Source organism: Parvimonas sp. C2 (genome assembly GCF_035282405.1).
In the GTDB taxonomy this organism is placed as follows: domain Bacteria; phylum Bacillota; class Clostridia; order Tissierellales; family Peptoniphilaceae; genus Parvimonas.
Map to the genome: position 1 here is coordinate 57672 of NZ_JAYKBP010000001.1, position 115343 is coordinate 173014.

Here is a 115343-nt window from a genome sequence, read left to right on the forward strand (position 1 = left end):
GCAGAGTGGGTTAATGCAGAAAAAGATAGAATTTTAAATGAAGCTACTAAAGATGCAAATCAAATTTTAGAGCAAGCTAATAAAGAAGCTTCTAAAATTAAATCTGTTGCTGAATTAAGATGTCAACAAATGATCAATGAAAGTGATGTAGTGGTTGCTGCTGAAAGTAAAGCAAATGACATATTACTAAAAGCTGAACAAAACGCAAAGACTATAAAAATGCAAACTAATACTTATGTTGATGATGTTTTATCTAAAACACAAGAAAGATTAAGAGATATAATTACTGTTTTAGATAATAACAGAAATGAAATTAGAAAATAATTGGAGAAATAATGAACAAAGTTACTGAAAATTTGATTTTAGATATTGAAGATATTAGGAATTTATTTGGAAATTTAGATTCTAATATAGATTTTATTTCTAAAAAATTTGACGTTTCTATAAAAAATAGTAATGAAGGTTTGTCTATAACTGGAGATGAAAAAATGGTTTTACTATGTATTAAAACTATTGAGTTTTTAGTTAGAGATAAGTCATTAGAAAGTTTGGATAAACAAAAAATTTCTTATGTAATTGAGAAAGTAAAAAGCGAAAATAAGGATATATTAAATGATTGGTTAGATTATGTTATATGTTTAAATGCAAAGTTAAAACCTATCAAACCTAAGACTTTAGGTCAAAGGAAATATATATCTGCAATAGAAGAAAATATAATTACTTTTGGTATAGGTCCTGCAGGAACTGGAAAAACATTTTTAGCTATTGCGATGGCTGCTAAGGCTTTAAAAAATAATTCTGTATCAAAGATTATTTTAACAAGACCAGCAGTTGAAGCGGGTGAAAACTTAGGTTTTTTACCTGGTGATTTACAAGAAAAAATTGATCCATATTTAAGACCATTATATGATTCGTTGTATAATATTTTAGGATATGATAATTTTCTTAGACTAAAAGAAAAAGGTATTATTGAAGTTGCACCTTTAGCTTATATGAGAGGACGAACATTAGATGATGCCTTTATAATTCTTGATGAAGCTCAAAATACAACTAATGAGCAAATGAAGATGTTTTTAACGAGAATAGGATTTGAGTCTAAAGCTGTTATTACTGGAGATATTACTCAAATTGACTTAGGTAGAAGAAAAAATTCAGGCCTTGTTTCAGTAAGTAAAATCTTGAATAATATCAATGGAATAAATTTTAATTATTTTGATAGTTCCGATGTTGTAAGACATAGTATAGTTATGAAAATAATAGATGCTTATACAAAATATGAAGATGGTTTAGTGGAGAAGAAATGATGAATGTTCTTTTTGATAATAGACAAGATTCTTTTGTTGTATCAGAAAATCTTAAAGCAAAAATAGTTGAATGTATTAAAACAGCTTTAAGAGTTGAAAATAGAGAAATAAGTAATGTTGAAGTTTCTGTATCATTTGTTACAAATGAAGAAATAAAAAATATAAATTCTGAATTTAGAAATATTAATAAAGAAACGGATGTGCTTTCTTTTCCAATGGATTTTGAGTTTTCAGAAGAAGGTATGCCTTATATTTTAGGAGATATTATTATTTCTACCGAAAAATCTATGGAACAAGCAAAAGAGTTTGGGCATAGTATTGATAGAGAAATATTATATTTAGTTTGTCATTCGGTTTTTCATTTACTTGGATATGACCATATTGAAGAGTCAGACAAATTAGTTATGAGAAATAAGGAAAAAGAAACTATGAAATTGATGGAAGTTTTTAAAAATGAGAAAGAATTCTAATTTTTTTGAAAGTTTTCTTTGTGCTTTCAAAGGAATAATATATATTTTTAAAACAGAGAAAAATTTTAGATTTCATATTGTATTTTCTTTGTTAGTATTGTTGTGTTCTTTAATTTTAAATTTGTCGTGCGTTGAATTATCTGTAATATTGATTATGATAGCAGTTGTTTTGACTTTAGAAATTATTAATACTATCATTGAAAATATTATGGATTTTTTATGTAAAGAATATAATTTTAAGGTAAAAATTATAAAGGATATGGCATCGGGAACTGTTTTGGTTTCAGCTTTTATTTCTATGATAGTTGGTCTTTTAATATTTGTTCCCAAAATAATAGTTATGATTGGTGGTTAAATGAATATTTATAAAAAAATGATAGACTGTGCTTTAGATAGTCAAAAAAAAGCTTATACACCATATTCAAATTTTAAAGTAGGAGCTTGTGTATTAACTGATTCAGGAAAGTTATATGGTGGCTGTAATATAGAAAATGCATCATATACGCCTACAGTTTGTGCAGAAAGAGTAGCTATATTTAAAGCTGTATATAATGGAGAAAAAAAGATTACAAAAATTGCGGTTGTTGGAAAAGAAAATTCTTTAACATATCCTTGTGGAGTTTGTAGACAGGTTATAAGAGAATTTTGTTCTGATGATTGTGAGATAATTATAATAAAAAATGAGCAAGAATATAAGATAGTAAAATTTTCAGAAATTTTACCTTATAGTTTTGGTCCAGAGGATTTATAATATGGACAATATAAAATCAGGATTTGTTACAATTGTTGGAAGATCAAATGTTGGTAAGTCAACATTATTAAATAGAATAATAGGAGAGAAAATTTCAATTATTTCTAACAAACCACAAACTACAAGATCTAATTTAAAATTAATATATAATTCATTGGATTCTCAAATTATTTTCCTTGATACTCCTGGTATTCAAAATCCTAAAAATAAATTGGGAGAATTTATGTTAAAGGAAGCTAGAAGCTCTCTTAAAGATGTAGATTTAATTTTGTATATGGTAGATGTTAATTTTGAAATAAGAGAATTGGATAATTTAATAATTGATATGCTGAGGAAAATTAATCTTCCAAAACTATGTATTATTAATAAGATAGATACATTAAATGCAGATGAGCTTTGTAAACTTATTTCAAAGTATGAGTATATGGACTTGTTTGAAAAAATTATTCCAATATCTGCTTCAGAAGGTACTAATGTATATAATTTAATAGATAGTATAAAATCTTATTTACCTTATGGACCTAAATATTACTCAGATGATATGATTACAGACCAGTCTGAGAGAGAAATAGTAAGTGAAATAATAAGAGAGAAAGCTCTTAATTTTTTAAGGGATGAAATTCCACATGGAGTTAATGTATTAATTGAAAAATTTTCAATAAGAAAAAATAAGCCAATTATTGATATTGATGCAATTATTTGTGTTGAAAAAAAATCACATAAAGGTATGGTAATTGGTAAAAATGGAGATATGATATTAAAAATTGGAAAGTCTGCTAGACTAGATATAGAAAAGTTTTTAGATTCAAAAGTTAATTTAAAACTTTTTGTTAAAATTGATGACGATTGGAGAAACAAATCATTTAAGGTGAAAGAATTTGGATATTTTAGAAAATAGTATTTATAATAATATAAATGGCTTTGTTATTTCGGAAAATGCTTATTTAAATAATGCTAAAATATTTAGAGTATATACTGATGAGTTTGGACTTATCTCAATTTATACTAAAAATATTGAAATGTATTTATCCATGTACTCTAATTATAATTTTAAATTAAATTACCGAAACGAATTTTTCTATTGTAATGAATATGAACTACTAGAATTTTTTTCTTTTAAATCTAAAGAGCATATTTTGTTTTTGAATATTCTTTCAGAAATAATTTTAAAGACTAGTGTGCCTGAATTAAAAAATATAGAAATATATGATTTAATAAATGAGGTATTAAGAATAAAGAAAATAGATTATAAGATAATATTAAGTTATTTTATAATTAAATACTTGCTTTTTAATGGATATCATATACTATTTGATGACGAAAAAAATATAAAAAATTATAATTTTGATATATCTGAATTACTTATAAATTCTAGCATAAAATATAAGGATAAATACAACTATATAATTAATGAACATGAATACAATTATATTTATTTGTTATATAATTCTAAAAATTTAGAAAATATTGATTTAAACTGTATTAACTTGAAATTTTCAAGAATTCTTGGAATATTAATAAATGCATTCTGCTTAAATTTTAATATATATCAATTAAAAAGTTTTAACATAAGGTGATAGAAATGTCTTATATAAAGAAAGAAAAAATTGAAGAAATAAAAGAAAAAGCGGATATAATTTCAGTTGTTAGTGATTATGTATCCTTAAAAAAAAGTGGAAGGTATTATATGGGAAATTGTCCTTTTCATAGCGAAAAGACGCCTTCTTTTTTTCTTTATCCAGAAACAAATACTTTTCATTGCTTTGGATGTGGTAAACATGGGGATAGTATTTCATTTATTATGGAAATGGATTCATTAGATTATGTCAGTACTTTAAAAAAATTAGCTGAAAAGTTTGGGATTGAATTAGAATATGATAATTCTTTTAATACTAATAACAAAAAAAATCTTGATAAATATTATGAAATTAACGAATTTACAGCAAGGTTTTACTATAAAAATATGATGGAAAATTCAGTTCCTAAACAATATCTATCAAAAAGAGGTATTAACCAAAAATCAATTAATCTTTTTTTTATTGGTTATGCTGATGAAAACTGGAAATCTCTTTATAATGAATTAAAATTAAAAAATATGGATATTGAAATCGCCGAAGAGTTGGGACTTATAATAAAAACTAAAACTGGAGATTATATTGATAGATTTAGAAATAGAATTATGTTTCCTATTTTAAATACAAGTAAAAAAATTATAGGTTTTGGTGGAAGGACTATTGTAGACGATAGTGCAAAATATTTAAATTCTCCTGAAAGTGTTGTATTTAAAAAAGGTGATAATCTTTATGCTCTTGATAAAATAATAGAAAATAATATTAGAAATAAAATTTTAATTGTTGAAGGATATATGGATGTGATATCCTTGTATCAAAGTGGTGTAAATTATTCTGTTGCAGGACTTGGAACTGCATTTACTGAAAGCCAAGCAAGACTTATTAAAAGATATTTTAGAAATAATGTATATTTGTGCTATGATGGTGATAACGCAGGAGCAAGTGCAACCGATAAAACTAATGCTGTATTTAATGAAATTTCAGTAAAACCTAATATAATAATGCTTCCGGATAAATTGGATCCAGATGATTATATAAAAAAATTTGGATTAGACGAGTTTAATAAGCTTATAGAATCTCCATATGATATTAATGGTTTTAACTATGAAATATTGAAGAAAAATAAAAAAAATTCTAATTCAATTACAGATAATTCAATTTTTTATGACTCGATATTAGATTTTTTAGTTAAGATTGATACTAATATACTAAGAGATTTATATATAAATAAAATTTCTAATGAATTTGGCTTAGATAGTAATTCACTTAAAGAAGATTTTTTAAACTATGATAAAAAAGAAAAAGTAGTTAAAAAAAAGGATGAAGAAACTGAAATAAATTATAAGACAGAGAATTTATTGTTAAATTCTGACAAAAAAGTTTTAATATTGGGTATCATACTACTAATGAGATGTGAAAATAACGTACTGAAGATTATTAATAAATTGGAAGAATTATCTAAAAATTCAAATTTATTTGAAATATTTAGTTATGTTAAAAATAATGCTGAAAATAATACTATAACTGTTCCATCTGTATTAATTGATGAATTTAAAAATAGTATAGAGAATTTAAAAATTGTAGAATATATAGTTAAATGTTATAATGAAAAGATAAAATTATCAGCATTAGATTATAATAGATTGCTTGATATAACTATTTTAAATTTTGAAATTAGAAAAACAACTTTAAATATTGAAAAATTAAAACAAATGGATAAAACTAATGAATCAGTAATATCGAATTTGAATTACAATATAGAAAAGTTGATGGAATTAAACAGGAATCTTAAAAATATTGAGAAAGGGGTTCATCATGAATAATAAATTAAATGATATTGAATATGATGAAGTAAAAATTCTAATAATAGAGGAACTTACAAAATATGCTAATGAACACGGTGGTTTTGTTAATAACAAGTATCTTGAATCTTTAGATTTGTTTAATTTAATAGATATTGATGATATTGAAGAAATAAAATCAAAATTAGCTGATAATCAAGTGGAGTTTATTGATGAAAGTGAAAACTTGGAGGATCTTGAAATTACAGATGATTTAATTGATTTAGAAGATGAAAAAGAAGATCCTGAAGATGAAGAAATTAAATTAGAAGATTTTTCTGACTTAAAGGGTTTTAATATTGATGATCCTGTTAAAATGTATTTAAAAGAGATTGGTAAAATACCTTTGTTAAGTGCTGATGAAGAAAGAATTTTAGCAGAAAATATGGAAGCAGGAGATATTGAAGCTAAGAAAAAATTAGCAGAAACAAACTTAAGACTTGTAGTTAGTATAGCTAAAAGATATGTTGGAAGAGGAATGCAATTTTTAGACTTGATTCAAGAGGGAAATATGGGTCTAATGAAAGCGGTTGAAAAATTTGATTTTAGAAGAGGCTTTAAGTTTAGTACTTATGCTACTTGGTGGATAAGACAAGCAATTACTAGATCTATAGCTGATCAAGCGAGAACTATAAGAATTCCAGTTCATATGGTTGAAACTATAAATAAATTAGTTAGAATAGAAAGACAATTAGTTCAAGAACTTGGACGAGAACCTACAAACGAAGAAATTTCAGAACACATGGGAATAGAAGTTGACAAGGTAAATGAAATAAGAAAAATTGCTCAAGAACCTGTAAGCTTGGAAACTCCTATTGGGGAAGAAGATGATAGCCATTTGGGTGATTTTATTGAAGATGAAACAGCCATTGCTCCAGATGAAGCAGCAAATTTTTCTATGTTAAAAGAACAATTAAATCAAGTTTTGAGTACTCTTTCAGATAGAGAGAAAAAAGTTTTAGAACTTAGATTTGGACTTAATGATGGTACACCTAGAACTTTAGAAGAGGTTGGTAAAGAATTTGAGGTTACTAGAGAAAGAATAAGACAGATTGAGGCTAAAGCACTTAGAAAATTAAAACATCCAAGCAGAAGCCAAAAATTAAAAGATTTCTTGGAATAGATATATGGCTAGTTTAAGATTAAAAAAGATTTGCAATTTAGTTGATGAAAATTCGATTGTTGCAGATATAGGAACTGATCACGGAATAATACCTATAGAATTATCGAAAAATAATATATCAAAAAAAATTATTGCAACTGATATTAGTAAAAGCTGTCTAGAAAAATTAGAACAAAAGCTAATATATAATAGCAACATAGTAAATATTGAAACTAGAGTATCTGATGGTTTGGATTGCTTTGATGAATTTGAAGTAGATACAATAATTATATCTGGTATGGGTGGAATTCTAATTAAAGAAATTTTAGAAAAAAATCTAAATGTTGCAAAATCTGCAAACAACTTAATTTTATCTCCAAATAATTCATTGGATATTCTTAGAAAATTTTTATTGCATAATAATTTTGTTATAGAAAGAGAAGATGATGTAATAGAAAATAAAAAATATTATCAAATTTTGAAGGTAAAAAGAGGTAAAGATTTTTACAGAAATGATTTTGAATACTTATATGGTAAGTTGCTTATAAAAAACAAATCTGAGAATTTAAAATTATTTTTAGAAAATGAACTAAAAAAATATACAGATATTGTAGATAAAATTAGTAAACAAAGTAAAAATAATGAAAGAATTATAGAAATTACTAATTTAATAAATGAAATTAGAGGGATTTTAGATGAATTTTAAAGTAAGTGATATTATAGAATTATTAGATACCGAATATTCATTTTCCTTACAAGAAGATTGGGATAATTCAGGATTTCAGATTGGGAATCTCGAAGCTGAAGTTAAAGGAATTTTACTAGCACTTGATATTACGATTGATTCAATTAATTGTGCAGTATCAAATAATATTAATTGCATTATCACACATCATCCTTTATTTTTTGAAAAAATTCAATATTTAAATGTGAATTCTGAATATTATAAAAAGCTTGAGCTATTGATGAATAATAAAATTAATGTGATTTCTCTCCATACACCTTTAGATATTCATCCAAATGGAGTAAATAAATATTTGGCAGATAAATGTTTATTAAATAATCAAGAAGTTTTTGTTGATTATAAAGATGGTTATGGTTATGGAATAGTTGGAAGTATTGAAAATGATACATTCAAAAATTATCTTACAAAACTAAAAAATAATTTTGAAAATCCAATACTATATTTTGGTAATATTGAAAAAAGTATTTCAAAAGTTGCAGTACTAGGAGGGTCAGGAGCATTTTCTATTAAAAATGCAATTTCAAAGAAAGTAGATTTATTAATTAGTTCAGATTTTAAGTATCATGATATTCAATTAGCTTTAGAAAATGATCTAAATATTATTGACTTGGGTCATTTTGAGTCAGAAATTTCAGGCTTATTATCTTTAAAAGAATTTTTGATAAATAAAAATAGTAATTTAGAAATATTACTTTATAGAAATAATATTTTTAAAAGAAATATATTTTAATCTAATTAAGTAAAACAGACAATCGCGTGAGCTAATCACGAGGAAAGTCCGTGCACCACAGAGCAGGATGCTGGATAACGTCCAGTGGGGGCGACCCTAAGGCTAGTGCAACAGAGATATACCGCCATTTATAATGGTAAGGGTGGAAAGGTGAGGTAAGAGCTTACCAGCATATAGGAGACTATATGGCTATGTAAACCCCATTCGGTGCAAGATCAAGATTGAACTTTTGTAGCTGCTCGCTACGTTCATAGGTAGATTGCTTGAACAAATTGGCAACAATTTGTCTAGATAGATGATTGTCTAATACAGAACACGGCTTATAGTTTTGCTTAATATTTATAATTAAATATAAGGTATTACCTTATATTTTTTTACTTTTACATATAAGGAGATTTTAATGAATTTAGAAAAACAAGTATTAAATTTTATGAAAAAAAAGAATTATATTCCATTAACAAAGGAAGAACTAGCTGTAGCTTTAAATATTTCATTTAATAGTTTGAAGCAATTTTTTAAATTATTAGATTCTCTTGTTAATAATAAAAAAATATCATTAATTGACTATAAATATAGTATTTATCAAAAAAAGGAAATTTTAAAAGGTAAGATTTCTTTTACAACTAAAGGTAATGCATTTTTTATCTCTGAAGATGATATTGATGACGTTTTTATTCCAAAAAAGGAATTAAATCACGCTAATCATAATGATGATGTTGAAATAGAAATAATAAAAGAAAAGGGAATAAACTCGAAAGCTGAAGGTAGAGTTATAAATGTTTTAAATAGAAATAGCAATTTAATTGTTGGTACTTTTACAGAAAATAAAAATTTTGGGTTTGTAGTTCCTGATGATATTAAATGTAATTATGATATTTTTATAAAAAAAGGTGATAAAAACGGAGCTAGAACTGATGATAAAGTAGTTTGTAAATTAATTGAATTTCCGGATAAACAGAAAAATCCTGAGGGAATAATAATTGAAGTAATAGGAAATAAAAATGATAAAAACGCTCAAATAATTTCTTTATTAAAAGATATGGAAATTCCATATAAATTTTCCAATAAGATTAATAAAGAGCTAGAAGAACTAAAACAAATGGATATAAAAAAAGAAATTAAAAATAGAGTAGATTTTAGAAATTTATTTACTGTTACTATTGATGGAGCTGATGCAAAAGACTTTGATGATGCCATATCTATTGATAAAAAAGAAGATGATTATGTGCTCTATGTTCATATAGCAGATGTATCTCATTATGTAAAAAAAGACAGCAAGTTAGATAGAGAAGCCTATAAGAGAGGTAATAGTGTATATTTAATTGACTATGTAGTTCCTATGTTACCAGAATTACTTTCTAATAATCTTTGTTCTTTAAATCCTAATACTGATAAATTAGCTATTACTGTGAAAATGATAATTGGGGAAAATGGTAATGTTAAAGAATATAAATTTTATGAATCCGTTATAAATAGTAATTATAGGTTAGTTTATGATGATGTAACAGATTTTTTAGAGGGTAAAAAGCATTTTTATAATGATAAAACTTTAAAAGAAAAATTATTAGTTATGAAAGAATTAGATGATATTTTAACTAATAAAAGAATAAATAGGGGAACTATAGATTTTAATTTTCCTGAAATTGCAATTACTTTTGACAAAGATGGTAAAGTTGAAAATATAACAAAGAAAGAAAATGGGTTAGCAAATAGAATAATTGAGTCCTTTATGATATGTACTAATGAAGTAGTTGGAAAGCATTTTGGAGATTGTGATATTCCTATAATATATAGAATTCATTCTAAACCACCAGAAGATAAATTAGAAATCTTAAGAAATCATTTAAATCGTTTAAATATAGAAATGAAACCTATAGATATGATTTCTTCAAAGTATCTAAGTGAAATAATAGATCAATTTAAAGATACAAATAGATCTGATTTTATAAACTATTCTATTTTAAGATCTATGACTAAAGCTAGATATTCTCCAAATATTGATATACATTTTGGATTGGCAACATTTTTATACTGTCATTTTACTTCTCCTATAAGAAGATATGCAGATTTAACTGTTCATAGAACTTTAAAAAATTATTTGCATTCAAATATTGAAATACCAAAAAATTATATAAGCTACTTAGATATAACTTCTAATCATATAAATGATACTGAAGTACTAGCTATTGATGCAGAAAGAAAGTTAGAAGATATCAAAAAAGTGGAATTTATGAAAAATAAAATAGGTCAAGTTTTTAAAGGAATTATCGTTTCAGTTACTTCATTTGGACTTTTTGTGCAATTAGAAAATACTGTTGAAGGACTTGTTAAATATGAAGATATTATGAATGATTACTATGAATTTGATGAACAAACATTAACGGCTATCGGTAGAAGAACAAAAAGTGTATTCGATATTGGAATGGGAGTGGAAGTTATTGTTGCAAAAGTAAATGAAATAACTAATGAAATAAATTTTTATTTAAATAGGTGATATTATGAGAGATAAGACGACTATAAAAACAATAGCGAACAATAAAAAAGCAAGACATGATTATTTTATAGAAGATATCTACGAAGTTGGGATTTCTTTATCAGGAACTGAAGTAAAAAGTATTAGACAGGGAAAAGTTTCTATTAAGGAGAGTTATTGTTCAATTAAGAGTGGAGAAGTTTTTATTCTTGGAATGAATATAACACCTTATGATCATGGGAATATATACAATTTAGAACCTACAAGAGAAAGAAAATTACTTTTAAATAAAAGAGAAATTAATAAATTAATTGGACAAACTAAAGAAAAAGGTTATTCATTAATTCCTTTAAATGTTCATATTAAAAACGGATGGATAAAACTTGATATTGCACTCGCTCGTGGTAAAAAAAATTATGATAAGAGAGACAGTATGCTTGAAAAAGAACACGAGAGAAAGATGCAATATGCATTAAAAAACAAATACAAATAGAGGTGAATTTTTTGAGCAAAAAATATACGATTATAACTTATGGTTGTCAAATGAATCATCATGATTCGGAAAAAATATCATATTTATTAGAAACTTTAGGTTATACAAAAGAAAATGATTTAGAAAAATCAGATTTTATTATTTATAATACATGCTTAGTCAGAGAGAATGCAGAACTTAAAGTTTATGGGCAACTTGGTGCTTTAAAAAATTTAAAAAGAAAGAAACCAGAAATGATTATAGCGGTTTGTGGTTGCATGATGCAAACAGGTGATGCAAGAGCTACTATAATTTCAAAATATAAACATGTAGATATAATTTTTGGAACGAAAAATATCTCAAGATTGCCTTCTCTTATTTCTAGACATAGAAGCACGGGAGAAGTTGTCGTAGATATTGAAGAAGAAGATATACTTGATGATGAAACACCTATAAATAGAGAACATCCATTTATTGCTTATGTAAATATAATGACAGGTTGTAATAATTATTGCACTTTTTGTATAGTTCCATATGCTAGAGGAAAAGAGATTAGTAGAACACCTGAAAGTATTATTAATGAGATAAAAGAATTAGCAAAAAAGGGATATAAAGAAATAACATTACTAGGCCAAAATGTCAATTCGTATGGAAAAACATTAAGACCTAAAGTTACATTTCCAGAGTTATTAAAAATGGTTAATGAGATAGATGGAATAGAAAGAATTAGATTTTTGACAAGTCATCCAAAAGACTGTTCTGACGAACTAATAGATGCAATAGCTAATTTGGATAAAGTATGTGAAAATATTCATTTACCATTCCAGTCTGGTAGTAATAAAATTTTAAAAGATATGCATAGAGTTTACACCAGAGAGCATTATTTAGAATTAATTAGAAAACTAAAAGAGAAAGTACCTTATATTACGCTTTCTACTGATATAATTGTTGGATTTCCAGGAGAAACGGAAGAGGATTTTGAAGATACTTTAAGTATGGTAGAAAAGGTTGGATATGATCAGGGATTTACTTTTCTATATTCTATAAGAAAAGGGACAAAAGCTGCCGAAATGCAAAATCAAATTCCACATGAAGTAAAACAAGAGAGATTTCAGCGATTAATTGATTCTATGTATGAAATATTTTATGAAAAAAATAAAGAATGTTTAGGACAAACTCTTGAAGTTTTAGTTGAAGGAATTAGTAAAAATAATCCAGAAATTCTTACAGGTAGAACAAGAGGATATAAATTAGTACATTTTAAAGGTGGAAAAAGAAATATTGGACAGCTAGTTAATGTTAAAATAACTGGACATAATTCATTTGCACTTGAAGGAGAGATAGTTTAGTAAGGAGTTGTTATGAGCGATTTTACACCAATGATGAAACAATATCTAGAAATTAAGTCTAATTATAATGATTGTATTATATTCTATAGACTAGGCGATTTTTATGAAATGTTTTTTGATGATGCAAAAATAGTTTCAAAAATTTTAGATTTAGCTTTGACTAAAAGAGATTGTGGTGGTGGAAAAACTGCACCAATGTGTGGTATTCCATATCATGTTGTGAATCAATATCTGTATAAGCTAGTTTCTGAAGGTTTTAAAGTTGCTATTTGTGAACAAGTTCAAGATCCAAAACTTGCTAAAGGAATTGTAAAGAGAGAAGTTATTAAATTAGTAACTCCGGGAACTATTGATGAATTTGATGAATTAGCTATTAATAAAAATAATTATATTATGAGTATTTATATGGATTCAACAAATTTAAGTATCACATATTCTGATATATCAACAAGTGAAATATTTTGTACAAGTATTTTTGAAATGAATAGAGAAAATTTAATTACAGCTCTAGAGGAAGAGGTAATTCGTACTACACCTTCAGAAGTAATACTAAACTCAAATATATTAAAATCATTAGAAAAAAGTGTTGTTAAATTATTAAAAAATTTAAGAATTATTTATACAAAAGTAGATATCGATCAAGATTTTAAATCTTTAAGAGATAATAATGAAGAATTTTATTCTAATAATCTTAGTAATAAAATATTACTTTTTTCAATAGATAACTTTTATAAATATGTTTGTAGATTTAATGTTAAATTGAATGATTTTAAAAAGGTTAATTTGTATAAATTAAGCGATTATCTAAGAATTGATGCTAATTCAAGAATTAATTTGGAACTTAAAAAAAATAATTTTAGTAATGATATAAATGGCTCTTTATTATCAGTTATAAATTACACAAAAACTCCTATGGGTTTTAGATTGCTTAATAAATGGTTAGATCAGCCTCTTCTAGAAATAGAAAAAATTCAAAGGAGGCAATCTCTAGTTGAAGATTTAGTTTTAAATTCAAATTTAAGAAATGAATTGGAAGAATTATTAGGAAGTATTTCCGATATAGAGAGAATAAATTCAAAAATTTCTTTTGGAAATTGTAACGCAAGAGATTTAATTCATTTAAAAAATTCTTTATCAGCTATTCCAAAAATTAAAAGATTATTTTTAGATAGTAATACTTTATTTTCCAATATAGCTTTAAATATTCCCGATACCGAGTATATCTATAATCTGATAGATTCAGCAATTCTTGAAGATGTAGGAATTTTATTGAAAGAGGGAAATTTAATAAAGATTGGGTATGATGATGAACTTGATAAAATTAGAAATAATAAAATTGTTGGAAAAGAAAAACTAATTAAATATGAAGTAGATGAAAGAAATACTACTGGTATTAAAAATTTAAGATTAATATTTAATAAGAAAACAGGTTATTTTTTTGAAGTTACAAAGTCATATCAAAATTTAGTTCCAGAATATTTTGTATTAAAACAAACTTTAACCAATGCAAATAGATATAAAACAGATGAACTTATTAGAATTGAAAATATGATTTTTGGGTCTGAAAGTGATATTATAGAAAAAGAATATGAACTATTTATATCTATAAGAAATACTATTAAAATGAATATTAAAACATTGCAAAAATTATCAGACATTATTTCGTTCGTTGATTCAATTTATTCATTGTCCGTAGTTGCATTTAAAAACAATTATTGTAAACCGACTTTAAACTCAGAAGGAATAATAGATATAAAAAACGGAAGACATCCTGTTATAGAAAGTTTTTTAAGTTCTATAAATGAGTTTATTCCTAATGATACAAATATAGGGCAAAATGATAATTTAATTCAGATTATTACAGGACCTAATATGAGTGGGAAATCCACTTATATAAGACAGATTGCTCTCATAGTTATATTAGCTCAGCTTGGTTCATTTGTACCTGCTGATAGTGCAAATATTTCAATAGTAGATAAAATATTTACTCGTATTGGTGCTTCAGATAATCTATATAAGGGTGAAAGTACTTTTATGGTAGAAATGAAAGAAGTTAATAATATTTTAAGATATGCTACAAAAAATAGTTTGCTTATACTTGATGAAGTTGGAAGAGGAACTTCAACTTTTGATGGATTAAGTCTTGCTTGGGCAATCCTTGAGTATATTACAAAAAATATAAAATCAAAAACATTATTTGCTACACATTATCATGAATTGATTGACTTAGAACATACTTTTCCTAGCATAAAAAATAAACATATCCAAGTAATTGAAGACAAGGAAAATGATGAAATAGTCTTTTTAAGAAAAATAATGGATGGTGGAGCTAATAAGAGTTATGGGATAGCAGTTGCAAAGCTTGCAGGGCTTCCAATGGAAGTTATAAATCGTTCAAAAGTTATTCTTGATAGTATTGAAAAGAATGAAATGGAAATGGAAAAAGATATTATTGATAGCTCGAATGAAATAAAATCTAAATTTAATGATAAGATAATTACTAATCTAAATAGTATAAATATAGAAAAAATAAGTCCAATGGAGGCTTTTGGAATATTAAATGATTTAATAAATATCGCTAAAAGTGATAATGAATAGTTAGGAGATTAATATGTCTATAAAATTATTATCAGAAGATACAATTCAAAAAATTGCAGCAGGAGAAGTTATAGAAAATCCTTATTCTGTAATAAAAGAGTTGGTTGAAAATTCAATAGATTCAGGTGCAACTTTTATTAAAGTTGAAATTAAAAATGCCGGTAAAAAAGAAATTATGATTTCTGATAATGGATGTGGAATCGAAGAAGATGATATAGAGTTGGCATTCACCAAACATGCTACATCTAAATTAAATAATTTTGAAGATATATATTCAATTCTTTCTTATGGATTTAGAGGAGAGGCATTAGCAAGTATATCTGCAATTTCAAAAGTTGATATAAATACAAGAACTCAAAATAGTGAATTTGGAATTCACTGTTATCTTGAAAATAATAAAATTATTAGAAAAAATAAGATAGGGATGAACTTAGGAACAACAATTTACATTAGAGATTTATTTTACAATGTCCCTATTAGAAAGAAATTCTTGAAATCAGATGCGTATGAAAACTCAATTATAACAACATTAATGTACTCTTTTGCATTGGCTAATCAAAGAATATCTTTTAAATATATAAAAGATTCAAAGGTTATATTTGAAACAAGCGAAAGAAATACTCTAAAAGATAATATAAAATATATTTTTAAAGATGATTTTTATAAGAATTTAATCTCTATAAATATTGAGGATTCAGATTATAAGATTTATGGATATATTTCAAATAATCACTTTTATAAAGGTAGTAGAACATCACAATTTTTATTTGTTAATGGAAGATACATTTTTGATGAAAAGATTAGAAATATAATAGAAAAATCAATTGCTACATTAATACCAAAAGGAAAGTTTCCTTCTTTTGTAATATTTATAGAAGTAAATCCTAGTTTAATAGATATAAATGTTCATCCGAATAAAAGAAAGATTAAATTTATTTTTGAAGATAAGTTACTAAATTTACTGAATAATAATATTACTGATATTGTTCTAAAAAATACTACAAGTGATTTTATATCTGCTAAGGAAGAACAAAAAGAAAAAATCCTATACAACGAAGAAAAGATTAATAAAAACAATCAATCTTCAGAAGAAGATATTATTGAAACTATAATTTATGATGAAGATTATAATACACAAAATATTGTAAATAAATTTTCTTATGATGATTTATTTAAAGTAAATAAAAATGATATACAAATGATAAATGAAGAAGATAATATTGAAAATTATATTGTTAAGGACGAAAAAGTAGAAAATGCTCCAGTATTAGAACAAATAAAACTTGATGATAATACTGGAACTTCAAAAGACATTTCAGATTATGAAGTTATAGGTAAAATTTTTTCAAAATATATTCTATTGTCCGATAAGGATGAGTTTATTATTATAGATATATTAAATGCTAAATATAGACTTTTATATGAAAATTTATTGGATAATTACAATAATCACACTATTACAAAACAAATACTTTTATTTCCTATAATTTTGGAATTAAATGAATATAAATTGAGTGTGTTTAATACTATTAAAGATAAGTTGAATAATTTAGGTATAGAAGCTGATATTTTTGATGAAAATTCTATAGTAATAAGAACAATGCCTAATTTATTAAATGATAATTTAGATAAAGAAGATATTAGAGAAATGCTTGATGAACTGTTATTTAAAGATAATAGAGTGTTTGAAGACTCATTATACAAAATGGTTTGTAAAAAAAGAATAAATACTAGTTTAACAGATTTTGAAGTAGAAGAATTGTTGTCACAGTTATCAAAAATAAATCTAGATATAAATTTCTATGATAAAAAAATATTAAGAAAAATATCTAAAGAAGATTTTGATAAATTATTTTTTAAGGAATAAAAATGAAGAAAAAAATAATATTTATTGTTGGCCCTACATCTGTTGGAAAAACGAAATTAAGTGTTGACATAGCGAAAAAATTTTCAGGAGAAATTATTTCTTGTGATTCCATGCAAATTTATAAAGAATTTAATATTGGAACTGCTAAAATAACAGAAGAAGAAGTAAGAGGAATTAATCATTATATGATTGACATTTTAGATGGCAATCAAAAATTTAATGTTTCTGAATATAAAAAAATGGCAGAGAAGTACATTGAAGTAATATATTCTCATAATAATATTCCAATATTTGCCGGTGGAACAGGACTTTATGTAAATTCTATATTATATGATTTTAAATTTACCGATGCTGAACAATCAATGGATTTAAGAGAACGAATAACCAAATTTTACGAAAAAAACGGGGCAGATTTGCTTTATGATTTATTATTATATCTAGACTATTCAAGTAGAGAAAAAATTCATAAAAACAATATAAAAAGAGTAATTAGAGCAATAGAAGTTTGTTTAAATACAAAAAAAGGATTTTCTAAGCAATGCAAAGATTATGAAAATAATATTGGAAAATATGATTACTTAATAATAGGGCTAACTTTAGATAGAAAAATATTATATGATAAAATAAATTCTAGGGTTGATATAATGATTAATAATGGACTCATTGAAGAAGCAACAAGTTTATATGAAAAATATGGAGAGTATTCACAACCATTTACTGCTATTGGATATAAAGAGTTTATTCCATATTTCAAAGGAGAAGTTACTCTTGAATCGTGTATTGATAATATAAAACAAAATTCAAGAAAATACGCTAAAAGACAATTTACTTGGTTTAATAGAAATGAAAGTATACATTGGATTGATGTTGAAAATGGATATGATGAAGTTCTACTTAAATCTAAAAAATTAGTAAAAGATTTTTTAACTAAGGGAGATTTATAAATTGGAAAAATATTTAGATACTGATTTTAGTTTTGATTCTAAAATTATTAATTTTGTAAACAAATGTTCTAAAGAAATAGAAATAGAATTTGAAAATCTAAAAGAAATTGAAGAATATAATCAATTAAAAATTTTAAATGCATTTAAAAAGCAAAGATTATCCGCTACTGATTTTTCTTGGACAACTGGATATGGATACGGAGACTTTGGAAGAGAGAAATTAGAAAGGATATATTGTGATATCTTTAAAGCAAAAGATGCCATAGTAAGGCAAGAAATAACTTGTGGAACTCATGCAATATCTTTAGCGTTGCAAGGAAATTTATTACCAGGAGATGAATTTATTTATATAACAGGAACTCCTTATGATACACTTTTAAAGGTTATAGGTATTACTGGAAATGAAAGGGGAACACTATTTGATTATGGAATAAAGTATGATAAGGTTGATTTAGTAAATAATGAAATTGATGTAGAAACTGTATTATCTAAAATCAATTCAAAGACTAAATTATTAGCTATTCAAAGATCTCCTGGATATAGCAGTAGAAGATGTATTTCAATTAGTGAACTAGAAACAGTTATAAAAAAAATAAAATCAAAGTTTCCAGATATTATTATAATGATTGATAATTGTTACTGTGAATTTGTAGAAAAAAAGGAACCAATAGAAGTTGGTGCTGATATAGTTGTAGGGTCATTATTAAAAAATTTAGGTGCAGGAATAACTTTAAATGGAGGATACATAGTTTCAAACTCTAATGATATTATAGAATCTATTTCTAATAGACTTACTTCTCCTGGTCTTGGAAAACATGTAGGTGTAAGTTTTGGTACTACAAGAGCAATAATTCAAGGATTATACTTTGCACCTCATGTGGTTTTAGAAGCGGTAAAAAGTGCAATATTAGTATCATATATTTTTGAAAAGTTAGGATATAAAACAATTCCTAAATATAATGAAAAAAGAAGCGATATTATTCAAGTAATTACTTTAAATGATGAGAACAAAGTTATAGATTTTTGCAGAGCTATACAAGAATTTTGTTGTGTAGATAGTCATGTTGTTCCTTATCCATGGGATATGCCAGGATATTCCGATAAAGTTATTATGGCTTCTGGAAGCTTTATAGATGGTTCAAGTATTGAATTAAGTGCAGATGGACCTTTAAGAGAACCTTATAATGTATATTATCAAGGAGGTCTAAATTTTTATCAAACTAAAACAGCATTAATTAATGTATTAAATACTTTTTATGGTAAAAAATACATAAAATTATAGAATTTTTAAAAATATTTTTAAGAATTAGCGTATTTTAAAAAAAATTATGGTATAATAGTTATAGTTTTACACTTTTTACAAAAAAACTATAGCTATTAAATAATAAGATATTGGAGTGAATGTTTTGAAATGTTTATCTAAGGAAAAAATAAACATTGTAATGGAAAAATTAGAAAAATTATATCCTGATGCAAAACCAGAACTTAATTTTTCTAACAGTTTCGAGTTGCTGATAGCAACTATTTTATCTGCTCAATGTACTGATGTAAGAGTTAATAAGGTTACTGAAAAATTATTCAAGGATTTTAAGACTCCAGAAGAATTTTTAACTTTAGATGTTGATGGTTTGTCTAAATATATACATAGTTGTGGTTTTTATAATTCAAAAAGTAAAAATATTTTAGAAACTTGTAGAATTTTAGTTGAAAAATATAATTCTATAGTTCCAAGTGATATGGAATCATTAACTTCATTACCAGGAGTTGGAAGAAAAACTGCAAATGTAGTTAGATCTTGTGCTTTTGGTATTCCTTCTCTTGCTGTAGATACTCATGTGTTTAGAGTTACAAATAGAATAGGAATTATAAATGAAGGTAATGTTTTAGATTCTGAATTTGCATTAATGAAGAAGCTGAAGAAAAATACATGGAATAAAGCACATCATTTATTTATTTTTCATGGAAGAAGATTATGTAAATCAAGAAAACCAGATTGTAAAAATTGCATAATAAATTCCGAATGTTTATACTTTAAGAATTTATAGGAGGATATATGAAAAGATATATAAAAATATTTGCTGTATTAGGAATATTTTTAATAGTAACAATATCGGGTTATTTTTTGCTTAATAGAAATCCATTAAGTAATGCTACAGGACATACTAAAAATTTAAAGAAAGAAGAACTTTTAACATATGATAAATTCTATGAAGGAATTTATATTAATAATATTGATTTAAAAGATTTAACTAAAGAAGAAGCTTTAAATAAAATAAAACAAAGTTTAGAAATGGGTAGCGAGTTCACTTTAAAACATGGTAATTATGAAAAGAAGTTTCTTCCTAAAGATATTGACTTTTCATATAATTATGAAAATTTAGTTAATGAAGCTTTTAATATAGGTAGGTCAGGATCTGATGATGAAAGGATTGAAACTTTAAAAAATTTGATAAAAAATCCTAAAAAGTTTGATGTTAAGTCTACTTTTGATTTATCAAAATTAAATAGCATTATTTCAGAAGTATCTAAGAAATTAAATTCTGAACCAATAGATGAAAAGTTTTCTTATTCTAATGAAAAAGTATCTATACTTGATGGTAAAGTTGGTTTAAAAGTTGAAAAAGATAAAATAATAGAAAATTTTAAAAATTCTCCAGTTAAATTTAATTTCGAAATTCCAACTGAAGTCATTGAACACAAGAAAATTGATAAAAGTTTATTAACTTCAATAAAGGGAGTAATAGGGGAAGCTACAACAAAATTTGATAATCAGCCTAATAGAAATACTAATATAAGAATTTCTGCTGGCAAAATTAATGAATTTGTAGTAAATCCTGGTGAAACATTCTCTTTTTCTAAACAATTAGGTGAAATTTCATCAAATACTGGATATAAACCAGCTAGTTCTTTTATAAATAGTAAAATTGTTGATTCAATAGGAGGGGGAATATGTCAGGTTAGCTCTACATTGTATCAAGCTTTAGTAAAATCTGATTTAAAAATAGTTGAAAGAAATCAACATTCAATGAGAGTTCCTTACTGCACTATTGGTCTAGATGCTATGTTTTATGAAGGACAGAGTGATTTAAAGTTCCAAAACACTTTTGATTTTCCTGTAGTCATAATGAGTTATGTTTCTAATAAAGAAATAACTTTTAAAATTTTAGGCGATACTGATAAGAAAAATTATAACATAAAATTATTTACGTCTGATGTATCTAGAATACCAATGCCTATTGAGGAAATAGAAGATCCAAATTTACCTGAAGGCAAGAAAGTAATTGTCCAAAAGGGATTCCCTGGCTATAGAGGTTCTTCATATAAGCAAAAAGATAATGAAGATCCTGTTTTATTAAACAGCGATTATTATAAACCGAAAAAACAAGTTGTTAAGGTTGGAAAAAAGAAAGCCGTTACTGAGGAAACTGAAAAAAAAGATTAAAAACAAACAAAAATATGGATATTTTTGATATAATATGCTATAATATTTGTTGAATTATTCATAAAATTAGGAGGAAAATTAATGATTTCAGCAGGAGATTTTAGAAAAGGCACTACATTTGAAATGGATGGCGATGTATACCAAATTATAGATTTTCAACATGTAAAACCTGGAAAAGGAGCTGCTTTTGTAAGAACTAAGATTAAATCCGTTAAAAATGGTGGATCTAGAGAGATGACTTTTAATCCAAATGATAAATATGAAGTTGCAAAGATTGAAACTAAAGAAATGCAATATTTATATTCAGATGGTGAATTATATTACTTTATGGATACAGAAACTTATGAACAATTACCATTGAACTTTGATGTTGTAGAGGAAGCTCTTTTATATTTAAGAGAAAATGACAATGCAACTATTAGATTTCATGATGGTAAAGCATTCCAAGTTAATGCTCCAAACTTTGTTGAATTAGAAGTTGTTGAAACTGAACCTGGTGTTAAAGGCGATTCAGCTACAGGTGCTAATAAACCTGCAAAAGTTGAAACTGGAGCAGTTATTACAGTTCCTTTATTCATAAACAATGGAGATAAAATAAAAATTGATACAAGAACAAATGAATATCTTTCAAGAGTTTAATATTAAAAAAAGACAAGTTCAAGCTTGTCTTTTTGCGTTTTTAATTAAAAAATTAAATTTTTAATTTTGAAATTGGATTTTTTGAAATACCTTTTTTTATATCTTCATCATCTAAATGAGTATATATTTGTGTTGTCGCAACACTTGTATGACCTAAAATACTTTGTATTGTTCTTATATCTACATCCCCGTATTTATACATAAGTGTTGCTGCTGTATGCCTTAATTTATGAGGCGTATATATTTTGGGATCAAGTCCTGATAATTGTATATATCTTTTTAATCTTAATTGAATTGATCTATTTGAAATTCTTTTTTTATGTGAGCTCAAGAATAAGGCATTCGTATTTCTTGTAACTGGTCTAAGTTTTAAATAACTATTTATCGCATATAGACAATTTTCATTTAGAAATACAGTCCTTTCTTTATTTCCTTTACCAATGACACTTAATTTATCCTCTTTAATAGAATCGATATTTATTCCTGTAAGTTCAGAAATTCTAAGTCCGCAAGTTAAAAATATTAATATAATAGATAAATCTCTGGCTCTGTTAAACTCATTTTTTTCCTCTTTAATAGAATTTATTACCTTTTCTGACTCAGATAAAGTTAAATATACAGGATTTCTTTTTTCTAACTTTGGCAATTCAAATTTTTCTGAAGGATTTTTATCAATTAATTCAACGGTATTATACAAATATTTAAACCATGATTTTATTGCAGAAATTTTTCTGGCTTTTGTTTTAGTTGAATCGTTATAATTAGAATCACAAAAAGAAATATAAGCATGTAAATCTGTGATATCTATATCAGAAATATTTCTTTTATTAATTGATAATATCGATACAGAGTTTATGTCTGAATTTAAATTATATCCAAATAATTTTTTTCTCATAATAATAAATTTTAAAAATCGTTTTAAATCATAATAATATTCTTTAACCGTTAGATTAGAACGTCCTTTAATAGTTAGCAAATAATTTAAATAGTCATCTAATATAGTAGGGCAATCATCAAAATGTATCATATCATCTCTCCTTAGAAATACACATATACTATGATTAGATATATGTGCTAATAGACTAGTTTAAAAACATATCGTATAAAAGTATTTTTAAATAGTATTTTGTGGTATAATATATTATAACATATAAAAGAGTGATTTATTAATATATATTAAGAATTTATAGAATTAAATACCAAAGGAGATTAAAATGAGATTAAATTTTAGAAAACTTTTTGAATTAAAATCAATCAGATTTTTAGTTTTTATAATATTTTCTATAATTATTTTTGCATTATCACTATTATTTATAAAACATAACCTTCAAAAACGAGAAAAAGATAAAATTGAACAACAAAAACCTACAAAGAATAATGAAGAGGATACTAATAAAATGAATGAAAAAAAAGATAAAAAAACTAAAAATGGAGATAATACAAACTCTGATAGTTTAAAAGATAATAATTCAAATATAGAAAAAAATAAGATTGACCTAGATAAAAGAGAAATAGACAATTTTAAAGAAAATAACCCTAAGTAATAAATTATATAAAACATAATAGAATATAGTTTTGATTATTAAATTAAATATTTTTTTTACACTTATAATATAAAATTTTAAACTATTTTTTCGCAAAACTATAATTTTGCGAAAATAATTATTAAGAATTAAAGCAGGGGTTAAAATTACACCTCTGCTCTATTTTTGTTTTAAACTTAAATAGTTTTACATATTTTATAAAAATTTTAAATTTACGCTAACTCATCTTTGTATAATTCTTGTAAATATAATATATCATTCATTATCGAATTATCTAAATCTTCGTACAATAACAATTTATCCATATCTTCTTTCGCGTTTTTGAATTTTTTTAGTTTTAATTCTAATATTATCTTATTAAATAGTAATTTTTCATCATCTATATATATAGACAGTCCTTTTTCGAAAATTTCAAGCGATTTTTCGATTTTTTGAGTTTTGTAATATAATAACCCTAATTCTATAAAAATATTCAAAAAATCGGCATTTAAATCCAATGATTTTTCATAATACTCAATAGATTTTTCGTTTTCGTTTAATTTATTATATATATATCCAATCCAATAAGAATCTTCTTTATCTAGATTAAAATTATCAATATTTTCTAATATTTTATAACAGTCTTCAAACTTAAATCTATCTACCAGTTGTAATAGCTCTTCAATTTTAACTTTTACACTAATATCTTGTATTTTTTTATTGATAATATTATCAATTTTCTTGTTTGAATTAGTTATAGCCTTTTTATAAAATATATTAGCTTTAATGTAAAATTTCTCGTTTACATATAAATCACCATAAAGCATATTTAGTAAAAAATCATCTTCATTTTTATTTTCTAGATTAGCCAAGAAAATTTTAATTTCATTAATAAATATATTATAATAACTGTTATCATAATTTAAAATCATTAAAAGATATTTAGTATATAATTTTAAAATAAAATCATCATTTTTTTCTAAATTAATTAATCCTCTAATAATTAATAAATTATATATTATAGTGTCATAATTATTATCATTAAAATCAATTTTCGATTTGACAAAATCTAACAAATTAATATTTTTTGAATTTATAAAATCATTTAAAAATTTAATATTATCAAAATTTGAATCTATTCCATTTAATAATAAAATCCCTTCAAAAAAATATGATAAATTAATATTTTCATTAAATTTATTATTTTTAATATTTTCTAAAAGAACATTTGAACTAATTGGAAAATCAATATTTTCATAAATTTTCTCATTAATTTCAATATTTTTCACTGTAAGAAAATATACTTTATTAGAAAATTTTCTAAAATAATTATATAAATTATCCATATTCACCTACATTTTTTTAGGAGTATCCATACCTAGAAGTCCTAATCCAATTTCAATAAGTAATCTTGTACAATATGTTAGTACAAGTCTAAATTCTTTAATATTCTCTTCTTGATTATTTATAGGACAAGAATTATAAAATTTATTAAATAATTTTGCAACTTCAGTTATATACCTTGCAAGTATTGAAGGTTCGTATTTTTTAGCGGAATCTAATAAAATATCTTCAAATTTATAAATTGACTTTATCAAAGACAATTCATCTATATTCATTTCATAATCTGAAACTTTAGAAATATCGATACTATTTAATTTTGAATAAAAATCATTCTTTTCCAATATACTATTAGCTCTTGCAGCAGAATATTGAACATATGGACCTGTTTCTCCTTCAAAGTTAAGAACATTGTTCCAATCAAAAGAATAATCTTTAATTCTGGTGTTAAATAATTCTTGAAATATAACAGCCCCAATTCCTACTTCTTTAGCAATTTCTTCTTTGTTTTCAAGAGAGCTGTTTCTTTCGTTTATAATTTCTAGGGTTTTTTCTACACTTTTTTCAAGTACATCATTTAAGAATATAACATTTCCTTCTCTTGTACTAAGTTTTGCAGAAGTTCCTAAAAAATCATCTTTTACACTTACCATGCCAAATGAAACATGAATACAATCTTTAGCCCATTCATATCCCATTTCTTCTAAAACAGCTTTTAATTGTTGAAAATATAACTTTTGTTGAGTTGCAACTACATAAATATTTTTATAAAAATGATAGTCTTTTTTTCTAGTCAATGCAGTTGCAATATCTCTTGTTATATAAGTACTAGAGGAGTTGCTTTTTAAAATTAATGCTGGAGGCAAATCATATTTATCTAGATTAACAATTTTACATCCATCACTTTCAACTAATAAATTTTTATCTTCAAGTTCTTTAACAACATCATCAATAAATTGAGAATGATATGCTTCACCTCTGTATGAGTCAAATTCAACTTTTAATTTATCATAAACCTTTTGAAATTCCATTAAACTAATGTCTTTAAACCAATTCCAAAGTTTTATGGATTCTTCATCACCATTTTCTAATTTATTAAAATAATCTCTTGCAGTTTCTAACATATTTTCATCAGTTTTACAAAGATTATTAAAATCAACATATAATCTTAACAACTGATTTATTGGATCAGCATTTATCTCTTCATCATTCCCCCATAATTTGTATGCAGCTATTATTTTACCAAATTGAGTTCCATAATCTCCAAGATGATTCACACCAACTGTATTGTAACCTAAAAATTTATATATATTTTTAATTACATTTCCAATTAATGTACTTCTTATATGTCCAATATGAAATGGTTTAGCTATATTTGTTGAAGAATAGTCAATAACAATAGTTTTGTCTAAATTATCTTGTGATGATCCATATTTTTCCTTTTTATCAAATATTTCTTCTATAACATTTTTAGAAAATTCTGAATTTTTAATAAAGAAATTAATATAAGGTCCAACATTTTTTACATTTGAGAATATACTATTATCTACATTAATTTTATTTACCAATTCTTCAGAAATGATATTTGGTGCTTTTCTTAAAATTTTTGATAATTTAAAGCAAGGAAATGAAAAGTCTCCCATTTCTGAATTAGGGGGAATTTCTATCAATTCTCTAATTTCTTCTTTATTCAAATTTATATCCAAATCAAAAATAGTATCTATAACTATATCCTTAAAATTTATCATAATTTTCTCCTATTTTAGTTTTACAACAGTAGCTCCATCGCCACCTTCATTAAATTTACCAAAGCTAAAAGATTTAACCAACTTATGTTTTTTCAAAAAATCTGAAATATTATTTCTTAAAACTCCTGTACCTTTGCCATGAATAATAGTTACTTCATTTAGATTAGCTATAAAAGAATCATCTAAAAATTTATCAATTTCATAAATTGCATCTTCTGTATTATATCCTCTTACATCTATCTTATTATTATACATTTTATCACTTTTAATAAAAGTGGATTTAGAATAAGATGCTTTTTCTTTAGTATTATCTATAATTTTTTCAATTCTAATAATATCACTAATATTTGCATTTACTTTTAAAATTCCAATTTTAACCTGTAAGTTTCCATTTTTATCAGGCAGTGTTTGTATGTATCCATTTTCATTTAAACTTAAAACTTTAACTTCTTCTCCCAACATTAAAGGTTCTTTTAAAAGATTTGATTTGTTTTCTTTTTTAATCATTTTAGAATGATTAATATTATCTATTTTCTTTAATATTTCTTCAGATATTTTTTTCAATTTAGCAGACTGCTCTTTTGATCTTGCTTTGTTTATATGATTAATAGTTTCTTTGCAAAATTTTTCGGTTTCATATATTGAATTTTCAATATATTCTTCTAATTTTCTCATCTTCTTTTCTTTTTGTTTATTAAATTTCTCAAGTTTTTCTTCATACTCTTCTTTAATTTTTTTATTAAAATTTAATATCTCTCTTTGTTCAATAATAAGATTTTCATATTCTTTACGTCTATTATCAACATTACTAACTAATTTATCAAAAGATAATTCGTTATTGGATATAAACTTTTTAGCGTTAACGATAAAGCTTTCATCAAGTCCTAATTTTTTAGAAATCTCAAATGCATTTGATTTTCCAGAAATGCCAATGATTAATTTGTAAGTGGGCTCTAGCTTTTCAACATCAAATTCCATTGCAGCATTTTGAACATTTTCAGTTGACATTGCATACATCTTTAATTGACTATAATGAGTTGTTGCAATAGTTCTAATATTCTTTTCTAAAAAATAATTTAATATTGAAATTGAAAGACCTGATCCTTCTTCTGGATCTGTCCCAGATCCCAATTCATCAAATAATATTAAGGAATTTTCTTTTGCATTTTTTATTATTTCAATTATATTTTTCATATGTGACGAAAAAGTACTTAAAGACTGCTCTATACTTTGTTCATCACCAATATCTGCAAATAATTCATCAAATATAGCTACTTCTGAATTATCTGCACAAGGTACCATAAGTCCATATTGAGTCATTAAAGTTAAAATACCAACAGTTTTTAAAGTAACAGTCTTACCTCCAGTATTTGGTCCTGTTATTACTAAAGTATTAAAACTATTACCAAGAGAAATATCAATTGGAACTACTCTATCCCTATCAATTAGAGGATGTCTAGCTGATTTTAATGAAATAATACCTTTATTATTTATTATAGGTTTAATCGCTTCCATATCATATGCCAATTTTCCTCTTGAAAATATAAAATCGATATTTGCAATTACACTTAAATTTGAAATTAATTCAGGTAAAATTTCTAAAACACGTCTTGAAAACTCAATCAAAATTCTTTCAATTTCTTTTTCTTCGTCAATTTCTAATTTTTTTAAATCATTATTTAGATCAACTACAAACATAGGTTCTATAAAAACTGTTTGTCCTGAAGCGGATTGATCATGAACAATACCTTTGAAAGAATTTTTGAATTCACTCCTTACAGGAACAACATATCTGACATCTCTCAATGTATAAATATTATCCATTAACTTGTCTGATGTTGAAATAAGTTGATTAAGTTTATCTCTAATTAAGTCATTTTTAGATTTTATCATTCGTCTTATTCTTTTTAAATCAGAACTTGCATCATCTGAAATTTCATTTTCAGATATTATAGAGATTTCTATATCTTTTTCTAATTGAGTAGCTATGTTCAAAGAATTTAAAAGCTCAAAAATATTTTTATATTCAGTTGATTCTTCTTCAGAAATTATATTTTTTAAAAATCTTGAAGTATTAAGAAGTTTCCAAACTTCTAAAAGTTTTCTAGGAGTAAAAAATTGTCCTATTTCTAAAAGTTTAAAGTCTTCTTCTAAGTCATCAATATTAGAAATTCCAGGTAATCCATATTTTATTATAAATCTATAGGCCTCGTCCGTTTCATTTAACAGTCTTTGTATCTTTATTATATCAAAAGAAACTTCTGTGTTTTTAATAATTTTTTTACCTATTATACTTTGAGAACGATCCAATAACATATTTATAATTTTATAAAATTCTAAAGTTTTTAATACCTTATTGTTCATTATTATTTATTCTTCTCCATTTTTAATAATTTTTTTAATGTATTCATTTTTTACTTTTAAAATTTCATTTTGTAATTCTGTGATTGTTTCGTTTTTTACTCTTAATTCATTAAAGTTATCATAAGAAATTTTTTCTACATTTTCATATCTTTTCTCAAGTGTACTTATTGTACGAATTAAAACATTGTTCTTATTAGTTAATTCGTTTATAATCTGATTTAATTTTTCATTCTTACTTTCTAGTTTTTTCTGATTTTTAATAAGCTCTTCTTGCTTTTTAAAGGGATAATCACTATCTTCAGATAACAAAGTCAGCTCTTTTTTTACATCAAAATAGTCACTTGAAATATTTAATGCCACTAAAGTTGCAGCCATAGCTGAGTTTATTAAATAATTTTGAGAAGTAATTTTATTTATTTCTTCATTGACAAATTTTGCAACTTCCTCAACTTCTTCTTTAGTTTTTTCACTTACAATTGTGTAAACATTGCCAGCAATATTTACTTTAATTCTATTGGTATCCATAATATTCTCCTAATTAAAATCTTAAATATGCTCCTAATTCTTTTTTTAAATCAGTTAATATACTATCAATTATAGTATTAATATCCTCATCAACTAAAGTTTTGTCTTTAGATTGAAAAGTCAATTTATAAGCCATTGATTTTTTGTTTTTATCAATTTGATTTCCGGTATATATATCAAAAAGTTCAATATTTTTTAATATATTATTAGAATTATTTTTGAATATTCTTTCAATGCTTCCACTATCTACATCCTTATCAACTACTATTGCTAAATCTCTTTTAACAGCAGGATACTTGATTAATGGCTCATAGATTTTTGTTAAATTTGCTTTATCTCTAATTTTTTCGATATCTATTTCACAAACAAATATATTTTTCTTTATAGAGAAATTCTTACAAACATCATATGAAACTTGTCCAATTTCTCCGATTTTTTCTTTGTTTATTAATATATCTGCACATATACCTGGATGAAAATATTCTATTGAAGTATTTTTAACAAATTCTAAATTGTAAATGTTTAATGCATATAGTAAATTTACTATAATATCTTTAATATAATAAAAATCATATTTCCCATAACAGCCTATAACCACTTTTTTCTCTTCAATTGGTACTTTATCATTCGTAATAGTGTGAAATGTATTACCAAGTTCATAAACTAACAAATCTTCATTTTTATAATTCAAATTTTTGGATAAAACATCAATTACATTTGGTATTAAGGACTTTCTCATAATACTAAATTCTTCTCCCAGTGGATTTAAAATTTTAACTGTATTTTTAGTATTCATCTTTGCTTTTCCAATAATACTTCCACCAATAAATGAATAAGTTGTAATTTCAGATAACCCCAAATTTAATAAAATACTTTTAATCTTATCTTCAAAAATTCTGTTTTTACTTTTTCTACCAATTGTATTTGGAGCTAAAATAGGTTTAGGATTAAGATTAGAAAATCCATATAATCTACCAATCTCTTCTACAATATCTTCTTGAATAACTAAATCTGTTCTAAAATATGGAATAGTGCAAATAATAGTATTCCCCTTTACCTCCGTCTTTATTTCCAATAATTCTAAGTATTTTACAATATCAGATTTTTTTATATCAACTCCTAATAATCTTTTAGCTAGATTAGAGTCAAACTGAATTACTTTATTGACTGTTTTTTCTTTTTTTGCATCGAAAACAGAATCAATTTTACATTCAACATTTTTTTCAAGTAAACACAAAAATCTAGATAGAACTTTCATTGTATGATTAATAGTCAATCCTTTTTCATATCTTATTGATGCTTCAGATTTTAACCCCAATCTTTTTGATGTAGATTTAATAGCCTTTTTTGTAAAATAAGCAGACTCTATTAAAATATTTTTTGTATTTTCATCAATTTCAGAATTTTTTAAGCCCATAATACCAGCAATAGCAATAGGTTTTACATCATCACATATTAACATATCTTCACTTGAAAGAGTTCTTTCAACATCATCTAGAGTTACTACTTTTTCTCCTTCTATAGCGTTTCTAATAGCGATATTACCTTCTAATTTATCTAAATCAAAAGCATGTAGAGGTTGACCTAATTCCAACATCAAGAAATTTGTTAAATCTACAATATTGTTTACAGGTCTTATACCAGAATTTAATAGATAGTTTTGAACTTTTCTATCTGATTCCTCTATTTTTACATTTTTTACAATACTTGCAGAATATCTTCTACAATTTTCTGAGTGAATATTAATATTTAATTGACTTTTATTTTCAATTTTTTTAATATCAATAAAATTAATTGGCTTTAATTTTTTATTAAGACTTGCAGCTATTTCACGAGCCATACCAACGATAGATAGACAATCTGGTCTATTTGGGGTTATTTCAAATTCTACAATAATATCGTTTAAATCTAAAATATCTCTAATATCGGTACCTAAAACAATATTATCGTCAAAAATCCTAAGTACCCCATCCCTATAATCCTTTGGAATGATAGAATCTGGATAACCTAACTCTTTATAACTACAAAACATCCCTTGAGAAATTTCTCCAGCCAATTTAGCCTCTTGAATTTTTGTATTATCAGCAAGAGTAGAGTTAACTTTTGCGACTGGAACAAAATCGCATTGTTTTAGATTTTGTGCAGCTGTAACAATTTGAACTATTTCATTTCCTAAATCAACTTTTGTAATCCATAATTTATTAGAATCCTCATGTCTATAAATATCAATAATTTTGCCTATTACTATATTATCAATGTTAGTTCCTAATTTTACAATAGATTCAACATGTGAACCTGTAAGTGTTACTTTGTCACATATGTCCATTATCTCATCATTAATGTCAACATATTCTTTTGCCCATTTAATTGGTAGTAACATATAATCCCCCTTAAAATTGTTCTAAAAATCTTTTATCATTATCATACAATAATCTTATATTATTTATTTTATGCTTTACCATAGTAATCCTATCAATTCCCATTCCAAATGCAAAACCTGAATATTTTTTTGAATCAATTCCACAAGCTTCTAAAACATTAGGGTGTACCATTCCACAACCTAATAATTCCATACTCCATCCTGTACCATTACAAACTGTACATCCTTTACCCTTACAATTAAAGCAAGAAACATCTACTTCTGCACTTGGCTCAGTAAATGGGAAATAATGAGGTCGATATCTTGTTTTCATATCTTCTCCAAAAAATTCTTTAATAAATGTATTAAGTGTGTCAATTAAGTTACTCATATTAATATTTTCGTCTACTACAAGTCCTTCAATTTGATGGAACATTGGTGAATGAGTATCATCAACTTCGTCAAATCTAAAAGTTCTACCAGCAGATATCATTTTTATAGGTGGTTTTGTTGTCATCATTGTTCTAATTTGAACTGGTGAAGTATGTGTTCTTAGCAATAAATCCTTATTGATATAGAAAGTATCTGACATATCTCTTGATGGATGATCCATAGGAGAATTTAGTTTATTAAAATTATTTTCTACTGTTTCAATTTCAGGGCCTTCAATTACAGAAAATCCCATTGAAATAAAGAAATTTTCTAAATCTTCCATAGTTTTATTTAAAGGATGCCTATGTCCTATATCAATGAATTTTTTGTTTATAGTAACATCAATAGTTTCTTCCTTTATTCTTTTTTCTAATTCAAGTTTATTATACATTTCAATTTTTTCATTTATTATATTTTCAATTTCTTGTTTAGTTAAATTTATAAGTTCTCCTATTCTTGGTCTTTCTACTTTTGAAACATTAGCCATATTTCTTAGAATACTTGTAAATTCACCTTTTTTACCTAAATACTTAATTCTAAGTTCTTCTAAAGAATTTTTATCTATACTATTCTTAATTTCATTTATTATTTTTTCTCTTAAATTACTAATTAATTCTTTCATACTTACTCCTATTTAACCTTGTAATTTTTTATAATAATAGCCTTCTCCCCATTTAGTTTGAATGTAGGTAACATCGCCTGTATTTATCTTTTCTCTCAATCTCCTAATATGAACATCAATCTTTCTGTAATCACTAACATGTTCTTCTTTCCAAACGGTTTTTGCAATATCTTCTCTGCTAAAAATCTTTTCTGAGTTTATTGCCATTATATACAATATGTCAAATTCTTTTCCTGTTAAATCAACTTCTTCACCTTTGAGCTTTACAGTTCTACCCACTATATTAAATTCTAGGTCATCAGCAAAAATTAAATTATCAATATCTGTTCTTCTTTGACCAAATCTTCTCATAATAGCTCTAATTCTCGCTTTTAATTCAAGAATATTAAATGGATAAATTAAATAATCATCAGCTCCATATTCAAAAATTAAAATTTTCTGCATATCATCCTTTAAAGTGGTAGTAACAATAGTAGGAATATCACAAAATTCATTTAATTTTCTTTTAAGATCTAATCCTGTACCATCCTTAAAATTCATATCCATAATTATCATATCAAAATTTTTCTGGTCAGCTAAAATAATAGTATCTTCGATATTATTAGAAGTTGTTATTTCATAATTTTCATCTTCTGTCATCGAATACATTAAGTCATTTATTTGTGAATCCGTAGGTAAAGCCATTAATATTTTTAATTTCATAATCTTCTCCTATTTCACCAATATTCTTTCATTATCTTTTCTTAAAGTTATCTTTTCTTTATCTAAAAATTCAAGCAATTCCATAGTTGATTTTCTATTTGAATTTAATAAATCTCTTGCATCTGAAACGGAAATAGTTCCATTTTTTATAATAAATTCTCTAATCATATTTACAGCCAAGTCATAATTATCTTTAAGCATATAACCTGAATCTAATTTCACAACCTCTTTATTACCTATCAAATACAAAATAAGTTCTTTAAAATGTTCAATATTCATATTTAAACTAAAATCTTCAAAATTTACAATTGAAAATTTATTTGAATTAAATGTATGTTTTATATTTTGAACATTTTTAAAATCTTCATCATCTAGTAAAACATTAAAATCTAAAGTAGAAATATATTCATCTGAAACTTTGAATTTATCATAAATTAAGTAATTCATAAATTCATTTTTTGTTTTTCCACTTAATAAATCAAAAAATTTTGATTTTATTGTCTCTTTTGAAATCCCAATTCTTTTAGGATATTTTTCATGAAAATCTTTTATAAATTTAGTTATATTTTTAATTAATTTTTCAATAAATCTATCTGACAAAATTAGTCTATCAGAAGTATTTCCGAATGAAATAACTTTATTTTCATAAATTAGTTCATCAATGAGTTTTGAAATATTTTTATCTGAATCTGATAAAAAGTTATAATAATTTTTTTCAAAATAAAATTTATCACTAAATCTGTCGATATAATTATATATATATTCTTTAAAATTGCAATTATCAAGAGTTTTAATTTGCTCTATATCATAACTATTAAATCTTTTTTTCTTAGTAGCATTAGAATCAATTATATATCCCCCACCAACAGTATAAAGAGGTGAAAATAGTCTTAATATAAATTTATCATTTCTTTTACTAATAATAGGTTCTTCCAATCTTAATTGAACTATATATTCTTTATTAGATTCCAACTCTTCGTTTTCTAATAGGATTGCTCTACATAAAACCTCGCTTGACCCTAAGTACAAATGAAATCTTGTTCTATTAGTTATTTCAAAAGGTAGATTAATTGTCTTTAATTTAACATCTATAATACTACTTTCAGTAAAAGTGTTATTTGGAACTAGTACTGAACCCTTTGAGACATCTTCTTTTTTAATATTTGCAAGATTTACAGCAACACGCTGTCCAGAATAAGCAGTATTAACATTATTATCATGTACTTGTAAATTTCTTACCTTTGTTAATTTATTTGATGGATAAACCCAAATTTCATCATCAAGATTTAATATTCCTGAAATCAACGTTCCTGTAACAACAGTACCAAAGCCAGTTATTGAAAAGGACCTATCAACATATAATCTAGAATTTGTATTTAAATCTTTTTCCGGTAAAGTATCTACAATTCTAATTATTTCCTCTTTTAGTTTATCAATTCCTGTTTTTTCAGTTGAAGAAACTTCTATTATTTTAGCATCTTCTAAAAATGTTCCAGAAACTTCGTCAGCTATATCTAATTTAACAAGCTCTATCCAATCCTTATCAACTAAATCACATTTTGTTAAAGCAATAATTCCATTTTTTATACCAATTAAATTTAGAATATCCAAATGCTCCTTGGTTTGAGCCATCATTCCTTCATCAGCAGCTACAACTAAAATAATCATATCCATACCACAAACGCCGGATAACATATTTTTTATAAACTTCTCATGGCCAGGAACGTCAATAATTCCAACTCTAAGTTCATCAGTTAAGTCAAAATGAGTAAAGCCTAATTCAATAGATATACCTCTATTTTGTTCTTCTTTTAATCTGTCAGTATTTCTTCCAGTTAAAGCTCTTATTAAAGTTGTTTTACCATGATCTATATGTCCTGCAGTTCCAACGATAATATTTTTCTTATTATCCATATTATTCTCCTATTAATGAATTTAATGCATCTTTTATTATACAAAATTCATTTTCAAAAATAGTTCTCACATCAAAAATTAAGTTTCCTTTGTAAATTCTTGTGATTATAGGAATTTTATTATTTCGTAATTTTTCTTCTAATTCATTTTCAGTAAATGACTCTGAAATCAACTTTACAGCCTTAGATGGCAATTTTTGAGTTGGTAGTGAACCTGCACCAACTTCTGAATCAATATCTATAATTTCATAAGAAAATTCATTACTTTTTCCCAAACATTCTATAAGTTTTTGAGCTTTATTATATAGTTTTTCAACTTTTGCAGTTAACATATTTAGTGTTGGTATTTTTGCAATAGCTGATTCTTCGTCAATATAATATGAAAATACAGACTCTAGAGCTGATAATGTAAATTTATCAACTCTTAAAGCTCTAGTTAATTGATTCTTTTTCATCTTTTCTATATATTCTTTCTTTCCAACGATAATACCTGCCTGAACTCCACCCAGTAATTTATCTCCACTGAAACTCACAACATCAACTCCATTTTTAATACATTCTTGTACGGTTGGCTCGTAAGATAATCCATATTTAGATAAATCTATAAGCACTCCAGAACCTAAATCTTCAATAATAGGGATATTATATTTTTCTTTTAAACTATTTAATTCAAATGAAGACACAGATTCAGTAAATCCTAAAATTTTAAAATTACTTTGATGAACTTTAAATAACGCAGCTGTATTTTCATCAATTGCATTTTCATAATCACTAAGATGTGTTTTATTAGTTGTTCCTATTTCCTTGAGCACTGCCCCACTTTCTCTGCAAACATCTGGAATTCTAAAAGAACCCCCAATTTCAACAAGTTCACTTCTACTTGTAATTACATTCTTACCTTTTGCCATCGTTGATAATATTAACATAACTGCTGCTGCATTATTATTTACAACCATGCAATCTTCAGCTCCAGTAATTTTCCTTATAATTTCACTTAAATGGGAATATCTTGATCCACGTTCACCTTTTTTCAAATCATACTCAAGATTGGAATATCCAATTGAAACTTTCTTAATATTTTCAAAAATTTCATCATTTAAAACAGATCTTCCTAAATTAGTATGAATTACAACTCCAGATGCATTAACAACATTTCTAAGGCTAAATATTTTTTTGTTCATTAAATTTTCCCTAATATTCTCAATTAAATTTTCAATCTTATTTGATATAATTTTTTCATCACAACCATTTGAAATTTTGCTTCGTATACTATCTAGTTCTTCATGAATTGACTCCATAACTAAATTTTTAGAATTTTCTTCTAAAAGAATTTTAATTAATTCATTATCTAAAATTTGGTCAACTTTTGGTATCATTTTGTATAAATTCATAATTTTCTCCATTATATAAATTATTTAATTATATCACAGTTAAATATTTTTCTGTTTTTTCAACAACTTTACCAACAACTGCAAATCTTGTTGGAATATCTTTTAAGTTATCTAAAATATCTTTAACTTCATTTTCAGGAACTGTAATTAGAAGTCCTCCTGAAGTTTCCGGATTAAACATTACATTTAAAAGTGCTTCATCAATATCATTTTCAACGTTATAATTATTTCCAACAAAGTTTTTGTTATCATAACATCCTTTAGGGATAAGTCCCATATTAGCATAATCAATCGCACCTTTTAATACAGGCAAGTTTGAACTATCAAGAATAAAAGTAGTATTAGATCCTTTGGCCATTTCATAACAATGACCCATTAATCCAAATCCGGTAATATCAGTACAAGAATTAATTGTATAATTTTCTACAGCTCTTTTCGCGTATTTATTAAGAGTTTCCATTGTGTTGACAGCATCTGCAATTTCTTCTTCAGTTGCAACCCCACCTTTTATAGCAGTGTTTATTATACCAAGTCCTAACGGCTTTGTTAAAATTAGAATATCACCAACTCTAGCCGAAGAATTTTTCCAAACTTTATTAGGATGAACAAAACCGGAAACACTTAATCCGTATTTAGGTTCGTCATCTTGTACTGTATGTCCACCAATAAGTAAACATTCTGCTTCTTTCATTTTTTCAAGACCACCCTTTAAGATTTCTGTTAAAACCTTTGGTGGTAAACAATTTGGAAAACATACAATGTTCATAGCCATAGTTGGTTCTCCACCCATAGCATAAACATCTGAAAGAGAATTAGCAGCAGCAATTCTACCAAAAGTATAAGGGTCGTCAACTATTGGAGTAAAAAAATCTAATGTTTCTATTAATGCCATTTCATCATTTATTTTGTATACTGCAGCATCATCAGAAGTTTCTATTCCTACTAGTAAATCTTTATTATTTATAGAAGTTTTATTATCCAATCCAGATAACACCTCGTCCAGAATATCTGGACCAACCTTGGCAGCTCATCCTGAAGTTTTTGCATATGAAGTCAATTTTATATTTTTTATATCAATATCTTTCATTTATTTCTCCTAATCTACTGTTATATCATTTTTAATCTTTTCAAAAGTTTTCTTTCCTATACCTGAAACCTTTGTAATATCTTCAATTTTAGTAAACTTCTTTTTTTCTCGATACTCTATTATAAGTTTTGCTTTATTCTCCCCTATTCCAGTTAATTTACAAAGCTCTTCTTTACTTGCAGTATTAATATTAATTAATTTACTATTATTTCCGTCAGAGTTATCATCTTTTGATTCATTACTTAAATCACTATTAGTTTCTCCAATTTTTGAAATATGTATTTTCATTTCATCTCTTAGTTTTGTAGCCAAATTTATTCTGCCTTTATCAGCATTTTCAGTTAATCCTCCAGCTGCTTGAATTGCGTCATTAACTCTATCTCCTATTTTCATCTTATATACACCAGGATTCTTTACTTCTCCATCAATATGTACATATATTTCAGAGATTTGTTTGTTGTTTTCTGAAGAATCATCTTCCTTCTGTTGTTTATTCTCACTATTAATATTTTCTACAACTTTTTTCTGGCTATTAAATGTTAGATATTTATAACCAAATCCAAGAAAAGTTAATCCTAAAAACATACATCCAATTAAAATTATATCTTTTTTATTTTTTAACATAACACACCTCAATTATTGCAATTACGAAATAAAAATACATTATAATTATAACATATTATTACAAAAAAATCTAATTTTAATTACTAAAGATATAATATATTAAAAATTTTTAATATATTATATAATTATTATGATAACTATTCTTTATAAAATCATGTTATATAAGATTTATCTTACATATAATTACTAAAAATGAGATGCAAATTGCACCTCATTTCAACAAAATTGTTATATTAAAACTCACATAGACCAACTGTTCTTGGGAAAGGTAATACGTCTCTTATATTTTGCATTCCTGTTAGATACATTAACATCCTTTCAAATCCTAATCCATAACCACCATGTTTTGTTCCACCAAACCTTCTTAAGTCTAAATACCAAGAATAATCTTCAATATTCATATTTGAATCTTTCATTTTTTGTTCTAATATTTCAAGTCTTTCTTCTCTTTGACTTCCTCCTATTAGTTCTCCTATACCTGGAACTAACATATCTGTTGCTGCAACAGTTTTATTATCATCATTCAATCTCATATAGAACGCTTTAATTTCTTTTGGATAATCTGTTAAAAATACAGGACCCTTTACGATTTTTTCACAGATATATCTTTCATGCTCTGTTTTCAAATCAACTCCCCATTCAACTGGGTATTTGAAATTTTCTTTAGATGATTTTAATATTTCAATTGCTTCAGTATATGTCATAACCTTAAATTCTGAATTAACAACAGAATTTAATCTTTCGAGCAATCCGTTATCTATAAAATCGTTAAAAAACTTCATTTCATCAGGTGCATTTTCTAAAACAAATTTAATAATATATTTAACCATATCTTCTGACAATTTAATAACATCTGTTAAATCAGCAAAGGCTATTTCTGGTTCAATCATCCAAAATTCAGCTGCATGTCTAGTAGTATTTGAATTTTCAGCTCTAAATGTTGGTCCAAATGTATAAATATTTCTATATGCCATTGCAAATGCTTCGCCTTCTAATTGACCACTAACAGTTAAATTTGTAGGTTTTGAGAAAAAGTCTTGAGTAAAATCAATTTCTCCACTTTTTGTTCTTGGTAGATCATCTATATCTAAATTTGTAACCCTAAACATTTCTCCAGCACCTTCTGCATCACTTGCTGTTATAATTGGAGTATGTGCATAAACAAATCCTCTTTCAAAAAAGAACTTATGTAGAGCATAGCTTAAAATTGATCTAACTCTAAAAATGGCATTAAATGTATTTGTTCTTGGTCTTAAATGTTGTATAGTTCTTAAAAACTCAAATGTATGTCTTTTCTTTTGAAGAGGATACTTATCAGTGGATTCTCCTTCAATTACTATTTCAGAAGCATTAATTTCAAAATTTTGTTTTCCACCTAGACTTTTAACAACCTTCCCCTTAACTATAATTGCAGAAGGTAATAGTAATTTTGATATAGTTTGAAAATTGTCTAGTTTTGGTTCAATAACAATCTGAATACTCTTGAATGTAGTTCCATCATTAAGCTCTATAAACCCAATATTATTATTAAAACGACTATTTTTTATCCAACCCGCTACTTCAATTTCTTTATCAATATAATTTTCTTCATTTGCAAAAATATCTTTCAGTAAAAACATTCTATTCCTCCTCTAATTTATCAAAAAACTTTTTTTCATATCCAATATTTTTTGGATTATAAAATTTTAAATCTTTAATTTTTTCAGGTAAATATTCTTGACCTGTAACCATATTTTCATAGTTGTGAGGATACTTGTATTCCTCATTTTTCTTAGAGATTGTTCTTGAAGTTTGTAAAAAGCTAGGAACTTCTTCAAGTCCATTTTCTTTAATATATTTTAATGCCTTATCTATAGCTAAGTATGATGTGTTACTTTTTTCACTACAAGCAAGGTAAATAGCACATTGTGATAAAATAATCCTTGCTTCAGGCATTCCTATTTTTTTTACAGATTCTGCACAAGAATTTGCTAAAATTAATGCATTTGGATTTGCATTTCCAATATCTTCCGATGCAAAAATGATCATTCTTCTAGCAATAAAATTGATATCTTCACCAGATATTAACATTGATGCTAAATAATAAACTACAGCATCAGGATCTCCAATTCTCATTGATTTTATAAAAGCAGAAATAAAATTATAATGTTTATCTGAATTTTTATCATAATATACTTTTACCTTATCAAGAATATTCTTGATTTTATCTTCAGAAATAACTTTATCTTCAGATTCAATATTATCAATAATTAGTTCAAGATAATTTAAAGCAGTTCTCGCATCTCCATTTGACATTTTTATTAGATAGCTAATACCATCTTTGGTGTAGTTTATTTTTTTATTTTTTAAAATTTCATCATTTAAAATAGCATTGTCAATTATATCTTTTAAATTTTCAAAACTGAGTGCTTGTAATTCAAAAACAATAACTCTTGATAATAAAGCGTTATTTACTTCATAAGCAGGATTTTCCGTAGTTGCACCAATAAATACTATATCTCCCTTTTCAACAAATTCTAATAAAAAATCTTGTTGCATTTTATTAAATCTATGTATCTCATCTATAAATAATATAGTCCTTTTATTATACATTGATAAATTATCTTTTGCAAGTTCAATTATTTCTTTTATTTCCTTTGTTCCAGATGTAACCGCAGAAATTTTTACAAAATAATTATCAGTACTACTAGAAATAATATTTGCAAGTGATGTTTTACCCGAACCTGGCGGACCATATAATATCATTGACGAAAATCTATTATTTTTTATCATGTTTTTTAGCACAGAATTATTTTTTATTATATTATCTTGACCAATAAAAAAAGATAAATCATTTGGTCTCATTCTTTCAGCCAATGGTTTTGATAATTTAGAAAATAAATTGTAATTCATTTTAAATAAATCCATATTTTCCTCTTTTCTATAAAATTAGTACCTCGAAAACTCGAGGTACTTAATTTTTAATATTTCTTTAATTCTTTAACTTTTGAAGCTTTACCAACTCTATCTCTTAAGTAATATAATTTTGCACGTCTTACTTTACCACGTCTAATTACTTTTAAACTTTCAATTCTTGGTGAATGAATTGGGAATGTTCTTTCAACACCAACTCCTTGTAATACTCTTCTTACAGTAAAAGTTGCTCTTGATCCTTTTCCTTGTTTTTTAATTACAGTTCCTTCAAAAGCTTGAACTCTTTCTCTGTTTCCTTCTTTGATTTTATATCCAATAACAACTGTATCACCAACATTAAAATCAAATTTTTCTTGTCTTAATTGTTCATTTTCAATTTGTTTTATTATATCCACAATAATTCCTCCTAATATCAATGTTCTTAATTTATTTTATATAAACTAGCGGAACATCCTATTTCTTTTTTAAAATGTACTTTTCATATAAGTCAGGTCTTTTTTTCTTTGTATTTTCTAATGAAGATTCTTCTCTCCATTTTTCAATCTCTTTGTGATTTCCACTAAGTAAAACTTCTGGAACTTCAATTCCATTAAAATCTCGAGGCCTTGTAAAAACGTCATATTGTAACAAATTATTATAATGCGAATCCGTAGAAGCACTATCTGAATTACCTAATACTCCATCCACCATCCTACAAACAGCATCCATAAGTAACATAGCCGGAATTTCTCCTCCTGTTACAACATAATCGCCTACAGAAATTTCTTCATCTACATAATTATTTATAATTCTAGAATCAATACCTTCATAATGTCCACATAAAAATATTAAATGTTCTTTTTTAGATAACTCTTTACATTTATTTTGTGTTAAAACTTCTCCCTGCGGAGATAGAAATATAAGTTTAGAATTATCTTTTTTACTAAAGTTTATAGCATCGAAAACAGGTTGAACTGTCATCAACATACCTGCTCCACCACCATATATTTCATCATCAACTTTATTATGTTTGTCTTTAGAAAAATCTCTGATATTTAAAATTTCAAGTTCAATAATTCCCTTTTCAATAGCTTTTCCTAAAACACCATAATTTTTTATTGAATCAATAAACTCTGGAAACAAAGTTAAAATTGTAATTTTAATCATTTAACATACCATCTATTATATTTACTTTCATTATTGATTTATTAATATCAACATCTTTTATAAACTCTTTTACTGCTGGTACATATACATTTTTTCCATTATAATCAATTTCATAAACATCATTAGCCAATGTTGTCAAAACATTTTTTATTTTTCCAATAAATTTACCATCTTGATTATATACATCAATTCCTATTAGCTTGTATATATAATACTCATCTTCAGGAAGAGCTAATAAATCACTTTCTTCAATAAAAAGTCCTTTATTTTTAAATTCCAACACTTGATTTATATTGTCATATTCATTAAAAGTTAATAAAGCAAGATCAGTACTTAGTTCTTTTACAGATTTTATTGTAACAGTTATTTTTTTATCAATATAAAATGTACAATCAGCTTTAAATCTATCAATATCAAAAGTTAATAAATAAATTTTTACAGTACCTTTAATTCCATGAACATTTATAATTTTTGCAACTTCAATAAATTCCATAATACTAATTTATTTCTATTATTACCTTTTTACCTAACTTCATTGCAGAAGATCTAACAATTGTTCTAATAGCTTTAGCAATTTTACCTTGCTTACCTATAATTTTACCAATATCATTTTCATCTGCCTTAATAAAAATCTTCAATACTTCTCCTTCTTCTTCAGTAGTTATAACTAATTTTTCAGGATTATCAACTAAAGATTTTACTATAAATTCAACTAATTCTTTCATATATACAGTCCTTACTTATTCTCAGAATATATATTATTATTTTTAAATAATCTATTTACCGTATCAGTTGGTTTTGCACCATTTTTAATCCAAGTATTTACCTTTTCAGCATCAACTTTAATTTCTTTTGATTCTGTTAGTGGATTATAATATCCAATTTCCTCGATAAATTTACCATCTCTTGGTGCTCTTGAATCGGCAACAACTATTCTATAAAATGGCTTTTTCTTTGAACCCATTCTCTTTAATCTAATTTTAACTGCCATATTGTCCTCCTTAAAATTTATTTAAAAAAAGGTAAACCAAATTTGCCTTTTTTCTTAGCTCCTTTTGTCATGTCTTGCATTTTTTTCATCATTTTTTTACTATCTTTAAATTGCTTAAGCAATTTATTAAGATTTGTAATACTAGTTCCTGAACCTTTTACAATTCTTTGCTTTCTAGAATTGTCAATAATATCTGGATTTTCTCTTTCTTTTTTTGTCATTGATAAAATCATCGCTTCAATTTTGTCAAGTTCTTTTTCATCAATGTTAACATCTTTTAGCATTTTAGAGTTTACACCAGGCATCATAGAAAGCAAATCCTGTAATGGTCCCATATTTCTAACCTGTTGCATTTGACTTAAAAAATCATCCAATGTAAAACTTTGCTTTCTAATTTTTTCTTCAAGTTCTTTTGTTTGCTTCAAGTCAAATTGCTTCTGAACTTTATCTATTACGGATAGAATATCTCCCATTCCTAAAATTCTTGATGCCATTCTATCAGGATAAAATTGTTCTAAATCATCCAGCTTTTCACCTACACCTATAAATTTAATAGGTTTTCCTGTGATAGCCTTAATAGATAAAGCAGCTCCACCTCTAGCATCTCCGTCTAATTTAGTCATTATCACTCCGGTAATATCTAATTCATTATTAAAACTTTCAGCAACATTAACAGCATCTTGTCCTGTCATAGAATCTACTACTAATAAAATTTCGATAGGACTAACTGATGATTTAATAGATTTTAATTCTTCCATAAGTACATCATCTATATGTAGTCTACCAGCAGTATCTAAAATAACTATATCTTTTGAATTAGAATTGGCAAATTTAATTGATTCATTTGCTATTTTAGTAACATCTTTACAATCATCAATAGTAAATACTGGAACATCAACTGATTTACCAACAACTTGCAATTGCTTTATTGCTGCTGGTCTATAAACATCACATGCTACTAGTAGAGGTCTTTTATTTTGTTTTAAAAAGTATCTAGCAAGTTTTCCAGCATGTGTAGTTTTTCCTGCACCTTGTAAACCACAAAGCATAATAACAGTCGGAGGATTAGAGTCAATTTGAATTTTCTCTTCTTTTTTCCCCATAAGAGCAGTAAGTTCTTCATTTACAATTTTAATAACTTGTTGTGCAGGAGTTAAGCTCTCCATAACTTCCTTGCCAATTGCTCTTTCTTTTACATTATTTATAAACTGTTTAACAACTTTGAAATTTACATCAGATTCTAAAAGTGCAAGTTTAACTTCTCTCATTGCAAGGTCTACATCTTTTTCAGATAATTTTCCCTTACCTCTTAATTTATTCAATGCTCCTTGAAGTTTTTCAGATAAATTCTCAAATATCATTCCCATCACTTCCTATAAATCATTTTCTATAATTTCATTATTTTTCTTTTGAATAATATCCAGGATATTAAGCAAAGAGGAATCTTCTATTTTTGAATTTTCAATTAATAAATTAATTTCTTTTAGACTACTATTTATTTTATCGAATTTAGAAATTAATTTTAATTCATCTTCATAGAATCTTAATTTTTTTTCTGCTCTACTTAAAATATCTGATATACCTTGTTTAGAAATTCCATTTAATTCAGCAATTTCCCTAAGAGATAAATCTTCATTACAATGTTGATCAACAACATTATATTGCTTCTCGCTAAGAAGTTTACCATAATAATCAAATAGAACAGCTATCTCAACTATTTTTTCCATAATCACCTCTTAAATGGGTCAAGTTTTTTTCTTGACCTTTATATTATATCATTAAATACATATTTGTCAATACTTTTATTAAAAAATTTTTAAAAAAAATTAACGTATTTTTCAACGTTAATTTTTTTAATTAAATATTGCATTTACAAAGTCTTCATTATTATAATCTTGCAAATCATCTATTTGTTCTCCAATTCCTATTTGTTTAACCGGAATTTCCATTTCAAGTTGAATTGTGAAAACAACACCACCTTTAGCAGTTCCATCTAATTTTGTTAAAATTACACCATCAATATTTGCTGTTTCCCTAAATTCTTTAGCTTGAGTAATAGCATTTTGTCCAGTTGTTGCATCAAGAACAAGTGTTACTTCCTTATTTGCTTCAGGATATTCTCTATCTATTACTCTAGCAATTTTATTCAACTCATTCATTAAATTTTTCTTATTATGAAGTCTTCCAGCGGTATCACAAATTAGAATATCTATATTTTTACTTTTTGCACTTTGAATTCCATCATATACAACAGATGCTGGATCAGCCCCTTCTTCATTTGAAATTATTGGAACACCTGATCTATTAGCCCATTCAGTAAGTTGTTCAGTTGCTGCTGCTCTAAAAGTATCTGCAGCAACAAGCATTACACTCTTACCTTTTGATTTAAATTTATTTGCTAATTTTCCTATAGATGTTGTTTTTCCAACTCCATTTACTCCAACAACCAGTATAATTGTTGGTACACCATCTACAATATTGAAATCATGATTCAAATCTTTTGAAGCTAATTTTGAATTCATAAGCTCAATTAATTTGTCTTTAATTAAAGACGGCTCAGTAATTTTTTCCTTTTTTACAATTTCTTTTAAATCATCTATTAGTTCCATTGTAACATTTGCACCAATATCAGCAGAAACTAAAATATACTCTAATTCTTCAAATAATTCTTCATCAATTTTTTTTGACATAGATAGTAAATTATCTATCTTACTTGATAAATTATTTCTTGTATTTGTTAAGCCTTTTTTTAGTCTTTCAAAAAAACTCTGTTTTTTTTCAACAACTTCTTCTAATTCATTATCTTCTTTTTTCTTTCCAAAAAAATTAAACATATTATTCCTTCTCCTTATTAAAAGTCATAGAAACTATTTTACTAACTCCTTTTTGCTCCATAGTTACACCATAAATCATATCTGCCATTTCCATAGTAGGTTTTCTATGAGTTATCATTATAAATTGAATTTCTGTTAAATAATTCTTCAAATATTCAACATATCTTAATATATTAGAATCATCTAACGCAGCATCAACTTCATCTAAAATACAGAAAGGTGATGGTCTTGTTTCAAAAATTGCAAATAATAGTGCTACTGCTGTTAGTGATTTTTCTCCTCCAGACATTAAAGATAAAGTCTGCATCTTTTTACCTACAGGTTTAGCTATAATATCTATTCCACAATTTAAAATATCTTCGCTATCAAGCTCAAGTCTAGCTTCACCACCATTAAATAAAATTTTGAAAATATTTGAAAAATTTTCATTAATACTTTTAAATTCGTTAATAAAAGTCTTTTTCATTGTGTTTTCTAATTTTAATATAATTTTATTTATGTCTTCTATAGAATTCTGTAAATCAACTTCTTGATTTCTTTGAAATTCAAGTTCAGTTTTTACTTTTTCAAACTCTTCTATGGAATCATAACTAAAAGAACCTAATTCTCTTAAATCTTCTTTTAATCTTTTTAATTCTTCTTTAGTAAAATGCTCACTCTTATATAATTCCATTTTTCTTTCACAATCTTCCAAATTTAAAGAATATTCATCACAAAGTCTATTGATTAAATTTGAAAATTGATCTTTTAAATTTGATATCCTAAGTTCATTTTTCTCAATTTCTTTTTCTAAAGTTAAAGATTTTTCGCTTAATTCAGAATATCTTTTTGAAATTTCTTCATTATCTAATATCAATTTTTTCTTTAAATCAATATTAAAGCCAATTGAATTAGTTAATTCCTCAATTTTAGTATCTAAATCCTCATTAAGTTTTTTTATCAATTCTATTTCAGATAAATTATTTTTTAATTGTAGCTCAAATTCTATTAACTCTGTTTCCTTTAGATTAAGTTTACCTTCATTAGAATTCTTGTTTTCTAATAAAATATTTTTTGAATTACCTAAAATATTTATATCTCTCTCAATTGAATCTAAATTATTTATTACAACAATTTCTTCTTTTTCCAACTCTAAGATAAAATTCTTTAATTCATTTATTTCTAAATTGTATTTATTAATTTCATCATCTATAAGGATACTCTTTTCCTTATAAATAAGCAACTCTTTTTCTTTGTCTGGAGTAAAACCTTGATGATTTTCTTTATAACTATCAATTTCATCAATTTTTTCAGAAATTTTACTAATATCAAATTCATTTAAATAGATAAGTTTTTGTAAAGAATCAATTTTTAATTTTGCATTTTCTTTTTCATTTTTCAAATTATCTAATTTTTCTTTATTTAGCTGTAAATCAGTTTTTATTTCCGAAATTCTATTTTGATTATTACTCAAACTAATTTCTAAAGCTTTAATATCTGATAAAGCATTCTCTAATTGTTGTTTTCTACCTATTATAGAAAATGAGTTCTTACTTGATTTATAGCCACCAGAAATGGAACCCCAACTATTTATAACGTCACCATCTAGCGTAACTATTCTATATTTGTTTTTAAATTTATTAGATAGTTTTATAGCAATATCCATATTTTCGCATATTACAGTATTTGCCAAGAAATAATTAACTATATTTCTATAATCATCATTACAAGTTATTACATCATTAGCAAAGGATAATATGTCAGAATCTGTAATATTACTACGTTCCTTTTTAGATAATATTTTTGAAATAGGAAAGAAATTTAGTCTTCCAATTTTATTAGTTTTAATTTTCTCAATTATTTTTTTAGCTTCTAAATCATTATGAACAACAATACCTTGTAAATTTGAAGACAAAACAGTATCAATTGCCTTTTTATACTTTTCTTCAACAGAAATAAGTTCTCCCAAAGTTCCACAAATCATTGATTTTAATTCAGTTTCTTTTTCACAAAGTTTAAATAAGTCTTGAACTGATTTCCCATACCCTTCATAATTTCTAATATAGTTTTTTAACATAATAACTTCTTTATTTTTATAATTTATCTCATTATTTATATTAGAAATCTGATTATTTAAAGAAATAAGCTCATTTTCTAATTCTGATATAAGTTGTCTCTTTTCAAGGATAGTTAAATCAATATTTTGTACTTTTTGACTATTTGATTCTAAAAGTAATTTATTTTCAGATAATTTCTTTTCTATACTTTCTTTTTCAATATTTAATTTAGCAACTTCTTCAGTATTTTCTTCGATTTTTTTATTTATACTATCAGTTATAATTTCATTAGCTCTTTTTTCGGTTTCTAAATCATTAATTATATTTTCAATTTCCTCTTTTTCAAGAATAAATTTATCTATAATTTGAACCTTTGAATCTAAGAGTTCTTTATTTTTTAACAATTTACTCTTAACCTCATTTTTAGCATCATGATATTTTTTTAAAATCAAACCTTTTTCAGAAATTTTATTCTCTTGATCTGAAATTTCAAGATTTATTTTTTCTAAATTATCAATATACTCTTGTTTTAAATTTAAAGATTGGTCATTGTTTAATTTAATAAACTTATTTCTTTCAATTAAGATATCTTTCTTATTAGTTATATCATTCTTTTTATGGGTTAATTTATTTAATTCAGTGGAATCTTTTTCAATTATATTAGTTATATTATTTAGTTCCTCTTTTAATGGAGCAATTTTTAATTTTACTTCTTCAAATTCTTTATTTATATCAATTATTTCTTCTTTATTAATTTCTAAATTTTCAGAATATTTATTAAAATTACTATTTAAATTGTTATAATCTTTATATGAAATAGAAAATTCGGCTTTTTCAATATTCTCTAATAATGCAATACCTTTTTTAGCCTTAGTAGATTGTCCTTTTAAAAAACCATATCTATTTTCATTTTGGATAATTATATCTCTCAGTCTTGTTAAATTATCTTTTGCTCTGAATAACTTCTTTTGGGACTCATTCTTTTGATACTTAATTTTAGAAATACCTGAAGCTTCTTCAAAAATGGCACGTCTATCCTCAGATTTCCCGTTTATTATTTCTTCGATTCTTCCTTGACCAATTATTGAATAACCTTCTCTTCCTATTCCGGTATCTAAAAATAATTCTCTAACCTCTTTTAATCTAACATTTGATTTGTTTATAAAATAATCACTTTCTCCAGTTCTATATAACTTTCTTGAAATTGTAACTTCCTTAAAATCAATAGGTATTACATTATCTGAATTATCAAAAGTTATACTAACAGTAGAATAATTTTTTTTAATTTTATTATCTGTCCCAGAAAAAATAACATCTTCCATTTTGCTTCCTCTTAAAGTCTTAGCGCTTTGTTCTCCTAAAACCCATCTAATAGCATCAGCAACATTACTTTTTCCACTTCCATTAGGTCCTATTATCGCGGTGATATTAGTCTCAAAATCCAATTTTATTTTATCAGCAAATGATTTAAAACCATTTATTTCAATACTCTTAAGTCTCATCAATTCTCCTTAAAATATTTTTATTAAAATAATAATCTATAAAATCATTTATATAAACTATATTTTTATTAAATATTAAAATATTTTTCTCTAAAGTAAGAGTTTTTATTCTTATATTAATATTATATTTTTCTTTAAAATATTTTATATTTAATCGTTTATTCCCTATAATTTTTGAAATTTCTGAATTATTACACTCAAGAATAAAATCATTTTTAATATCAAAAAAACTTATATAATACTCTATAAAATCTTTATAAATTGAACTTTCAACAAGTTCTCTAAAAGCGGGATGATATGGTCCAGCAACAACATCTCCATCTTCTGAAATATTATCACTACTTTGTAATCCAAGTCGGATTATAGGTATACTATAATATTTAAAAAGTATATAAATATGTTTACACAAATAAATAGAATCTTCAAGACTCATTGGCATATATTCTTTAGAATAGTAAAGTCTTTCCAATTCTGTATCTCTTATAGTAAGTGTAGGATAAACTCTAACAAAGTCCGGCTTTATTTTGCATAATTCAAAAGCGGTATTAATTACTGTATCTATAGTATCTCCATAGAGTCCTACCATCATTTGTAATCCTAATTTAATCTTATATTTTTTTATAAGTGAAGATGACTCATAAACACATTCTACATTATGACCTCTGTTATTTAAATCCAAAGTACTCTGAGTCATAGATTGGACTCCTAATTCAATTGTCTGAACTTTATATTTGATTAAAATATCAAGAATTTCTTTACTAATGTAATCTGGCCTCGTTGATATTCTTATAGAATTTACAAATCCTCTATCAATATAATCATTTGCTATTTCAAGGTAACTAATCATTAAATTCTTGTCTAGGCCTGTAAAACTACCTCCATAAAAGGCAATTTCTATTGGAATAGTTTTATTCTTAAAATATGAGATATAGTTTTCTATATTTTTACGTATATCAAATTCATCTAGAGCATCTTTGAAATTTGTTATCTTTCTTTGATTACAAAATATACAATCGTGAGGACATCCCATATGTGGAACAAAAATTGGAATTATATTACACTTATTCACTTATAGCTCCACTTTTTATTAAGGCATCTCTTGCTGCTTGTTGTTCGGCTTGTTTTTTATTTTTTCCGGTTCCGTAACCTTTGATAATATCATCAATGTTTACACACATATCAAATTCTTTATCATGATCTGGACCGCGTTCAGCAACAAGTGTATAACAGATTTTAGTTGTAGAATTTTTATGAAAATATTCTTGTAAATAACTCTTATAGTCTTTTATAAAAATATTTTTATTAATTTTATAAACTACAGTATCAAAAAAATATTTATTAGCAATTTCAGTAACTATTTCCATACCTCCGTCAAGGTATAATGCTCCAAAGAGAGCTTCAAAAGTATCTGCTAATATACTATTCCTGTCTCTGCCACCAAAATTATCTTCACCTTTTCCTAATAAAAGATATTTTCCTAAATTAAAAGTTCTTGCAGCGTAAGAAAAAGACTCTTCACAGACTACTTTACTTCTAATTTTAGTTAAATATCCTTCATCAGAATTTGGAAACTGTTCATATAATTCAACACTAACAATAAAACCTAATACGACATCTCCTAAAAATTCAAGTCTTTCATTAGAAATTTTAACATCTTTATACTCATTAAGATATGATCTATGAACAAAAGCTAAATTTAATAAATCTAAATCTTTAAATTTATATCCTATTGAATTCATAAGTTCTTCAAGCAATTCTTTTCTTTCTTTAGTAATCATAAAAAATTACCCCTTAGATATTTTTTTCAATATATTCCACTAAATCTCTAACTGTAATAATTGAACGAATAGTATCTTCATCTAACTCAAGATTATATTCATCTTCAATATCCATGATAACACTTAGAACTTTAATAGAATCTGCTTGTAAATCTTCTCTAAATCTAGTATCTAAATTTATTTCTTTCCCTTTAAAAGCATTTTGTAAAAATTCTTTTACCTTTTCAAAAACCATCATTATTCTCCTCTCTCAATTTTTGCTTCAATTTTTGTATTTATATCTTTATTTATATAATCAACCATTGAAATTATACCTGAAACAACTGCTCTTTCATCACTACTACCATGTCCTTTAAATACAACTTTTTTTAATCCTAACATAGGACAAGCACCATACTCTTTATAGTCTAAAGTCTTTTTTAATTTTGTCATAGGAGACTTTATTAAAAGACCTCCAATCTTTCCTAAAAATGAAGACATTAAAGTTTTTTTCATATTAGTTAAGATGAATTTAACAGAACCTTCAATAGTCTTAAGCAAAACATTTCCATGAAATCCATCACATACTACTACATCAACTTCACCATTAAAAATATCTCTAGATTCAACATTCCCAACAAAGTTCATGTCCTCATCTTCTAAAACAGAATAAGTTTCTTTTAAAATTTTAGTGCCTTTACCATTTTCACTTCCTATATTTAACAATGCTACTTTTGGGCTTTCTTTATTTAATATTTCTTTAGCGTATATATTTCCCATTATCGCAAATTGCTTTAATATTTCAACAGTACATTCTATATTCGCACCAATATCTAATAATATCATTTTATCTTTATTAGTGGGTAATGTAATGGTTAAAGCAGGTCTTTCAACATTTTCCATTCTTTTTGCAATAAGAAGTCCTGAGACAAGAACTGCTCCAGTACTTCCAAATGAAATTAATCCGTCTGCCTCTCCTTTATCTAATAGTTTCATTCCTAATACTATTGAGGCATCTTTCTTCCTTCTCACTGCAAAAGTTGGTTCTTCCGTATTTAATATATATTCATTTGTATCAATTATTTCTAATCTATTTTTTAAATCACTATCAACATTAAATTTATCTACTATTTCTTTTGGACCAATAACTACAAAAGACAAATCTTTAAGTAATTTACTTGTTTCTATGACTCCATTAAAAATTGTTTCAGCACCTTTATCTGATCCTAATAAATCTACTATTATTTTCATAATTACCTCCAATAATAACACACTTCAGTATATCATATTTATAACTTTTATACAAATTTTTTATTATAATAACTCACTTTTAATATATTATTTAGTAATAACCTTAAATATAGTTTTCTACTATATAATACTAGCAATTATTAATGTTCACAATAAAAAACAGTAAATTTGTTAATTTATTAAAATTTACTGCTTTATTATTAATATGTTAATTAGTATCTAAATATTCTTTTACTGCCAAAATAAATAATTCATTATCCTCAGTATTTCTTACTGCTACTCTGATAAATTCTCTATTTTCTAAATTTATTTTTGAAGTTAAATCTTTTATAAAAATATTATAATGATCTAGCATTTTGGCACAAAACTCTTTAGAATTTCCCTTATTCAATTCAATAGTAAAATAATTTGCTTGAGATGGTATTACTCTGAATTCTTCAATTTTATTTAATTTATCTAAAAATATCTTTCTAGCATTTTTAATTTCTGTTAATGCATGAGTATATGCTTTTTTATATTTGTCATAAATTTGAAGATAATATTCCCCAAATGAATTTATATTCCAAATTGAAACATCTTTTTTAATCATAGAAATTAAATTCGAATTCGAAGTTGCAACAATTCCAAGACGAAGGCCTGGAACTCCATAAGATTTTGAAATACTTTTTACTACAATAAAATCTTCATATAAATTTAATAACTTATCATCTAAAAATGTTGAATTTTCTTCTTCTGCAAAGTCAACAAAACTCTCATCTAAGATAAATTTAATTTTTTTATCTCTAGCCCATTCAATCAAATCAAGAACATCTTTTTTACAAATATAATTACCAGTAGGATTATCAGGATTTATCAAAACTAACGCTTCTATATCTTTGTCAGAATAAAATTCAATTAAATCCTTAGCTGTATATGAAAAATTATCATTTTTTGGAATGAAAACTATTGACTTTTCACTATTATGTCTATTAGGATATTCTTCAAAAGTTGGTCTGATAAATCCAATATTTCCATCAATTTTTTCGATTAGCGATTTTATTAGTTCAGCAGCTCCGTTTCCAACAACAATATTTTCTTTTTTTATATCAAAAATTTTTGCTACAAGACTAGAATTGACATTAAGTCCTGATGGATATTGTTCAAGTAAAACTTTGAAATTATATTTCAATTCATTTATCATCTTCTTAGGTGGAAAATATGGATTTACTAGATAACAAAAATCTAATAGTTTAGGATATCTCCAATATCCACCATACCTTATTTGATATTTTTCTAGCTTTTTATCTCCATCAGAAAAAATTGAAGAAGCAATATCAAGATCTTGCTCATCATCAATTTCATACCATCTAATATCATCTGAAATTACTTTTGCATATATATGATTCTTTCCTAAATCAATAATTATCTTTAAAACAGCTTCATAATAATCATTTTTTCCGTTTGCACTCATATATGCCTCTAAAAAAGGAAAATATATATTTTTAGAAAATTCTTTTGAAAATTTATATATATTTATAGTTTTATAGTAATCATATGCTTCTTTAAAATTAAAATCTTTTCCCGAGATAAAATCTAATATTTGTTCATCATCATTTATCTTTAGACAAGTTCCATCCATCCAACGTTCATATTTTGCAACTAAAGCTAAATTTTTACGTTTATCATCAATGACTTCTGTAATCATTTTATCATCAAATATTAAATCTGATTCTAATAAAATACTATCTTCTTTAACCATTTCATTTTTAGCAAGAAACATCGAATAAATATTATTAGTTTTATCATAAATTTCATTATTTATAAAAGTCAATTTAGTATTTATATTTAAAGATTTTATATAATTAATAAAAAATTCACTCTTATATCCTGTAACAACAACTATATTTGAAAGAGATTTTTTATCTAATATCCTTAACATCCTCTCCATTAGAGAAATACCATCCACCTCTACCATAGATTTTGTATTATTTTCAGTTAATTTTTTTAATCTGCTACCAAGACCAGCGGCTAATATAACTGCTTGCATTTAAGCACCTCCTATTTATACTTTTTAAATACTAAAAATGATGGGAATTTTGGAATAAAAAATGTAGATTTTGGTGGTAGTATACAAACTTCATTAGCTAATTCCATAAATTCATCAACATCTAATGGACAAAGTTCAATTAATACATCATTTTTTCCAAGATTTTTCTTAGCAAATAAAATCTCATTATCTCCAATATATTCAACATTTGAAAAGTTTAAAATTCTAAAAGCTGTTGAAATAATTTGAGTATTCATTCTATATACATCATTGTTCCAAAATAAATCATTTTCTGTATCTTTTAACTTTACAAGGAAAGAATCATCTTGATATGATATTCTGACAAAACCCTTTTTCAACTCTCCATCATCAAAAACTTCCAAAAAACTGTCCATAAATAACTTTGCTTTCTCAAAAGAAGTAGCGTCAATATTTCTAATAACTCTATGTATAGGAGAGATTGTGACTTGAGAAAAGCTTAAAAAACAAGAAAAAACACTATCTTTATCTTTTAACATAGAAGAGGTATATAATCTGTGATGTCCATCAGCTACATACATTTGTTTAACACTTGAAAAATTTTCTATAATTTCCTTAGCTTCATTGTCAAAATAAACATATAAATCAATATTATCAAAATGATACTCTTTTGTATACTTTTTATTTTCAAGAATTTTTTTGTAATCAATTTCTTCTTTATGTACAATGAAAACTGGAGCAGTTTCAGCATTATAGATATGATAGTTTGCAATCATTCCTTGAATAACATCTGGTAAAACTAATTCATGACATTTTATTTTTTCTGAAATATACTCTTCAATAGGTAAATCTGCAAGTAAACCATAAGAGTTAAAATATTTAAAAATATAAATACATTCTCTATTATTTTCTATAGGTTGAGAATTCAATTTATCTTTACTACTTTTAGAAAGAAATAATGTGTTATCATCAAAACATATTTTTTCATTGTTTATCTTTGCCAAATTAATAAAATCAGAATCATATATATTTTTAGAAATATTAACAAAACTGTTTTTTAATAAATCTATTTTCATAAAAAACCTCCATAAACTAAATAATATATTATAATAAAAATTGTAATATATTTTTATGATTTGGGATTAAACTAGACTTATTATATCATAATAATAAATAAAAATCATCTTACTTTATACATATATAAAAAGATGAGTAATTAATCTCATCTTTAATATAATTTCTATTCAATAATTAAATCATCTAACAACAATTCTTCTGAGTCTTCGATTTCGTCATCAACCAAATTTGTTGTTTCAATTTCTTCTGGAACATCTTGCTTTTCATATTCAATTCCATAAGATTCATATATTTTTTCTTTTATTTCTTCTAAAAATGCAGGATGTTCTTCTAAATAAACTTTAGCTTTTTCTTTTCCTTGTCCAAGTTTAATATCTCCACAACTATACCATGCTCCTGATTTTTTTATAATATTTTTATCAGCTGCCATATCCACTATAATTCCAAGTTTTGATATTCCTTCACCAAATATAATATCAAATTCACAAGTTTTAAAAGGAGGTGCCATTTTATTTTTAACAACTTTTACTTTAGTTTTTGCACCATAAGGTTCACCATCTGCTTGTTTTAACTGCTCAGCACGTCTTATATCAATTCTAACACTTGCATAAAATTTTAACGCTCTACCTCCTGTTGTAGTTTCAGCTGGACCACCACCTGCATAAGGATTAGTTGAAATATTGGATCTTAATTGATTAATAAATACAACCGTTGTGTTTGATTTTGAAATTATACCAGCTAATTTTCTCAAAGCTTGACTCATAAGTCTAGCATGTAATCCCATATGAGAATCTCCCATATTTCCTTCTATTTCAGCTCTAGGAACAAGTGCCGCAACAGAATCTACTATTACCAAATCAATCCCAGAGCTTCTAACTAAAGCCTCAACAATAGCTAATGCTTGTTCACCAGTATCCGGTTGGGATATAAGTAAATTATCTACATCTACGCCTAGTTTTCTCGCATATTCCGGATCTAATGCATGTTCAGCATCAATAAAAGCTGCCACTCCTCCAGCTTTTTGTGATTCAGCTATTATATGCAATGTTAATGTGGTTTTCCCAGAAGATTCTGGACCATAGATTTCAACAATCCTTCCTTTTGGTATTCCACCAATCCCAAGTGCAATATCTAAGTTCATTGCTCCAGTGCTTATGGACTCTATATTCACTTTAGGAGCGTCTCCCATTCTCATTATTATCCCTTTTCCAAAATCTTTCTCAATTTTTTCAAGAGCAATAGATAAAGCTTTTTTTCTTTCATTCTTATCTTCAATTCTTTCAAATTTATCTGTTTTTTTAATAGCCATCATATCCTCCTATAATTATATATTTTTTAAGTCTAAAACTTTTATATTTTTCCAAATATAATCTACTGCAGAAATAACTGTGAATATAACAGATATATACCAAAGTAAAATATCTAAATTAAATGGTATATTAATTATTTCTGTAGAATTTAAAAGAATAAAACTTATTGCAAAAAGTTGCGTAATAGTTTTAATTTTTCCATAAATACTAGCTGATATAACTATTCCATTAGATGCAGCTACTAATCTGAATCCTGAAATTATAAATTCTCTGGCAAGTACAATACATACCATCCATGCCTCAACCTTACCAAACTGTACAAGCATAACTAGAGCAGAACAAGCCAGTATTTTATCTGCTAAGGGATCCATAAATTTTCCAAAGGTAGTAACTAAGTTACGACTTCTAGCTAAATAACCATCTAACATGTCTGTTAATGAGGCGATAGTAAAAATTAAAAAACCTAAAATATTATTTATTCCAAAAACTAACAAACATACTATAAAAACCGGTACTAAAAATATTCTAAATAAAGTTAATTTATTTGCTATATTCATCGCTATCCCCTTTCAATTTGTCCAAATAATCAAAACCAACTAAAATTTTTCTAGGTTTACTTCCCTCTTGTTTACCTACTATCATTCTACTTTCCATTTCATCAATGATTCTTCCAGCTCTAGCATATCCAATTTTCATTTTACGTTGTAATAGTGATATCGATGCAGAATTTTCTTCTAAAACAATTTTAACTGCATCATAAAATAAGTCATCAACCTCATCATCTTCACTATCCATATTTGAAACTTCTAATTCAATATTTTTAATTATTTCTTCATCATAAAAAACTTCTTGAGTTTGCTCTTTAATATTATTAACTACTGCTTCAACTTCACCATCTGAAACAAAACAGCCTTGAATTCTAATAGGTTTCGATAGCCCAGAAGGATTAAACAACATATCTCCTTTTCCTAATAATGTTTCTGCACCAGAAGAGTCTAGAATTGTTCTTGAATCAATCTGTGAAGAAACTTGGAATGAAATTCTTGATGGAATATTCGCCTTTATTGTTCCTGTTATTACATCAACTGAAGGTCTTTGAGTAGCAACTATCAAATGAATTCCACAAGCTCTAGCCATTTGTGCAAGTCTACAAATATAAGATTCTACTTCATTTGCACTCACCATCATTAAATCTGATAATTCATCTATTACTATAACTAGATAAGGTAATTTTTCTAATTCATCAGTTTTTTGTTTTTCATTATATCCTTTAATATCTCTAACTTGATTATCAGAGAATAAACTGTAACGTCGTTCCATTTCTCTTACAGCCCAGTTTAAAGCGGCACTAGCTTTCTTAGAATCTGTAACTACTGGAATAGCTAAATGAGGAATTTTATTATAGATTTTAAGTTCTACTACCTTTGGATCAATCAAAATCATTTTCACTTCTTCTGGTGAAGATTTGTACAGAATACTCATAATTAAAGTATTGATACAAACCGATTTCCCAGACCCAGTTGCTCCTGCAATTAACATATGAGGCATTTTATCTATTGAAGAAACTATAATTTCTCCAGATATTGTTTTTCCAAGAGCCATTGGCATCTTGGATGTGCAATTTTGATACTCTTTTGAAGATAATATCTCTTTTAGAGATACATTCTCCTTTAGAGTATTTGCAACTTCAATTCCAATTACTGACTTACCCGGAATAGGTGCTTCTATTCTTATGTCTGAAGAAGCCAATGCTAAAGATAAATCATCAGCCAAATTTACTATTTTATTTACCTTAACTCCCATATCTGGTTGTAATTCAAAACAAGTTACTGTAGGTCCTTTATTAATTCTAACAACTTTTGCTCCTACGCCAAAACTTTTTAAAGTTGATTCTATTTTTTTTGCTCTTTGTTTTAAGGTTTGTTCTGATTCTGTTTCTTTAGTTTTACTACCTTTTAATAAATTTAAAGGAGGTATTTTATACTCTATTTTTTTTACATCCGAACCATTCATATTTATATCTAAATTATCTGTTTTTATTTCAGATTTTTTTGACTTTGATTTACCTTTTTCTGAATTCTCATCAGGAAATAAATTAAAACTATCTAATATTTCTTCTTTTTCTTTTTCTATTTCTTCAATTTCTATTTCTGTATCTTGGTTAATATTATCATTATGATCTAAAACAACAATTTCACTTTCTTCTAAATTATCAATATTTTCAACAATTGCTAAAGTTTCATTATCATTTTGTATATCTCCAGCTTTTTTTATTTCTTTTTTTTCTTTATACTCAGAATACTTTTCACTAATTTTTTCAAAAGCTTTTAAAATATTAAATTTAACAATTTTTAAGAAATCAAAAAAAGTTATATCTAAAAATGACAATACTAAAAACAACCCTATAATAAAAGTAAAGATATAAAGCCCTATTACTCCAATCATAGTATTGTAAAAATATCCAAATATAGCTCCTATATATCCACTTCCTTTTGGTGCTGTATTTTTAGCAATTTCTAATTTAACTGAGATAATATTTGAAGAATTAATTGCTAAGTCAACAATAGCCATATAGTTAAAAAATAACAATAAAGCCATAATACTACGGTTTCTATTCTTTTTATTTAATTTCCCAAGAAGAACTACTATATATATTATTTCCGTAATTAATAAGAAAATAAAATACGTCCCTCCAAATAAAGTATGAAAAATATTTTTAATAAAATTTCCCAAAAATCCAGTATTCGCAAAAAAAGAAAATATTATAAAAAAAGAATTCAATAAGAATAATCCTAAAATAACATTTTTTAAAATTTTATCGTTTTTATTTATATTTAATTTTTTTGTATTCGATCTAGTTTTTCTCTTATTATTCATTTTTTCCTCTACTAATACCCTGTATGTCCAAATCCACCTTTATCTCTAGTTGTATCAGATAGTTCTTCTACAAGTTTAAACTCTGCTCTCTCATATTTTGTAATTATCATTTGAGCAATCCTATCATTATTTTTGATAACATATTCTTTATCAGAAAGATTAACTATAAGAACTTTAATTTCTCCTCTATAATCACTATCTATTGTACCAACTCCATTAGCCATTGTTATACCATGTTTTAAACTCATTCCACTTCTAGCTCTTATTTGTCCCTCATAACCTAAAGGAATTTCTAAAAATAATCCAGTTGGTACAGCTACTCTTTCCAGTGGTTTAATCATTAAATCTTCATCTAAATTTGCTCTTAAGTCAAATCCAGAAGCACCCTCTGTGGCATAAGTTGGATTCTCATTTTTACTTCTATTTATAATTTTAACTTCCATTAAATTTTCCTCCAAAAAATACATTTTTAACAGTAATAGTATAACAAATTTATTGTATTTAATCAAACTACTTAACATCATTTTTTTCAATTTTCTCTAAGTAAAAATCATCGCTTATCTTTATAAATCTTGCAGTTACATCTAAAACTTCTGGTAAAAATTTATAATCACTTTTTAACTTACTTTTTGAAAATAAAACTCCTTCAAAAGCAAAATCAAACATATCTTTATCTGAATTATTAACAAAAACTCCTTGAACTTTAGGCTTCTTATTAATAACTATAATTTTACTTAAATTATAAATTTTAATATTACTATAAATATCTAATTCTTTATTTAAATCAAAAAATAGTTTATTTTTAACATCTATATTTATCACATTATATTTATAATCTTTAATATAATCTGAACTTTCTAATAGAAATGTTTTAATGAACTCATCTCTTGAACAATTTTTCAAGTTATCTATATCACATAAATTAAGATTATTATTTTTAAATTCAATACCTTTTTCTTCTAAATATTTACTTAGCAATTTTAGATATTGTTCATTATACATAAAGCATATTTTATCTTTATAGTCATATATTCTTAAATCATCAGAATAGGTACTTTGAATTTCATTGCTAAAAATTCTATCATACAATTTAGAAAAACCTTTATTTATGTCAAAGAAAAAATTATCACTTAATATATTAGTATTTCCATCAATAAATTTTTTTAACTGCAAATCAAATAAAAAATTTTCTATTCTATTTTTATCGACAATCTTATATTCAACTAATTCATTATTATTCTTTACCTCAATAAAAATTTCATATTGATTTACATTATACGACATATCACCATTCATTTTATTATTAAAGTTTATTTTTTTCTTGATTTTTTTACTATTTAGGGTTAAACTGTAATTTTCAAATTTTTTAGAATAATCATCAATATTATTAACTTTTAATAATTCTTTCATATTAATATTTAAAGAAAAATTTTCTCTATTATTTAATTTACTATTTATAAAATTTAACGTAGTCTTTGTACTTAGAATTTCTTCTATACTTATCTCTTCTAACTTTCTGGAAATAGATTTCTCTTTTGAAATTTTATGATTATTTGTATTAAGTGTTCTATGATAAATTGATAAAAATGTAACTACAACTAAAGAAAATATCAATAAACTAATTGGCATAATATAAGATTTACGTTTCATATCAATTTTCTCCTGTCAAATATTTAAATTTCTTATTCTTAAAAAAAATATATTTACTATACTCTTTTCCATTAAAAGAAAATCTTAAAACTAAGTAATTATCAAAACTTTCCACTTCAAAAGAATCTAAATCTTTTATCAACAAATTATTTCCATAATATGTTGAATTTAAAATATCTTTAGATATTCTCCGTATTTCATATTTATCTCCATATTTTACTTTTTTATATATTATTTCATTTACTTTAGATATTGTATGATTTGATTTTTCACTCAAAAAAGAATTATATCTATATCTTTTTATCTCTATTCCATCTGAATTAACTATGGTATCCGCAGAATCTGATATTTCATTTTCTATATAATCCATTGCATAATTTATCTGTTCTAATTTTGAATAATCCTTCCTTTGATTCAAATTTACAAAATATGTACCATAAAAAATATGTACACAACAAATAATGATAACACTTGAAACTGCAATTGTAATCAAAAGTTCTAACAATGTAAATGATTTTGATTTATTTGGATACATAAAATTCATATAATTTCTCCATATTATCTTTTAAAAAAATCTTTATATTATATAATTCACCTAAATCAGAAACTTTAACATCATATTTATTCATATCCACTTCATTTAAAATCGACCTATTAGTTTTTATATTATTTCTTATAAGTGCTATTGTATTTTCAATATCAGATAATTTTTTCACTTCTTTAATATTTTTATTTTGTATTTGCAAAAAATAATTAATTCCTGATATTATATATATACTAATAATTGATAAAATAAATACTGCAAAAATACATTCTACTAATGTAAATGCCTTATTTTTAAATAAATTAGTTTTCATTCTTAATCACATTAACAAAACCTGTTACCGGTCTTATCCTAATTTCATAATTTTCTTTTTCGTATGAAAATTCAAAAGTCTTTCCCTCACTAGGAATTCCATTAATATTTAATTCCAAATTAGTACTATTTAGTATATTCAAATTTTTACAACGTATCTTTTTTAATACATAGTCTCCTGATGAAATAGTAAAAATTTCATTTTCAGAATCAGATTTTAAAACAACAATTTTTCTATTTTTTATAGAAAAGACTTTTGCATTTTCAATACTTTCTACTATCAAATTTAATTCTTCATTAGCAATTGTTTTTTTATTATTTACAAAATTCACTCTAATAATCATAATCATAACAGAAATTATAGCCAAACATACTATTAATTCTATAAGAGTAAACGACTTTTTCTTAATCATCTTTTTCCACTGCAGGTGTTACTATAACATCACCATTTTTTATTTCAACTTTATAAGCCGTTCCCTTTATAGACTTTGGTAATTTAGGAATTTCCTTTATATACTTTTTATTTACCAATTCTTCTGTTATATCCATATCAGATTCTACTTTTTCTTCTGATAAGTATCTAAGTCCTGCTACTTCCAAAACTTTAACATTTGCAGAATGTGCTGTCTTATCAGCCTTAACTCTTGAATTATTATATCTTGGTACTGCAATAAGAATTAAAATTGCAAGTATTGCTATAACAACTAAAAGTTCAATCAATGTAAATGCTTTTTTCTTTACATTACTCATAATATTAATCCTCCTAAAATAAATAATATATATTATACAAAAAAATTGCAGGAAAACTCCCGCAATTTTTTTAATTTGACCAATTACCGTTAGTAAATACAGGAATTTCTTCTCCAGATTCAGTTACTCCAACTATATTTAATGTTTCATCTCCAACCATAAAATCAACATGAACCAAACTATCATTAGCTCCTCTTTCTTTTAATTCTTCTTCTGTCATCTTTTCTCCATCCTTTAAACAAGTTGGATAGGCTCTACCTAAAGCTAAATGACAAGATGCATTTTCATCATATAGTGTTTCAAAAAACATTGTATTTGTATTTGAAATCGGAGAATCAAAAGGAACCAAAGCAACTTCTCCTAAAGACAAAGCTCCTTCATCGGTTTCTAATAAAGATTTTAAAACTTCATAACCTTTTTTTGCTTCATATCTAACAACTTTTCCATTTTCAAATTCTAACTTAAATTCATCTATTATGTTTCCATTATAATTTAACGCCTTTGTACTATAAACAACACCGTTTATTCCATCTTTATGTGGGAGAGTAAATACTTCTTCAGTAGGCATATTAGCTGTAAAACTAATACCTTTAGCATTATATCCACTACCAGCCGCATTCCAAACATGGTTCTTTGGTAGTTCTATTGTTAAATTAGTACCTTTTTTACTAGAATATTTTAAATATTTGAACTGTTTTTCATTTAAATATTTTGCTCTTCTACTTAATTCACTAATATGTTCTTCCCAATCTTTAATTGAATCTCCTTCTCCTATTCTTGAAGTATAGAAAATCAAATCCCAAAGTTTTTCAACTGCATCTCCTTCTGAAAGATTAGGAAAAACAACTTTTGCCCAAGCTGGAGTAGGTGCTCCCACAACACACCAAGAATTTTTATCTGCCATAAGAGAAGTTGAAAAGTATTTCATAGCCTTAGAGTTTGCAACACTATTTGCTTTAATTTTCTCAATATCTAATCCATCAAATTTATTTGGATCATCGCCTACTACAGAAATAAAAACAGCATTACTGTCAATATAATCCGTATATTGATCTACTGTCCATTGTTTTACCTCAGAAAGCGTTTTAATACTTGCATATTCAAATTTACGTCTTGTAATAATGTCATCTCTCCAAACAACATTAACATCTCCAGCTCCAGCTTTATAAGCTTCTTCTGTTAAAGAACGAACAAGCTCTTTTGCTTCAATATTTGCTCTAATAACAACTAGTTGACCTTTTTGTACATTTGTTCCAACTTTAATAATTGTCTCAGAATATTTTTTTAATTTTTCCTTAAATTCCATAACCTTCTCCTTATATTATACTATAATTTAATTATACACTATTTTATTAAAAATGCAAACCTTAACAAAACCATCTCTATTTTTAATTAAGAATATATTTTATTACATCTATAATTAGAACTCCATTTATGATTAAATTACATATTAAATGAGCAGTCATAGGTACATAAATATTTCTTGTTTTTATATAAGAAACACTAAATAGTAAAGCCCAAATCATACATAAGAAAATACCCCACAATCTCAAAGAATGTTCTAAAGCATATAAAAACATTGATAAGAAGGTGGTAAATATCAGAATCTTATTATTTTTAAAAGAAATCAAATTCTGTCTAAAAAAGGTTTCCTCAATGATAGGTGGAAAAATAATTGTTGAAAAAGTGAATAAAATTAGTTTTAACCAATTATCAGCTCTCAATAAAATCATACCTTTATTAATGTTAGGAAATATATTTTCTAAAATAATAGTAAAGTAAAATGCAATAGAAATTAATACTACTGTGAAAATTACTTGTATAAAAAATTTTTTGCCACTCTTGATAGCATTATACCACTCTTTTATAGATAAATCTTTTCTTATGTAGAAATAGATAGCTAATAACAAATAAAAGCAAAAATTTGTATAAATATAAAATTGTTTTTCTACAATAAAACATGACACTACAAATAAAAGTTCTATAAAAATAGGAAAAATATTTGACTTTATATATTTGTTTTTCATTATTATACCCCCTTTAAATTTTTTAACTATTAAACAATAACATCAATTATAAACTTAACTACAATTGTTATATATACATTACTGCAAACAACTCTACTCTTAAAAATTTAAACTTTCTCCTATAGTATCTACGGCGTATTATTACTTGGTTATTTTGAATGGAAATATCTTTAATCTCTGAAATTATGTAATCATGATAATATTTTTTCATAGTTAAAATAAATACAGTTTTTTCTTTAAACAGGAATACTAAATCTAAAACGAATTATATCATTTTTTAATATTTTTTACCAATTACCATTTTTAGATAACAATATATTGCACATATTAAGCACACCTTTTCTGGTTTTATCGTTATTACCATTTTAGGATATTTTTTAACAGATGCAATTTTTTACAAATTAAAAGGCTGAGGATCTTTTACTCCCCAACCTTAATTACTAAACCTTGATTTTCGCAATATATGTCATAATCTGCAAAAATAATTTTTGATATCTTATCATAAAACATAGAGCTTTTATTCAACATTTCTAATAACTTTGTAACATTTATATTTATTTGATACTTTTGAATTAAAATATTTTTTAATTCATTTAATTCAATAAAAAGATTTTTTTCATTAAATACTATATACTCTACAAAACTTTCGAATGAAATATCTACAATTCCTTTTACAAAAATTTTATTTCCACCAATTTTAAGATATGAGAATTTTTCTCTTGCTTCAGTTAATATCGAACCATAAAACCAGTCTCCTAAATTAGTTTTTCTTAAATGGTTATCAAATCCACTTTTCTCTAATGATTGTATTGTAAAATAATCTCCATCTTTTGTAAAAGAATAAACTTTTTCTATAAATTCAAATAAATTCTCTATATTAATACCTTTTTTATTCAACCATCTAATATTTATAAGTTTATTAGGAGAAATCTCTATAATTTCATAATCTGATTTTAATTTATAAAAATGTGAAGAATATGAAACAATTTGTTTGATTTTACTTGGAAATAGTGTAGTATCAATAAAATCATCATTTGTCAATATATGATGAAAGTAATCTATTGCAGAAGAAAACCTATCACTTATTACATACTTAGAATATACTCTAAAACCTAAACTTTTAATAGAATAAGGATTTATCATATCTACACCAAAATTTGGAAATTCATTTCTATAAATATTATATATATCATCAATATAATAAAAATCTTTAGTTAGGATTTGTTTCAACTTATTGGCAATTACATCCGGCAACATAATTGCATCTATTTTATATATCCCATTATAAAAATATTTTTCAAAATTTTTCATATAATTAGCCAAAACAGTATTTGCAGATATTCCATACTCCTTTTCATATTCTATTGCAAAATCATAATTTGAAATTGGAGATAATGATAACAACAAATCCAAAACTTGAGAATCCCTATCTGCATTTCCAAATACAATATTAGGCATTCTACAAAAATCTACTAAAGGATATGCATCTTTATCACAAATTTTCTTCAATAAATTATGCAACTCGTACTCATCTTGTATATCATAATCTCTCATTAATTCAGGATATAAGTTATAAAATTTTAGGGTTGAATATTCAACATCTCTATACTGATTTAGATTTAATGTTGTTAATAATTCTTCAAAATCATAACTATTAATGTTATAATATCTAAACTTTTTTCCATATTTCCACAAAACACTGTTACTTTTAGCTAATTTATTTTCATATCCCCTTTCCATCATAAAAAGTTTATTATCATAATCTTTATCTAATTCATCAATTATCATAAAATAATAATCTTTAAAATCATCAAAAGTTATTTCTTTTCTTGCAAAATTTTTTAAAACATAATTTGAAATTTCATCTCTAGTACAATGTATATACTCTTTTCCAATTTTTACATAATCCTTATATACTGCTTTCTCAATATTTCTTTTTATGCTCTTTGGAATGTTATCATTAGACAATGCATCAATTAAAGGAGATTTTTCATAGTTATAATTATTGTAATCTGAATATCTTAATTTTAAATAAGAATAAATTTTACAATCATCAAAAGCAATTTTAAAATCTTCTTCTGATATCATATAATTTTTGTATATTCCTAAATATAAATCCTCTTTAAATTTTATTTTTTTAGCATAAAAAATATTTAAAATTTTTACAATTTTTTGCCTAACTCTTTCTCTAGTTAGATTTAACTCAATTCCTATTTGTTCTAAAGTGTAATTATTAATTCTTTTTATAAATATATTATAATCAGATTCTCCAAGTATAGATTCCGATTCATCAAATACTGAATTATATTTGATAAAATATGCATCATAAATTTTTATTATTTTTTTATTATTTAATAAATTTAAAATAATATTATCTATAAATTCATCATCTTGTAACAATTTTGGAGTGTTTTTAAATATATACTCTAAATCACAACCATAGGTATTTTCTCTAATTAAATCTATTAAATACATTTGATAACACTCTTTAATATAAAGTGAAGACAATAACATTTTTCTTATTTTTTCATCAGATAAGTAAAATTCAAAGTTATTCTCATATTCTGCAATTATAGTATAAGCTTCTAATATTTTCCCCACCTGTTTATTAAACTTCGCAAAATCTATGTCCAGTTTTTCGTTTAATGAATCAAAAATAGAAGCAATTAAAGTTTCGTTTTGATTAGATTCACAATCTTCAACTAAAATTAACTTGTAATTGCTTAAAGCATTAATTATTTCATCCACGCTTTTTCTTCCCATATTCTTAATAGACAAAAAGTATTCCTCATCTTTATTCATTATCTCTGAAATTTTATTTACTCCATTTCTTTTCAAACAATTATAGGACCTCTTACTAAGATTTAATTCTTCAATTTTTTCATCTATATATTTCTTACTATCAATTTCTATTAAATCACTATAATTATTTTTTAAATTAATATTATTAGTATTTGAAATACCATTTGTCTTTATAAAATCAATACAATCAAATACTTCATCCAAAGTTTTTTTCCCAAAACCTGACATGGTTTCAAAATCTATTTTAGGAATAGAGCACAGTTTCTCAATATTATCAATCCCATTTCTCATAAGAGAATTATATGCTCTATTTGATAAATTTAATGACTTTAATGAATAAAACTCCTCTTCCAAATTTTTCATATATTATCTCCTAAACTTATAAGTTTTCAAATTAACAGCATCACTTTTATTTTACTATAACACTAAATATTGTCTAATCTTCAATTATCGAATTTCTAACATTCTTTCTAGAGTTTCTACTAACCCTTCTACAAATCCAGACTTTTGAATAATTAATATTTCTTCATAAAGTCTTCTCATTTGTTGCATACTAGAAGTTTCATCTAATTTAAGCTCGTTTTTAGATTTTTTTACCCATCCCATTCCCTGTTCCAGCTATTTGCATGTCAAGCCTAGTTAAAGATAAACTCTCCAATTTATTTGCAATCAATAATTCATTCTATAGCCAATGTTGACAACTTTGCAAAGATATCCCTTATAATTTTTGTAGTGTTCAACTATATTTATAGACATATTTAATATGTCATTTTAGAAGAAATATGGTGCTCTAATTTTTATTTCAATATTTTCATTAATTTATTTTCAGCATCTCTTTATCACATTCATCAATAATATATTGTGGAATTGTGTCATACTCTCTAGGATCTAATTGAAATAAATAATCATTTTCTACATGAAAAGTTTCATTTATAAATTTTCTTATAACATCATTATCATGGTTCTCATTAAACGCAATTCTGTATAATTGCATTTTTTCATAGTTGCTACCACTGTTTATATATAATTCTTTTATAGTTCTTTTATTTTGTGTTTTTTCAATCTCTACTTCATAGTTAAATTCTGGGATTAATTTTTTAACATCTTTTTCCGCTTCTAGGATTTCATCATTTATCATTTCTCTATACTTCTGTTCGCCTGAAGACTCATCGAAATATTTGTACAGTGGCTCCTTTCTTTTATGAAAAATATTTGAAACCAATTGATATGACAATGTATTTTCCTCTTGAATTTCCTGTAATCTTCTTAAGTATACAAGTTTATTCAATATATCAATTTCAGAATATATACTGGACTTTGCAATATCAACAAAGGATTTAATATCCTTTTTGCTAATACTCTTTTCCGTTAATACACCTTCTTTTGTTGACAAAAAAGCTGCTTTAGGTGATGGATTAAAATGATGACACATGTTTTTAATCGAATCAATAACAGTATTAAATTCGTGAGTTAATAAAAGAACTGTCCTATTCTTCAAGCATTTTTTCCCCATAAATAGCATATTTATAATAGCGAATTTTTTATTTCCATCAAATGACGATATTGGATCATCTAATATAACTAAATCTGGATTTGTCTTTAGTACTTCATACATAAAAAGAACTAATGCAAAAGCATTCTTTTCTCCATAACTTAAATGATTAGTTACTGAGCTGATTTTACTTTTATTATCCTCATGTTTTAAAACTAGATGGTAATTATTAACATCATCATACTCTATTGAAACTCTGTATTTATATCCAGCATAGTATAGGAAATTATTTATTTCAGTATTATACTCTTCAATCGTTTCTTTGATATGTTTTTTTTGCTTATTAATTTCTCCCTGTAATTGTCCTGCTTTTAGTAAAACCTCATCCAACGTTGAATTTATTACATTTATCTTTTCCATAGACAACTTAGAATTTAGATGCGAATAATACGATAAATCAACTTTATATTTATTTAAATCATCAGCAATTTTCTCTGAGTATTTTAATGAATGAAATCCTATACCCTTTAACCCATTCAGTTGTGTCAGAAAAGTTTCAACCTGTTTTTTCACTTCAATCAAATAATTCTTTTGTGCATCCGTAATATCTGCTGCGTTTTGAGTAATTTCCCTTATTTTACTTTCTGCTTCATCACTAAAATACGGATTTAAAAGTTCAAATACTTCTAACATTTTATTTAATTGTTCAACAGATTTTGCATCATACTCTTCACTTACTTGTAAAATTGTTTTCTTTCTAACTTCTTCTACTTTATTTGCACAATATGGACATTTCTCATCTATATCCAAATAGCTTTTACCGTCCATTTGCCATTTTATCCACTTAACATTGTTTTCATTTTTTAAATAAGTGGAATATGCTTCTAATCCTTTAGGAATATTATCTATTTTATTACCTTTCCCTATCCCCTTAGCAATCGAACCTGCCGCTGAATAGCCACTTTTCGCCTTACCAAATCCCGCAACAAAATTCCGAAAAGCCTCTATTAACTCATCTAATTCAGGATGTTCTTTAAATGTTGCATTTATATTTTTTAAAAGTTCTTCTATTTCTTTTGTATGATTTTCATAATCACTCGTCTTTATAAAAATCTCAAAACTATTCTTTATTAGCTCATTCGGCTGAAAAATATAATCTTCAACATATTTTTCATTAAAAATTGCAACACTATTAAACTTTTCAGCACCGGAAATTTCTGGTGTGATTGTGCTTGTTGCTTCGTAATATTTAAAGGGAAGCAACGCTTTCTTTTGTGAATCATCATTTTTTATATACGCTTCTAATACTTTTGAAATAGTTGACTTTCCCGTTCCATTAATAGCGTATTTAATGTTAAGTCTACCTTCAATTAATTCTATATTTCCTATATCAATATTGTTGCAGTTTTTAATTTCTATATTCATGCCTTTATTTCTCCTCTAAAACACTTCTTCTATCAATTTCCAATTTTCATCATTCATATCATCCACATACTCTATGTTATTTAAATATAGCTCATCATTTCTATCTCTAACAAAACCAAAGTTATAGTCATACTTGTTCGCAAACTGCTTGAACGCTTCAAACTTATTTTCTATCTGTACATCAATATTTTTACTTTGTCCTTGCTTTTCTCCACCTTTTGTTTCAATTAACCAAATAGTTTCATCTTTAAGTTGCACAATGTAGTCAGGATAGAATAATCTTTGTTTATCAAAATTGTTTCCATAAACAATTGATAGATACTGTTGTCCACTATCTCCATTCTTATAAACATACTTCACATTTTCATTTTTCTCGCAATATTTCTCAAATAGTCTTTCTGAAGTCGAGCGGAAATCATCAGTAATCATAGATGTATTATATCCTTTATATACATTGCTCTCTAATTCTTTTACATATCTTTCGTATGGAACGTACCTATAGTGTTCTTCTAATGGAAATTTAAATTCTTCAATTTTGTTCTCAAGAATCATTAATTGGTCATGCCTTTGTCCTGAAAATTCAATGAAATCTCTTTTTAAGATTTCAGAATTATTTATGATGAATGCATAATATTCTCTCAAAGTTAAATTCAAAAGTTTAAACTTATTATTACCAAATCCCCATAAAAATAAAGTTCTTAATATTTGACTTGTTTTATTATATGAGAGACCAACATGCTTTTTGATGGCATCAATATTATGTTGAAGTTCAATACCGTGTGTATGGGTATTTATTTCTATTGACATTGTATTATAATTAGCAACTTCATCTCTAATTTCGGTTAAAGTTGAATATTTACCAGTTAAATATTGTCTTGAAAGAGCAGTTCCTAAAACAAATCTATTATTTTCAAGAATCTTAATATTTTCGTTCTTTATAGTAGATAGATTATATTTTTCTTTAAAAAATTCATAAACTCTATTTCTAATAGCCTGTTCATCAATATAGTTACCATCAAGGTTTCTCATCTCTTTAACCAGTTTTATATTTTTCGGTTCTTCTTTGAGAAATACTCTTTGAGTTTCAAAACCATTGCCGGCTTTAATTACCTCAAGTTTATATTTTTCATCAAAAGTATAGAGATAAGAGCAATCTAAAATCTCTCTACCATAGTGTTTTGCTCTTGGCATTCTTCTAAGTCTGCCAAGTGTTTGAATTTCAAAAGTTTCACTCATATTCTCACGAAGTTTAACAAGTATCTTTGCACGCGGACAATCCCAACCTGTCGCCAGGGCTTGTTTAAATAACAGAAATACAGGAGTTGCATTTGATTTTGTTATACTATCATCCTCTGTTGTTCCAATATTTATTTTCCCTAATTTCTTTGACTTCCTATCTTTATCCTCTTTATTTTCCGCTGAAAACCAACTTGCAAGAAGCTTATTTTCATAGGAATAGCCCATTGAATTAAGTTTTTCTTCAACGTGTTCTATTAAATCATCATTCAAATTAGGAAATTGAACTAATACAAGAGGTCTTATATCTTCCTTTTCGTCAATATAAGCCTGAGCAATTTGCTTTCGAATTTCATCTGCTTTTTCTAATAAAATATCTGTCTCATTTAACGTATTTTCAACTTCTACCATATCAAGCCCAACATTAATGTACATAAACCTTGTAATAAGCCCTTCGTTTATTACATCAATTTCGGGTATTTCATAAAATTCCCCAACCACCCTTTTATTCGGTGTTGCTGATACACGAATTTCATATTTTGCATTGATACTTGAGATAATATCGTCTGCCTTTGAAGTATTATTCTGATGTTCTTCATCAATGATGACAATAAAATTTAAGTTTCGATTATGGGCTTCACTAATTCTCTCAAAAAGATTTTTTCTCTCACTATCTCTAATAGCTGTATTATCTTTCTTTGTTATGGTTTCCCAGTTGATAAAATAGGTTGTTCCACTTTCAAAACCTGTGTTTAGAATGTTAAAAACATTACCCGTTTTAAGAGTTGTAGCAAAGCGTTCCATCTTTTCTTTCGATTGCTCTTCAAGTTCTCCCTTTCCCGGACAAAACCAACAAACTACACTATCTCTATGGAAATCAAGATATTTTTCAATATAGGCTACCAAAATAATCGTCTTGCCGGAGCCTGTCGGACTCTGCATTACAATCTTAGGTTTGGAATTGCTGTCAGTTGTTTTACTGAATAAGAAGTCGACGGCATCTTCTTGAAAATTTTTAAGTTTAATATCTATCATAGCTCGCCAACCTCCTTTAGTTCTTCTCTGAAATAGTATTCCGGAATTTCAATGATACTGACTCTCTTCTCATCAAGTATTCTTTGATTGCTTCGGGATAGGAATATACCTGAACGCACAAATAATTTTCCACCATTTTCAATCTTTGATATACTCTCATCTAGCTTATCTTCATCGTCAAGGACGATATATTTTTTACCATCAAGCTCGATGGCATGTTCCAACTCAATCAACTCTCTAATATGCTCCATCATCTTTTCTGAGATGCTTTCCTCGTCGTCAGAGAATTTTGGTATAAACTCCGTCTTGTAGTATTTCAGATTGTGCGGTAATTCTTCCTGAATATTCTTAAGTCTTTGATAGGTAACTTCCTCACAAATATTATTTTCATTATTCGTGCAAAGGATGTACTGGCGATTACCACTATCTTCCTTATTAAGTTGCATTACAGCATGACCTGTAGTTCCAGACCCTGCAAAGAAGTCGAGAACAATCGATTTATTATTTCCTGCTATTTCCAATAGCTTTGTAATTAAAGAAGTTGGCTTTGAAAAACTAAAATCAACATTTAATTTCCTTAGTTGTTCAGAAGCATCTTCATTTACACCTGCATTGTCAAACCAATTATTTGAAATCTGACCATCTGATTCATCTAAGAAAATTTTTAGGTATGGTGTTCCTGTGCTTGTCCAATAAATTTCACCATTATTATTCTTTTCCTCAAAAAACTGTTTATTCCTAATGCTTTTTATTCTTTTCTTAATTCCAGAGGGAGATACTATATCCAAAATATTCTTTCCTCTCGTATTATCGACGATAGTTCCCCTTCTAAATCTCTTTCCTGTAACTTCATCTACATACCTGTATTCCTTTATCGCAGTATCTTGTAAAGTAATCTTATTGAATAATCTATTAGCTTTATTTATTGCGTAACACAAAATAAATTCTCCAACAATTGCAAACTGTTTTGCACTATTATTTTGAGACTCGCTTCTTTTCCAATGTATTGAAGTAACAAAATTATCTTCACCAAATACACTATCACAAAGTAATTTTAGTTGAGCCTGTTCATTATCATCGATACTTATGAATATAACACCCTCATCACTTAAAAGTTCTCTTGCAATTAGTAATCTCTTTTCCATAAAAGAAAGCCATTTGCTATGAGAATATCCATCGGTTTTATCTACAAAGCAGTCATCATAAATAAAATCTTTATTTCCCGTATTATACGGCGGATCTATATAGATAACATCAATCTTTCCCTTGTGAGTTTTCTCCAGTAATTTTAAAGAATGAAGGTTATCTCCTTCAAGTAAAAAGTTGTATGGTTCATCTTCGTTTGCAATGATTTTTCTATTCTCCTCTTCAACAAAGATTGGAATATTATGTTCCAACATTTCATCGACTTTTTCCGAATGCTCTTCCCATATTAGTCCATATTTCTTTTCATTAAGTGCATTTTCAATCTCTGTAATAGCACGAATATTTTCATCATCATTATTGATTTCTTTTAATTTTTCAAGATATTCCAGCATTTTTTCACGCTTAATTTTTGATAAATTAGCCATTATATTCCTCTCTATATTACTAATCTTATATAAAATAAGTATATTGTATTTATTATGATTATTTAATATAATCCATCTCTATTCCCACTCGATTGTTGCTGGTGGTTTGCTTGTTATGTCATAGACAATTCTGTTTATATTCTCTACTTCATTTACTATTCTTACGGAAACTCTGTCCAATACTTCGTATGGGATTCTTGCCCAGTCCGCTGTCATAAAGTCTGTTGTTGTAACTCCTCTTAAGGCCAGAGTGTAGTCGTATGTTCTAAAGTCTCCCATCACTCCAACTGTTTTGTTATTTGTTATAACTGCAAAATATTGGCTTATATTTTTATCTTCTCCGACTTTTGCGATTTCTTCTCTGAATATGGCATCGGCATTTCTTAAGATTTCCAATTTTTCTTCTGTTACTTCTCCCATTACTCTAATACCTAAACCGGGTCCCGGGAATGGTTGTCTGAAAACTAAATATTCAGGCATTTTTAGTTCTAAACCTAATCTTCTAACTTCATCTTTGAATAAATCTCTTAAAGGTTCTATTAAATCTTTAAAATCTACAACATCCGGAAGTCCACCTACATTGTGATGTGATTTTATAACTTTTGCATCTCCAAGTCCTGATTCAATAACATCAGGATATATTGTCCCTTGTGCTAAGTAATCTACTTGACCGATTTTTTTAGCTTCATCTTCGAAAACTCTAATAAATTCTTCTCCGATTATTTTTCTTTTTTGCTCAGGATCTGTTATTCCTTTTAACTTTTCTAAAAATCTGTCTTTTGCATTTACTCTTACAAAATTTAATTCATCATTTTTAAAAGCTTCTTCTACCTCATCACCTTCATTTTTTCTCATAAGTCCAGTATCTACAAATACACAAATTAACTGGCTTCCGATAGCTTTTGAAAGCAATGATGCACAAACAGAAGAGTCAACACCACCTGAAAGAGCTAATAAAACTTTTTTATCTCCAACAGTTTGTTTAATTTTTTGTATTTGTTCATTCATAAAGTTTTGCATTGTCCAATCACCACTTGCATTACATATATCATAAAGGAATGATTTTATTAATTCTTTTCCTTCTTCTGAATGATTAACTTCTGGGTGATATTGAACTGCATAAATTCTCTTTTCTTCATTTTCTATTCCTGCATAAGGACATGTATCAGTATGTTGAATACAATCAAATCCTTCAGGAAGTTTTACAACTTGGTCTTGATGACTCATCCAAACCGTTGTTTCAGGTTTCATATTTGAAATAAGTTTTGAATTTTTATCTTTTATACATAAAGTTTTCCCAAATTCTTTTTTGTCTGCTTTTTCTACAATTCCTCCAAATGTTTGAGAGATTAATTGCATTCCATAACATAATCCTAAAATTGGGATATTAAATTCAAAAATTTCTTTTTCAATTTTTGGTGCATTTTTATCATAAACACTATTAGGTCCACCAGTAAAGATTATCCCGATAGGTTTTTTTATTTTTATTTCATTAACTGCTTTATTATAGGGAACAACTTCACAATATACATTAAGATCTCTTACTCTTCTAGCAATTAATTGGTTATATTGTCCTCCAAAATCAACAACAAGTATTAATTCATTTTTCATAAAATAGTCTCCTTAATTTTATTTAACAATAATATTATATAATAATAACAGCAAAAGGTAAATATTAATATAATTATTTTAATTGAAAAAGGAAGCTTTCGCTTCCTTTGATTAATAATTTATTTTACTTCTGTAGGTACTGTAATTTTACCTTCAGCAATACTCTTCTTTAATTCTTCAATTTTTTGTTTTAATTCATTAGGAATTTTAATCTTTAATTGATCTTCTTTTCCATATGCAACGTCAACACCATTTGTTTTTAGTGAAAATTCAATAGTTTCTCCACCTCTGAATTTTCCTTCATATAAATCTTTACCAACACTCTTAATAGCTTCATTTACTTTTTTAATTGTAGAAGCTACAACATATTCCGGTGCTAAGTAAGATTGGTCTCTATCTACACCAAAAACGAATTTTTTGTTTTCTTTTGCTGATTCGATAACACCATTTCCTGTACCGCCTGATGCATGGAAAATCATATCAACTCCTGATGAGTACATACTATTTGCAATAGCTTTACCCTTAGTTGCGTCTCCAAAACTTTCGGCATATTGAGCAACAACTTCTACTTTTTTATTCTTGTCTTTTGCTGCTTGTTCAACACCGGCTCTAAAACCTGCTTCAAATTTTTTGATTAATGGAGATGTAATACCGCCAATGAAACCAACTTTGTTTGAAGTTGTAAGTGAGCCTGCTAAATATCCAACCAAGAATGAATTTTCATTATCTGCAAAAATTGTTCCAATAAGGTTCTTTGGAGTATTTTCAAAAGAAGAATCAATAATTACATACTTTTGATTCGGATTAGCTTTTGCTGCCGCTTCAATATCTTTTTTCAATGCAAAACCAATACCTGCAATTAAATCATTTTTAGAATCAAGTAAAGTTTCTAAATGTGTTTTATAATCAGAAGCTTGTTTACTTTCCAAATAAGTAGGTTTTTCGATTATACCTTCTTTTTGTAATTCTTTTAAGCCTTCATAAGCAGATTGGTTAAATGATTGATCGTTAACACCACCAGTGTCAGTTACCATAGCATACTTAATTGGTTTTTTAGTATTTTCTTTTTTTTCTCCTGTTTTTTCATTAGGTTTAGAAGAACAACCTGTTAAAATCATAGCACCCACTAAAAGTGCTGCGAAAGTCTTTTTAAATTTCATATAAAACCCTCCTAAATTATTTAGTCTAGTACATTATATATCAAAATTACTAAAATTACAATACTTTTTTTAATCTCCAACTAAATTATCTCCACTATTGGAATTACTATTATTTTTTTTATCAGATTCAACATTTTCTCCTGATTCAGACTTATTATCTAGATACTGTCCAATAATATCTCTAACAATTGGGCCACAATATGCTCCAGCTCCTCCTTGGAATATTACAGTAGCAATAGCAATTTCCGGTTTATTATAAGGTGCAAAAGAAACGTTCCAAGCATAGTTATCATATGCTTGTCCAGTAACAGGATTTACTCCACTTTTTTGTGCTGTACCTGTTTTTGTTCCAATTTCTATTGGTAAATTTTTAAAAATTTTAGAGTTTTCAGAAGTTTTAGACGCCATGTTCATTCCTTCTAAAATGTATTTTAAATTTTTAGGATTAAAACTTGATTTTTCAGTTTCAGGATCGTTTTGGAATGAAACCTTATTATCATGACTTACTATTTTTTCAATAACAGATGTTTTTATCTTTTGTCCACCATTTGCAATCATAGCCATATATCTTGCCATTTGTATAGGTGTATAAGCATTTTGTCCTTGCCCTATTACAGTATTTAGTGAGTCAGCATTAGACCAAGAAGCTTGATTTAAATAGTCAAACTTTATCATATCTGCTAAAGTAACTTTTGAATTTCCAACTGCTTCTTCAGCTTTTAATTCCAATTTCTTCAATCTTTTAATTACTTCTGTTCTTGATAGAACTGTTTCTTCATCAGTCCAATTTACAATAGTATCAATTATTTTATTAAAGTCGTAATCTTCCTTATTTTTACCATCTAAAATATATTTATCAATTTCTTTCTCTAACTTTTGTTTTAACATGATTTTAGTTAGAGATTTTTTAGTATTTGAATCAGGAACAACTCCCTTGCTTTCTTTTGGAACATTTATTTCAATACCTGTTCTTTCTCCAAGCCCCAATTCTTTTACAGTTTTTGATAAATCTTCAATTGTAATTTTAGTACCTGTTTTTTTATTTGATTTAGGATTTTCTCCTAATGCTAAAGCATAAAAATAGTAGTTACAGCTATCTCTTAAAGCAGTTCTTAAATTTTCATTTCCGTGTGTTCTTTTATATTGATTCCATATCCAACAACCAAATTTAGTATCACCAACGTCCATTACACCTTGACAGTTAATATTTTCATTAGGATTCAATCCTTTTTCAAGAGCTGCGAGTGCACTTGCAAGTTTGAAAGTTGAACCCGGTTGTGAAATACTTTGAGTGGCTATGTTGTATAAAGGTCTAGGAGCAAGAAAATCTCTTGCATCTTCTGGAAATAAACTTATCCAATCACTATTTGAAATTCCTGTTACAAAAAGATTTGGATCATAAGAAGGATAACTTGCAAGTGCTAAAACTTTTCCCGTTTTAACATCAAGCACAACAACTGCTCCACTTGTTGCATTTTTATGACTTTCATTAGGTCTATAACTTCCCCACTTACTTTTATACTCACTTCCATTTCTAATAGATTCCAAAGTACGTTTTAAAGACTCTTCAGCTACCTTTTGTAAATTTGCATCTATCGATAAATATACATTTTTTCCTGGAACAGCCTGTGTTTCAGAAATTGTTTCTGTTCTATTTCCTCTATTATCGACCATTACTTTCTTTAAACCGTCTTTTCCTTTTAATGAAGCTTCTTGACTTTCTTCAACTCCTGTCTTTCCGATAAAACTATCTGAAGAATATCCCTTATCCTTACTATATTTTTCAATTTCATCTTGTTGCGAAATTTTCCCAATATATCCTAAAATGTGAGAAGCTAATTCCCCATTAGGATAATGTCTTATTGGTTCCATCGAAACAGTAAATCCCTTATTATTTTCAAATTTTTCCTTTATATGAGAAACACAAGGTTCAGAAATACCATAAGTAAGAGTAATAGGAATATATGCCTTGTCTCCTTGTAATTCAACTTTTCTATTTAAAACTAAATAACTATAAGCATTATAATCATCCAAATTTTCAATGGAATATGTCTTTTTTAAAGTTGAGAATAAGCTTTCTGCTGTATAATCGTCTTTAATTTTATATCTATTTTTTATTTCTGTTCTGTTAATATTATAAACATAATCAAATGATTTACTTGTTATAGAAATTTTTAAAATAATATTATTTTCGGTATTTACTTCTTGAGCAACAGTTTTTATATCATCAGATAAAACAAAATCATAAAGTAGACCATTTTCTTCTGCAATGGAAATTAAATGAGTTAAAGGTTCAATATCTTTTTTCGCATTATCTTTATAATTAAATTGTACTTTTTCCTTATCTTTTTCATCTTTAACTAATGTATATTCAACATTTGCATCAATATTTTTTTCCTCTAATTTCTTTAATAAAATCTCAGCAGGAATAATCTTATTTCCTTTTTTATCAACTTTTACATAACTCAATAATTTATCCATGGTAAATTTTCTAACCATATTATAAAAATCATCTTTTGCACTAGTTTCTAGAGTTACCTTTGAATTTTGTCTATTTAATTCTGATTTTATTAGTAATAAATTATATCTATTCAAATCAACCAATGGACTTAATTCTATATTTTTTAAAAGATTTTTTTTCTTTAATTCTTCATAAACTAATTTTCTAGCCAAAGGTTGATCTAATATTTTTCTTATTATTGACTTATCATCTTTTACTAAATCGGCAACATGTGAATAAATTCCCTTAGAAAGGTCTTTACCTTTTGCATATTCTTCATATTTTTTATCCTTAGAGAAACTTATATCTCCACTATCTACATCAAAAAAATCACTTGGAACATATATTCCTTTAAGTTGTAAATCTCTTATAACTTTTTTTATGATATAGTATGAAAATTTTGATGAAGAATTTTTTTCAATTCTAAGTTTTAAAATATCTTCTACCAATTTATTTTCTAAAATTATATCCAAAACTTTTTCTTTGGGAGATTTTTGTTCAGTAAAATAATCTACATCTGAAGAATATACAAAATAATTAATTCCTAAAAAATAATCATCAGTATCCCAACTTGCACCATCTTTATTAAGTATTCTGGTTAATTCTTCAATTTTACTTACTTTCTCATCTTTATTTAATCTATTAAATTCATCTTTTAAAATCTGAACAGCTGGACTCGTCTTTACTCCTGCTAATAATTTTCCATTTCTATCATAAATATTACCTCTAGGAGCTGTTATTTTCACATCTTTAAGTCTATTATTATCTGCTTTATCTCTGTAGTCATCACCATTTATTATTGTTAAATGAAATAGTTTTACAACAAGTGCAATCATTAAAATAAATAAAATGGAATAAACTATCTTATATCTTAATTGTCTATCATTAATCTTTTCTAATTTATTCTTGTCAAAAATTTTCATACATCTACACCCACTAAAATCTAAATTTTCTTTTCTTAAACACTTTTTTTATAACATAATTACATATCAAATATAATATAACATTTAAAATCATTTCAATAATTATCGGACCTTTTAAATATTTAATAAGACCTACTGAGGACGAATTTTCTAAAAACATATAAATTATTGTATTCATAACCCAATAAAACAATGTTGCAACAACTGTAATTATTGATCCTGAACGGATATCTCCTTTGTTTATAGAGTCCTCATTATATCCTACTATAAATCCAATCATATAATATATTAATGCTCTTATCCCAATTACTTTTGAAAACAAACTATCTTCAATAATACCAAGAACAATTCCTGAATAACCAGATACATAAGATCCAAAATTCATAGCGATAGCAACAACTAATGCTAAACTCATATTTGCCTTAGAACTAAATATACCAAAATTTGGTAATATGGCTGTTTGTATCATTATACTAGCAAAAAACATTAACACAACTTTTAATCTATTCATTGCCATCACCATTTCCTTTTAATACAAACACTCTAAATAAAGTTGTAAAATCAACTGGAGATTTCACACTTATCTTTTTTTCTAAACCATTTTCTGAAGTATTTACATCTGTAACTTCTCCAATATATAAATTTCTAGGAAATACACCACCTCGACCTGAAGTAACTAGTTTATCTCCAGCCACGACATCTGCATCTGATTTATACATAAATCCAGAAAGTAAATTGTTCTCTTGCCCATTTATTGCTCCATATGATTGCGTTCTTACCACATTAAATGAAACATTACTTGAAGAGTCAACTAAACTAGATACTTTACTCCAATTATATCCAACCTCTATTACTTTTCCAACAACTGCTTTAATATAAGTGTTTTCATTTTCTCCAACAGTTCCCTGAACTATAATATCTCCAACTTTAACTCCATCTTTACTACCTTTATTTATATTAAATCGTATAAGCAAACTATTGTTATCCAATGCAATTACATTTGCACTTAAAAGATTTTCTTTATTCTTTAAGTACAAATTGTATTCATTTTTTAAAAATTCTTCTTTTGCAATAATATTCTCCATACTTACATTTTTTTCTTTAAGTTCTGCATTTTCAATTTTTAATTTTTCGTTTTCTTCTCTAATTGCTTTTGATCCAAAAATACTTTTAAAAACCTCTTTTGAACTTGCGATAGAAGAATAAACAATTCTTGAAATTGAATTAGTTACGGTTCCTATAGCATTTTCTCCAATATTCATAATAGAAGAATTACTACTGAAAAAAATTATAGAACTCAAAATTATTACTGTAGTGAAAAAAGAAATTTTCTTTTTTCTTGCTTTAATATTTCTAAATCTATTCATTATTCTTTCTCCTATTATTTTTCGCTCTTGCATTATTAGCCAATATACTTGCTCCAGAACAAGTGCAAGTCAATGGATTATCAACAACATTAATTGCTATTCTAAGTTCATTTTGCAAATATTCTACACAACCATTAATTTTAGAACAACCACCAGTTAAAAATATACCATTTCTTAAAACATTTCCTGTCATTGATGGAGGAGTTTTTTCCAAAATAACTTTTATCGCATCAATAACTGCGTTAAAAAGTGGGAATAATGAAGAAGTTATATCTTTTCCATATATTGTGGCATTTCTAGGCATTCCACTATTTACATCTCTTCCAAATATTGAAAGATTATTAGTAATATTACTAGTTATAAATGATGATAAATTAATCTTTATGAATTCAGCTGTTTCTTTATCTATCATTAAATCATATTTATTTTTTACAATATTTATGATATCATAATCTATTGAATCTCCACCAATATCTACAAATTTTGAAGCAACAACACCTCCCAAACTAACTAATGAAACATCAACTGTTCCTCCACCTACATTAGCTATAATACTTCCTGATGGCTCTAATGCAGGAAGTCCCATTCCAATCGCAGAAGCAACTGCACTTGGAATAAATTCAACACTTCTTGCACCAGAATAAATCACACAATCTTCAATAGCTCTTCTATCAACCTCAGATATTCCACTAGATATGGCAATATGTACCTTTGGATGAAAAACTGAAAATGTTGACTTTGCTTTTTTCAATAAATTTGTAAGCATTACCTGTGCTATTTCAAAATTTATTATTTTTCCTCCCTTTATAGGTGCTAATGTTATTATATTATCAGGAGTTTTCCCCTCCATACTTTTTGCTTTTTCTCCAACTGCAACAATTTCATAGTTATTTAAGTCAACTGCAACTACAGAAGGCTCCATTATCTTTCCATCTTTTCTTTTTGAGTAAATTAGAGTATTAGATGTTCCTAAATCTAAAGTTAAATCTTCCCCTAAAATCCACGAAAAACTCATTTTTTTACCTCTCTTATCTCATTAATCCTTTTTCTTTTAAACTTACATATTTATTATATCCAATTATAATATGGTCTAATAATCTAATTCCAACTAAGTCTCCTACATCTTCTAATCTTTTTGTTATATCTATGTCTTGTGAACTAGGAGTTGGATCTCCACTTGGATGATTATGCAAACAAATAATACTATTTGCTCCATATCTCAAAGCATATTTAAAAACTTCTCTTGGATGAACTATGGATGAGTTCAAATCTCCTTTGGATATTTCATTCCAAGATATTATTTTGTTCTTTGTATCTAGTAATAAAACATAAAAATGTTCTTTCATTTCATCTCTTAATATGTTCATAAAGATATCAGCTACACTTTTAGGTGAACAAAACGAAAAATTATCAACACATTCTCTCATATTCAACCTTTTAAAAAGTTCTAAAGCTGAAACCAAACTACATGCTTTAGACAAGCCAATTCCATCAATTTCCATCAAATCATTAATTGTAATCTCACTAATTCTATGAAATTTACTCATATATATCCATAGTTTTTTTGAAAGTGTTAACACATCTTCTTTTTTTGAACCACTTCGAATTAAAATAGCTAAAAGTTCATATTCTGATAAACTTTCAGGACCAAATTTATAAAGTTTCTCTCTTGGCTTATCTGTTTCGTTCAATTCATTTATTGAAATAGTAAAAGTTTCAATATCTTTATATTCGACATTTTTTAAGCTATTTACTTCATTAATTGTTTTATCACCAAAAGATATTTCTTCTTCTTTAATTTCTTTTTCAAATGATTTCATATCCTTTGTTTTTTCATTTTTTAAAAATACTTTTAAATCTTTTAAAAAATCATCATAATTATAATTTGACATAATAACCTCTTAAAATTTTATACATATAATTTGAAATAACACCAACTAATATGCCTGTAAAAATTCCAATCATCCCTAAAAAAGGAATAAAATTAACCAAAGTTTTTGTATTTAAAAGAATCATAGAAACTAGTATTTGAACCATAACATGGGAAACAGAACCTAAAACACTTATTCCTATTAAACTTAAAAATTTACTACAAAACTTATTTAATAAATACATAACAATAATACTTGTAAATCCTGCAGTAAAATTATATATAAAACTTATTGGATTTCCTAAAATCATTACCAATAAAATAGCCTTTAAAAATGAAATAAAAAATGCTTCCTTAAAACTAAATAATAAAATAGAATTTATTATTATTATATTTGACAATCCTAATCTCACATTTGGTATAGGAATAGGAATATAATATTCCAGTAATGAAACAATTAAAGCTACTGAAACAAATAATGAAATTAAAACTACTTTTTTTGCTTTCACTAATTTACCACATCCAAATCATTAGTTTTTCTCGATTTTATTTGTATTACAAGTCTATTAGGCATACAAATAATTGCTTGTCCAACTTTATTTATTTTACCAAATTTAACATCAAGTTTATCAGGACAACTTGCTTCTATTACTCTAACGCCGTCATTATCAACCTCTAGAATATTAAGTCCAAAAGAAGTTCTTATAGGATAAACTTTCTTTTCATTACCAAAAGTGATTTGTTTAATCTCTTCTCCGTTTACTTTAACACTAATATATTTATCTCCAGTTGTTATAAAACTATTGCTTATGTAGATAAATGAAAAGCAAAATATAACAATTAAAGTAAAGATAACAATAACATCTCCTTTTTTCATACACACTTCCCTATTAGTACTATAAAATATCAAGATTCCTAAATATACACAAATTCAATCAGGCTTGAATAAGTAATATTTTATCTCAGCATTAATTTTATCAAAAAATTATCTATATTTCAATGTTTTAAAAAATTTTTTTCAGGAAATAATTTATATGTTACTTAAAATAAAGAAAAAGTAGTATTGTAAAAATTTAAAAATAACTACTTTTTAACTTAATTTGATATTTAATAAAATTAGCTAACTGAATTAATATAATGACCTTTATAAGAATTTAATGAATCTATTTTCTTTGAGTATTTTAAACATTCTATACAATCATTTAGAATCCTATAAACAGTATTAGAATCCTCATAAGTAAAATCAAGTCTTACTCTGTCAACTCCTATTTCAAATATTTCTCTTATATTGTCTCTTAAATCAAGAGCAATATGATTTCTTATTTCAGTTCTACAAAACATATCTTGAAATAATTTAAATTCTCTATTCTCCATATCTTTTAAAATATAATCACTTCTTGCACATTCAGCACAAAGTCTATCTTTATGGCAATCTTTTGTCAAAACTCCCATTGCACAGTATTCTGTTAGCATTGATCTAGTATGACCGTATATTATCATGTCAACATTTGAATTTCTTTCTTTTGACTTATCCAATACGTTTTTAATTTCAAATTTATTTATTTCCTGTGAAATTGTTATATCTTCAGCATCAAAATATTTTTCGAAAAATTTCAACAAATATGAATTATAGATATTAAAATATGTATCTATATTGAATTTTTTTGTGCCAAATTTTGATTTAAAAAAGTTTTTTGAACCCCAAGTTGATATTTGAACTTTATTAAAAATTTCGCCATTTATTTTGGATAAATATTTTTCTAACACAGAAAACTCTTCATTTCTTATAACACCTAAAGCACTGTAAATTATATTTATCCCAAGAGTTTTAAATTTATTATAATATTTTTCAAGTAAAGTAAAATCTTCAGTATAAATTTCTTTTACAAACTCTGATACATTTGGATTTTCTAAAATTGTATCCAATTGAGAATTTTTATGTACTTTTAATGTAATTTTCCCATTAAAGACTTTTTCACCTTTTAGATAGCTAGAATCCTCATAAGGACAAATAATTCTATTTGCTGAAAAATCCAATCTATACTCTTCATATTTTTCTATCGCTTTTCTTCTAAGATTATTTAATACCGAAACCGGAATAAATGCATCTTTATCTACAAATATATTATCAAAAATGAATTTGTAAGGAGTTCCACCAGTTTTAGACAATTTTTCAATAATCTTATCTATTTCAGCTTCTTTATTATTTGCTTTTTCTATTTTTTCGTCTGAATAAACTTCAATATTTTCTAAAACAAACTTTGCTTTCTCACCAACTTTAATAAAAATTTCACATTTTAAATTAATCTTTTTATTTTCAATTCCTTCTTTAAATGATTTATTAGCATTATCTACCAGTTGTTTATCTGATGTTTTATAAATTGGAGTTTTAGGTTTTATATTTTTCACGAAATCAATTTCTACAATTTCTCCTGCTAATCCACAGTCATAAATTTCTCCATTTTTAATTATTCTTCCAATATTTCCTCCACCTAAGTTAATTCCATCCCCCTTTGAAAGTTTACCGGATAATTTAATTTTTAATTTACTCTTTTTTGGATTGAAACTTAGAACTTCTCCAACTTTTACACCAACATTATTAGGCTTATCTAAATTGATAATATCCGAACCATTTTTACTCATAAGATAACCTGATGTAAATTTTCTATTAAAGATAGCTTCTAAATCTTCTTTTAAAGCCTTTTTATCATTTGTAACTTTATTATTTATGTAATTGTCTATAGCTTTTCTATATCTTGATGTAACAACTGCTACATATTCAGGTCTTTTCATTCTTCCTTCAATTTTTAAGGATTTAATACCTGTATCCAATATTTTTTCGATATTTTCAATACTACATAAATCTTTTGGACTTAATAAGTAATTACCATTTACATCAATAATTTTACCTGTTGTTTTATTTATTAATTTATAGCTTTGTCTACAAGGTTGAGCGCAACGACCTCTATTTCCTGAACGATCTCCAAGCATTGAGCTCATAAGACATTGACCTGAATAGCTTACACAAATAGCTCCGTGAATAAATACCTCAATGTCTATATCAATATTATCACAAATCTCCTTAATTTCTTCTATACTGAGTTCCCTAGCAAGAACTACTCTATCAAATCCAACTTTTTTTAATTCTAAAACGTCATTTAAAGAATGTGCAGATATTTGAGTAGACGCATGTAGTTCCATATTTGGATATCTTTTTCTTAAAACTTCTGCAACTCCGATATCGGACAAAATTATTGCATCCACACCAATTTTATATAAAAAATCTGTATAAGAAAGCAATTCTTCAACTTCAGTTTCTTTTATAGATGTATTAACCGTAACAAATATATTTACATTCCTAAGTTTTGCATATTTAACCGCTTCTTTTAGCTCATCATTGTCAAAATTCGTTGCAGAGGCTCTTGCTCCAAAACTGTTACCGCCTAAATAAATGGCATCTGCTCCATTTTGAATCCCGGCTTTTAAGGAGTCCATAGAACCCGCCGGAGATAAAAGTTCAAACATATTTTTCCTCACAATAAAAATAATATCTTTATAAAAATGTGTAAAGACATGTTTATTATACCACATTTTTTGCAATAAAAAAGGAGAATTTAAAATTTCTCCTTTAAAAATTAAATATACATATTTTTCAAAGTTCATAAGATAAATTTGTATAACGAAAAATATTTATAATGTTATTTCAAACTCTGAAAGTGAATTACCATATCTTAATTCTTTTCTTAAATTTTGTATAACATTATCCATTTTTTCAAGTTCTACAAGTAATTCTTTTTCTTTTTCGGTTGTCTCATGTATTGCTACAATGGCTCCATTATTTATTACAATTCTCTTATCAGCAATCAAAGCTAATATAGGGTCATGTGTTGCCATTAATACAATTTTATTTTCACTTACTAGTAAATCTAATGCTTTTTTTCTATCTATTCCTGCATTTTCAATCTCATCAATCAAAACAATCGGAGATGAACTTAAAATTGCTGTATCTGCAATCATTAACGCTCTAGACTGTCCACCACTTAATGAAGTTATAGGAGTATTTAAGTCAAATTTTTCTCCTGCAAGTTTATTTGCCTCTACAATTATTTTGTTAATTACTTCTTCTTCGTTTTCTACCATTCTACTTTTCGCGTGAAGTTCTATAAATTCATATGCTGATAAATCCATAACAAAATTCATATTTTGAGAAAGTTGAGATACTAATTTATTATTTGCACTTAATCTCCATTTTTTATCTGCATCTTTTCCATTTATTAAAATTTTTCTATTAGTGGGAGTATCTCTGTCTGCTACCCATTCAATATCACCTAATAGTCTTGACTTTCCACTTCCTGTAGGTCCAACTATTGAAATTATTTCTGATTTATTAACCTTCAATTCATCATAATTTTCTTTATTTCCAAATTTATCTGTACCAGCAAGTAGAGTTATTGAATTTACTTCATCATCTTCAACTCCTAAAAAACTTTTCATTTGTTTTATATAAATTTCTAAGGACTCACAAAGCAGTTCTTCGTCTATTGCAAGTTCTTCTTTTTCATCTTCAGAAAAAGAATGTAAATATTCTGCAAATGACAAATGTTTACTATTTGAAATATCAAAGTTATTTTCTTCAAAGAAAACTTCAACAAAAGGATATTTTTCAATTAATTTTTCTATTTTTAAATTACGCATTTTTATCCTCCAATTTCATTTTTTTGATATTTCCCATTTGATATTTCGCCCCTATTTTCTTTTCTCCCAAGCAGTAAGAACATAATGCTGTTGGCATTGCAAATTTTAACTCCATACCATTAACTGTATTTATTGAATTATTTTCATCATACAATAAGGTACTTAATTCGTAAGTTCCTTGTCCTGTGAGACCATTTATATTCATAACTATAGCACTTGGATTAACAGATGCAACTCTTGATGAAAAAACTTCTCTTTCGGCCTGTGAAACAATATCTCCTTTTGTTATAACAACATAATCCGCACTTTTTAACATCGGACCTATTTTTTTAGGTGTATTTATACCTGATAAATTATCAATAACACAAACTGCTTTTATATTTTTTATATAGGGTGAACATCTATTACAAAGTCCTGCAGATTCCGTAATTAAAATATCTAAGTTATTGCTTATTCCCCATTGAACAACTTCTTCAATATTGGATACAAAAAAATGATCTGGACATAAAGCACCAGAAAGTCCTTTTCTAACTAAAATATTATTTTTTTCATATATTAAATTGTCATCAGTATATAAACAGTCAAATTTTACTACTCCTGCTTTAATTCCTCTATTTTTTAAATTTTCTATTGTCTTTACTATTACACTTGTCTTCCCTGATGAAGGTGGACCTGAAACTACTACCAAATTCATACAAACCTCTATTTTAAAATTTCTTCATTAAAAATCTTTTCAGACTCTTTCATAATTTCTACCATATTATTATTGTGAATATAATCCCAACCACAGAATAAAAATCCATGATCTTTATCCAACATATTATCTACACCATATACTGTAGTAGGAAATTTCCCATTTGAAGAAAGCAATTTTCCAACATTTTCATTTCTAAAAAATTCAACTACTTTTTTTGCTTTTTCATTATCTTTTTTAGCCATTATAAATACGGGACTAATAATTGCACCATCTTTAGGCCAAACAACTTTTAGTGCTGAACTTCTTGATACCATTTGTGTGAAAAAATATGGCGTGATACTAACAAGTGGATTATTTTTTGAATCTCCTTTTTTCTTAACCATTTCAGCTGGATGGAGACTCTTTTTATATATCTTTGCCAATGCCTTGATTCCTCTGATTCCCCATTTTGCGTAAATATTCACAACTAAAGCATTAAACATATCCAAATCAGATAATGGTATTGCAACACTATCTGTATACTCTCCACTAAAAAGTAAATCATCCCAAGAAGTAGGAATTTTTCTTCCATTAAGATTATTTTCATTAACTAAAAACACACAAGGAACTACAGCAATAATATTATAAATATTTTTTGGATCCCTTAAGCATATTTTTTCATTGTCAAAATCATCATTCATTTTTAAATTTTCAATAAAGAATTTTCCTTCATCAAAATATTTTCCAAATTTACTCTTATCAAAAAACAATTCAAATCCTGCAGAAATCATAATATCAGCAACTTTATCAATATTTTCTGAATCTATGTCATTTTCAATCCAATCAATACCTAAATTTGCTGATTTTAATTCGTAGCCAATAGTTAAACCCCTTGTTTTTTCTTCTTCAACAAATTTATCAAAAGCCTCAAGAATAGGAATTTTTAAAGGACATGGTAAAACACCTTTTACAATAACATCTCCTGATACTACTTTTTCTTCTTCAAGAGATTTATCAACAATGCTATGTTCATCATTCAAAAATAAATCTAATTTTTCTTCAAAAGCTACTTTATTTATTCCTCTAACCTTTAAAGCCATATTTAAAGAAACCATCTTACCCATGGTTTTTAACATTTTTTCATTTTTTAATTGATCAAAACCATTATTTATAAAAAACTGTAAAAGTTTTTCATTTCCATTTAAAATATTATATAATTTATCATCAAAATTTATTTTTTTCATAATTACCTCCTAATTGCATAATAATATTACAATAATTTTTTGATTATGTATGTTGCAAATGCAATATAAAGAAAAAAATCGAAAATAATTTTCGATTTTATCTTTTTCTTCTTTTTATTTTTTTATTTCTAAAGTACATATTTCTTAAATATAGTACTCCAACTATTTCTAAAATTCCTAATATGATGATTTCATAATTAGTATAAGATTTTGACTCTTTTTCACTAAGCCCTTTTACATATTTTTCCTTGTAAACTAAATTTGTAATAAGTTCAGTAGGAGCATTATTCAACGTTATTTCTGAACCATTTTTAGTATTATTATATTTAGTATTTGAATTAATAATATATTTATATTCTTTATTTCCAACTAGTTTATATTTAAAGTTCTTAAAATTATCAAATGTAGAAAATGGTGAACTTTCTAAATTCAACTTCATAACATTAATATTATTTACAGTTGTAAGTGTTGATGAAATAGGATATTCTACATTTAATTTTCTTTCAGTTTTTGAATCAACTTGAATTTCAAAGATTGCCACAATTTGTTTATCTGCTGTTGACTTAAGAACTCCTAAACTATCATAGCCACTACCCCCTAAAATCTTATCAAAATTTTCTACATATATTTCATATAAATTATCTTCTGAAAATCTTTGACGAACATTTTCTGGAACTTCACTCAAAAATATAGTCTTTAAGAAATTTTCAACATTAATAGATGATTTTTCTATATTTTCTTTAAATCCAGTATTTACTTGTTTATCTCCTGAATATACCTTGGTCGTTATACTTGCATCTTTTCCAATTGTATATAAAATAGGAGTTTTACTTTTTCCGCTAAACTCATGAGTTAAAACTAAAGTTTTATTATTCTTATTCTCTTCAATCTTGACATCTTCTCCTCCAGATAAAAATAATTTAGTATTATCAGTAGAATATTTTATTGTAATTTCATATTTTAAATTCTCTACATTATTAGATTCTAAATTAAATTTTCTCAAAGTCCCAACATCTTCTTTTTTAAAGTTTACTGGTTCATAAGTCGGAGAATCTACATTATTTATAATCTCTTTATAAAATTCAGTACCAGTTGGAGACTTAAATTTATCATTTAAAAACTTTAATGAATAGGGAACATCTGCTCCATCCATTTTAATTGAAAGTTTACTTAATTTTTCAATACTACTACTAAAAGTTATCCCCATCTTTACAGTTGAACTTTCATTATTTGTACTCTTTAGAGTATAATTAGCCTTATACATTCCATCTAATTTATTTTCATTTGTATTTGCATTAGAATAGTCTATTGTAGATTCACCATTTAGTTCTAAATTTTTAGTGTCAGACAAATTAAAAAGTTCATAAATTCTATAATTATCAGTTAAATTAGTCTTTTCTGCCTTAATATTATATGTATTGCTAAATAAAAAACAAAACAATAATAATATGAGTAAAAATTTATTTTTCATATTTTCCTCCGACTTTTTATATGTGCTATTATATCATTAATACATATTGTTGTAAAGATTATAATACTTTATAAAAAAATCACAGACAATATTATCTGTGATTTTAAATAACTTTATAATAATTCAATTGAATGTGTTTGTTTAATACTACTATCAACAGCTAAGTTCACAGTACAAATCCTTGATGCTAGAATAATCGCCTTCTCTATTTCTTCGATACTTGCATCTGTCTTTAGTGAGTACTTAGTCCTGATTTCTGAATATACTTGATTTTTAAAAGGAGTATTTTCGATATTATCAGTATTTACTACATCAGCTTCAACTTGAATACTTAAATCCTCAAATTTTATTTTATAAAATTTTGAAGATTTAATAAAAGTCAAGACTTTGCAACCAGCAAGAGCTCCCATAAACATAGCTCCTGGAGACATGTAGCCTGAATCCACTTCTTTACATTTTGAACTATGCGTTATTATCTCTTGGCCATTACTTGATAAAATCATTTCTCCATCTTTATCTAATCTTATACTACAAATCATAACTAGAACAACTTTAATATATTACCAATAAATACACCATAGTAATTACCAATAACATATCCTAGAATTCCAACTAGCATTGCAGGAACTACTAATTGATTCCAACCTCTTGCAATAGCAAGTGCTGCAGCGGTAGTTGGCCCTCCTATATTAGCATTTGATGCAATACAAACTTCCTCAATTGAATATTTAAAAATCTTACCAAAAATAAATGAAACAATCATATTTATAACTACTATAAGAACACAGAATACTAATAACCAAGGCGCTTTCATTAAAATAATTTCAATAGATGCTGGTGCACCAATTGCACCAAAGAAAATATGAATTAAGAATGTACCTATTTCTTCAGCACCGGAAACTTTAGCCAAAATTTTTGTGTATGTTGCTAAAATAACTGTAATAGTAGTCATTAATAGATATTTACTGCCTATCAACCCGAATATTAAATCAACAAAAAACTTTAACAATGGTCCCATAGTTTTAGTTTCTGGCTTAAATCCTGAAATAAATCCTCCTAATTCTGTTGAAATTGCAACTATTGCAAATGAAAAAGAAACAACTTTTGCAACATCCAACAGAGAAACATCCTTTTTAGTCCAGAATTGAGCTGCTTTATTTTCTCCTGCAGAACCCAATTTTTCCATTTCATCTTCATAAGGATGAGAGTAATGTTTTCTAAAAAATTTCATTGTAGGAATAATTGTTAAACTTACAAAGTAAATTCCCATAAACAAATTGTCGGCTACTACAGCTGAGCCAAGTAGTCCTTTATCGCCTAATGGAAATGCATCTGCCATAGCAGTTAAGTTCATACTACCTCCAGTATAAGTTCCTACCATCATTGCGCTTAGCTTATAAAGTTCTGGAATAAAGTTTCTTAATAAGAAAAATGCAACAAATGCTCCTAAAATTGTACCAAGACCACTAAGCAAATAAATTCCAATCAGTCTTCCTGATTCTTTCCAAACCTTCTTTAAGTTCGCTTTGAAAAGTAACATAGGAATTGCTAAAGGAACAACCCAACCCCATACTATATCATATGCCTTTGTATCTTCCGCTGGGATAATTCTAAAATTTGATAAAATCATGGTAAAAGCTAAAGCTAGAATACATCCAGTAATTTTACCTGCCCAGCTATAAGTTTGTTCAAGATAAATACTAAATGCAGCAATTGCACATAAAATAGCTAATAATACTAATGTGTTATCTATCCTGATAAGTGACCAATATTTTTGTTTTGACACTTCTTGAGCGAAATATAACATAAAGAATACCTCCTATAAAATATATGGAATGCTTTTCACAACCCTTATATATTATATACTTATCAATTATATTTGTCAAACTCATTTTTTTAAGACATACAGTATTCTATAGCTATTTTTACTATTGTTCTTAAAAGTTTCAAAATCTAAAATTTCTAAAATTTTAAAGTTGTTTTTAGCAATTGATTTTAGTATATCATTTTCCAAATGAATATACTGCCTTTGTCTTTCTTTAATTTTTTCATAGGTATTTTTTTCATTTTTTATAAAAAAATCAATTTCAAAATCAATATACTTTTTATAAAGACTATTTCTCCAAACATAAAATATATCTTCTTCTTCAACAACAAAAGTATTATTCCCTAAATATTCTTTTAATTTAAATTCAGAATTTATATCAAACATTAAAATTGAATTTTCATCCATTTGTCTCTTACAATTTTGTAAAAACAAATCTATTTCATTAATATTTTTCAAATAATTTAAAACATCAAAAAAACAACATATTAAGCTATATTTATTATTAGAAATAAAATTCCTAATATCTCCTTTTAAAATATTAACATTATTATAATCAATCAACTTATTATACGCAATAGATAACATATTTTCGGAAATATCAAAACCATCAACGTTAATTCCTCGTTTTAAAAATTGTGTAGTTAAATTTCCACTGCCCATTCCACATTCTAAGATGTTTTTTACTTCCACGTTATTATTTATACAAATTTGTATAACATTAGAGGCAAGTAAATTATAATCTACTTGCCTTTTCATTAATTCATCATAAATATAAGAAAATTTATCATACATATTTATTAATCCTCATAAGAAAAAATATAAGGAATATTTCTATACTTATTACCATAGTTAAGACCATATCCAACTATAAACCAATCTTCAATTTCAAAACCAAAATAATCAGGAACTATATCGACTTCTCTTCTACAAGGTTTATCAAGCATAACACAAGTTTTAATGCTTTTTGGATTTTTCTTTAAAAGATATTCTCTAATATTTTTTAATGTATTTCCTGAATCCATAATATCATCTACAATAAGAACATCTTTACCTTCAATATCTTCCCTGAAATCAGAAATAATATTAACTGTACCTGTTGAAATTTCTGAATGCTCATAAGAAGATGTAGTAATAAAATCAACAACTATAGGTTCATCTATCTCTCTGACTAAATCTGCAAGAAAAACAAAACTACCTCTTAAAAGACCAATAGCCACTAAATCTTTACCAGCATAGTCTTTTGAAATTTGTTTGCCAAGTTCTTTTACTCTATTGGCAATTTCTTCTCTTGAAAATCTAGTAACCTCTCTTTTGTTCATCAAAATAGTCCTCCTTTGGAATTTTTTTATCATTTTTATTTTTCTCAAACTCTATTTTCTTTTTCTCAGTGTCTTTAATTTCTTTTAAAATCATTAATATTTTATTTAAAGTATATTGAATACTAACAAGTATTATAATTAAAAAAGTCATAAATATTACATTAAAATCAATTTTCATATAATCACCTAATCATTCTTAATTTTCTTAATGCTCGATAAAATTTCATCATGAATATTTTGATATTTTTTCAACTTTTCTCTTTCTTCATTGACAACTTTTTCTGGAGCATTATTAACAAACTTTTCATTTGAAAGTTTAGAAGAAGCCCTTTTTATTTCACCTTCATATTTTTGTAAATCTGAATTTAATTTTTCCAATTCTTTTTCATAATCCACCAATCCATCTAACGGAATATAAATTTTTTGATTATTACAAATTACAACCATAGAATTTGCAATTTCTTCGTCCCTATCCATTACTATAACTCTAGAACAACATGCCAAGAATCTATATAAATGCTCTAATGTAGATGTATACTTTTTAGTTAATTCACTACTTGGAACAAAATATAAATCAGATTTTTTTGAAGGTGGAATATTTTTTTCACTTCTCTTATTTCTAATTGCTGTGATAGTTTCAATCAAGTTTTCAACTTGTCTTTCTTCTTCTATAAACATACTATTTTCATCATATATAGGAAAACTTGCATTGATAAGTTTTTCATTAACATTAGGCATAAAAGAATATATTTCTTCTGTTATAAATGGCATAAATGGATGTAATAATTTCAGAATATTATTCAAAACATATACTAAAACAGATTTTGCAACAATTTTTTTATCAAGATTATCTCCATATAATCTAGTTTTAGAAAACTCAATATACCAGTCACAAAATTCGTTCCAGATAAAATCATAAATTTTAGCTGATGCTAAGCCGAACTCAAATTTCGAAAGATTTTCTGCTAATTCTTCAATGGTTCTATTTAATCTAGTTAAAATCCACTTATCTTCAATTTCTATCTTACTAAAATCAATATTATAAACTTCTTCATCATTTAAGTTCATAAGAACAAATCTTGACGCATTCCAAAGTTTATTAGCGAAATTTCTATTGGATTCTACTCTTTTTTCATAGAACCTCATATCATTTCCAGGAGTATTTCCTCCAACTAATGTAAATCTTAAAGCATCTGCACCATATTTATCTATTATTTCAATTGGATCTATACCGTTACCTAATGATTTACTCATCTTTCTTCCAAGTTCATCTCTAATTAATCCTGTAAAATATACATTTTCAAAAGGAACTTCATTAAGATTGTATAAGCTTGAGAACATCATTCTAATAACCCAGAAAAATAAAATATCATATCCAGTAACCAAAGTATTAGTTGGGAAAAAATATTTTAAATCTTCAGTCTCATTAGGCCATCCTAAAGTTGAAAAAGGCCATAATGCGGAAGAAAACCAAGTATCTAAAGTATCTTCATCTCTTATAAAAGTTTTTCCTTCCTCTTTTGGGTCTGTTCTAGTTACAATTACTTCTCCTGTTTCTTCACAATAATATACAGGAAGTCTATGTCCCCACCATAATTGACGAGAAATACACCAGTCTTTAATATTATCTAACCAATTTATATAAACTTTTCCAAATCTCTCAGGAATAATATTTAACTTTCCATCTAAATATGCTTGTTTAGCAAGCTTTGCTAATTCATTCATTCTAACAAACCATTGTTTTGATATAATTGGTTCAATAATTGTCTTACATCTTTCACAATGTCCTACGGCATGATTATGTGGTTCAATTTTAATCAAATATCCAGTTTCTTTAAGTTCTTTTACAATTTCTTTTCTTGCAACTTCTCTTTCCAAACCAGAAAATTTTCCAAATCCTTTAGCAATTTTACCATCATGGTCCATAATAAGCTTTTGACCTAAATTATGTCTACTTCCAACTTCAAAATCATTTGGATCGTGAGAAGGTGTAATCTTAACACAACCTGTACCAAATTCCATATCAACATACTCATCTGCTATTAGTGGAATTTCAATATTTAAAATAGGTAAAATTAAAGTCTTGCCTACCTTATCCTTATATCTTTCATCATCAGGATGTACAGCAACAGCAAGGTCTCCAAGCATTGTTTCAGGTCTCGTTGTTGCAATTGTTAAATATTCCTCACTATCTTTAAAGAAATATTTAATATGATAAAAATTTCCGTCCTCATCAACATGTTCAACTTCAGCATCTGAAATAGCAGTTCCACAATTACAACACCAATTTACTATTCTATCTCCTCTGTAAATTAAACCATCATTGTACATTTTTATAAAGACTTCTTCTACCGCTTTAGATAAATTTTCATCTAAAGTAAATGCATCTCTTGACCAATCACAAGAAACTCCTAATGTTTTTAATTGATTTTTAATATTTCCCCCATACTTATCTGTCCAATCCCACGCTTCTTTTAAGAATCCATCTCTTCCAAGTTTTTCCTTAGAATTACCATCTTTTTTAATTTTTTCAACAACTTTCGCCTCTGTGGATATAGATGCATGGTCAGTCCCTGGAACCCAAAGAGCTTCATAACCACTCATTCTTTTCCAACGGATTACAATATCTTGAATAGTATTATTAAGTGCATGTCCTAAATGTAAATTACCTGTTACATTTGGTGGTGGCATAACAATAGTATATGGTGTTTTATCAAGATTTACGTGTGCAACAAAATCTTTATCTTCTAACCAACTACTATAAATTTTATTTTCAAAATCTTTTGGACTATAAGTTTTTTCTAAATTTTTCATAAAACCTCCTTATATAAAAATATAATGTAAATAAATGTAAAATTACTAAATTTTTCATCTAGTGACTTTCATAATTAATTTTTACCTAATAAGCTTGTTATCTTACAATTAAAAAAACTTCATCCTACATATAGGACGAAGTTATCGCGGTACCACCTAATTTTCATAAAAATGACTCTCTAAATTTATAACGAAATTACCCGTCTTTCAAAGCTAAAAAGCTACCTTCACAAAAAACAAATTGAATTTTTGCACCAAACAAATTCTCTCTAAAAATTTACTTTAAGTTACTCTTCTTTTATATGCCTATATTTAATTATCTATTTACATAAAAATATTAGATATATTATAACATGTAAATAATTAAATTTCAACATAAATAGTAGCCATAATTTAAAATTTGTTGTTAGGATTGAAAAAAAGACCGGTATTAAATTCCGGTCTAAATTGATTTATAATTAAATTTTACCAACTAAGTCTAGTCCTGGAGTTAGTGTTTCATCACCCGGTTCCCATCTTGCAGGACATACTTTATCTCCATGCTTGAAAACGAACTGAGCAGCTTGAACTTTTCTTAATAATTCTTTAGCATTTCTACCAATTCCATTGGAATTTACTTCGTAAAGAACTATTTCACCTTGAGGATTTACAACAAAAGTTCCTCTTAACGCTTGACCTTCTCCCTCAATTAAAACTCCAAATTGTTCTGAAAGAGCAAAAGCTCTATCTGAAATCATTGGATATTGAATTTTTCTGATTGTTTCAGAAGCATCCCACCATGCTTTGTGAACAAATTCAGAATCAGTAGACACTGAATAAATTTCACAACCAATTGCTTTGAATTTATCATAGCTCAATGCTAAATCTTCTAACTCAGTTGGACATACAAATGTAAAATCTCCTGGATAAAAGAAGAAAACACTCCACTTCCCTTCTAAATCTTTGTTTGATACTCTTATTATATCCCCATCATAATATGCAGGAACATCAAATTCTTCAATTTTTTTTCCAATTAAACTCATACTAATACCTCCTATATTTGCCTTTTTACTAAGACAGTTTAATTATACCACTTTTCAATATTTTCAAACAAAAAAGAGAGCAAAAGCTCCCTTTAAATTTTGTATTAAGAAATATATCCTTCTTTTGATAAGATTTCTTTTGATTTTTCAAGATTTGCATCATTAACCATTACAACAGGTCCAGTACAGCCCATTCCGGTTTTTGCAAATATATTATTTTTCCACAAAGCAACCTTAGCATCTTCAAGTTCAAGAATGTCAATACCACCAATTGTAGCAGTAGCTTGTTCTTCAGCAGGACATTTAACTTCTTCTTCTGATTCAGCTTTTTTAGCACCAGCAGAAGTTATTTTTTCTAAAATAGCCTTTAATCCTGCTTTGTTAGCTTTTTCAAATTCTTTCTTTGAAACTTCTTTGATATTTCCTTTGACTAATTGTCCAGCATAAGTCATAGCATTAGCGATTACAGGGAATCCAGAAGCTCTTGATACTATTAGAACTAATCTATCATATCCTTCACCAATCCCTGGACCATATCCATAACCCATCGCTTCAAATCCACCACCAGTAGTGTATGATGAGAATACCTTCATTAAAAGATTTCCCGTTAATGTATCATTAACCATAACATCTGGAACACCTTGTAATAAGTCATTTCCTCTCATTAATACTCCACCATCAGCTCTATTGGATTCAGCAAAGTTCATATCATATCCGTTTTCTTTTAATTCCTTAAATGCTCTTTCAACAGAAACTGCATTATCAACATTCAAAATACCAACTGTTGGATTTTGAATTCCTAATGCTTTAGCAACAATAACTCCATAGATACCATTTTTAACCATACCTTCTACTCTATGTGCAGAAGAAGTACCAGTTGTTGTTGCAATTATCATTTCTTTTGCAGCAGCCGGAGTAACAACTCTCCCTACAGTAGAAACTCCAATTGGGAAACTATAATGCATAGTAACGCAGCCATCAATTTCTCCACTATCTAAAAGTGATTCCATCTTTTTGTAACCTTCTTCTTCATTTTCAACAACATATTGTTTTAATGAAGTATTAACTTCAGGTCCAATTATACAATATTCTACACTTTTATCTCTTGATTGAGCAAGTTCAGCTCCTTTAACAACATTATCTAATCCATGTTCACTGCCTAAAGTTGTAACAGCAATTCTTGGTCTTGTTCCAAACGCCCCTGTTTCTAAACCGGTAGCAATTTCTTCAAAGACATTACCTATTACTTTTTTTATATCAGACATGAAATCACCTCTATTCTTCAATTAAAGAAGATGCAAAATTTCTCATTGCTTCAGCAACTAATTTCTTAACTTCTTCCTTAGAAACTCCAGAGTTGTCTTCTAATTTACCTGAATTTCTTTCTAAAACAATTGATACACCATCAAATAAGTTAGTCATTCTACCTAAGAACAATGAACCTTTACCAATAATCATAGCTCTATTTAGGTTACCTGAAGTTAAATCTTCACGACAGAATCCTAAATAAGGAACTCCTGAAGGAATATGTCCTTGAGTTGGAGCCCATCCTTCCATACCATGATCTTCAATAAAACTTGCAATTTCAGCTTTTTCTAATTGTTTTTTCATTACTCCTAATGCACCAATCATCTTAAAGTTTGCATTCGGAACATCTCCTGCTCCTGCAGGTTTAGTAATGTCAGGATTTTGCATTTCTGCTGAATATTTATCAACATCTTTAACTGTTAAATTAGCTTTTTCTAATGGAGCAGTAACTAATGATGACATTACAGCTTGTGGTGAAGATCCAGTTCCTACTGTATGTCTTCCAACTATATCAGTCCTTAATACTGGATTAACTCCATCATTTTCAGAAATTAATGCAGCAAATCCACCTATACAATCTTCTAATATAGGTAAGCCTTTTTTAAGGTGATCCTTACCATTCATACCTAATTTAGCAGTACATCCACCAGCTACAATAACAACATTCTTAAATGTTCCTGCATGGACATGGGAAGATGCTGTAATTAATGTATGAGTTGGAGCTGCACAGAATCCTCTTAAGTCAGAGCCTGAAGCGTTGTTAAATCCAGCCAATTCAGCTATAGATTTTGCGAAGTTACCACCACCTCTTTGATTCATATCTCCACATGCTTCTTCTGAACATTCAATAATATATTCAACATCATTAGGATCTAAATTATTTTTAGCAACTAAATGTAAAGCAGCTAATAATCCTGATGCCTTAGTAACTAGATTTTCTAACATAACATGAGCAGATAAGTTAACATCAACATCATGTGCTCTAGTAACAACACCTACTAATTTATCTTCAAAGTATAAACCTTCTGCATGATTTTCCATATGTCCTTCAAGAACAGATTGATCAACACCTTCTTTTAATCTAGCAACTAATCCATCTCCAATTAATGGGTGTTTTTCTAAATCGGATTTTACAGATTCAGTGAATTCTTTATTAAGATAAACTAAATCGAAAGCATCACAAATCTTCATAAGACCAATAAATTCATGTTCTGGCATTATTTCACCATATTTACCATCTCTTTCTGCTCCTGATAAATATTTATCAGCATCTGACCATGGTTGTGGTACATTCTTTAAATCTTCTGGTCTTTTGTTTCCAATATAAACTTGGTTTGGTAAATAATTTAATACTTCTTCATATTTTCTAATATGCTTTGGTATTTCCTTTAAATATTCTGAATCAGGATTTAAAGCCTTTTCAGTAGTTTGAGTTGTTCCATTTTGAATTATCATGTCTGGCGCATGAACTAATACGTAAGAAGTTCCTTTTAATACAGGAAAATTCATCTTAATTACCTCCTTTAATATAAAAAAACAGATAGCATAGTATGTATTCCATATAAGCCAACTACCCTCATCTAATAGAATACCATTAAATTAAAAAGGTGTCAATACCTGACACCTTTTTTATTTAAAAATTATTCAAATATTGTTTGTCCTTCAACTTCAGTTGATAAAGCACTTAATGCTTTCTTAACAATACCCATTCTTAAAGAATATTCTTCCTCAGCAGTCAATTTAGGATTACCTAATGGATGAGGAATTGCTATAGCAGGAACAATTCTATTAGCTCCTACTGTCATTGAAATTGGAGTTACAGTACATACATGCACTACTGGAATTCCAGCTCTTTCAATTTCTTTAACCATCGTTGCTCCGCAACGTGTACAAGTACCTCAAGTAGATGTCAATATAACTGCATCTACTCCATCAGCAACTAATTCTTTACTATATTTTTCAGCAAATGCTTTTGCAGAAGCTACTGCTGTACCATTACCTACTGTAGTATAGAAATATCTATGAAGACTTCCGATTTCACCTTTCTTTTCAAGCTCTCTTAAAACATCAACAGGTAAAACTCTGTCTGAATCTTGGTTAGCATAAACAGGGTCATAACCACCATGAGCAGTTTCCCATTCACCTTCTTTAAGATCCATTACACCATCAATATCATATTTACCATATTTTGAAGCTGATGAAGATTCAATATGATCTGGGTTTGCATGAGGAACTATACCACCAGATGTTACTAATGCTATTTTAGCATTTTTGATATCCTTAACAGCTGGATTTGGATCTACTCTATCAAAGTTTGGCATTGGGAATTCTGTTTCGAATTCTTCGCCCTTTAACTTCTTAATCATCATAGTTACAGCTCTCTTACCACCAAAATCTTCTCTAAAGATATTCTTTCTAATTCCTCTTTCAATGTAACCTTCTTCAGCAGGAGAACCAATTTCTTCGCCTCTAACAAGTTTCATTGCAAGTGGAACCATTTTGCTTACAGCATCTTTCATACCTGCAGCACTATTCTTAGTTGAAACTACATATACGCTCTTCTTGAACATATCTGCACCTGGGTTTTCAATATACATACCAGTTAAAGCTGGAATTCCTAATTCATTTTGAACAGCTTCAGTAATTGTTCCAGCAGCAACTCCATAACGACCAGCATTAAATGCAGGACCTGCTATGAATAAATCTGGATTGTACTTTTTAACCATTTCTAAAACTTCTGCTTTAGCTTGGTCCATATTTTCACCAAAATAGCTATCACCACAAATAACAGTAGCAACTATTTCAGCTTCACCATTAAAACCAGCATTTAATGCTAAACCAGGTCCGATTTTTTCTTCTCTAACTTCTGGTCTATAATCTGCCTTTTCTTCTCCACCGATACCAGCAAAGAATTGGTTTATATAGTGAACTACTCTTAATTTTTCCACACTAATCACCTCTCTATCATATATTTATATATGATTTTATCTTAATTACAAATTATAATGAGTTTCTAATTTCACTTACAGCTTCAATGATAGCATCACAGTCAAGAACCATTTCCATCATACCAATTTGGTCATCATAAACTGATTCATCAACTTCTGCTTTAAATTCAGGTTCAACTGCGTGATATACTTTAAGTCCTAACTGAACTCCTGCTAATGGACCTGCAAAAGTAGGGTCTCCTGTAGTAACAGTTTCACCAGCTAATGCTGCTGATTCTGCTTCAGATGCTCCTAAAAGAACTAAACAGTTTTCTGCTCCATATTTTTCTGCTAATTCTTTTACCCTTCTTTGATTTTCTAAGTCCATTGCTCCTGCTGCAGTTCAGACAAAACATTCAGTTGCTGAAAATACTATTTCTGCAGGAGTTGTAGCGACACATTCTTCCATAGCTGGTCCTGGTATACCATCTCTATCGCCGATTATGATTACTTTTGTGTTTTCTGTAAAAAGTGCCATATCGCTTACACATCCTTTCTATAATTTTTTATTTTCATGTAATTTTATATAATATTCCATTTTATTTAATAAATTCTAATAGCTAGTAGCTGATAATCTATTAAATCCTAATTCGTTTGTTGCACCTGTAATAGCTTGTAATTCAACCATAATTGAACCATCTTCTCTTAATGATCCGTCAAATCCACCAGCAATAATGTCAACATAATCTAAAGTTCCAATAACTTTATCCATCTTAGGTAATACGATAGTTTCATTAGCATTACCACCAGTTACTACAGCATTTGCAGCAACATCAGCATCAGCTAAAGATTGACTTGCTCCATCTCTTCCAGCATACTCATCAGTAATGATAACAGTTTTTACGCCTTTACCTTCAATTTTCTTACAGTTCATAATTAAGTCTGTATCTGGGTTACCAAATCCTTCTTGTGATACGATAGCTCCATCAAGATTTAAAAATTCACATAATTTAGCAGTCCAGTTTGATGATCTTTCTTTATCTGCTAAGTATACATTTTCATTAGTGATAATAACACCAACAAAGTTAATTTCTTTTCCATGTTGTTCATACATTGCTCTAACAACAGGATTATTTAAGTGATGGTAAGTTGTATTCTTATCACAAGAAGATACACAGTTACCACTTAAGATAGCTCCATCCATTAATTCAGTTGGATATAATAGTGTTGGAACTATTTGTTTTGCATCTACACCGTAAACATATGTATCATGTAATAATCCTTGAGATTGTAACATTTGCACATAAGCTACCTTTGGTAAATGTTTTAATTCTTCAGCTTGTTCAAATAGTGGTTTAGTTTCAAATACTTCTACTTCATCTGGTTCAACTTCTTTACCAGCTAATCCCAAATAAGTAGCAGCTTTTAATCCAGCCATTCTAACAGCTTTTTCATAAGCGTGAGTAGCAACACCTTCAGCTGGTTCCACAATTAAAACTATATTATTAGTTTTTGAGAATGGAGTATATTCAGCTCCCGGTCCTTGCATATCAACAATACCTTCTTGGAAACCTACTATTTTACCAACTGTCATTACTGCTGCTCCCTTAAGAACATGAGTTCTTCCTGAACCAACTACATCAACTTTTGAAATCATTCCAGGGAATACTCCACCTGCTCCGTTAACCTTTACTCTTGGTTCTACAACATCCTTAATTGGAGTAATTCTTACACTTTCACCTGGTTTTGCAAGATCTACGTCTACTGATTTTAAGTGTTCATCATCCATTAAATGAGCAATTAATTCCTCTTTGTTAATGTATAAAACACCCTTGTCAACTTTTGTTTCTGAACAAAATTTAACATCGTTAATTAAGATTTTTCCTAATTCTAGACGCATATACTCACCTCCTTAAAATTTATATATTTAATCCTTTCGGAATTAAATTCATTTATTCTAAACTTTCGACATACTTCCTAGCATTTATGGCAGCTATAGCACCATCATTTACAGCTGTAACTACTTGTCTAAGTTCTTTTACTCTAACATCTCCAGCGGCAAATACACCTTCAACACTAGTTTTCATAGTTTCATTTGATACTATATAATTTCTATCAGTTTCAATTTTTCCTTCAATTAATGAGCTTTCAGGAATATAACCAACAAAAATGAAAACGCCAAAAATCATATCACCTTCTCTTGGAACTATCTTAGTTTTTTCTCCAGTTTTATTATTTACTATATTCATAGCTCCTAGTAAACCAGTTCCTTCAAAACTTTCTACCTCAACATTCCACATAATCTTTAATTTTTCACGTTTTAATGCTTTTGCTTCTATTGATTTAGCTACAGATAATTTATCTTTTCTTACTAATAGTGTAACATTTCGTCCAAATTTAGTAAGATACATAGCCTCTTCAACCGCTGCCTCTCCTGACCCTACAACATAAACATCTAAATCTTGAAAAAATGGAGCATCACAAGTCGCACAATATGCTATTCCTTTACCTGTAAATTCCTTTTCTCCAGGAACATTTAACAATCTCGGATTAGATCCTGTAGCAATTATTATAGACTTGCCTTCATATGTAGCATTTTCTCCATAAACTACTTTAGTAGTTCCAGACAAATCTACATTAACAGCAGTATCTATCGCAAATTCCGCTCCAAAAGATTTTGCTTGCTTGACCATTCTTTCAATCAATTCTGGACCTGTTGGCACATCTTCTGCTCCAGGATAATTCGCTATTTCATCAGTCTTAGCAATTAATCCACCGGGTGTTCCTTTTTCAATAATTATAGTTTTCATGCTAGCTCTTGCAGCATATATTCCTGCACTTATACCTGCAGGACCTGCTCCGATTATTATACAATCGTACATAGTTTACCTCCGTTTACAGTATCAAAATAATAAACTGTAAAGAAAACACACTCGTTTATTATTATATATTAAGTTTACCCAATTGTAAAGCATTTTTTGACAAAATCATAATAAAACTTTTTTATAACTTTAAGTATTTGTATATAAAATTCACAATCTTTTTAAAGTTCTTTTCCTAATGTGTAATTTGCAATATTGACACTATGGTCTGCAATTCTTTCGAAATTTGATAATATGTCTAGGAATTTGACTCCAGCATTTGTATCGCATATTCCTCTATTAATTCTATCCATATGATTTCTTCTATAGCTTTCTTCTAATATATCTACTTCTTCTTCAATATTTATACAATTTTTAGCTAACTCAAAATTATTATCTTTGTAAGCAATTGTTGTATCAACAACAATTTTCATAACATCAGAAGAAATTTTTTCATATTCATCAAAAGCTGTTTTACTAAAGACAGAATTTTCATCTTTAATTTCTTGAATTAATTCTATAATGTTCTCACAGTGATCTCCTATTCTTTCATAGTCATTTATTGCATACATCATGACAAAAACTTTATGTTTTTCTTCATCTGATAAGTTCTTATCAGCTAAAGGAACTAAGTAATCAATTATTTCTTTTTCTAATCCATTAATCATTTTTTCTCTGTTAAATACAAATTCTATATTTTTGCTACTTTTAGTCTTAAATGCCTCTATTGTCTTTTCAAGAGATTCAATTACAATTTCTCCCATTCTTGCAACCTCTTTTTGTGCTTGTATAATTGCAATACTTGGTGTTTCAAAAAATCTTTTATCTAAATTTTCAGAATAATGTTCTTCAACTACATCATCACCTTTGATAACTAATTGTGATATTTTAACTAAAAGATTAGAAAATGGTAATTGAATCAAAACATTTATTATATTAAAAAATGTATGAGCATTCGCAATTTGCCTTTGAACATTTCCGGGAGATATATATTCAACCAAATATTGAACTGGAATTCTCAAAACAGTTATAAATATAATAGTTCCTATTAAATTGAATAGAAAATGAATAAAAGCAGCTCTCTTTGCATTTTTACTTGCCCCTATTCCAGCAATCATAGCGGTTGTTGTTGTCCCAATATTATCCCCAAAAAGTACACCAAAGGCTTGATTTATATTTATCGCACCTTGCATACCCAGTGCTTCTAACAATCCTATTGAAGCTGATGACGATTGAAGCACTGTAGTTAATAAGAATCCTGCTAAAACTCCAATAAATGGATTATTTAATTTTACAAGAATATTTTTAAACCATTCTTCTTGTGCAAGAGGTGCCAATCCACTACTCATAATTGACATGCCTAAAAATAATATACCAAACCCAATTAATATCTCAGCTATATCTTTTTTTCTATCATTCTTTGCTCTCATCCACATGAAAACCCCAATAGCAATAACTAATGGTGCATATTTTGAAATGTCAAAAGCAATAATTTGTGCAGTAATAGTAGTTCCTACATTTGCACCTATAATTATTCCAACAGACTGGGCTAAAGTCATAAATCCAGCATTTACAAAACCTATAGCCATTATAGTAGTTGCAGAACTTGATTGAATAATCATTGTAACAAAAATACCAACCAATACCGCATATATCCTGTTTTTAGTTATTGCAGCAATTATTCCTTTTAATCTTTCACCACAAGACTTTTGCAGTCCTGCACCCATTAAATTCATTCCATATAAGAATAAACCTAAACCTCCTAAGACAGAAATGAAAACAGACATATTTCCTCCAAAAATTATTAAAAAAATCAAAATATTAGCTCATATATTATATATAAACTTACCAATAATAGTATACCATAAAATGAAATAAAAATGATATTTATTTCAAATAATTCTATAAATTAATCTTAAAATTTATATAAATAATGAGCTAATTAAAGATTATTATTATTTTCTATCAATATTATAGAATGCAGACAATCCTAAAAATTTAGAATTTTCTCCTAATCTGTCTTCAATTCTCAATAATTGATTATATTTACAAATTCTATCTGTTCTTGAAGCTGAACCGGTTTTTATTTGACCCGCATTTACTGCAACAGCTAAATCAGCAATAGTTGTATCTTCTGTTTCTCCCGATCTATGCGAAATTACACAAGTATAACCATGAGTTTTAGCAAGTTCTATTGCATCTAAAGTTTCAGTTATTGTTCCAATTTGATTTAATTTTATTAAAATTGAATTAGCGATTCCTTTTTCAATTCCTGTATTTAATCTTGAGTAATTAGTAACAAATAAATCATCTCCAACAAGTTGAATTTTATTTCCAATTTTTTCAGTTAAAAGTTTCCATCCATCCCAATCATCTTCAGATAATCCATCTTCAATTGAAATAATAGGATATTTTTCAACTAATTCACAATAATAATTTACTAATTCTTCTGAAGAATAAGTTTTTCCTTCTCCTTTAAAATTATATTTTCCATTTTCATACATTTCACTAGATGCTACATCTAAAGCTAAAAATATATCTTTTCCAGCTTTATAACCTGCTTTTTCAATGGCTTCCATAATTGTTTTTAAAGCTTCTTCATTAGAGTTAAGATTTGGAGCAAAACCACCTTCGTCACCAACAGCTGTATTATATCCTTTTGATTTCAATACAGATTTTAAGTTATGGAAAATTTCAGTTCCCATTCTAAGAGATTCTTTAAATGAACAAGCTCCTGCAGGCATAACCATAAATTCTTGAATGTCTACATTATTATCTGCATGTTCTCCACCGTTTAAAATGTTCATCATTGGAACAGGTAAAGTTTTTGCGTTAACTCCACCAATATATTCATAAAGAGGAGTATCTGATTCAATTGCTGCAGCTCTTGCCACTGCCATTGAAACTCCTAAAATAGCATTTGCACCTAGTTTTGATTTATTATTAGTTCCATCAATTTGGATTAATGCTCTATCAATTCCAACTTGGTCAAAAACATCAAATCCAATCAATTCTTCTGCTATAACATCATTAACATTATTAACTGCATTTAGAGTTCCTTTCCCCAGATATCTTGTTTTATCACCATCTCTAAGTTCAACCGCTTCGTGAACTCCTGTTGATGCTCCTGAAGGAACTATCGCACTTCCAACTATCCCATTTTCAGTTGTAACCTCAACTTCAACAGTTGGGTTTCCTCTTGAATCTAAAACTTCTCTTGCATAAATTTCAACTATTAAGCTCATAATATTCTCCTTATAAATTATAATTTATTAACGCACAAAAACTATCGCTCTCTAAACAAGCTCCACCAACCAAAGCTCCATCTACATTTTCTTTTTGCATTAAATCTTTTATATTATTCGGTTTAACACTGCCTCCATATTGAATTCTTACATTTTCAGATAAAATTCCATAAATATCATCTAAAATTTTTCTTATAAATTTAATCATGTTTTCAGCATCGTCAGAAGATGCAGTTAATCCGGTTCCTATTGCCCATACAGGTTCATAGGCAATTATTACTTTTTCAATATCAGTTTCACTAATACCATCTAGAGTATTTCTTATTTGTTTTTCAACAACTTCTTTTTCTATTCCTGAATTTCTTTCTTCAATAGTTTCTCCACAACATAATATTGGAATTAAGTTATTTTGTAATGCAGATTTTACTTTTTTGTTTATCATTTCATCAGTTTCAGTAAAAATAATTCTTCTTTCAGAATGTCCTAATATTACATATGATACTCCACAACTTTTCAACATTATAGGAGAAATTTCACCTGTAAATGCCCCTTTGTTTTCAAAGTACATATTTTGAACTCCTAAGCCTACATCAGTGCCTTTCAACAATTTATTTGCTTCTGTAACATAAATAAAAGGAACACATATTACCTTCTCTACACTATTATCCAACTTTTCTGATAAAATTTCTTTTACTAAAAGCTTGGCTTCATCCAAATCTTTGTTCATCTTCCAATTTCCAATAATAACAGGTTTTCTCATACTGCCTCCAATTATTTATTATCTATAGAATCAATTCCCGGTAAAATCTTTCCTTCTAAAAATTCTAGAGATGCGCCTCCTCCGGTTGAAATATGAGTTATTTTATCTTTATAACCGGATTTTTCAGCAGCAGCAGCACTATCTCCCCCACCTATAATACTAATTGAATCCGTTTCTGCAATCGCCTTTGCAATTTTAAATGTACCTTTTGCAAAATTTGACATTTCAAAAACTCCCATAGGACCATTCCAAACAACAGTTTTTGAACTTTTAATTTTATCGGAAAATAGTTTAACTGTTTTTTCACCAATATCTAGTCCCATATAATCATCTTCTATTGAATCTATATTAACTGTTTTAAATTCTGAATCATTAGAAAATTCTTTACTAACAACAACATCTTTTGGTAATAATATCTTAACATTTTTACTTTTTGCTTTTTCTATCAAGTCTTTTGCTAATTCAACTTTATCTTCTTCCAATAAACTTTTACCGACTGAATAACCTAAAGATTTTAGGAATGTAAATGCCATTCCTCCTCCAATTATTATACTGTCAACTTTTTCAATCAAATTTTCAATTACAGTAATTTTATCGGATACTTTTGCTCCTCCTAAAATTGCAACAAAGGGTCTTTCAGGATTAGAAAGAGCTTTTCCCATTATAGAAATTTCCTTTTCTACTAAAAATCCCACAGCTGATGGCAAAAATTTACAAAGTCCAACATTTGAACAATGCGCTCTATGACTTGTACCAAAAGCGTCATTTATATATAATTCACCTAGCTCAGCTAATTCTTTAGAAAAATCATCAATATTTTTTGTTTCTTCATTTCTAAATCTGGTATTTTCAAGTAAAACGACTTCTCCATCTTTTAATTTTAAAACCTCACCTTTTACATTTTCATCAACTACCAAATCACTTTGTAAAAATTTAACATCTTTATTTAAAAGTTTAGATAGTTCTTTAGCTACAGGTTCTAATGAAAATTCTTTCTTAGCTTCTCCCTTTGGTCTTCCAAGATGAGATAATAAAATTACTTTTGCATTATTTTCAATTAAATATTTAATTGTAGGTAATGCTGCTACAATTCTAGCATTATCAGTAATTTTACCTTCTTCAGTTTTTGACATAGGAACGTTAAAATCAACTCTTACAATAACTCTTTTTGAGCTCACTTCTAAATCAGTAATAACTTTTTTATTCATAATTACTCCTTACTATACAATATGAGGTGAAAATCTACACCTCATATTATTATAAAATAATAAGATTCCAAAGCATCATTAGATACGAGTATAATTAAATTTTGGAAATTCTTATTTATAAACTATTTTGAAAGATTAACTAAATATTGGAAAGTACGAATTAAATTTGCAGTATATGACATTTCGTTGTCATACCAAGCAACTGTTTTAACTAGTTGCTTACCATCAACTTCAACTATTCTAGTTTGAGTAGCATCAAATAAAGATCCATATTTTATTCCAATTACATCTGTAGAAACTATAGGATCTTCAGTATATCCAAATGACTCACTTGATGCTTCTTTCATTGCATTGTTAATTTCTTCAACTGTAACATTTTTTTCTAAAACTGTTACCAATTCTGTTAATGATCCTGTAGCAACAGGTACTCTTTGAGCAGAACCATCTAGTTTTCCTTTTAATTCAGGAATAACAAGTCCAATAGCTTTAGCTGCTCCTGTAGTATTAGGAACAATATTTATTGCTGCTGATCTTGCTCTTCTCATATCGCCTTTTCTATGTGGAGCATCTAAAGTATTTTGATCTCCTGTATAAGCATGAATAGTAGTCATGATTCCTTGAACAATACCAAATCTATCTTGTAAAACCTTAGCCATTGGAGCTAAACAGTTAGTAGTACAAGACGCTCCTGATAAAATTTGTTCAGTTCCATCCAATATATTATGATTTACACCATAAACTACAGTTTTCATATCGCCTTTTCCTGGAGCAGATATAATAACTCTCTTTGCTCCAGCATCAATATGGAATTGTGCTTTTTCCTTTGCAACAAAGAAACCTGTACATTCCAATACTACATCTATATCCAATTCTTTCCAAGGTAAATTCTTAGGATCTGCATCTGAGAACACTTTAATCTCTTTGCCATCTATAGAAAAGCATCCTTCTTTTACAATTACTTCCTTTTCAAATCTTCCTTGAGTTGAATCATATTTTAACAAATGAGCTAACATATTTGCATCTGTTAAATCATTTATAGCAACAACTTCAACTCCTTCTAAATCGTGCATTAATCTAAATGCCAATCTACCTATTCTTCCAAATCCGTTAATCGCAACTTTCATTTCGATTCCTCCTTAAAATTTTATAAAAAGCTTTCGCTTATAATATATTTAAAATTCTTCTAGCTGTTTCTTTATCTGTAACTAAAGTCATATCTTTTCTGATATTACAAATAGAAACTATTGCCTTATACTTTTCACCATAACCTGCTATTGCAATTACTTCTTTAATTTTCAAATATTGTTCCATATCTAATCCTATAGTATTTGAACTGTATACTATATTTCCATCAATATCAAAGTAATTGCCAAACGCCTCACTTACTGCATTTTTTTCATTTAATATTTTTATTTCATCTTCAGTTAAAGAACGTCTTTTTGCCATAGCACCAGCTCGCCCTATTCCAAAAACTAATATTTTTATCTTGTTTAAATATCCAATTAATATTTTTACTTCTTCTAAATCCTTTAACCTATCAAATGTTAAATCATCTAAATAATCTGGTAAAAAAGTCCCAAAAAAATTTGCATTTAACTTTTTTGCTAAATTATTAGCAACAACATTTGACTGATATTCTAATCCATTACCTAAATTTCCTCTAGCTGGGATGACAGCAATTTTATTATAAAATTTTTTTACATTCATTATGTCTACAAATGACTTAACCGTTGTCCCACCAGAGATACCTATTACATCATTTTCAGAAATTATATTTAAAAAATATTCTGATGCTACTTTTGCAATTTGTTCCTTACCTAAAGACTCGTCATTATAAGAATCACAGACTATCACTTTTTTTATTCCTAATTTTAGCCTTAGTTCATCTGCAATATTTTGATTTTCATTAAAATTATTAATCAAATCCCTAAGTTCTATAAGTATAGACTCTCCAAGATAAGTAATAAAAGTTCCAGATTTAATTACTTCAACAAATTTTTCCTCAGTAAGAAATTCTAATTCATTTCTTACTAAACGCTCACCAACACCTAAATGTGATGAAATATTTCTTCTACCAACAGGAGCATTTATTGAAATATATTCTAAAATCTTATATCTAAATACAAATTTTTCTATTAAATCTGGAGCAAGCTTCTTTATATAATCTATATCATTCATTTTTGTCCCATTATATACTTTTTGTCCCTATATTTTATTTTTTATTAATTTTACAATATTTACATTATGATTATACTCTTATTTAATAAAAAATGCAATAACAAATAATAAAATTTTTTATATTATTCATACAATGATTGATCTGTTAAAATTAAAGGACCATCTTTTGTAATAACAAATGTATGTTCATATTGGCAAGAAAGTCCACCATCAATTGTTCTAGCAGTCCAACCATCATCATCAATTGTACATCTCCAGTCACCTGTATTAATCATAGGTTCAACCGTTATTACCATACCTTCAACAAGTCGCACTCCTTTAGTTGCAGTAATATAATGTGGAACTTGTGGATCTTCATGCATATCAACACCAATTCCATGTCCACAGAAATCTCTTACAATAGAGTATCCTTTTGGTTCAACATAGTTTTGTATTGCCTTTCCGATATCAACAATTCTATTTCCTATTACTGCAGCATCAATTCCTCTATACATTGCTTCTTTTGTTACATCCATAAGATTTTTTACCTCATCTGACACTTCACCAACGGCATAACTCCAAGCACTATCTGATAAATATCCACCTAAATCTACTACCATATCAACAGTAATTAAATCTCCAGATTTTAATATTTGTTTACTTGGAAATCCATGACAAATCACATCGTTAACCGATGTGCATGTTGCGTAAGGATATCCATGATATCCTATTTGTTTAGGTTTAGCCCCATTTTTTAACATAAAGTCATGACAAAATTTATTTATTTCTAGAGTTGTGATTCCAGGCTTTATAATATCTCTTAACCCTATATGAATTTTTGAAAGAATTTCTCCAGACTTTTTCATTCCTTCGATTTCTTGTTTACTTTTTATTGTTATCATAAT

At 26.6% G+C, this 115343-nt stretch carries 101 protein-coding genes, 1 other RNA gene and 1 other annotated feature (1 of these 103 only partly in view); of the genes, 23 read left to right on the forward strand and 79 right to left on the reverse strand.

Translation table 11 applies throughout. The features are described from left to right. From VJI95_RS00275 to efp, 22 genes are all read left to right on the forward strand, one after another. On the forward strand, positions 1-324 hold the 3' portion of the coding sequence (locus tag VJI95_RS00275; protein WP_323998915.1) for an ATPase. Its footprint begins 150 nt before the window's first position; 324 of the gene's 474 nt are visible here — the last part of the coding sequence; its start codon lies off the left edge, out of view; the stop codon is at positions 322-324. 11 nt (positions 325-335) lie between these two features. Next, on the forward strand, positions 336-1304 hold the full coding sequence (locus VJI95_RS00280) for a PhoH family protein (RefSeq protein WP_324009839.1): 969 nt from the start codon (positions 336-338) through the stop codon (positions 1302-1304). Further along, on the forward strand, positions 1304-1774 hold the full coding sequence (ybeY, locus tag VJI95_RS00285; protein ID WP_323999114.1) for an rRNA maturation RNase YbeY: 471 nt from the start codon (positions 1304-1306) through the stop codon (positions 1772-1774). The genes VJI95_RS00280 and ybeY overlap by 1 nt, the downstream gene beginning before the upstream one ends. Further along, positions 1758-2129 (forward strand): diacylglycerol kinase, encoded by a 372-nt coding sequence (locus tag VJI95_RS00290; RefSeq protein WP_324009840.1) that lies wholly within the window; start codon positions 1758-1760, stop codon positions 2127-2129. Before ybeY ends, VJI95_RS00290 begins: the two co-directional genes overlap by 17 nt. Beyond that, entirely contained in the window at positions 2130-2525 is a 396-nt protein-coding gene (gene cdd, locus VJI95_RS00295; protein WP_323998919.1) for a cytidine deaminase, read from the forward strand. It abuts the gene before it with no gap. Between the two features lies 1 nt (position 2526). Further along, complete coding sequence (gene era / locus VJI95_RS00300) at positions 2527-3423, forward strand: GTPase Era (protein ID WP_324009841.1); 897 nt, start codon at positions 2527-2529, stop codon at positions 3421-3423. Next, positions 3404-4102: a DNA recombination protein RecO gene (locus VJI95_RS00305; RefSeq protein WP_324009842.1), complete on the forward strand. Its 699-nt coding sequence runs from the start codon at positions 3404-3406 to the stop codon at positions 4100-4102. The genes era and VJI95_RS00305 overlap by 20 nt, the downstream gene beginning before the upstream one ends. Positions 4103-4107: 5 nt before the next feature. Further along, on the forward strand, positions 4108-5919 hold the full coding sequence (gene dnaG / locus VJI95_RS00310) for a DNA primase (protein ID WP_324009843.1): 1812 nt from the start codon (positions 4108-4110) through the stop codon (positions 5917-5919). Next, positions 5912-7060, forward strand: a complete 1149-nt coding sequence (rpoD, locus tag VJI95_RS00315) for an RNA polymerase sigma factor RpoD (protein WP_323998924.1) — start codon at positions 5912-5914, stop codon at positions 7058-7060. Before dnaG ends, rpoD begins: the two co-directional genes overlap by 8 nt. Positions 7061-7064: 4 nt before the next feature. Further along, positions 7065-7745, forward strand: a complete 681-nt coding sequence (locus tag VJI95_RS00320) for a tRNA (adenine(22)-N(1))-methyltransferase (RefSeq protein WP_324009845.1) — start codon at positions 7065-7067, stop codon at positions 7743-7745. Continuing rightward, on the forward strand, positions 7735-8514 hold the full coding sequence (locus VJI95_RS00325; protein WP_324009846.1) for a Nif3-like dinuclear metal center hexameric protein: 780 nt from the start codon (positions 7735-7737) through the stop codon (positions 8512-8514). The genes VJI95_RS00320 and VJI95_RS00325 overlap by 11 nt, the downstream gene beginning before the upstream one ends. A gap of 6 nt (positions 8515-8520) precedes the next feature. Further along, positions 8521-8853, forward strand: an RNA gene (rnpB, locus tag VJI95_RS00330) — RNase P RNA component class A. A gap of 61 nt (positions 8854-8914) precedes the next feature. Then, on the forward strand, positions 8915-11008 hold the full coding sequence (rnr, locus tag VJI95_RS00335) for a ribonuclease R (protein ID WP_324009847.1): 2094 nt from the start codon (positions 8915-8917) through the stop codon (positions 11006-11008). Between the two features lie 4 nt (positions 11009-11012). Beyond that, positions 11013-11480: an SsrA-binding protein SmpB gene (smpB, locus tag VJI95_RS00340; protein WP_323998930.1), complete on the forward strand. Its 468-nt coding sequence runs from the start codon at positions 11013-11015 to the stop codon at positions 11478-11480. Positions 11481-11491: 11 nt separating this feature from the next. Next, a complete protein-coding gene (gene miaB / locus VJI95_RS00345; protein ID WP_323998933.1) occupies positions 11492-12808 on the forward strand; it encodes a tRNA (N6-isopentenyl adenosine(37)-C2)-methylthiotransferase MiaB in 1317 nt (438 codons plus the stop codon). 12 nt (positions 12809-12820) lie between these two features. Beyond that, on the forward strand, positions 12821-15406 hold the full coding sequence (gene mutS / locus VJI95_RS00350) for a DNA mismatch repair protein MutS (RefSeq protein ID WP_324009848.1): 2586 nt from the start codon (positions 12821-12823) through the stop codon (positions 15404-15406). Between the two features lie 13 nt (positions 15407-15419). Beyond that, positions 15420-17273 carry a DNA mismatch repair endonuclease MutL gene (gene mutL / locus VJI95_RS00355; RefSeq protein ID WP_324009849.1) on the forward strand — a complete coding sequence of 618 codons (1854 nt, stop codon included), beginning with the start codon at positions 15420-15422 and terminating at the stop codon, positions 17271-17273. A gap of 2 nt (positions 17274-17275) precedes the next feature. Next, entirely contained in the window at positions 17276-18217 is a 942-nt protein-coding gene (gene miaA, locus VJI95_RS00360; RefSeq protein WP_324009850.1) for a tRNA (adenosine(37)-N6)-dimethylallyltransferase MiaA, read from the forward strand. 1 nt (position 18218) lies between these two features. Beyond that, the gene (locus VJI95_RS00365; RefSeq protein ID WP_324009851.1) at positions 18219-19499 is read left to right on the forward strand and encodes a methionine gamma-lyase family protein; all 1281 of its coding nucleotides are present in this window, start codon (positions 18219-18221) and stop codon (positions 19497-19499) included. Between the two features lie 124 nt (positions 19500-19623). After that, a complete protein-coding gene (gene nth / locus VJI95_RS00370; protein WP_293439756.1) occupies positions 19624-20262 on the forward strand; it encodes an endonuclease III in 639 nt (212 codons plus the stop codon). Between the two features lie 8 nt (positions 20263-20270). Further along, positions 20271-21659, forward strand: a complete 1389-nt coding sequence (locus VJI95_RS00375) for a VanW family protein (RefSeq protein WP_323998942.1) — start codon at positions 20271-20273, stop codon at positions 21657-21659. An 81-nt stretch (positions 21660-21740) separates the two neighbouring features. After that, positions 21741-22298: an elongation factor P gene (gene efp, locus VJI95_RS00380; protein WP_323998944.1), complete on the forward strand. Its 558-nt coding sequence runs from the start codon at positions 21741-21743 to the stop codon at positions 22296-22298. Positions 22299-22350: 52 nt separating this feature from the next. Here the strand turns inward: efp and VJI95_RS00385 are convergent, their stop codons facing one another. Beyond that, the gene (locus VJI95_RS00385; protein ID WP_324009852.1) at positions 22351-23325 is read right to left on the reverse strand and encodes a tyrosine recombinase XerC; all 975 of its coding nucleotides are present in this window, start codon (positions 23323-23325) and stop codon (positions 22351-22353) included. A gap of 187 nt (positions 23326-23512) precedes the next feature. On the opposite strand from VJI95_RS00385, the gene VJI95_RS00390 reads away from it, so the two are divergent. After that, positions 23513-23842, forward strand: coding sequence for a hypothetical protein (locus tag VJI95_RS00390; protein WP_323998977.1), 330 nt, complete (start codon positions 23513-23515; stop codon positions 23840-23842). A 212-nt stretch (positions 23843-24054) separates the two neighbouring features. On the opposite strand, the gene VJI95_RS00395 is transcribed toward VJI95_RS00390, so the two are convergent. The 78 genes from VJI95_RS00395 to map all read right to left on the reverse strand — a co-directional run bounded on the left by VJI95_RS00395 (position 24055) and on the right by map (position 115340). After that, the gene (locus VJI95_RS00395) at positions 24055-25167 is read right to left on the reverse strand and encodes a tetratricopeptide repeat protein (RefSeq protein ID WP_323998978.1); all 1113 of its coding nucleotides are present in this window, start codon (positions 25165-25167) and stop codon (positions 24055-24057) included. A 6-nt stretch (positions 25168-25173) separates the two neighbouring features. Then, complete coding sequence (argS, locus tag VJI95_RS00400; protein WP_324009853.1) at positions 25174-26910, reverse strand: arginine--tRNA ligase; 1737 nt, start codon at positions 26908-26910, stop codon at positions 25174-25176. Between the two features lie 9 nt (positions 26911-26919). Then, positions 26920-29274 (reverse strand): endonuclease MutS2, encoded by a 2355-nt coding sequence (locus VJI95_RS00405; protein ID WP_324009854.1) that lies wholly within the window; start codon positions 29272-29274, stop codon positions 26920-26922. A 6-nt stretch (positions 29275-29280) separates the two neighbouring features. After that, positions 29281-29799, reverse strand: coding sequence for a cell division protein ZapA (locus VJI95_RS00410; protein ID WP_323998983.1), 519 nt, complete (start codon positions 29797-29799; stop codon positions 29281-29283). A 13-nt stretch (positions 29800-29812) separates the two neighbouring features. Continuing rightward, a complete protein-coding gene (gene pheT, locus VJI95_RS00415) occupies positions 29813-32179 on the reverse strand; it encodes a phenylalanine--tRNA ligase subunit beta (protein WP_324009855.1) in 2367 nt (788 codons plus the stop codon). Positions 32180-32189: 10 nt separating this feature from the next. Continuing rightward, entirely contained in the window at positions 32190-33212 is a 1023-nt protein-coding gene (gene pheS, locus VJI95_RS00420; protein WP_324009203.1) for a phenylalanine--tRNA ligase subunit alpha, read from the reverse strand. A 12-nt stretch (positions 33213-33224) separates the two neighbouring features. Beyond that, positions 33225-33914, reverse strand: a complete 690-nt coding sequence (locus VJI95_RS00425) for a response regulator transcription factor (RefSeq protein WP_324009856.1) — start codon at positions 33912-33914, stop codon at positions 33225-33227. 9 nt (positions 33915-33923) lie between these two features. Then, positions 33924-35828 (reverse strand): selenocysteine-specific translation elongation factor, encoded by a 1905-nt coding sequence (gene selB, locus VJI95_RS00430; protein WP_324009857.1) that lies wholly within the window; start codon positions 35826-35828, stop codon positions 33924-33926. 1 nt (position 35829) lies between these two features. Then, positions 35830-37218: an L-seryl-tRNA(Sec) selenium transferase gene (gene selA / locus VJI95_RS00435; protein ID WP_324009858.1), complete on the reverse strand. Its 1389-nt coding sequence runs from the start codon at positions 37216-37218 to the stop codon at positions 35830-35832. 28 nt (positions 37219-37246) lie between these two features. After that, positions 37247-38305, reverse strand: a complete 1059-nt coding sequence (selD, locus tag VJI95_RS00440) for a selenide, water dikinase SelD (protein WP_324009859.1) — start codon at positions 38303-38305, stop codon at positions 37247-37249. 9 nt (positions 38306-38314) lie between these two features. Then, complete coding sequence (locus tag VJI95_RS00445; RefSeq protein ID WP_323998993.1) at positions 38315-38929, reverse strand: helix-hairpin-helix domain-containing protein; 615 nt, start codon at positions 38927-38929, stop codon at positions 38315-38317. Between the two features lie 233 nt (positions 38930-39162). Further along, a complete protein-coding gene (asnS, locus tag VJI95_RS00450; RefSeq protein WP_324009860.1) occupies positions 39163-40548 on the reverse strand; it encodes an asparagine--tRNA ligase in 1386 nt (461 codons plus the stop codon). A 1-nt stretch (position 40549) separates the two neighbouring features. Further along, the gene (locus VJI95_RS00455; RefSeq protein ID WP_323998996.1) at positions 40550-41836 is read right to left on the reverse strand and encodes a replication-associated recombination protein A; all 1287 of its coding nucleotides are present in this window, start codon (positions 41834-41836) and stop codon (positions 40550-40552) included. Between the two features lie 53 nt (positions 41837-41889). After that, the gene (rplS, locus tag VJI95_RS00460; protein WP_004833379.1) at positions 41890-42237 is read right to left on the reverse strand and encodes a 50S ribosomal protein L19; all 348 of its coding nucleotides are present in this window, start codon (positions 42235-42237) and stop codon (positions 41890-41892) included. Between the two features lie 58 nt (positions 42238-42295). After that, positions 42296-42988 (reverse strand): tRNA (guanosine(37)-N1)-methyltransferase TrmD, encoded by a 693-nt coding sequence (gene trmD, locus VJI95_RS00465; RefSeq protein ID WP_323998998.1) that lies wholly within the window; start codon positions 42986-42988, stop codon positions 42296-42298. After that, positions 42981-43481, reverse strand: coding sequence for a ribosome maturation factor RimM (gene rimM / locus VJI95_RS00470; RefSeq protein ID WP_323999000.1), 501 nt, complete (start codon positions 43479-43481; stop codon positions 42981-42983). Before rimM ends, trmD begins: the two co-directional genes overlap by 8 nt. A 4-nt stretch (positions 43482-43485) precedes the next feature. Next, on the reverse strand, positions 43486-43713 hold the full coding sequence (locus tag VJI95_RS00475; RefSeq protein ID WP_269752945.1) for a KH domain-containing protein: 228 nt from the start codon (positions 43711-43713) through the stop codon (positions 43486-43488). A gap of 11 nt (positions 43714-43724) precedes the next feature. Then, positions 43725-43979, reverse strand: coding sequence for a 30S ribosomal protein S16 (rpsP, locus tag VJI95_RS00480; RefSeq protein WP_041953914.1), 255 nt, complete (start codon positions 43977-43979; stop codon positions 43725-43727). A gap of 17 nt (positions 43980-43996) precedes the next feature. Continuing rightward, positions 43997-45340, reverse strand: a complete 1344-nt coding sequence (gene ffh, locus VJI95_RS00485; protein ID WP_324009861.1) for a signal recognition particle protein — start codon at positions 45338-45340, stop codon at positions 43997-43999. Positions 45341-45352: 12 nt separating this feature from the next. Further along, entirely contained in the window at positions 45353-45706 is a 354-nt protein-coding gene (gene ylxM / locus VJI95_RS00490; RefSeq protein WP_323999004.1) for a YlxM family DNA-binding protein, read from the reverse strand. Positions 45707-45832: 126 nt separating this feature from the next. Then, on the reverse strand, positions 45833-46813 hold the full coding sequence (gene ftsY, locus VJI95_RS00495) for a signal recognition particle-docking protein FtsY (protein WP_324009862.1): 981 nt from the start codon (positions 46811-46813) through the stop codon (positions 45833-45835). A gap of 1 nt (position 46814) precedes the next feature. Next, the gene (gene smc, locus VJI95_RS00500; RefSeq protein ID WP_324009863.1) at positions 46815-50351 is read right to left on the reverse strand and encodes a chromosome segregation protein SMC; all 3537 of its coding nucleotides are present in this window, start codon (positions 50349-50351) and stop codon (positions 46815-46817) included. Beyond that, positions 50341-51420 carry an elongator complex protein 3 gene (locus tag VJI95_RS00505; RefSeq protein WP_324009864.1) on the reverse strand — a complete coding sequence of 360 codons (1080 nt, stop codon included), beginning with the start codon at positions 51418-51420 and terminating at the stop codon, positions 50341-50343. Before VJI95_RS00505 ends, smc begins: the two co-directional genes overlap by 11 nt. Then, positions 51413-52129, reverse strand: coding sequence for a ribonuclease III (gene rnc, locus VJI95_RS00510; RefSeq protein ID WP_323999008.1), 717 nt, complete (start codon positions 52127-52129; stop codon positions 51413-51415). Before rnc ends, VJI95_RS00505 begins: the two co-directional genes overlap by 8 nt. Before the next feature lie 13 nt (positions 52130-52142). Continuing rightward, complete coding sequence (locus VJI95_RS00515; RefSeq protein WP_323999009.1) at positions 52143-52364, reverse strand: acyl carrier protein; 222 nt, start codon at positions 52362-52364, stop codon at positions 52143-52145. A 2-nt stretch (positions 52365-52366) separates the two neighbouring features. Then, complete coding sequence (gene plsX / locus VJI95_RS00520; protein ID WP_323999011.1) at positions 52367-53359, reverse strand: phosphate acyltransferase PlsX; 993 nt, start codon at positions 53357-53359, stop codon at positions 52367-52369. A gap of 208 nt (positions 53360-53567) precedes the next feature. After that, positions 53568-55385 carry an aminotransferase class I/II-fold pyridoxal phosphate-dependent enzyme gene (locus tag VJI95_RS00525; RefSeq protein ID WP_324009865.1) on the reverse strand — a complete coding sequence of 606 codons (1818 nt, stop codon included), beginning with the start codon at positions 55383-55385 and terminating at the stop codon, positions 53568-53570. An 11-nt stretch (positions 55386-55396) separates the two neighbouring features. Next, positions 55397-56440, reverse strand: a complete 1044-nt coding sequence (locus VJI95_RS00530; protein ID WP_324009866.1) for a DUF1015 family protein — start codon at positions 56438-56440, stop codon at positions 55397-55399. Positions 56441-56604: 164 nt separating this feature from the next. After that, positions 56605-57750, reverse strand: coding sequence for a recombinase RecA (gene recA, locus VJI95_RS00535; RefSeq protein WP_324009867.1), 1146 nt, complete (start codon positions 57748-57750; stop codon positions 56605-56607). Positions 57751-57765: 15 nt separating this feature from the next. Continuing rightward, the gene (pgsA, locus tag VJI95_RS00540; RefSeq protein ID WP_323999017.1) at positions 57766-58308 is read right to left on the reverse strand and encodes a CDP-diacylglycerol--glycerol-3-phosphate 3-phosphatidyltransferase; all 543 of its coding nucleotides are present in this window, start codon (positions 58306-58308) and stop codon (positions 57766-57768) included. Continuing rightward, positions 58292-60628, reverse strand: a complete 2337-nt coding sequence (locus VJI95_RS00545) for a DNA translocase FtsK (protein WP_324009868.1) — start codon at positions 60626-60628, stop codon at positions 58292-58294. Before VJI95_RS00545 ends, pgsA begins: the two co-directional genes overlap by 17 nt. A gap of 11 nt (positions 60629-60639) precedes the next feature. Beyond that, positions 60640-61071 (reverse strand): dUTP diphosphatase, encoded by a 432-nt coding sequence (dut, locus tag VJI95_RS00550; RefSeq protein WP_323999023.1) that lies wholly within the window; start codon positions 61069-61071, stop codon positions 60640-60642. 67 nt (positions 61072-61138) lie between these two features. Next, positions 61139-62278, reverse strand: a complete 1140-nt coding sequence (locus VJI95_RS00555) for a hypothetical protein (RefSeq protein ID WP_323999025.1) — start codon at positions 62276-62278, stop codon at positions 61139-61141. Between the two features lies 1 nt (position 62279). After that, positions 62280-62822 (reverse strand): PulJ/GspJ family protein, encoded by a 543-nt coding sequence (locus VJI95_RS00560; RefSeq protein ID WP_324009869.1) that lies wholly within the window; start codon positions 62820-62822, stop codon positions 62280-62282. Then, positions 62800-63135, reverse strand: coding sequence for a prepilin-type N-terminal cleavage/methylation domain-containing protein (locus tag VJI95_RS00565; RefSeq protein ID WP_323999029.1), 336 nt, complete (start codon positions 63133-63135; stop codon positions 62800-62802). The genes VJI95_RS00560 and VJI95_RS00565 overlap by 23 nt, the downstream gene beginning before the upstream one ends. Then, the gene (locus VJI95_RS00570; RefSeq protein WP_324009870.1) at positions 63125-63547 is read right to left on the reverse strand and encodes a type II secretion system protein; all 423 of its coding nucleotides are present in this window, start codon (positions 63545-63547) and stop codon (positions 63125-63127) included. The genes VJI95_RS00565 and VJI95_RS00570 overlap by 11 nt, the downstream gene beginning before the upstream one ends. Next, a complete protein-coding gene (locus VJI95_RS00575) occupies positions 63540-63884 on the reverse strand; it encodes a prepilin-type N-terminal cleavage/methylation domain-containing protein (RefSeq protein ID WP_323999034.1) in 345 nt (114 codons plus the stop codon). The genes VJI95_RS00570 and VJI95_RS00575 overlap by 8 nt, the downstream gene beginning before the upstream one ends. A 70-nt stretch (positions 63885-63954) precedes the next feature. After that, positions 63955-65190, reverse strand: coding sequence for an aminopeptidase (locus VJI95_RS00580; RefSeq protein WP_324009871.1), 1236 nt, complete (start codon positions 65188-65190; stop codon positions 63955-63957). A gap of 82 nt (positions 65191-65272) precedes the next feature. Continuing rightward, positions 65273-65911 (reverse strand): CPBP family intramembrane glutamic endopeptidase, encoded by a 639-nt coding sequence (locus VJI95_RS00585; protein WP_324009872.1) that lies wholly within the window; start codon positions 65909-65911, stop codon positions 65273-65275. Positions 65912-66331: 420 nt separating this feature from the next. Next, complete coding sequence (locus VJI95_RS00590) at positions 66332-69076, reverse strand: DNA-directed RNA polymerase subunit alpha C-terminal domain-containing protein (RefSeq protein WP_324009873.1); 2745 nt, start codon at positions 69074-69076, stop codon at positions 66332-66334. 84 nt (positions 69077-69160) lie between these two features. Further along, positions 69161-69319 carry a hypothetical protein gene (locus VJI95_RS00595; protein ID WP_324009874.1) on the reverse strand — a complete coding sequence of 53 codons (159 nt, stop codon included), beginning with the start codon at positions 69317-69319 and terminating at the stop codon, positions 69161-69163. Positions 69320-69527: 208 nt separating this feature from the next. Further along, positions 69528-71630 carry an AAA family ATPase gene (locus VJI95_RS00600; RefSeq protein ID WP_324009875.1) on the reverse strand — a complete coding sequence of 701 codons (2103 nt, stop codon included), beginning with the start codon at positions 71628-71630 and terminating at the stop codon, positions 69528-69530. 15 nt (positions 71631-71645) lie between these two features. Then, positions 71646-73901 (reverse strand): DEAD/DEAH box helicase, encoded by a 2256-nt coding sequence (locus VJI95_RS00605; protein WP_324009876.1) that lies wholly within the window; start codon positions 73899-73901, stop codon positions 71646-71648. Continuing rightward, positions 73898-75472: a site-specific DNA-methyltransferase gene (locus VJI95_RS00610; protein WP_324009877.1), complete on the reverse strand. Its 1575-nt coding sequence runs from the start codon at positions 75470-75472 to the stop codon at positions 73898-73900. Before VJI95_RS00610 ends, VJI95_RS00605 begins: the two co-directional genes overlap by 4 nt. Before the next feature lie 78 nt (positions 75473-75550). Next, entirely contained in the window at positions 75551-77083 is a 1533-nt protein-coding gene (guaA, locus tag VJI95_RS00615; RefSeq protein ID WP_324009878.1) for a glutamine-hydrolyzing GMP synthase, read from the reverse strand. A 119-nt stretch (positions 77084-77202) separates the two neighbouring features. Continuing rightward, a complete protein-coding gene (locus tag VJI95_RS00620; RefSeq protein ID WP_324009879.1) occupies positions 77203-78243 on the reverse strand; it encodes a BMP family ABC transporter substrate-binding protein in 1041 nt (346 codons plus the stop codon). Positions 78244-78312: 69 nt separating this feature from the next. Next, positions 78313-81666 (reverse strand): penicillin-binding transpeptidase domain-containing protein, encoded by a 3354-nt coding sequence (locus tag VJI95_RS00625; RefSeq protein WP_324009880.1) that lies wholly within the window; start codon positions 81664-81666, stop codon positions 78313-78315. Positions 81667-81679: 13 nt separating this feature from the next. Next, the gene (gene mreD / locus VJI95_RS00630) at positions 81680-82177 is read right to left on the reverse strand and encodes a rod shape-determining protein MreD (protein ID WP_323999055.1); all 498 of its coding nucleotides are present in this window, start codon (positions 82175-82177) and stop codon (positions 81680-81682) included. Next, on the reverse strand, positions 82170-83033 hold the full coding sequence (mreC, locus tag VJI95_RS00635; RefSeq protein ID WP_323999056.1) for a rod shape-determining protein MreC: 864 nt from the start codon (positions 83031-83033) through the stop codon (positions 82170-82172). Before mreC ends, mreD begins: the two co-directional genes overlap by 8 nt. Next, positions 83026-84048, reverse strand: coding sequence for a rod shape-determining protein (locus VJI95_RS00640; protein WP_323999058.1), 1023 nt, complete (start codon positions 84046-84048; stop codon positions 83026-83028). The genes mreC and VJI95_RS00640 overlap by 8 nt, the downstream gene beginning before the upstream one ends. 13 nt (positions 84049-84061) lie before the next feature. Next, a complete protein-coding gene (gene radC, locus VJI95_RS00645; RefSeq protein ID WP_324009881.1) occupies positions 84062-84925 on the reverse strand; it encodes a RadC family protein in 864 nt (287 codons plus the stop codon). Further along, a complete protein-coding gene (locus VJI95_RS00650) occupies positions 84912-85412 on the reverse strand; it encodes a Gx transporter family protein (protein WP_323999062.1) in 501 nt (166 codons plus the stop codon). Before VJI95_RS00650 ends, radC begins: the two co-directional genes overlap by 14 nt. Beyond that, a complete protein-coding gene (locus VJI95_RS00655; RefSeq protein ID WP_323999063.1) occupies positions 85412-85780 on the reverse strand; it encodes a NusG domain II-containing protein in 369 nt (122 codons plus the stop codon). Before VJI95_RS00655 ends, VJI95_RS00650 begins: the two co-directional genes overlap by 1 nt. 239 nt (positions 85781-86019) lie before the next feature. Then, positions 86020-88428, reverse strand: a complete 2409-nt coding sequence (locus VJI95_RS00660) for a peptidase U32 family protein (RefSeq protein WP_324009882.1) — start codon at positions 88426-88428, stop codon at positions 86020-86022. 165 nt (positions 88429-88593) lie between these two features. After that, on the reverse strand, positions 88594-89598 hold the full coding sequence (locus tag VJI95_RS00665; RefSeq protein WP_323999065.1) for an ATP-binding cassette domain-containing protein: 1005 nt from the start codon (positions 89596-89598) through the stop codon (positions 88594-88596). Further along, on the reverse strand, positions 89591-90292 hold the full coding sequence (locus VJI95_RS00670; protein WP_323999066.1) for a GTP-binding protein: 702 nt from the start codon (positions 90290-90292) through the stop codon (positions 89591-89593). Before VJI95_RS00670 ends, VJI95_RS00665 begins: the two co-directional genes overlap by 8 nt. An 8-nt stretch (positions 90293-90300) precedes the next feature. Continuing rightward, positions 90301-91518 (reverse strand): ABC transporter substrate-binding protein, encoded by a 1218-nt coding sequence (locus tag VJI95_RS00675; RefSeq protein WP_323999067.1) that lies wholly within the window; start codon positions 91516-91518, stop codon positions 90301-90303. Between the two features lie 97 nt (positions 91519-91615). Continuing rightward, complete coding sequence (locus tag VJI95_RS00680; RefSeq protein WP_323999068.1) at positions 91616-92989, reverse strand: hypothetical protein; 1374 nt, start codon at positions 92987-92989, stop codon at positions 91616-91618. 113 nt (positions 92990-93102) lie between these two features. Beyond that, entirely contained in the window at positions 93103-93528 is a 426-nt protein-coding gene (locus tag VJI95_RS00685; RefSeq protein WP_324009884.1) for an OsmC family protein, read from the reverse strand. Positions 93529-93530: 2 nt separating this feature from the next. Further along, the gene (locus VJI95_RS00690) at positions 93531-94796 is read right to left on the reverse strand and encodes a DUF819 family protein (protein WP_323999070.1); all 1266 of its coding nucleotides are present in this window, start codon (positions 94794-94796) and stop codon (positions 93531-93533) included. 81 nt (positions 94797-94877) lie between these two features. Beyond that, complete coding sequence (locus VJI95_RS00695) at positions 94878-95609, reverse strand: class I SAM-dependent DNA methyltransferase (RefSeq protein ID WP_323999071.1); 732 nt, start codon at positions 95607-95609, stop codon at positions 94878-94880. 5 nt (positions 95610-95614) lie between these two features. Beyond that, positions 95615-96136, reverse strand: coding sequence for a hypoxanthine phosphoribosyltransferase (gene hpt / locus VJI95_RS00700; protein ID WP_323999072.1), 522 nt, complete (start codon positions 96134-96136; stop codon positions 95615-95617). Then, the gene (locus tag VJI95_RS00705; RefSeq protein WP_323999073.1) at positions 96114-96314 is read right to left on the reverse strand and encodes a hypothetical protein; all 201 of its coding nucleotides are present in this window, start codon (positions 96312-96314) and stop codon (positions 96114-96116) included. Before VJI95_RS00705 ends, hpt begins: the two co-directional genes overlap by 23 nt. Before the next feature lie 8 nt (positions 96315-96322). Next, a complete protein-coding gene (locus VJI95_RS00710; protein ID WP_323999074.1) occupies positions 96323-98950 on the reverse strand; it encodes a valine--tRNA ligase in 2628 nt (875 codons plus the stop codon). Positions 98951-99078: 128 nt separating this feature from the next. After that, positions 99079-99262: a binding site (T-box leader), on the reverse strand. Positions 99263-99408: 146 nt separating this feature from the next. Continuing rightward, a complete protein-coding gene (ahpC, locus tag VJI95_RS00715) occupies positions 99409-99972 on the reverse strand; it encodes an alkyl hydroperoxide reductase subunit C (protein ID WP_323999075.1) in 564 nt (187 codons plus the stop codon). Positions 99973-100076: 104 nt separating this feature from the next. After that, positions 100077-101237, reverse strand: a complete 1161-nt coding sequence (grdD, locus tag VJI95_RS00720) for a glycine/sarcosine/betaine reductase complex component C subunit alpha (protein WP_323999076.1) — start codon at positions 101235-101237, stop codon at positions 100077-100079. A 10-nt stretch (positions 101238-101247) separates the two neighbouring features. Beyond that, entirely contained in the window at positions 101248-102789 is a 1542-nt protein-coding gene (gene grdC / locus VJI95_RS00725) for a glycine/sarcosine/betaine reductase complex component C subunit beta (RefSeq protein WP_323999077.1), read from the reverse strand. Between the two features lie 131 nt (positions 102790-102920). Continuing rightward, on the reverse strand, positions 102921-104228 hold the full coding sequence (gene grdB / locus VJI95_RS00730) for a glycine reductase complex selenoprotein B (protein ID WP_324009885.1): 1308 nt from the start codon (positions 104226-104228) through the stop codon (positions 102921-102923). A 52-nt stretch (positions 104229-104280) separates the two neighbouring features. Beyond that, a complete protein-coding gene (gene grdA, locus VJI95_RS00735) occupies positions 104281-104745 on the reverse strand; it encodes a glycine/sarcosine/betaine reductase complex selenoprotein A (protein WP_323999079.1) in 465 nt (154 codons plus the stop codon). Between the two features lie 75 nt (positions 104746-104820). After that, positions 104821-106107 carry a glycine/sarcosine/betaine reductase component B subunit gene (locus VJI95_RS00740; protein WP_323999080.1) on the reverse strand — a complete coding sequence of 429 codons (1287 nt, stop codon included), beginning with the start codon at positions 106105-106107 and terminating at the stop codon, positions 104821-104823. A gap of 52 nt (positions 106108-106159) precedes the next feature. Next, complete coding sequence (locus VJI95_RS00745) at positions 106160-107089, reverse strand: NAD(P)/FAD-dependent oxidoreductase (protein WP_324009886.1); 930 nt, start codon at positions 107087-107089, stop codon at positions 106160-106162. Positions 107090-107250: 161 nt separating this feature from the next. Then, positions 107251-108855 (reverse strand): Na/Pi cotransporter family protein, encoded by a 1605-nt coding sequence (locus VJI95_RS00750; RefSeq protein ID WP_324009887.1) that lies wholly within the window; start codon positions 108853-108855, stop codon positions 107251-107253. Positions 108856-109023: 168 nt separating this feature from the next. Then, positions 109024-110313: a phosphopyruvate hydratase gene (gene eno / locus VJI95_RS00755; protein WP_323999084.1), complete on the reverse strand. Its 1290-nt coding sequence runs from the start codon at positions 110311-110313 to the stop codon at positions 109024-109026. Between the two features lie 10 nt (positions 110314-110323). After that, the gene (tpiA, locus tag VJI95_RS00760; protein ID WP_323999085.1) at positions 110324-111073 is read right to left on the reverse strand and encodes a triose-phosphate isomerase; all 750 of its coding nucleotides are present in this window, start codon (positions 111071-111073) and stop codon (positions 110324-110326) included. A gap of 11 nt (positions 111074-111084) precedes the next feature. Then, positions 111085-112281, reverse strand: coding sequence for a phosphoglycerate kinase (locus tag VJI95_RS00765; RefSeq protein ID WP_324009888.1), 1197 nt, complete (start codon positions 112279-112281; stop codon positions 111085-111087). Between the two features lie 122 nt (positions 112282-112403). Beyond that, positions 112404-113405 (reverse strand): type I glyceraldehyde-3-phosphate dehydrogenase, encoded by a 1002-nt coding sequence (gene gap / locus VJI95_RS00770; RefSeq protein WP_442953984.1) that lies wholly within the window; start codon positions 113403-113405, stop codon positions 112404-112406. Positions 113406-113442: 37 nt separating this feature from the next. Further along, positions 113443-114459, reverse strand: coding sequence for a sugar-binding transcriptional regulator (locus VJI95_RS00775; RefSeq protein ID WP_324009889.1), 1017 nt, complete (start codon positions 114457-114459; stop codon positions 113443-113445). Positions 114460-114581: 122 nt separating this feature from the next. Continuing rightward, on the reverse strand, positions 114582-115340 hold the full coding sequence (gene map / locus VJI95_RS00780; protein ID WP_324009890.1) for a type I methionyl aminopeptidase: 759 nt from the start codon (positions 115338-115340) through the stop codon (positions 114582-114584). Between the last annotated feature and the right edge of the window lie 3 nt (positions 115341-115343).

Excerpts from the sequence above, each read along its gene's own strand:
- VJI95_RS00280 (WP_324009839.1), top strand. The coding sequence starts at position 336 with ATGAACAAAGTTACTGAAAATTTGATTTTAGATATTGAAGATATTAGG.
- ybeY (WP_323999114.1), top strand. The coding sequence starts at position 1,304 with ATGAATGTTCTTTTTGATAATAGACAAGATTCTTTTGTTGTATCAGAA.
- VJI95_RS00290 (WP_324009840.1), top strand. The coding sequence starts at position 1,758 with ATGAGAAAGAATTCTAATTTTTTTGAAAGTTTTCTTTGTGCTTTCAAA.
- cdd (WP_323998919.1), top strand. The coding sequence starts at position 2,130 with ATGAATATTTATAAAAAAATGATAGACTGTGCTTTAGATAGTCAAAAA.
- era (WP_324009841.1), top strand. The coding sequence starts at position 2,527 with ATGGACAATATAAAATCAGGATTTGTTACAATTGTTGGAAGATCAAAT.
- dnaG (WP_324009843.1), top strand. The coding sequence starts at position 4,108 with ATGTCTTATATAAAGAAAGAAAAAATTGAAGAAATAAAAGAAAAAGCG.
- rpoD (WP_323998924.1), top strand. The coding sequence starts at position 5,912 with ATGAATAATAAATTAAATGATATTGAATATGATGAAGTAAAAATTCTA.
- VJI95_RS00320 (WP_324009845.1), top strand. The coding sequence starts at position 7,065 with ATGGCTAGTTTAAGATTAAAAAAGATTTGCAATTTAGTTGATGAAAAT.
- VJI95_RS00325 (WP_324009846.1), top strand. The coding sequence starts at position 7,735 with ATGAATTTTAAAGTAAGTGATATTATAGAATTATTAGATACCGAATAT.
- rnr (WP_324009847.1), top strand. The coding sequence starts at position 8,915 with ATGAATTTAGAAAAACAAGTATTAAATTTTATGAAAAAAAAGAATTAT.
- smpB (WP_323998930.1), top strand. The coding sequence starts at position 11,013 with ATGAGAGATAAGACGACTATAAAAACAATAGCGAACAATAAAAAAGCA.
- mutS (WP_324009848.1), top strand. The coding sequence starts at position 12,821 with ATGAGCGATTTTACACCAATGATGAAACAATATCTAGAAATTAAGTCT.
- mutL (WP_324009849.1), top strand. The coding sequence starts at position 15,420 with ATGTCTATAAAATTATTATCAGAAGATACAATTCAAAAAATTGCAGCA.
- miaA (WP_324009850.1), top strand. The coding sequence starts at position 17,276 with ATGAAGAAAAAAATAATATTTATTGTTGGCCCTACATCTGTTGGAAAA.
- VJI95_RS00375 (WP_323998942.1), top strand. The coding sequence starts at position 20,271 with ATGAAAAGATATATAAAAATATTTGCTGTATTAGGAATATTTTTAATA.
- efp (WP_323998944.1), top strand. The coding sequence starts at position 21,741 with ATGATTTCAGCAGGAGATTTTAGAAAAGGCACTACATTTGAAATGGAT.
- VJI95_RS00385 (WP_324009852.1), bottom strand. The coding sequence starts at position 23,325 with ATGATACATTTTGATGATTGCCCTACTATATTAGATGACTATTTAAAT.
- VJI95_RS00390 (WP_323998977.1), top strand. The coding sequence starts at position 23,513 with ATGAGATTAAATTTTAGAAAACTTTTTGAATTAAAATCAATCAGATTT.
- VJI95_RS00395 (WP_323998978.1), bottom strand. The coding sequence starts at position 25,167 with ATGGATAATTTATATAATTATTTTAGAAAATTTTCTAATAAAGTATAT.
- argS (WP_324009853.1), bottom strand. The coding sequence starts at position 26,910 with ATGATAAATTTTAAGGATATAGTTATAGATACTATTTTTGATTTGGAT.
- VJI95_RS00405 (WP_324009854.1), bottom strand. The coding sequence starts at position 29,274 with ATGAACAATAAGGTATTAAAAACTTTAGAATTTTATAAAATTATAAAT.
- VJI95_RS00410 (WP_323998983.1), bottom strand. The coding sequence starts at position 29,799 with ATGGATACCAATAGAATTAAAGTAAATATTGCTGGCAATGTTTACACA.
- pheT (WP_324009855.1), bottom strand. The coding sequence starts at position 32,179 with ATGTTACTACCAATTAAATGGGCAAAAGAATATGTTGACATTAATGAT.
- pheS (WP_324009203.1), bottom strand. The coding sequence starts at position 33,212 with ATGAAAGAATTAATTAGTAATTTAAGAGAAAAAATAATAAATGAAATT.
- VJI95_RS00425 (WP_324009856.1), bottom strand. The coding sequence starts at position 33,914 with ATGAAATTAAAAATATTAATGGCTTTACCTACGGATTCACAAATAAAT.
- selB (WP_324009857.1), bottom strand. The coding sequence starts at position 35,828 with ATGGATAATAAGAAAAATATTATCGTTGGAACTGCAGGACATATAGAT.
- selA (WP_324009858.1), bottom strand. The coding sequence starts at position 37,218 with ATGAATTTATACAAAATGATACCAAAAGTTGACCAAATTTTAGATAAT.
- VJI95_RS00445 (WP_323998993.1), bottom strand. The coding sequence starts at position 38,929 with ATGTTAAAAAATAAAAAAGATATAATTTTAATTGGATGTATGTTTTTA.
- asnS (WP_324009860.1), bottom strand. The coding sequence starts at position 40,548 with ATGTTTTTACTGAAAGATATTTTTGCAAATGAAGAAAATTATATTGAT.
- VJI95_RS00455 (WP_323998996.1), bottom strand. The coding sequence starts at position 41,836 with ATGGATTTATTTAAAATGAATTACAATTTATTTTCTAAATTATCAAAA.
- trmD (WP_323998998.1), bottom strand. The coding sequence starts at position 42,988 with ATGATTAAAATTACAATTTTAACTTTGTTTCCAGAGTTTATTGATTCA.
- rimM (WP_323999000.1), bottom strand. The coding sequence starts at position 43,481 with ATGGAATTTATTGAAGTTGCAAAAATTATAAATGTTCATGGAATTAAA.
- VJI95_RS00475 (WP_269752945.1), bottom strand. The coding sequence starts at position 43,713 with ATGAAAGAATTAGTTGAATTTATAGTAAAATCTTTAGTTGATAATCCT.
- rpsP (WP_041953914.1), bottom strand. The coding sequence starts at position 43,979 with ATGGCAGTTAAAATTAGATTAAAGAGAATGGGTTCAAAGAAAAAGCCA.
- ffh (WP_324009861.1), bottom strand. The coding sequence starts at position 45,340 with ATGATATTTGAGAATTTATCTGAAAAACTTCAAGGAGCATTGAATAAA.
- ylxM (WP_323999004.1), bottom strand. The coding sequence starts at position 45,706 with ATGGAAAAAATAGTTGAGATAGCTGTTCTATTTGATTATTATGGTAAA.
- ftsY (WP_324009862.1), bottom strand. The coding sequence starts at position 46,813 with ATGTTTAATTTTTTTGGAAAGAAAAAAGAAGATAATGAATTAGAAGAA.
- smc (WP_324009863.1), bottom strand. The coding sequence starts at position 50,351 with ATGAGACTTAAGAGTATTGAAATAAATGGTTTTAAATCATTTGCTGAT.
- rnc (WP_323999008.1), bottom strand. The coding sequence starts at position 52,129 with ATGATTACTAAAGAAAGAAAAGAATTGCTTGAAGAACTTATGAATTCA.
- VJI95_RS00515 (WP_323999009.1), bottom strand. The coding sequence starts at position 52,364 with ATGGTTTTTGAAAAGGTAAAAGAATTTTTACAAAATGCTTTTAAAGGG.
- plsX (WP_323999011.1), bottom strand. The coding sequence starts at position 53,359 with ATGAAAATAATAGTAGATTTATTAGGATCAGATAAAGGTGCTGAAACA.
- VJI95_RS00525 (WP_324009865.1), bottom strand. The coding sequence starts at position 55,385 with ATGCAAGCAGTTATATTAGCCGCTGGTCTTGGTAGCAGATTAAAAAAA.
- VJI95_RS00530 (WP_324009866.1), bottom strand. The coding sequence starts at position 56,440 with ATGAAAATAGATTTATTAAAAAACAGTTTTGTTAATATTTCTAAAAAT.
- recA (WP_324009867.1), bottom strand. The coding sequence starts at position 57,750 with ATGGCTATTAAAAAAACAGATAAATTTGAAAGAATTGAAGATAAGAAT.
- pgsA (WP_323999017.1), bottom strand. The coding sequence starts at position 58,308 with ATGAATATAGCAAATAAATTAACTTTATTTAGAATATTTTTAGTACCG.
- VJI95_RS00545 (WP_324009868.1), bottom strand. The coding sequence starts at position 60,628 with ATGAATAATAAGAGAAAAACTAGATCGAATACAAAAAAATTAAATATA.
- dut (WP_323999023.1), bottom strand. The coding sequence starts at position 61,071 with ATGGAAGTTAAAATTATAAATAGAAGTAAAAATGAGAATCCAACTTAT.
- VJI95_RS00555 (WP_323999025.1), bottom strand. The coding sequence starts at position 62,278 with ATGAAACGTAAATCTTATATTATGCCAATTAGTTTATTGATATTTTCT.
- VJI95_RS00560 (WP_324009869.1), bottom strand. The coding sequence starts at position 62,822 with ATGAATTTTATGTATCCAAATAAATCAAAATCATTTACATTGTTAGAA.
- VJI95_RS00565 (WP_323999029.1), bottom strand. The coding sequence starts at position 63,135 with ATGAAAACTAATTTATTTAAAAATAAGGCATTTACATTAGTAGAATGT.
- VJI95_RS00570 (WP_324009870.1), bottom strand. The coding sequence starts at position 63,547 with ATGATTAAGAAAAAGTCGTTTACTCTTATAGAATTAATAGTATGTTTG.
- VJI95_RS00575 (WP_323999034.1), bottom strand. The coding sequence starts at position 63,884 with ATGAGTAATGTAAAGAAAAAAGCATTTACATTGATTGAACTTTTAGTT.
- VJI95_RS00580 (WP_324009871.1), bottom strand. The coding sequence starts at position 65,190 with ATGGAATTTAAGGAAAAATTAAAAAAATATTCTGAGACAATTATTAAA.
- VJI95_RS00585 (WP_324009872.1), bottom strand. The coding sequence starts at position 65,911 with ATGAAAAACAAATATATAAAGTCAAATATTTTTCCTATTTTTATAGAA.
- VJI95_RS00590 (WP_324009873.1), bottom strand. The coding sequence starts at position 69,076 with ATGAAAAATTTGGAAGAGGAGTTTTATTCATTAAAGTCATTAAATTTA.
- VJI95_RS00595 (WP_324009874.1), bottom strand. The coding sequence starts at position 69,319 with ATGGGATGGGTAAAAAAATCTAAAAACGAGCTTAAATTAGATGAAACT.
- VJI95_RS00600 (WP_324009875.1), bottom strand. The coding sequence starts at position 71,630 with ATGAATATAGAAATTAAAAACTGCAACAATATTGATATAGGAAATATA.
- VJI95_RS00605 (WP_324009876.1), bottom strand. The coding sequence starts at position 73,901 with ATGATAGATATTAAACTTAAAAATTTTCAAGAAGATGCCGTCGACTTC.
- VJI95_RS00610 (WP_324009877.1), bottom strand. The coding sequence starts at position 75,472 with ATGGCTAATTTATCAAAAATTAAGCGTGAAAAAATGCTGGAATATCTT.
- guaA (WP_324009878.1), bottom strand. The coding sequence starts at position 77,083 with ATGAAAAATGAATTAATACTTGTTGTTGATTTTGGAGGACAATATAAC.
- VJI95_RS00620 (WP_324009879.1), bottom strand. The coding sequence starts at position 78,243 with ATGAAATTTAAAAAGACTTTCGCAGCACTTTTAGTGGGTGCTATGATT.
- VJI95_RS00625 (WP_324009880.1), bottom strand. The coding sequence starts at position 81,666 with ATGAAAATTTTTGACAAGAATAAATTAGAAAAGATTAATGATAGACAA.
- mreD (WP_323999055.1), bottom strand. The coding sequence starts at position 82,177 with ATGAATAGATTAAAAGTTGTGTTAATGTTTTTTGCTAGTATAATGATA.
- mreC (WP_323999056.1), bottom strand. The coding sequence starts at position 83,033 with ATGAATAGATTTAGAAATATTAAAGCAAGAAAAAAGAAAATTTCTTTT.
- VJI95_RS00640 (WP_323999058.1), bottom strand. The coding sequence starts at position 84,048 with ATGAGTTTTTCGTGGATTTTAGGGGAAGATTTAACTTTAGATTTAGGA.
- radC (WP_324009881.1), bottom strand. The coding sequence starts at position 84,925 with ATGTCAAATTATAATTATGATGATTTTTTAAAAGATTTAAAAGTATTT.
- VJI95_RS00655 (WP_323999063.1), bottom strand. The coding sequence starts at position 85,780 with ATGAAAAAAGGAGATGTTATTGTTATCTTTACTTTAATTGTTATATTT.
- VJI95_RS00660 (WP_324009882.1), bottom strand. The coding sequence starts at position 88,428 with ATGTTTGAACTTTTATCTCCGGCGGGTTCTATGGACTCCTTAAAAGCC.
- VJI95_RS00665 (WP_323999065.1), bottom strand. The coding sequence starts at position 89,598 with ATGCGTAATTTAAAAATAGAAAAATTAATTGAAAAATATCCTTTTGTT.
- VJI95_RS00670 (WP_323999066.1), bottom strand. The coding sequence starts at position 90,292 with ATGAATTTGGTAGTAGTTTCAGGTCCACCTTCATCAGGGAAGACAAGT.
- VJI95_RS00675 (WP_323999067.1), bottom strand. The coding sequence starts at position 91,518 with ATGAAAAAAATAAATTTTGATGATAAATTATATAATATTTTAAATGGA.
- VJI95_RS00680 (WP_323999068.1), bottom strand. The coding sequence starts at position 92,989 with ATGAAAAATAAATTTTTACTCATATTATTATTGTTTTGTTTTTTATTT.
- VJI95_RS00685 (WP_324009884.1), bottom strand. The coding sequence starts at position 93,528 with ATGATTTGTAGTATAAGATTAGATAAAGATGGAGAAATGATTTTATCA.
- VJI95_RS00690 (WP_323999070.1), bottom strand. The coding sequence starts at position 94,796 with ATGTTATATTTCGCTCAAGAAGTGTCAAAACAAAAATATTGGTCACTT.
- VJI95_RS00695 (WP_323999071.1), bottom strand. The coding sequence starts at position 95,609 with ATGTATGATAAATTTTCTTATATTTATGATGAATTAATGAAAAGGCAA.
- hpt (WP_323999072.1), bottom strand. The coding sequence starts at position 96,136 with ATGAACAAAAGAGAGGTTACTAGATTTTCAAGAGAAGAAATTGCCAAT.
- VJI95_RS00705 (WP_323999073.1), bottom strand. The coding sequence starts at position 96,314 with ATGAAAATTGATTTTAATGTAATATTTATGACTTTTTTAATTATAATA.
- VJI95_RS00710 (WP_323999074.1), bottom strand. The coding sequence starts at position 98,950 with ATGAAAAATTTAGAAAAAACTTATAGTCCAAAAGATTTTGAAAATAAA.
- ahpC (WP_323999075.1), bottom strand. The coding sequence starts at position 99,972 with ATGAGTTTAATTGGAAAAAAAATTGAAGAATTTGATGTTCCTGCATAT.
- grdD (WP_323999076.1), bottom strand. The coding sequence starts at position 101,237 with ATGTCTGATATAAAAAAAGTAATAGGTAATGTCTTTGAAGAAATTGCT.
- grdC (WP_323999077.1), bottom strand. The coding sequence starts at position 102,789 with ATGAATTTTCCTGTATTAAAAGGAACTTCTTACGTATTAGTTCATGCG.
- VJI95_RS00740 (WP_323999080.1), bottom strand. The coding sequence starts at position 106,107 with ATGCGTCTAGAATTAGGAAAAATCTTAATTAACGATGTTAAATTTTGT.
- VJI95_RS00745 (WP_324009886.1), bottom strand. The coding sequence starts at position 107,089 with ATGTACGATTGTATAATAATCGGAGCAGGTCCTGCAGGTATAAGTGCA.
- VJI95_RS00750 (WP_324009887.1), bottom strand. The coding sequence starts at position 108,855 with ATGTCTGTTTTCATTTCTGTCTTAGGAGGTTTAGGTTTATTCTTATAT.
- eno (WP_323999084.1), bottom strand. The coding sequence starts at position 110,313 with ATGAGCTTAATAGTTGAAATTTATGCAAGAGAAGTTTTAGATTCAAGA.
- tpiA (WP_323999085.1), bottom strand. The coding sequence starts at position 111,073 with ATGAGAAAACCTGTTATTATTGGAAATTGGAAGATGAACAAAGATTTG.
- VJI95_RS00765 (WP_324009888.1), bottom strand. The coding sequence starts at position 112,281 with ATGAATAAAAAAGTTATTACTGATTTAGAAGTGAGCTCAAAAAGAGTT.
- gap (WP_442953984.1), bottom strand. The coding sequence starts at position 113,405 with ATGAAAGTTGCGATTAACGGATTTGGAAGAATAGGTAGATTGGCATTT.
- VJI95_RS00775 (WP_324009889.1), bottom strand. The coding sequence starts at position 114,459 with ATGAATGATATAGATTATATAAAGAAGCTTGCTCCAGATTTAATAGAA.
- map (WP_324009890.1), bottom strand. The coding sequence starts at position 115,340 with ATGATAACAATAAAAAGTAAACAAGAAATCGAAGGAATGAAAAAGTCT.